Genomic DNA, 96,595 nt, shown 5'->3' with positions numbered 1-96,595 from the left:
TCGAGCGTTTCTACAATCCGAGACGACGCCACTCAAAATTGGGCTATCTCAGCCCTATGGCGTTCGAGGACCGCGCTGTGCAAACCTAACTCTGTGTCCACGGAACCAGCAGCAGGCCATAGCCGAGCTTTGCCGGCGCGAGGGGATTGCGACGAGCCTGTACTACAATTGGTCCAAAGAGTTTCTCGAGGCCGGCAAGAAGCGGCTTGCTGGTGACACGGCGCGCCAGGCGAGTAGCCCGGAAGTGAAGGTCCTGCGGGCTGAGGCCAGCGCGCTGAAGGAGGCCTTGGCAGAGGCCACCCTTGAGAACCGGCTGCTCAAAAAAAGTATGATCGGGGATGGGGGAGACCACGAATGAGGTACCCTGCATCCGAAAAGCTCGAGATTATCCGGCTCGTCGAGAGATCACATCTGCCCGCGGCGCGCACGCTGGAGATGTTCGGTATTCCGAAGACAACCTTCTATCGTTGGTACGACCGATACCGATCCCTTGGCGAGGCCGGTCTCGAGGATCGCCGACCCCATCCGGGTCGGGTCTGGAACCGCATCCCTGATGCTGTCCGGCAGGATGTGGTCGGCTTGGCGCTGGAGGAGCCCGAACTCTCTCCAAGGGAGCTTGCGGTGCGCTTCACAGATACGAAGAAGTACTTCGTCTCAGAGGCTTCGGTGTATCGCATCCTCAAGGCGCACGACCTGATCCCGAGCCCTGCCTTCATCGTGGTCAAGGCTGCGGACGAGTTCCGCGATAAGACGAGCCGGCCAAACCAGCTCTGGCAGACCGACTTCACGTACCTGAAGGTGATCGGTTGGGGTTGGTACTATCTGAGCACCATCCTGGATGACTTCAGCCGATATGTAATCGCCTGGAAGCTCTGCACGACCATGCGGGCCGAAGATGTCACTGACACGCTCCAGCTCGCGCTGGAGGCGTCCGGTTGCGACCAGCCGTCCGTGCTACACCGACCACGACTTCTCAGCGACAACGGCTCGTCCTACATCGCAGGCGATCTCGCAACCTGGCTGGAAGACAAGCAGATGGAGCATGTGCGCGGGGCCCCCAACCATCCGCAGACGCAGGGCAAGATCGAACGCTGGCACCAGACCCTGAAGAACCGCATCCTGCTGGAGAACCACTACCTCCCCGGCGCACTCGAGGCCGCGATCGAGACCTTCGTCGACCACTACAACCATCAACGGCTCCATGAGAGCCTCGGAAACGTCACCCCGGCCGACGTCTACTTCGGTCGTGCCAAAGCCATCGTAGCCGAACGAAGGAGGATCAAGGCCGACACCATCCGCCAGCGCCGCTTGCTCAACCAAACCCAGGCGGCATAACCTCAAACTGAACGAGCCAGACCCTCCTGACCGGCAGAGCATTCCCGGTCCCAAATTATTTGATGACGGACATCGAAAGGTAAGTCTGGACTCGAACCCGTCGTCCGCCGCGTGGTGCCGGAACGGCGGCACCATCGGCTCGCCGCGAACCTTCGCCGCGCCCAGCCTGAGCGGCGGCACTGCGGACAACCCTGCAGGTAGCTCAAAGACGAGAAGCGATCTGGCGAGCATGGTCCGGCTCAATTTCCCAAGAGCATGCGACCTCCCAGGCAAGGCGAGCTGACTGCTCTTTTTCATTGCTCGCCCCTAGCACTGCCATGTCAAAAAGAACGAGATCACGACGACATTCGTCCCAGTCAATGAGGGCAATTTTGCCATCTGAACATCTAATCAGATTGCCTGGATTGATGTCGCCATGAATGACCGCTTCGGTCTGCTCAGAAACTGCGGACCATAGACCTCGGCAGCGTGCGACCACTTTCGCGGGCATGGTTAGCAGATCCACGTCGCCGCCGTGATCCAGTTCGATAAAATCCTGCGACGATAGAAAACCTGGACGCTGAGGGATGCCTTTGGTCGCAGCATGAAATGCGACGATCTGTGGGCGTATCGAGAGCAGTTCATCGGCTGAGAGAAGATTGCCATCCACATAAGGCTCACAGGTCCAGCCACTCTCAACCAACTTACCGTCTTGGCTGGCGATGAGCTTGGGGACCACGAACCCGACGCCTTCCGCGACCTTCTGGACCGCAGAAAGCCATTTCAGGGCAGCTTCTGACCGGCGCGTCGACTTGAACACGAGCTGCCGCCCCGACCCGGTGCAAGCTGTCACGAAGGCGAGGTTGCGGTGTCCGCCCGCTAAGGGGCGAAGGCCGGCGTCAATGCCCCAGCTTTCGATTGGTGGTCGCACAGCCAGTTATCCCAAAGTCGAAATCGAAGAATGCGGCAGAGATCGACCTTCCACAAGGACTGGTTTGGGCTCGAAGCAGTCATGCGGCGGCGCGGCGGCCCCATCACGACGGCCGCGCTACCGACCTTGATCAGGATCACCGTCGCCGCAGCGCAGCTTCCCCATACCGGACCTTCACACCACTGCGCAGCAAGGTCCAGGATCCCGAAGTCCCGAGTGCGGACTTTTTGGACCTTTGCCTTCGAGAACCGGACTGCCACTTTTCGCTTCAAGGGTCTGGCCGAAACCTTGGGTGCTCTTCCGGCCAGACCTGAGCGAAATCACATCCCGAAGACGACGTGGCCCTCTTCATTGATCGGCCAGGCTGGATTCCACGCGATCTCCCAGATGTGACCATCGGGGTCTGCTACATATCCTCGGACGCCACCTTGGGGCGGAGCGTCGGCCTCGCGGAGAAGGGTCGCGCCGGCGGCCACGAGCGTCTTCATGACTGCCCGCACCTCTCCTTCCTCAGGCACGTTGTGGGCGAGGGACATCGCGCCCGCGGGAGGCAACTCCTAAGCTTTGGTGTCCTCTTCGAGCGCGCCCTTCAGCCATGTGCCGAAGACGAAGCCGTTCATCTGGTAGAAGGCAATCTCGTCGTTCTCGAACACCGGGGTCCAGCCGAAGCCATCCCGGTAGAACCTCGTCGATCGCTCGAGATCGGATACACCGAGGGTCAACACTGCAATCTGTTGCTGCATGTCCATGTCCTTTCATTTCGCCTGCGCGACATGCGCTGACGCTTGGACCATGGGACGCGACAATCGGAGCGCCGATGCGCGAAAGGACCCGTTTTGCGGGGGCCGGGCCAACCGCACCGACCTAACCTGTTTCTGGTGAGCACAAACTACACGCCGTCGTGCGCTGGATGCAACCAGTGCGGACAGCCAGGCTGCTGTGTCGCACTGGACAAGAAGGGGCTCGAAGCGGCCATGCGGCGTCGCGGCGCGGCCCAGCCCTCGGTACTTCCCAGCGCGATGTCACTTCCCGGCCCAGACCCGCCGTTCAGTCCCTAGCCGATCGCCGCGCTGCAGCTTCACCAGACCGGCCATTCGTCCATTGCGCAGCATTTTTGGAGGATGAAGGTCGGCAGGGCGGACGAAGTGAGATCTCGCGACAGTTGCGCAAACGTCTAGTTTCGGTCAAATCAAGCAGGGATAGTTTTTAAGCCCGGGAAGCATCTATGAAGACCGTGAGACTGGAGCACGAATATTCCTCACCTGCAAAAGAGGTCTGGGCACTGGTAACAGACCTTGATGCTCTCGCGGAGATCACGGATGGTATTGTCACCTTCGAAGGTTTGCCGAGCGGCCGAGTATATCAGGGCCAGCAGATTACCGTGCGTGTGTCGCTGTTCGGAATCTTGCCGCCTCAGCCATATTTCATGGAAGTCTTGGAATGCGACAACGACGCGCTGGTATTGCGATCTTTTGAAAAGGGTGCCGGAGTGAAGTCGTGGCGCCACACTCTGACCGTGGAACCGCAGCAGTCGGGATCCCGGCTGCGCGAAGTCATTGAAATTGATGCGGGATGGATGTCATGGGCCTTTGCGCTATGGGCGCGCTTTCTTTATCGCAAGCGGCATGAGCCGCGCGTTCAAATGCTGGCAGCCGTGCAGGCGAAATGACCTAAGATTAAGGTGTCCGATCCAAAATCGCCGTGAGGTCGACTAAGATGGCAGCTGCTCTTCGCACAATGTTCGAAGAATTGCAAAAGGGGCTCGGAGCAGTCATGCGGCGCTGCAGCGCGCCGCGTGCCCAGCCTGGCGGGCCGCATGGCGCTCTCGGCCCTTTGCAGACATTCGCCAGGTTGGCCCCCGCCGCGGCGCAGCTTTCCCGAACCGGCCGTTCGGGCCTTGGCGCAGCATTTCGAACAATCCGACATCAGCAGTGCGGTCCTTGCCGCCGTTCGCTGCAGGAGCCCAATGCCTGAACTCAACTCAGCGAGACACCCTGTTAGTCGGACCCGGAATGGCCAATGCGGCTTGAGGTTCTACCAAAATTCGGCTTTAAGCGCAGTCATACCGCAAGGACCCGGTGAAAACCCGGGTGGCTCTTCCGGCCGCCGATCCGCCGGATAACTCCAAGCAAGACCCTGAACATTCGAACGGACTGACCTGTGAAAGGCGGTCCGCACCAGGGCTTTGGACTGTCTACATGATCTCTCTTTCTGACTACCGCCAGCAATGGTTCGGTAACATTCGCGGCGATGTGCTCGCGGGCATCGTCGTCGCGCTGGCGCTGATCCCCGAAGCCATCGCCTTTTCCATCATCGCAGGCGTCGACCCCAAGGTGGGGCTCTACGCCTCCTTCTCCATCGCCGTGCTGATCGCCTTTGTAGGCGGACGGCCGGGGATGATCTCGGCGGCGACGGCCGCGACAGCCGTGCTCATGGTCACGCTGGTGCGCGACCACGGGCTGGAATACCTGCTGGCCGCGACCGTCCTTGCCGGGTTGCTACAGATCGGCGCCGGGCTGCTCAAGCTGGGGCGCTTCATGCGCTATGTGTCGAAATCCGTGATGACCGGCTTCGTGAACGCCTTGGCGATCCTGATCTTCCTCGCACAGCTGCCCGAGCTCAACCTCGCCAATGAGGGGGTCACATGGCTGACCTGGGCGCTTGTGGCCGCAGGGCTCGCCATCATCTACCTTTTCCCGCGCCTGACCACGGCGGTGCCGTCACCGCTGGTCACCATCGTCGTGCTGACGCTTGTGGTCATCGCCATGGGCTGGGACGTGCGGACCGTGGGCGATATGGGCGCGCTGCCCGACACGTTGCCGGTCTTCCTGGTCCCCGACATCCCGCTGACCTTCGAGACACTCGTCATCATCTCCCCCTATGCGGCGGCCGTGGCCGTCGTGGGGCTGCTGGAAAGCCTGATGACGCAGAACATCGTGGACGAGCTGACCGACACACGGTCCGATCGCCACCAGGAGTGCATCGGCCAGGGCATCGCCAATACCGCAACCGGTTTTATCGGGGGCATGGCGGGTTGCGCGATGATCGGCCAGTCGATTATCAACGTGAAATCCGGCGGACGTGGCCGCTTGTCGGCCTTCACCGCTGGCGCGGTGCTGCTGATCCTAGTGGTCGGGATCGGAGACCTCGTTGCCCGCATCCCGATGCCCGCACTCGTCGCCATCATGATCATGGTGTCGATCGGCACCTTCTCCTGGTCGTCGATCAGGGACCTGACGGTTCACCCCCGCCCGTCCTCGATCGTCATGCTTGCCACCGTGGGAACCGTGGTCTGGACCCACAATCTCGCTATCGGTGTCCTGGTGGGCGTGCTGCTGTCGGGCCTCTTCTTTGCCGGCAAGATCGCGAAGATGTTCCGCATCTCGACCGCCCTTTCGGAGGATGGCCGGGTCCGGACCTACGTGATCGAGGGCCAGCTGTTCTACGGCTCGACCGAGGATTTCGCCGGAGCCTTTAACTTCGGCAAAGTGCCGGACCGTGTCGTGATCGACGTGAGCCGGGCGCACATCTGGGACATCAGTTCGGTGCAGGCGCTCGACAGGGCGATCCTGAAGTTCCGCCGTGCGGGCGCGGAGGTCGAGGTCTTGGGGATGAACAAGGCCTCCGAGACATTGGTCGACAAGCTGGGCATCCACGACAAACCCGGCGCCATGGACAGGCTAATGGGGCACTGAAGAAGGCCTCCGTGGTTAGGAGGCTCATTCTTACGGACAGGTCGAACCACTCCGAAAGCATCTGCCATCAAATCGCCCAAATTGGGGAAAGCTCGGCGTGAGTGTCGTGGCTGGTCATGTCATCGGACGGCGCTATCGGCCCGTCTCCATCGATCTTTCGCGGACCCTGAAGCTTGGGCCCCATTTTACCCTGTGTGCGGTGCCATCGGCTTCAAAACTGAGTGGGCAAGGGCGGCGCGGCTGAGACGGAACGGCGTGAAAAGGCTCGGACGGCAGCGCGGTAGGCGCTGCAACCTCCCTGGCCGGTGTTGTGACGCGCTCGGCCCTTTGCGGACCTTCACTGTCCTAGTGGACGCCGCGCCGCGGCTTCACCAAAGCGGACGTTCGGGCCTCGGCGCGGCATTTTGAACGGTCTGAGGCCTGCAATCGGACAAAGCCGTCGCTTCCGGGACGCCGCATTTACCGCATGCGAAGTGCGCCTTGGAGCGGTCTGCTACTCTTGGCGCACTTCGCGAAGATCCATCAGCCGTTGATCGCCGCGAAGGCAGCCGCATGGCGACCTTCGGCTTCAGCGTTTCTCTGGAAATTCACGCGGCTCACCAGGACCTCGTCAGGAATGTCGTCACGACACAGGATGCTCACGACCTCATCCGTGAAGTCCTGAAGCGGCATTGCGGCGGCCACTTGCGATTGGCCCGGCGTCAGGTCCGTTGCGACAAGCGGCGGTGCAATCTCGTGGACATCCACGGATGTATCGCGCAGCTGGTGGCGCAGCGACTGGGTCCAGGAATGGATGGCGGCCTTGGTCGCAGAGTAGACCGGATTTGCGGCCTTTGGAACAAAGGCGAGCCCCGACGACACCGTGATCAAAGCCGCCCGTGGGCGGCTCTGCATATGAGGCAGCAGCGCTGCAGCCAAGCGGATCGGTGCGATCAGGTTTGTGGCGATGGTGCGGTTCGCCACGTCCAGATCGACCGGATCCGTCGTGTAATCTTCACTCTCCATGATCCCGGCGTTGAGGATGACGGTGTCGAGGTCGGAATGCTTGGCAATGATTTCCGGTGCAAAAGCCGCGAGCGCCGCGTCGTCCGTGACGTCGAGAGCGTAGCCGGTCATTGCAGGGTTCTCGTACAACATCGCTTGCAAGCTGCTCTGTTTTCGACCGGTGATGATAATGCGATTGCCCTTCGCCTGAAGGGCCCGGGCAAGGGCCTGACCAATGCCGGAATTACCGCCGGTGATCAGGATCGTTCGATTTGCAAGTGCCATTGCGTGCTGTCCTTCTTACAAGATAGCCCCTAGGTGTCTCCATTGATGCCTATAAGAAAGTAGGCACCCTAAAGATTTATACTTACCAAAAAGAGAGTATGGAGCCGATGACAGAGACCTCGCTGCGGCAAGACCTGCAGAATCTTCCCCGAACCGATGCCGCGCTGGACCGTCTTGTCGAAGAGATCATCGGCCGGGTCGCGGACAAATGGACGATGTTGCTGATCGAGATCCTGACTGAGCAGGAGTGCTGCCGGTTCGGCGAACTGTCCCGCGCCTGCACGGGCATCAGCCAAAAGATGTTGACGCAAACCTTGCGCGCGATGGAGCGGGACGGCCTGGTGACCCGCACGGTCTATCCAGTCGTGCCGCCCAAGGTAGAATACCGGCTGACGGATCTTGGCCTCGGCCTCAGCAAGGCATTCTGCGGCGTCTGGATCTGGGCGGAGGCGAATTTCGAGAAGATCGAAAAGGCCCGAAGTGACTACGCCGCAAAGGCCACGGTCCAAGATCCGTCCTGATAGGGCTCGAAGCATATTGGCGGCGCCGCAGCAAGCCCCTCACTCTAGCGCGACAGGGCGGTCGGCGCTGACGGCCCTCTCCGGACATTTGCCTGGCCGCGCCGCGCTGCGGCGCAGCCCCCCATACCGGACATCGGTGGCATGGTGCAGCATGGACTGATAGACCAAGGTCTGCAGTGCGGGACGAAACGGACCTTTATCCAGCTCACCCGGCCCCTCTCATCTACAACTGGAAAAGGCCCAAGGCGCTCACCACATCCCGCTTTGTTGCCTCGGTGCGCTCGCGCGCCCGTTCCGTGCCCTCTCTGATGACCTCAAGAACGTATCCCCGGTCCTCGGTGAGCTTTGCTCTGCGCCTGCGGATTGGGGCGATAAGCTCTTGAAGGATCGCTTCCAGACGCGCCTTGATCTTGCCATCACCAAGCCCGCCGCGCTGATACTGCGCCTTTAGTTCGGCAAGCCCCTCTTGATCGGGATCGAAGGCGTCGAGATACGTGAAGACGACGTTACACTCGACGCAGCCCGGGTCTTCGACACGCAGATGGTTCGGATCGGTGAACATCGCCCTGACGGCATTTCGGACCTCGTCGGGCGACGCGGACAGGGCAATGGCGTTACCACCGGATTTAGACATCTTGGCCTTGCCGTTTATACCGGGCAACCGGCCCGTTTTGGGTATGATCGCCCGCGCCTCTGGCAGCACGGCGCGGCCTGCGGTCGCGTTTATGCGCCGCACGATCTCGTTCGTCTGCTCGATCAGCGGAGCCTGATCCTCACCGACCGGCACGACCGTCGCCCTGAAGGCCGTGATGTCTGCCGCCTGCGCCGCCGGATAACAGAGAAATCCGGCGGGAATGTCGCGCCCGAAACCACGCGCGCGGATTTCATCCTTGATCGTCGGGTTCCGTTCCAACCGCGCAACCGTGACGAAATTTAGATAGAGCATCGCCAGCTCGGCCAGCGCCGGCAGATGCGATTGAAGGCAAATCGTGGTGCGACTGGGGTCAATCCCCACGGCGAGATAGTCCAGCGCGACCTCCATCACACTTCGCTGCACCTTGTCCGGATCATGGGCATTGTCGGTCAGGGCCTGGGTATCCGCCAGCAGCAGAAACTGTTCATGGCTGTCTTGATAGCGCAGCCGGTTTGCGAGCGAGCCTGCATAATGCCCGATGTGAAGCGCCCCGGTTGTGCGGTCGCCTGTCAGAATGATCGGTCGGTTCATTTTTGTCTTCCCATGAAACGAGAGGCGCCGCATCGGGAAGCTCGGAAAACAAAAGGCCGCCCATGCGGCGGCCTCGGAATGCGTTTGGTCACCCGGCCACCTTGTCAGGAGGCCAGCCACCAAGTCATTGCGATGATGATAATGTTTTCCATGGAATACTAGCTATCGCCGGGAAGATCGGGCGTCAATCAAATGGTAGTAAGGGCTCGGTGCCGACCTTCGCGGCACCTTGGGCCAGCGACTGCGGTGCGGACATTGCTGCCAATCACTCACAACCTTCCAGCCAAACGTCGCCATGATCCAGTGGCGCGCATTGCATACGCTTAATTCGCTCCGCCCGAGCCAGCAGCTTCTCGTCGTTCTGCAGCAGATCGAAGGACGCAGGCGCGATCAGCACAGCGACCAGTCGCAGAAACTCTGTCTCCATTACATCGGACGGCGGAACGCCAAATGCCATGACGCCGGCCGCGAAGAACCCGGTCATCCAGCCGTTGGGGCCGCGCCCAATTTCAACGATATCGGCTGAAAGCTGATGTTCGCCGTGAGCGCGAAGATAGCCGGATGAAAGTCACCCAGGCAGCGGTGGACTGTCACGCTGTTCCCGGCACCCCATGGACGGGCACCGGGAACAGCGACAGGGTTTCGCAACCCGGCCTCAGAGCCGCCCTTCCGCGACAAGGGCGCGGGTGCGTTGGAGCGTCGACAGCAGCGCGGCCTTGTAGCCGGTGTCGCTATCGAACTGCGCCTGTTCAGCCTGCTCTTCGGGGCCGTTCGGGGCGGCGTCGCGCAGGCCGAGGTAGCAGTAGAAGCGCAGGTGTAGTGCGCCGGTCTCGTCCTCGAATATCTCGTTGACGATGGCACCTTCGCGGGGGCCGGTGGCCTGGAAGAAGGTGACCTTGCCGCCGGGCTCCAGCACGATGATCTCGCGCAGGTCCTTGCCGCCGATGGTGGCATCGCGGACGAAGTGGGTCGGCGTCTCCTCGGTCACTTCGCAGCGGGTGCAGAGGCCTGCGGGCAGGAATTCACGGGCATCCCGGGCCTTCAGCTCCAGCCCCGCCCAGACCTGGTCACGGGTCAGAGGGGCGTCGTCTGCGGGGTTCACGGGCACGGTGGCGGTCGAATAGATCATGGCGGTGGTCCTTTGGTGTGGTTGGGGGCATTGCGCCCCCACTGTGAGGGGATAAGAGGGATCAGCCCGCGATCTGGGCGGCGTAGTCGCGGTAGCTGCGAAGGGGCCGGCCCAGCAGGTCTTCGAGCCGATCGACATCGCCTGCCTCGGGCACCATGCCGTTCGAGACGAAGCGTTCGGCCATCAGAGCCATGTCGAGCGCCATCCAGGACGGCATGAACTGCCGGAGGTTCTGTTCGAACCCGGCGAAGTCCTCGCCTGGATAGGCGATCTCGCGGCCCAGCACGTCGGACCAGATCGCGGCGGCGCTCTCGCCGGTCAGAGTGTCGGGACCGACCAGGTTGATCCGGACCGTCGGCAGCGGCGCGGCGGCCTCCTCGCGACGGATCAACTCGATCGCGGCGATCTCGCCGATGTCGCGGGCATCGATCATCGCGATGCCCTTGGTGCCAAGCGGCATCGGGTAGATGCCGTAGCCCGCGATTGCGTCCTTGATCGTGATCTCGTTGTCCATGAAATAGGCCGGGCGCAGGATGGTGGCGTTCAACCCCATCGCTTCGATCATCCGCTCGACCCCGAACTTGCCGGCGAAATGCGGCACGTTCACGTAGAGATCGGCATGGATCACCGAGAGGTAGACGATCCGCTCGACCCCCGCCTCGCGGGCGACCTGCAGGGTCACGAGGGCTTGGGTGAATTCATCGGCCACGACGCCGTTCAGCAGGAAAAGGGTCGAGACGCCGGAGAAGGCGGCACGTAGCGCATCGACATCGAGAAGGTCGCCCTGGGCGATCTCGACGCTTTCGGGGAAGGTCGCCTTCGCCGGGTCACGGACGAGCGCGCGAACATTCGCGCCGCGCTGGACGAGCTGGTCGACGACATTGCGGCCGACATTTCCGGTGGCGCCTGTTACGAGGATGGTCATGGGAAGCTCCTGTCTGGGGGGTGTTTCATCGTTTCGACACTTGGGAATGTATCGATCCACAATGATGCGAACAGACGCGCAATCTGGACACGCCGTCCCGCTGGTGGGACGCTCGGGTACACGATGTCATTGATTCCGGGGGATCTGATCGATGGACCTACTCGCCCTTGCCGATTTCACCCTTGTCGCCCGGCACGAAGGCTTCGGCCGCGCCGCGCGGGCCTCCGCCCGGCCCAAGACCACGTTGTCACGCCGGGTGGCAGAGCTTGAAGCCGCGCTGGACCTGCGCCTGTTCGAGCGTGGCGGGCGATCGCTGAAGCTGACCGAGGAGGGGCGCGCCCTCTATTCCCGCACCAGCCGATTGCTTCTGGAGATGGAGGAGGCGACGGCAGCGGTCGCCTCGGGTGGCGAAAAGCCACGCGGGCGGCTGCGGATCAGCGCGCCGCTCCTGTTCTCGCAGACCGCCATGGGCAAGATCGCCGCCGACTTCGCGCTGGCCTACCCCGAGGTGCGGCTCGAGGTGACAACCGAAGATCGCGCTGTGGATATGTTCGAAGAGGGGATCGACCTGGTGATCCGCGTGAACCCCTCGCCCGACGAAAGCCTCGTCGGGCGCGCCTTCCTTCATGATCACCTTGTCGTCGTGGCACCGCCCGATCTGCCAAAGGGGACCTGGGACACGCCCGTGCCAGCGGTCGTGAGGTCGGCCGCGGACAGGTCCGGCTGGAAGCTGAAGACGCCCGAAGGCCCGGTTAAGCTGGAGATCGAACCGGTGCTCGGTCTGTCATCGCTGATCATGGTGCGCGACGCGGTGCGGGCAGGCGTCGGTGCTGCGCGGTTGCCGATCTCGCTGGTCAGCCACGACATCGCGGCTGGCAGGCTGGTCTCGTGGGGCGACATCGATGCGCCCAACATCGCGCTCTGGGCACTTTACCCGTCCCGCAGGTTGCTCAGCGCCCGGGTATCGGCCTTCCTCGACACGCTGAAGCACGCGTTCCCCCGAGGTACGCCGGAGGAACTGGCTTCCTATGTCGGCCGATAAGGCACCTTGCACCGCGCGTCGCTCCGGCCTCGGTAGCCGCAGGTGCAACCGATAGGGCCTGTCGGCTTTGGGGCCTATGCTGCGGCCGCGAAGCCTCCCACAACCAACACGGGCAGTTTGGGCTCGAAGCGGTCATGCGGCGACGCAGCGGGGCGTGCGGCAGGCAGGCAGCAGTGGCCGTCGCTCACGGCCCAAAGCCGACATTGGCCAAGACCACCGTTGCCGCAGCGCAGCTCCCCTATTCCAGACCTTCATGACACTCCGCAGCATCGCTTAGGGCCCCAAGGTCAGCTCCGCGGACAGATCTGACCTTCCCAATGCACTGTCGCTCGTGCAAACTTTGGCAATGGAAAAATGCTATCAAGGCGCATGCCACTGCGGTCGTGTGAGGTTTGAAGTAGTTGCCGACATCGATCACGTGCGGGTCTGTGATTGTTCGGTTTGCAGAAAGCGAGGTGCCTTGATCTTCAGGGTGCCTGAGAAAAGTGTCCGCATCCTCACACCACTGAGTGAGTTAACCGTCTATGAATGGGGAACTTTTACCGGCAAAGACTACTTTTGTCCGACATGCGGCATCCTTCCTTTCCGTCGTCCAAGCGCACCGACGTCTTCCGAGCAAGCTCGCGGGGTGACACCGTTCCATGGCTGGGCTGTAAACGTTCGCTGCCTTGATGACTTTGACATTCATGCGATGCCTACGATCAGGATCGAGGGAAGCAAGCTATAGTCTCATTCTCGTAGCATCGGTCAATGAGGGCTCGTTCCCGACCTTCGCTGCGGATAGCCCGAGCAGCAGCATCGCGGACAAAGCTAACCTTCGTTTTGCGGCTGCTTTCAATACGGGAAAACAACAATTCTCAGCTCTTCTTCCGCAATGGCTCAGGTTGTGCGCCGTCAGGAAGAAGTTCTTGAAGCCGATCATATACGATGTCTGGGCTAAAAGGCTTACTAATGAATATCGCGCCTTCAGGCAGATTGCCGGGCTTCGGCGCAGCTTGGCCCGAGGCAACGAGGATCTTGATGCTCGGCCAGCCCTTGGCGCAAAGCCGCGCGAGTTCAATACCATTGCGCTTGCTGGGAGGCATCTGAACGTCCGTGAAGAGAAGCTGTATGCTCTCACCGGCTCGTTCCAGAATAGAGAGAGCCTCTTCGACATTGGCCGCTTCATGAACACGGTAGCCAGCATCTTGGAGAATGAGAGCGCTGTCCATGCGGATGAACGCATCATCGTCCGCGACGAGCGCATAAGGTTTGAAATCTTCTGACATCGTCGCTTCTCCTGCTGGCCGAGAGCAACGCCCAGCATGAGGAGTTTGATCCGCCGATTAACTAAAAAGCCCATAGAGCGAGCATTGCCCGCTTTCTACGGGCTGCCGCGCTATGTGACGCTCAGCGCCAAGCTGGAAGCTTCGTCATCCGTCTGCCAGCGGATTTTCCAACCCTATCGCCCCAGTGCCGGCGACGACCGTGGTACTCAGCCCTGGCCTGTTGTCCTTCTCTGAGATGGTGGCCTCAATACGTTGGACCATGGCCTTCATGATCGCAGTGCCAAAGCCTCCACCTCGCGTGTCACCATCTTTCCCTCTGCCGCGGTCATCGACGGTCAGCTTGAACCCGTCACCCGCAGGGCGCAGCGTGATTGTCACCGGCCCAGGCGACCCTGCGTAGGCATACTTTTGAACATTGGTCACAAGCTCATTGATGATCAGGCCAACTCCGACGGCAGTTCCCGACGCAACATCCACCGGGAAGAGATCGAGTGAGACAACATCGCTCCAGTTATCGTCGCCCGTCTGCATCATGTCCTCAACCAGCTCCTGAAGATAGCGCGCAAGATCGACACGCTGCGCGCTATCCGGTTGATGAAGCCGACGGTGAACGAGGCCGATTGCGTTAATCCTGCGCTGAGCCTCTGAGATGATTTCAGCCGCGGGGCGGTCATCCGAGGACCGCAGCTGCATCCTCAGAAAAGCACCGACAAGGGCCAGCGAATTTTGAATCCGGTGATTGGCTTCGAGAAGCACGTCATCCTTCTGCTGAAGCAGGATCTGGTTGTCCCGTAGCGCCAGTGTCAGGTCGCTGTTCAAGGCGCGTGTCCGCAGATGTTGGTGCGCTTCTCCGACCGACTTGGATATCCGCGTTGCAGTCTCGATCTGCCCCCTCGTCCACGGATGAGAGCGGCCCCGGACAGTTTCGGTCCAAGCATCGAACGACCCTCTGGGGGTAAGCGCCGAGCTGGGACCAGTCGCGTCTGACTTATGCGGGTTGCCCGCCCATTCGACACGCTGAAGCTGTTCCGCCCTTAGCCAAATGAAGTGCATCGGCTTATCGATGTCGATGCGGGCATAGACGATGCCGCTGGCTATATTTCGGTGTTCTTCGAACTCCGGCAGCAGTTCAGGCAGGCGATCTGTATGAGCCGTGGTCAGTGGGGATGACTCGCTTGCCCAAGAGATCAGCCGAGCGATCTTTTGGACGGGGGGAGTATGACCATCCGTGAAGATGTCCTTGTCGCCATGAACGACGATCAAGCCGTCTGCATTGAGCGCCTTTCGCAGCATGCTGCCGGACCTTGAAAGCAGCGAGGCAAGGTCTTGAGAGGACCCAAGGTCTCGCAGAATGCTTTCTTGTGCGTTTCGTTGTGCTAGACGCTCTCGGTAGAATTGGGTATCTTCCATGGCGGACACTTGCCGTGAAAAACTCCCGGCAAGATTGCGAGCTGCCAAGCGGGTTCCGAGCGGGATGGCCTTGGCTTCCATGTCGTGGCAGGCCACCAGACCCCACAGCTTACCGTCCTTCACTATAGAGACCGACGCGGATGCTCTCACCTTCATGTTCGCGAGATATGCTAGGTGAACCGGCGAGACGCTTCGCAATGCACAGTCCGAAAGATCCACTTCTGCCAGTGCCGGAGCATCACCCCGGATTGCAGCAGGCGAATAAAGCGCGTCTGGAATGACGCGAACTCGGTTCCTGACGTAAAGCTCTCTGGCTTGGCGAGGAATGTCAGACGCAGGAAAGCGATGGTTCAGGAAAGAGTGCAACTCAGAGTCCCTGGCCTCAGCGATGACCGTTCCGGTTCCGTCTTCAAGGAACTGATAGATCATAACGCGACCGTAACCTGTCAGGCGGCGAAACTCTCGCGCCGCTCTATCAGAGAGCGCAGTAAGCTCTTGTTCTCCTTCGAAAACGGTTTCGGCGCGCTCCAGCTCTGCCAAAACTGTATGAGCTGGCACGATCTCCTGATCCTGTGGTTCGAGCTCAACGAGAAGCCAGTTCCCCGAGCGGTGCATCGAGGCCAGAAAAATATCATGACGCCCCTCAACCGGTCCAAGCACGACAGGTGTGCTAGAGCCGGTGGCGGCGATCTCGGTCATCGGCGGCACCGGTCTGGAAAGCAGCCCCGAGAGGTCACTCCCGAGCCAGCTATCCGACAGCCGCCCCTCTAGGTCGCCCGCACCACCGCAGACCCGTCCTGACTGACTATCGGCGATTAGCAAAAGGCCATGCGGCTGGATTGAACCAGGAATATGGATCGGTTCCTGATCACAGCTAGAGGTCTGGATTTTGCTAAGTTGCTGGTTTCGCAGTGGCTTCACCTTCCGGCGTTTCAGGGAGCGAGGATCGCCCCCCATACACAAGCGACTTGTTGGGTACGCGCCGCATAAGATTTACTTTTCGGGTTCGCGCCACGCAAGATCTAGACGTCGCGTCCCTAGAATAAGGCGTCAAATCAGCTCATTTTTGGCTTTTCTAGCTACATGCGGCCACGCCCTCGACCGGGAGAATTGGTCTCCCGGCAGAAATTGTGTCGCCGTTTCTGGGCGCGACGAGGGAGAAGTCCGAGCGGGCTTCAGCCTCGCCGGGCCAAGCAGCCGCCTGACTACCAGTCGTCTGGACGAGATGGCCCAGATCATGCGTGAGCTTGCGTCGGATGCGGGTGGCGGCAGTCAATAATAAGGATACTAATTGTCGTAGGAGGGCTCGTTCCCGACCTTCGCTGCGGATAGCCCAAGCGGCAGCACCGCGGACCTTGCTGCCGTTCGCCTCATGTGCTCGATTTACGCTGCGCCACCGAAGTCACGAGGGCGGAAGGCCGAAGAGCGGAACTTCGCCGCGGGTAGGTGCGCTTCTTGGCTGGCTGCGCAAGCTGACCTTCAACCAGGCATGCCGACCGAAACTACGTCGTCGGATAAGAGGCGCGTCCACCATCCGGAGTTTTCGCAGACCACCTTTCAGCGTTATCGGACACAAGGACATTCGCTCACATCTTTGCATGACAGGGTCTGGCTCTGTCCTATGATGCAACCGACCGCGCACAAGTCAACCCTTGGCACGTAGCGCCTCCAGAACAACGCGGAACGCGGATGAGGGTTGGCGCCGGTTCGGGTAATAGAGATGGAACGGGTCGAAGAACGGGCAGTAATCGTCCAGCACCTGCACCAAGCGTCCGGCCTTCAGATGCGGTTCGGCAAGGTCCACCGACATGTAGGCGCAACCGAAGCCGGCGAGGGCCGCGTCGAGCACAAGAAAGATGTTGTTGAACGCCAGCTGCCCGTCGACCTTCACCCGCAGATCATGCCCGTCCTCGCAGAATTCCCAAGGGAAATTGCGTTTCGCCGATTGCAGATGGAAATTGACGCAGGGCAGCTCCGCCAACTCGCGCGGATGTTGCGGTCTTGCATGCGTGTCAAAGACCTGCGGCGCAGCGACGACGATGTAGCGCAGCGGCTCACCGATCCGGGCAGAGATCATGTCCTTCGCCAGATGTTCGCCCCGCCGAACGCCGGCATCGAAGCCTTCGGCCACGATGTCGTTGAAGCCGTTGTCGAGCGTGATCTCGACCTTGATGTCGGGGTTCGCGCGCAGCAGCGGTTGCAGCTTCGGCCAGAGCACTTGGGCGATGCCCAGCTCGGAGGAGACGAGGCGGACCGTGCCGGCGGGGTTTTCGCGCAGGGCACCAAGCTCATCAAGCTGCGCATCGATCTGACCGATGTGATGGCTGATCCCGTCCAGCAGGCGCTGCCCGGCCTCGGTCGTCGAGACAGCGCGGGTGGTGCGGGTCAGCAGGCGCAGGCCGAGCCGCTCTTCAAGCTGGCGGATCGTATGGCTCAGCGCGGATTGCGACACGCCCAGACGGGCGGCGGCGCGGGTGAAGTTGCTTTCCTGCGCCACGGCCATGAAGGCCCGAAGGTCGTTGAGGTTTTCGCGGGGCACGGGATGCCTCTTGTGATTTGTCGATGGATCGAATGCGATTACATCCAGTTTTCGATCAATGGGCAAGAAAGGCCGGCTAGCGATGGCAAGAATTCTCGTGACGGGGTCAACCACTGGCGTGGGACGAAACGCCGCCAATCGCCTGCTGGAGGAGGGGCACGAGGTGATCCTTCACGCGCGGAACGCCGAGCGCGCGGAAGATTTCGGCGGCCTCGCCGCTCAGGCGCGGGTGCTGACAGGGGATCTTGGGGATCGCGCCGAGGTGCGCCGCATGGCAGGGGACCTGAATGCCATTGGCCGGGTGGATGCGATCATCCACAACGCCGGCACCATCGATGATCAGCGTAACGAGACGTCGGATGGCCTGTTGCGGGTGCTGATGGTCAACGCGCTGGCGCCCTACATGCTCAGCCTGCTGGCGGACCGGCCCGCGCGTCTGATCTTTACCGGCAGTTCGATGCACCGGGGACATGGCAAGGTACTTGAGGATATGGACTGGACGCGCCGTCCGTGGTCATCAAGCAGCGCCTATGGGGAAAGCAAGCTGCTGGTCACCGCCCTGTCTGCCGCCTTTGCGCGCAGGCTGGACGGGGTCATCTGCCATACCGTCGATCCCGGTTGGGTGCCGACGCGCATGGGCGGCGCATCCGCCAGCGATCCGCTGGATCAGGCGCATGTGACCCAGTGCTGGCTGGCCACCGGTGCCGACGAAGCGGGCGGCTATTGGCACCACATGCGCAGGCAGCGCCCCGATCCGAAGATCGAGGACCACGATTTTCAGGACGCTGTGCTTACGCGGTTCGCGGAGATGACCGGCGTGGCCGCGCCGTGATCAGATCATCTCGATCCGGACGGGATAGGTGCCCTTGTGGAGCAGGGGCGCCACGTCGCCCTCGATATGGCCCAGCCGGATCAGGTCATCGCGGAAGGTGTAGTCGCCGTGGAACAGCGCGAGGTTGCCCCATCCCAGGAAGTAGCACAGATCGCCCGGCGTTTCGTCATCGAAGGCTTCGAACCCGCCTTCGTCAAGGCGGCGGGGCAGATGCACGATCATCTCGTTGTTGGAGAAATCCTTGATCTCCAGCTCGACGGGCAACATCGACATCAGATCGCGCACCGTCGGATTGTCGACCAGCTGATAGACTACCTGCTGATTGTCGAAGCTGACCCGCATCCGCATCGGTTGCGCGCGGGCCACGGCGGGCATCATCAGCGCGGCGGCCCCACCGGCCAGAACGGCGCGACGGTTGGATTTGATCGTCATGGCTCAGCTCTCCGTGTTCGGTTTCAGAAGGTGACGGCCCGTCCCGGTGATCGCAAGCGCGACAAGGGCCAGCAGGACGCTCCCTCCAAAAGCGGCTTCGATCGAGATCAGGTCCAGAAGGAAGCCCCCGATCACACCGCCCAGCAGGATCGAGGCCTGGATCACGGCGACCATCAGCCCGCCGGCCGCCTCGGGCAGGTCATCGACATTGCGGGACATCCAGCTCATCCAGATTACCGACATGGCGGTGTTCATCGCCCCCCAGATCGCCAGCAGCAGGCCCGCCGCGATCACTGATCCACCGGCGATGAGCAAGGCCGCCGTGCAGCCGCCCATGACCAGCGCAGGCAGGCAGAGCATCCGCTCGACCCGTCCGCCGACCATGCGCCCCGACAGGGATGAGCCGACAAACCCTGCGGCCCCGAGCACCAGCAGCAGCACCGACAGCAGGTCGACGCCCACGCCAGTGACCTGCTCAAGGAAGGGGCGCAGGTAGGTGAACATGGTGAAGGCCGAGCCCCAGGTGAAGGTGATCGCTACAAGCCCGCGCCGGAAGTAACGTCGGCGGAGCAGCGTGCCGAAGGTGGACAGGCTCTGCCGCGTTTCGACCGGCAGGGAGGGCAGGGCGATCAGGTGCCAGACAAGGTTCAGCGCGACCACCGGGGTCAGCGCCCAGAACACACCGCGCCAGCCGACGATGTCGCCAAGGTAGCTGCCCAGCGGCGCGGCAAAGGCCGCCGCGATGGCCTGACCGCCATACATCAGCCCAAGCGCGCGGGGCACGTCGCGCTCCGGCACCAACCGCATGAGGATCGACGTCGCCAAAGACCAGAAGCCGCCGACGCAGATCCCAAGAAGTGCCCGCCCCGCCATCAACACGGCGAAGGACGGCGCCATCGCCACCACGACCAGCGAAAGCAGCATCAGCCCGGTCAGCACCACCAGCACCGTCTTGCGGTTGATCCGACCCGCGATGGTGGTGATCGCAAGGCTGGTGGCCACCGCGAACAAGCCGCTGATCGAGATCGCCTGACCTGTCTGTCCTGTCGTCGCGCCAAGCCCCTCGGCCATTGGCGTCAGCAGGCTGACCGGCATGAACTCCGACGCGATCAGCATCGCCACGCAAAGCGACATTGACAGGACCGCGCCCCAAGCGCCGCTCGGTGAACTGTCGGTCTGCTCCAAAGTGGTATCCGTCAAGGTCTGCTCCGTCTGTCTGTGGTTCACCTTATCTATCCGGTGGGCAAACGCGCGATTATGCGTGAATCTTGCATGCAGTGATGTGCAATATGGGTCAGTGGGTCGCCTCGGTCCCGGTCTCATTCATGAGAAGCCCTCATTACGGCATGCGGATTAATGGTCTTAATTGCGCAGTCCCGACGCCCCACCTCTGGTGTAGAGACATCAATCACAGGGAACACGCATGACCGAGACACCGCAGACCTCCGCCGAAATCGCCGCCCCCAACGAAGGCCGCCGCAACCTGCTGAAGATGGCTGGCGTCAGCGCCGCAGCCGTCGCCGCCGCCTCCTTCGGCAACCCGCTGCGCGCGCAAAGCAGCGACTGGGACAAGACCTTCGCGAAAAGCGACGCGGTCGAACATTCCAAGGTCGAGTTCACCAACCGCTACGGCATCACGCTGGTCGGTGATCTCTACATGCCCGCCGAGCGCCCCGAAGGCGCACTGCCCGCGCTGGCCGTCGCCGGTCCCTTTGGCGCGGTCAAGGAACAGGCCGCCGGTCTTTACGCCCAGATTATGGCCGAACGTGGGTTCGTCACTGTCGCCTTCGACCCGTCCTATGTCGGCGAGAGCGGGGGGCAGCCGCGCTCGGTCGCATCCCCGGACATCAACACCGAAGACTTCATGGCCGCGATCGACTTCCTCGGCCTACATGACGCGGTCGACCGCGAACGGCTCGGCATCATCGGCATCTGCGGCTTCGGTGGCATGGCGCTGAACGCGGTGGCCGCGGACAAGCGCGTGAAAGCCGTCGCGACCACCTCGATGTATGACATGTCGCGCGTGATGGCGAAGGGCTACTATGACAGCCTCACCGACGAACAGCGCGCCGAGGGCCTCGCGGCGATGAGCCGTCAACGCTGGGAAGATGCGGCATCGGACAGCCCCGCGCTCGCGGGCGGCCTGCCGGACAGCCTCGACGGCATCGATGACCCGGTGATCCAGATGTATCACGCCTATTACAAGGACCCCGAGCGCGGCTATCATCCCCGGTCGGTGAACTCGAACGACGGCTGGACCGTGACCAACCCGCTGTCCTTCATGAACATGCCGCTACTGACCTATGTCGACGAGATCAGCCCGCGCCCGATGCTGGTGATCGCAGGCTCCGAGGCGCATTCGCGATACTTCTCCGAAGACGCGGTGGCCGCTGCTGCCGAGCCGAAGGAGCTGATGATCATCGACGGTGCGGATCACGTCGACCTCTACGACCAGGTCGACATCATCCCCTTCGACAAGCTCGAGGCGTTCTTCAATCAGAACCTCGCCTGAACGGGCGCGACACATGAAGGGGTGCGGCCTGACGGGCCGCACACTCTTTCATCCCGCTGTCCCAGAAGTCGAAGCGCCTACCGAACTGTCCGCGCTTTGCATCGACCGACCGAGTGAAACCACGTCGCACCAAGAATGCCCGAACCGGCGCGGCGCTTCAATCCGCTTGGAGCCGGCTGACACTGCGGTTCTCAGGTTCGCTCGGCCGCACCATATCTCCGCGGTCGCCAAGGAGCGCAGTGGCCCATTGGCCACATCGACGCCCGCGCCGCCATCATGGGTGTGATTTGCGCTCTTCTCCGCGAACCGGACCTCCACGCTTCGAAAATGCCGCGCGGTGGAAGAATGGTCGCTCCGGTGAAAGCTGCGCCACAGCGTTCGCGGGGGCTATAGATGGCCGGTATGGGCTGGGAGCGGCGAGCGCGCCCATGCTGCAATTGCGAACTCGACCAAAGTCGACGCGGTCAATTTGGGCTCGAGGCGGTGATGCGGCGGCGCAGAACAAACCTCGATCTTGCTCCGCTCCGAGTGTCGGCTTCCACCTTTTGTCGGTGATCGGATCGTCGCCGCAGCGAATGTCGGCTCCCCGCCGTTCGTGTCGGCGCCTGACGTAAAGTTGCGCCTTGCAGGAATGTCGCTTGGGCTGCCCCCCTCCAGCTGCTGCCATCAGCCCAAGCGACTACTTTGGTCTTGGCCGACCTAAGGCGCGCTCGCATCCCCCACTCAATGCGACAGCGGGCTGCTTGCCATGGCCTCGGCCCTCGACAGCATCCTAGACACGTGGCGCAGATTGATCTCATGCGCATCAGCAATCTGGTCGATCACCTCGCAGATCGCGCCTAGGGCAGCATCAGACAGCCCCCGTCGCGCGCCCTCGCGCTCCGCGAAGGAGATGAGGTCTCTCTTGCCGGGGCCGGCGAGGCGCAGGATGTCCAGGCGGCTCAGAAATGGGGCCGGAAGGGTCGTCAGACTATTCGAGGTCAGGACCCAGCTGATCCACGACATGTCGAAGCCGACCTGGTAATAGGGGCACTTCCAGGCCACAGCAGACGACCGTTCCAGCAGCGGCAGCAGCCCCTCGGCCAAGCCGTAGGCCTGCCCCTTCGTCGAGGTCGGCGTCCCGGCCTTCTCGATCTCATCGATCACCACGATCGGATTTGCGCAGAGGCTCTGCACGATGGTCTGTAGGGGCCGTCCAGGGAAGGCCGAGCCCCAGCCGCGTTGCGAGCCGTTGACGACGAAGGAGGCCTGCTCTGCGGTCCCTTCGATCCCGCAGCGCGGCACTCCAAGATGGCGGCTCAATTCGCGTGACCACACGCTCTTGCCGATGCCCGGCGGGCCGTCAAGCAGTATAGGCGACAGACGGAATCCGGGCTCCCCCACCCGCACCGAGCGGCGCATCGCCTTCCAGAGGAAGTCAGTCGCGGCCGCCATCCAGGGCATCTCGGCATGAATGGCGGCGGCGATCTCATCGGCGCGGTGCTCGCTGGCGATGCCGACTAGGTCCGCCCCGCAGCGGAATACCTCGAGCGCGCGCCGGTCATCCGAGCTGAGATGGCTGAGCCCGGAAGCCTTGGCACGCGCGCCCATTACCCGGCGCGCACGGCGCAGCATCTTGTTGCGGTCCTTTTCCGAGAGCGGCACGGCGATGAGGTCCTCGTTCCAGCGCAACTCATCCTCAAAGTCTCCCGGAACCTTTGGGGACACCCCGTCATGAAGGGCACGGAGCTTGCGCAGATGCCACTCGAAGCGGCGCTTTAGGGCGAACTCGTTCTCGTCGGCATCGGCGAAGCGGGCATCGATGAACTTGATCTTCGTCATGGCGGTCCTTTCTGGCGCGTTGCGCCATGCCCTCAGGCAGAGCTTCTGCTGGAGGGGGATGTTGGAAAGAACCCGGCCGGATTTGCCCTGAGGGATGCCGAAAGCGCGGCTGGCCGTCAACGGCGCCCGCCAGAACTGAGCGCTCCGACGGCGCATTAGAGGCTGCAAATCCGCCAGATGCGCAAGCCATTGATATAAAAGAAACCACCGGCTGCTGCGCAGCCGATGGTCATTAATACTGTGCCGGAATGGTCAAATTACCCCGGAAATGGACAAGATATGTTGGGTCTCACACTTTAGATCCACCCCAGCTCACCCGCACTTCGAGTGGCCGCAGCTCGAGCAGGTCATGCAGCCCTCAACCATCATCATCGAGAACTGGCCGCAGGACGGGCAGGCCTTGCCGCGGGGGGCGTCGAGGCCGACGACCTTGGCCTGCGGGTCGGACTTGAGACCCATGCCCTCGCCCTCGAGGAAACCGGTGGCGATCAGGTGACGCTCGATCACCCCGCCGATGGCCGCGAGGATCGACGGGATGTACTTGCCCTGCACCCACGCGCCGCCGCGCGGATCGAACACCGCCTTGAGTTCCTCGACCACGAAAGACACGTCGCCGCCGCGCCGGAACACCGCCGAGATCATCCGCGTCAGTGCCACCGTCCAGGCATAATGCTCCATGTTCTTCGAGTTGATGAACACCTCGAAGGGCCGACGATGCCCGCCGACGATGATGTCGTTGATCGTCAGGTAGATGGCGTGCTCGCTGTCGGGCCACTTGAGCTTGTAGGTCTGGCCCTCGAGCGCCTGCGGGCGGTCCAGCGGCTCGGCCATGTAGATCACGTCGCCATGCGGCTGGTTGGGCTCCGCCGCCGGGGTCGCGACCGCCTCGGGGGCAGCCTTCTTCTCGTCAGACACCGACAGCACCGAGCCTGTCACGTCGTTCGGGCGGTAGGTGGTGCAGCCCTTGCAGCCTGTCTCGTAGGCCTGCATGTAGACGTCCTTGAACGCCTCGAACGAGATGTCCTCGGGGCAGTTGATGGTCTTCGAGATCGAGCTGTCGATCCACTTCTGCGCCGCCGCCTGCATCCGCACGTGATCCTGCGGATCGAGCGTCTGGGCGTTGACGAAATACGCCGGCAGCTCGGCATCGCCCTTGAGGTCGCGCCACATCTGCACCGCGTAGTCGACCACTTCTTCCTCGGTCCGGGTGCCGTCCTTCTGCAGCACCTTGCGCTTGTAGGCATAGGCAAAGACCGGCTCGATGCCCGACGAGACGTTGCCGGCATAGAGCGAGATCGTGCCGGTGGGCGCGATCGAGGTCAGCAGCGCGTTGCGGATGCCGTGGGTGCGGATCGCGTCGCGCACGTCCTCGTCCATGTTCATCATGTTGCCCGAGGCGAGGTACTTCTCGGCGTCGAAGAGCGGGAAGGCGCCCTTCTCCTTGGCCAGCTCGACCGAGGCGAGATAGGAGGCGCGGGCGATGCGGTGCAGCCACGCCTCGGTCTGGGCGGCGGCCTCTTCCGAGCCGTAGCGCAGCCCCTTCATCAGCAAGGCGTCTGCCAGGCCGGTCACGCCAAGGCCGATGCGGCGCTTGTTCTGCGCCTCCTCCTGCTGCGCGGGCAGCGGGAAACGCGAGGCGTCGACCACGTTGTCCATCATGCGCACGGCGGTGCCCACGAGCTTTTCCAGCGCCGCATCGTCGATCTCGGCCGCGTCGGTGAACGGATCGGTGACCAGCCGCGCGAGGTTGATCGAACCCAGCAGGCAGGCGCCGTAGGGCGGCAGCGGCTGCTCGCCGCAGGGGTTCGTCGCGGCGATCTGCTCGATATAGTTGAGGTTGTTGGCCTCGTTGATGCGGTCGATGAAGATCACGCCCGGCTCAGCGTAGTCATAGGTCGCCTTCATGATCCTGTTCCACAGGTCCCGCGCTTTGACCGTGCGATAGACCTTGCCGTCGAACACCAGATCCCAGGGCCCGTCGGCCTTCACCGCTTCCATGAACGGATCGGTGACGAGGACCGAGAGGTTGAACATGCGCAGCCGGGCACTGTCGGACTTGGCAGCGATGAACTGCTCCACGTCGGGATGATCGCAACGCATGGTCGCCATCATCGCCCCGCGGCGCGAGCCCGCCGACATGATGGTGCGGCACATGGCGTCCCACACGTCCATGAACGAGAGCGGGCCGGACGCGTCTGCGGCCACGCCATGCACGATCGCGCCCTTGGGCCGGATGGTCGAGAAATCGTAGCCGATCCCCCCGCCCTGCTGCATGGTCAGAGCGGCTTCCTTCAGCATGTCGAAGATGCCCGACATGCTGTCCGGCACGGTGCCCATGACGAAACAGTTGAACAGCGTCACCGAGCGCGCTGTCCCGGCGCCGGCGGTGATGCGGCCTGCGGGGAGGTATTTGAAATCCTCGAGCGCCTCGAAGAATGTCTCTTCCCAGCCCTCGGCGTCTTTTTCGACGGAGGCGAGCGCGCGCGCGATGCGGCGCCAGCTGTCCTCGACGCTTTGGTCGATGGGGGTGCCGTCCGCCTCCTTGAAGCGGTACTTCATGTCCCAGATCTGTTCGGCAATGGGGGCGGCGAAACGGCTCATGGCAGCGGAATCCTCTTTGGCAGAAGCGGGCTGATATCAGTCTCAAGGCTATCACGTCCAGAGGCCTCCGCGAAGTGTGATCCAGCGCCGCACCTACCAGCCCTTGCAAGCCTTTCGCGGCATCCTACAATATACTGGGCCAGGTGTGGAGGAATCTGTGGACAAGGTCACCCATCTCATCAAGCTCAGCGCCGGAACCGAAAGCCTCGAGACGCTCGAGGCGTGGCAGGCCAGCCGCGCGGCCCAGACCAAGGACGGGCTGCCGCGCCACGTCACGCGGATGTGGCCGCGCCGTGACGCCGAGGTGCTGAACGGTGGCAGCATCTACTGGGTGTTCAAGGGGCTGATCCAGTGCCGCCAACCGATCCTGCGGCTCGATCCGGTGACCGGCTCGGACGGCGTGGAGCGCTGCGCCATCGTTTTGCAACCCGGCCTGATCCGGGTGACCAGCGCGCCGCGGCGGCCGTTCCAGGGCTGGCGCTACCTCGCCCCCGAAGACGCGCCCCGCGACCTTCCCGCCAACCGCCAGAACGAGGATGCGCTGCCGCCGGAACTCGCCGGCGCGCTGGCCGAGATCGGGGTGCTCTGAGCGCCCCTGCTAGCGCCCTGCCCCGCGCCACCAGTACCAGACGAACGCCGGGATCTCGCGCAGCACCGCTTTGGCCTGCGCGCGCGGTCGCGCGCCCCCGAGGCCCGGCGCCGCCCCGCGTGCGACCAACCCCAGCCGCCGCGCCACCAAAAGCGCCCGCGGCAGATGGTACCCCTCGCTGACGATCACCACCTGCCGCGCGCCCATCCCTTCCAGCACCGGGAGGGCGTATCGCAGGTTCTCCTCGGTGGTGGACGACCGGCCCTCGCGGAAAAGCGCGCCTTCGGGCACGCCCGCCGCGCGCGCCAGCCGGCAGATCACCTCGGCCTCGGCCGGACCATGCGCGCCCACTCCACCGCAGCCCAGGATCGCGCCGACCTCGCCCGACTGCCACAGCGCCACCGCCCGCTCGGTTCGGCGCCGCAAGGTCGGAGACGGCTCTCCCCCCGGCCACACCGCCGCCCCCAGCACGATGGCCACCGGCCGCGCCGCCTCCGCCTCTGTTCCGCGTCGAGACATCCTCAGTTCCCCATTTCCCCGAGGCCGACCCAACACGCAGCCGCGGCAGACCTCCAGACCACATCGCCGCCAAAACCAACCTCACCAGACCGCACCGCGCCCCTGCCTTCTCTACGTCCATAAATACTCAAAGGCCGACCCTACCCGCCCTCCGAACCACCCGGCAAAGGCACGTCGCCCCCGCCACGGCCACAGCGCCCGCCATCGTCGGAGCGCAGCGCCCTCTCTTCTCTACGTCGATAAATGCTCAATTCCCAACCGCCCCAAGCAAAAGCACCGCCGGGCAGATGCGCCGGCGGTGCCAGAAGCCTGTTACAGGATAGACCCTCAGTTCGGGATCGAGCCGCTCACGCCTTCGACGTAGAAGTCCATGCCCGCGAGCGTGCCGTCATCGGCGACCTCGCCCTCGGCCAGCCACGCCGAGCCGTCCTGCTTGTTGATCGGGCCGGTGAACGGGTGGTAGGCACCGGAGGCGATGTCTTCCTTCATCTGGGTCACGTGGGCCAACACGTCCTCGGGGATCGGGCCGGTGAACTCGCCGATGCCGACCATGCCGTCACCGATGCCCTGCCAGACATTGTGGCTCTCCCAGGTGCCGTCGACCACGGCCTGCACCCGCTCGATGTAGTAGGGCGCCCAGTCGTCGATGATCGACGACAGCCGCGGCGTGGGCTTGTACTCGGCCATATCGGCGGCCTGGCCGAAGCCATAGGCGCCGGCCTTCTCGAGCACGGCCAGCGGCGCGGTCGAGTCGGTATGCGCCAGCACCACGTCGGCGCCCTGGTCGAGCAGCGCCTGGGTGGCGTCGGCTTCCTTCGCGGGATCGAACCAGGTGTTGAGCCAGACCACGGCGATCTCGACATCGGGGTTGGCCTGCTTGGCGTGCAGGTAGGAGGAGTTGATGCCGCGGATCACTTCCGGGATCGGGAAGGAGCCGATATAGCCGATCTTGTTGCTCTCGGTCATCGCGCCGGCGAGGTAGCCGGTGATCGCGCGGCCCTCGTAGAAGCGTGCCGAATAGGCCGAGACGTTGTCGGCGGTCTTGTAGCCGGTGGCGTGCTCGAACTTCACGTCCGGGAACTTGGCGGCGACGTTGATGGTCGGGTCCATGTAGCCGAAGGAGGTGGTGAAGATCAGGTCGGCGCCGGACAGCGCCATCTGGGTCAGCACGCGCTCGGCATCGGCGCCCTCGGGCACGCTTTCCTGCTCGATCACCTCGATGGCATCGCCGAAATGCTCTTTCATCTGCATCGCGGACTCGTGGTGGTGCTGCGACCAGCCCCCGTCATTCACCGGCCCCACATAGACGAAGCCGATCTTCGGCACATCCTGGGCAAAGGCGGCCCCGCCCATCACGAGGCCGAGCGCCGCGGAGGCGGCGAGTAGCGTTCTGCGTTTGATCATTGCTGGTCTCCCATTGGTTGGTCAGTCTTTGTTTTGGTTTCGGTCTGCGTCGCCCCAGCGGCGCGCTCCGGGCGCCGCTTCTGCCGCAGCAGTTCCGAGGTGATGATGCCGGCAGGGATGGCGACGATGCCCACCCCGATCAGCACCGTGAGCCCGGTGAAGATGCGGCCGCCCGTCGTGATCGGGTAGACATCGCCATAGCCCACCGTGCTCAACGTGGCGAGCGCCCACCACATGCATTGCGGGATCGACCCGAATTTGTCCGGCTGCGCCTCGTGCTCGAAGACATGGATGCCGACCGAGGCCACGAAGAGCACCAGCACCGCCACCGCGGTGAACAGGATCAGCTCGTCGCGGGAGGCGTGCAGCGCCTGCTCGAGCCGGCGCGAGGCGCGGCGCAGGCGAAAGAGCTTCAGCAGCCGGAACACCCGCATCAGCCGCAGCACGCGCAGGCTCTGGGTCTGCGGCTGCAGCAACACCAGCCCCGGCAGCACCGAGAGCAGGTCGACAATGCCCCAGAAGCTCAGCGCGTATCGCCAGCGCGACGGAGCCACCCAGAGCCGCAGCAGGTATTCCGCCGCGAACACCCCGAGGAGGACGAACTCGGCCCAGCCGAGCAGGCGGTGCACCAGGGGCGGCAGGTTCTGCATACTCTCCAGCGTGATCACGAGCGCCGAGAGCAGGATCACCCCGTAGAGGCCCCAGAGAAGGCGCGCCCCGAAGCGCGGGTCGCGCCCGTCGAGCGCGGCCTGCACCCGTGCCTTCGTCTCCGTATGGCTCCCTCCCCCCGGCATGGCGCATCACGAACTGGCGTGGAACGGCCGGCCGAGTGAGCCCGGCGCGCCATGCGCACCGCGCGCCGAGATGACGACCAGCACGAGGATGGTGATCAGGTAGGGCGACATCGACAGCAGCTCGACCGGCACGGTGGTGCCCGCGGCCTGAAGGTTGAGCTGGATCACGGTGACACCGCCGAACAGGTAGGCGCCCACGAGCACCCCGATCGGGCGCCAGGACGAGAACACCACGATGGCCAGCGCGATCCAGCCGGCCCCGGCGGTCATGCCCTCGGTCCATTGCGGCACCCGCACGAGGCTGACATAGGCGCCACCGAGCCCGGCGCAGGCACCGCCGAAGGCGATCGCCGCCATGCGCACCCGCACGACCTTGTACCCCAGCGCGTGGGCGCTTTCGTGGTTCTCGCCCACCGCGCGCAGGATCAGTCCGGCCCGGGTGTACTTGAGGAACGCCCAAACCGCGACGACCAGCGCAAGGCTCATGTAGACCACGAAATCATGCGAGAACAGCATCCGCCCCAGCACTGGGATGTCGCCCAGCAGGGGGATGTCGAGCTTGGGCAGGGTCGGCGCGCGCTGCCCTTCGTAGCTCGAGCCGATCAGCGCCGACAGGCCCAACCCCACAAGCGTTAGCCCAAGCCCGGTCGCGACCTGGTTCGACAGCAGGTACTGGGTCAGCAGGCCGAAGCTCAGCGACAGCACCGCCGAGGCGACGGCGGCGCCGAGAAAGCCAAGCACCGGCGAGCCGGTCGAGACGGCGATGGCGAAGCCCATCACCGCGCCGGTGATCATCATGCCCTCGACCCCGAGGTTCAGCACCCCGGATTTTTCGGTCACCAGCTCGCCGATGGCCGCCAGCAGGATCGGCGTCGCCGAGACCATGATCGAGGCGACGAGAAGAACGGGATCCATCAGGCCACCTCCCGTCCGACAAAGCGGATGCGGAAATTCGTGAACACGTCGGTGGCGAGCAGGAAGAACAGCAACATCCCCTGGAACAGCTGGATCGACGCGCCCGGCAGGCCGAGCATGAGCTGCGCCAGCTCACCGCCGATATAGGTCAGCGCCATCAGCAACCCGGCCAGCAGGATCCCGAACGGGTTCAGCCGTCCGAGAAAGGCCACGATGATCGCGGTAAAGCCGTAGCCCGAGCCGAAATCGATGCTGATCTGGCCCGCCGGCCCGGTGACCTCGAACAGCCCGGCCATGCCGGCCAGCGCCCCCGATACACCGAGGCAGAGCAGCACGATGCGCGCCGGGTTCACCCCCGAGAAGCGCGCCGCCCGCGGGGCCTCGCCGGTGAGGCGGATGTTGAAGCCCTGGATGTGGCGCGCCATCAGGACGTAGGCGCCGATCACCGCGATGAAGGCCGCGACCACGCCCCAGTGCATCCCGGTGTTGGCGATCAGCTCGTCGTTGAACACCGCCGGCCATTGCTTGAAGTTGCGCGAGCCCGGAAAGCCCTGCCCCTCCGGGTTGCGCAGCCAGCTCGAGGAGGCCGAGGCGAGGATGTTCTCGGCCACGTAGACCAGCATCAGCGAGACGAGGATCTCGTTGGTGCCGAAGCGGGTCTTGAGCAGCGCCGGGATCATCGCCCAGAGCCAGCCACCAAGCGCCCCCGCCACCACCATCAGCGGAAACAGCAGCACGCTGTCTGACGGGTAGAAGGCCAGCCCCACCGCCGCGCCGATCACCGCGCCCATGATGTACTGCCCCTCGGCCCCGATGTTCCAGATCCCCGCCCGGAAGCCCACCGAGAGACCGATGGCGATCAGGATCAGCGGCCCGGCCTTTACCAGCAGCTGCGGCCGCGAGTAGGAGGCGAATTGCGGGTGAAACAGCGGATCCCAGAAGATCGTGCGGATCGCCTCGAGCGGCGGCTTGCCGAGCGCGGCGAACATGATGCCGCCCACGATCATCGTCAGCAGCACCGCCAGCACCGGCGTCAGCGCGGTCCAGAGCGTCGAGGGCTGCGGGCGTCTTTCCAGCCGGATCATGCGCGCGCCTCCAGAAGATTTTTCACAGGAAAAATCTTCGCTTCCCCCATCGGGTCACAGAGTTTTCGAACGAAAACTCTGCTGCGGTCAGCCGTCCACATGGGCCACCTCCATGTCATGCGCACCGCCCATCATCAGGCCGATCTTTTCGATATCCAGCTCGCTCACGGGGCGGGTCGGCGACAGACGCCCCTCGTTGAGCGCCCCGAAGCGGTCGGAGATTTCCATCAACTCGTCCAGATCCTGGCTGATGCAGATGATCGCGGCTCCCTTGGCCGCGAGATCCAGCAGCGCCTGGCGGATCGCCGCCGCCGCCGCCGCGTCCACGCCCCAGGTCGGCTGGTTGACCACGAAGACATCCGGATCCTGCTGGATCTCGCGGCCGACCACGTATTTCTGCAGATTGCCGCCCGACAGCGCGCGCGCCGCCGTGCCCGGCCCGGGCGTGCGCACGTCGAAGCGCTCGATCACCTCCTCGGCGAAGCCCGTGGCCCGGCCCCAGTCGATGAACCCGTTCGACACCAGCGCCTTGCGCCGCGCCGCGGTCAGCACGCCGTTCTCCGTCAGGCTCATGTTCGGCGCCGCGGCGTGGCCCAGCCGCTCCTCCGGCCCCGACAACAGCCCTGCATCGCGGCGCGCCACCGGCCCGGCCCGGCTGATATCCTCGTCCTTGAACCAGATCGCCCCCTTGGGCGCCAGCCGCTCGCCCGAAAGCGCCATCAGCAGCTCGTCCTGCCCGTTGCCGGCGACACCGCCGATGCCCAGCACCTCGCCCGCCCGCACTTCGAACGAGATGTCCCGCAGCGGCGTTCCGAAGGCGCCCGGCGCCGGCATCGACAGCGCCTCGCACCTGAGCAGCACGGCGCCGGTCTCCCCGCGGCGCGCCTCGGGCGCGGCAAAGCTCGCGCCCACCATCATCTCGGCCATCTGACGCGCGGTGACCTCGCGCGGCGTGCAGGTCCCGACATTCTGGCCCAGCCGAAGGATCGTCGCCTCATCGCACAGCGTGCGGATCTCTTCGAGCTTGTGCGAGATATAGAGGATCGACGTGCCCTCCGCCCTCAGCTTGGCCAGCGTCTGGAACAGGATCTCCACCTCCTGCGGCGTCAGCACCGAGGTCGGCTCGTCCATGATCAGGAGGCGCGGGTGCTGCAACAGGCAGCGGATGATCTCGACCCGCTGGCGCTCGCCCGCCGACAGCGTGCCCACCGTGCGCGCGGGATCGAGCGGCAGCCCGTAGGTCTCCGACACCTCGCGGATCTGCCGCGCCAGATCGCGGCGCTTGGGAGGATTCTCCATGCCCAGCGCCACGTTCTCGGCCACGTCCAGCGCCTCGAAGAGCGAGAAATGCTGGAACACCATCGCCACGCCGGCCCGGCGCGCGTCCGATGGCCGCCCGGGCGTGTAGGCGGCGCCGTCGAGCAGCATCTCGCCGCGATCGGGGGCGACCAGCCCGAAGATCATCTTCACCAATGTCGACTTGCCGGCGCCGTTCTCGCCGAGCAGCGCGTGGATCTCGCCCTTCTGGATGTCGAACGACACGTCGTCATTGGCCACGACGCCCGGATAGGCCTTGGTCAGGCCCCGGATGCTGAGAAGTGTGTCTGCCACGCCTGTCTGTCCCCTGTTTCACGGTTCAGTAGATGCGCAGCCACCCCGATGGCAATGGCCTGAGGATGCTTGCCATAGGATTTTTGCCCAATTGGGCAGCAGATGCGCGCAATCCGGGCATCCGTGTGACCCAGAGTCTGCAATCGCTTGCGGAACCGCGCCCATTTCGTCTCGGACCCGATCAGACCGGCAAAGCCAAACCCATGCCCGAGCAGCGCGTGGCACAGCGCGAAATCGATCTCGTGGCTGTAGGTCAGGATCAGGTGCTCGGCGCTCTCGGGCGCGTGGCGCACCAGCCGCTCCGGCTGCGCCGCCGGCAGCACCGTGACCCCCTCGGGCACCTCCGCGGGAAACCGCTCCGGCGCGGTGTCGACCCAAGTAATCGCCAGCTTCGGCAGAGGCGCCAGCGTCGCCACCACCGCGCGCCCGACATGGCCCGCGCCCCAGATCCAGAGCTGCCGGTCGGCCCGCGCAACTGGCTCGACCATCCAGCCCTGCACGAGCTGCGGCTCGGGCTGCGCCCCCTGCCCCCGCGCCCGGTCGAGCAGGCGCCGCACCGCCAGAGGCATCTCCCCCGGCCCGCGCGCGATCACCTCCTGGCCGTCGAGCGCCGCGGCGCGCTCGGCATCGAAATGCTCGGTCAACAGCACCACCGCGCCGCCGCAGCATTGCCCCAGGGATGGCCCCAGGGGATGCCGTGTCAGTCCCTCGTGGCGCAGCGCCGCCTGCGCCGCGGTCAGCTCCAGCGCACCGCCGCCGATGGTGCCGAACTGCGCCAGCCTCTCGCCCTCGGCCCAGACCAGCATCGCCGTGCCCGGTCCGCGCGGCACCGAGCCCGCCACCTCGGCCACCACCACGCGCGCCACCCGCCCGTGCCGGTCCACCGCGCGCCGCAGGTCCTCCAGGTCAAAGCTCATCGCGCACCTTCCGGATCGCCATGAGCACCCGCTCGGGCGTCGCGGGCGCATCGAGCGCCGGGTAGCGCGTGCCGCAGGCCGCCACCGCGTCCGACAGCGCAAAGAACACAGAGATTCCCAGCATGAACGGCGGCTCGCCCACCGCCTTGGAGCGATAGATCGTCTCCTCGGGGTTGCGCCCCTCCCACAGCGCCACGTTGAAGATCTCGGGCCGGTCGGAACAGGCCGGGATCTTGTAGGTCGAGGGCGCATGGGTGCGCAGCCGCCCCTCGCCGTCCCAGACCAGCTCCTCGGTGGTCAGCCAGCCGGCGCCCTGCACGTAGCCGCCCTCGATCTGGCCGATGTCGAGCGCCGGGTTCAGCGAGGCGCCGCAATCGTGCAGGATGTCGGTGCGCAGGATGCGGTACTCGCCGGTCAGCGTGTCGAGCACCACCTCGGTGCAGGCCGCGCCGTAGGCGAAATAGAAGAACGGGCGCCCCTGCCCCCTGATCCGGTCCCACGCCACCTTCGGGGTCTTGTAGAACCCGGTCGACGACAGGCTCACCCGGCCCTCGTAGCAGAGCTTGGCCGCCTGCGCGAAGCTCAGCGTCTCGGTGCCGACCGTGACCTCGCCCCCGGCAAAGACGACCTCCGAGGCCTTGGCCTGGAAAAGCCCTGCCAGATGCTCGGCCATGCGGTCGCGGATGGTGTCGCAGGCGGCCTTCACCGCCATGCCGTTCAGGTCCGAGCCCGACGAGGCCGCCGTGGCCGAGGTATTGGGCACCTTGGCGGTATCGGTCGCGGTGATCCGCACCCGGTCGAGCGGCAGGCCGAACCGCGCCGCCGCCACCTGCGCCACCTTCTGGAACAGGCCCTGCCCCATCTCCGTGCCGCCATGGTTCAGCGTGACCGAGCCGTCCTGATAGACATGCACCAGCGCGCCCGCCTGATTGAGATGGGTGAGCGTGAAGGAAATGCCGAACTTCACCGGCGTCAGCGCGATGCCCCGCTTCAGCAGCGGCGTGTCCGCGTTCCACCGGGCCACCGCCGCGCGCCGCGCCGCGTAATCGCAGCTCTCGGCCAGCCGCCCGGTCAGATCGCCGAGGATGAAATCCTCCACCGGCTGGCCGTAATGCGTCACCTGCTTGTCCGACGGCACGCCGGGCACGGGCCCTTCGGGCAGGCTCGACACCGCCCCGCGCGAGGTCAGGTCCTCCTCCGAGGCCGCCTGTTTCTTCTGGCCGGAAATATCCTCGGGGGGAGGTGCCTGCTCCGCAGGCGCCCGGGGGGCAGACAGCCCCCCGTCCGCGTTCTCCGCCGCGTCGGCATCGGCATAGTAGTTGACCCGCCGGATCTCGAGCGGGTCGCGCCCCAAGGCGTGGGCGACGTGGTCGAGCACCCGCTCGATCCCGAGCATCCCCTGCGGCCCGCCAAAGCCGCGATAGGCGGTGGCGCTCTGGGTGTTGGTCTTCAGCCGGTGGCTCTCGACCCGCAGGCTGGGAATGTCATAGGCGTTGTCCGAGTGCAGCATGGCCCGGTCCGCCACCGGCAGCGACAGGTCCTGCGCCCAGCCGCAGCGGGCGTAGTGCACGAAATCCACGCCGGTCAGGCGCCCCTCGCCGTCGAAACCGGCGCTGTACTCGATGCGGAAATCGTGGCGCTTGCCGGTGATCACCATGTCGTCGTCGCGGTCATAGCGCATCTTGGCGGGCCGTCCGGTCTCCGCCGCGGCTACGGCGCAGGCGATGGCCAGCGCGTTGCCCTGGCTTTCCTTGCCGCCGAAGCCACCGCCCATGCGCCGGGTCTCGACCCGCACGCCATGCATCGGCAGGTGCAGCGCGTGCGCGACCTTGTGCTGAATCTCGCTCGGGTGCTGGGTCGAGCTGTGCACCAGCAGGTCGCCGTTTTCCTGCGGCAGCACCAGCGCGGCCTGCCCCTCGAGGTAGAAATGCTCCTGCCCGCCCATCTCGATCGTGCCCGAGACCGTGTGCGGCGCCTCGGCGATCGCCGCGTCGGCATCGCCCTTCTCCCAGATCCGGGGGCCATCCTCGAAGCGGCTGTCGGCGGCCATCGCTTCGTCGACCGTCAGCACCGCATCGCGTGGCTGGTAGGTGATCTTGGCCTTGCGCACCGCCTTGCGGGCGGCAAGGTGGCTCGTGGCCGCGACCATGAAGACCGGCTGGCCGACGTAATGCACCGAGGCGCCCGACAGCAGCGGCTCGTCATGCAGCGAGGGCGAGCAGTCGCAATCCGACGGCAGGTCCTTGGCCTCCCAGACTTTCACCACCCCCGGCGCGCGGCGCACTTCGGAGAGGTCGATCTCGCGGATCCGGCCCGAGGCGATCTCCGACAGGCCGAACGCCATGTGCAGGCAGCCCGGCGGCACCGGGATATCGTCGATATAGCGCGCCTTGCCGGTGACATGCAGCGGCGCCGCGTCATGCGGCAGCGGTTTCGTAACACTCATGCCCGCACCTCCCGCACATCGGTGGCCGCGCCCATGTCCTCGAGCAGGCAGCGGGTCAGCATGTTGCGCGCCGCGACGAGCCGGTAGGAGGCGCTCGCCCGCATGTCCGAAAGCGGCGAGAAATCCTGCTCCCACGCGTCCCACGCGGCGACCACCGTCTCGTCGTTCCACGGTTTGCCAGTCAGTGCCGCCTCGACCGCGGCGGCGCGTTTGGGAATGCCCGCCATGCCGCCGAACGCGATGCGGGCGCTGGCGACCTTGCCGTCCTCGACGGTGACGTTGAACGCCCCGCAGACTGCCGAGATGTCCTGATCGAAGCGTTTCGACAGCTTGTAGACCTTCAGCCGGTCGGGCTGGCGCGGGATCGACACCGCCTCGACGAACTCGCCCGGGTAGCGATCCTGCTTGCCGTAGTCGAGGAAGAAGTCCTCCAGCGCCATCTCGCGCCGCGTGTCGCGGAAGCGCAGGTGCAGGCGCGCGCCCAGCGCGATCAGCGCCGGCGGGTTGTCCCCGATCGGCGAGCCGTTGGCGATGTTGCCGCCGAGGGTGGCGGCGGCGCGCACCTGCGCCGAGCCGTAGCGGCGCAGCATCCCGGCATAGCTGGGGAAGTGCTCGCGCATCAGATCGAGCATCCGGTCCATGGTGACGCCCGCCCCGATCCGGATGGCCTCATCGGTGACCTCGATCTGCTGCAGGTCCTCGCATCGGTTGAGGAAGATCACCTCCGGCAGCTCGCGCAGCTGCTTGGTGACCCACAGCCCGACATCGGTGGCACCGGCGACGATGGTGGCCGAGGGGTGCTTGGCGATCAGCTCGGCCAGCTCGTCGCTGGTCGAGGGCGAATGCGCACTGAGATCGGCAGAGGAGACCTGCCCGGCCACCTCGGGAAGCGCCGGCTCTTCCATCCAGTCAGGCACCGGCGCCTCGGCCGCGGCCTCGGCGGCGCGCACGATGGGCGCGTAGCCGGTGCAGCGGCACAGGTTGCCCGCGAGCGCGTCATCGTGATGGGTGTCGCCGACCTTGTGCGCCTTGGCCATCGAGACGACGAAGCCCGGCGTGCAGAAGCCGCATTGCGAACCGTGATGCGTGACCATCGCCTCCTGCACCGGGTGCAGGCTGCCATCGGGGCCCGCAAGCCCCTCGACGGTGCGCAGCGCCTTCCCGTGCAACTGCGGCAGGAACAGGATGCAGGCGTTGAGGGCGCGCGAGCCGCGCGCGTCGGTGACCATCACCGTGCACGCGCCGCAATCGCCCTCGTTGCAACCTTCCTTGGTGCCGCCGAGGCCGCGGTCCTCGCGCAGCCAGTCGAGAGCCGTGCGCGTCGGGGACACGCCGCGCAGCTCCACTCTTTCCCCGTTCAGAAGAAAGCAGATATCCATATGAAGAACCCGCCGCGATACCCCGTCCCTGTCGTGCACACCCTCGATGCGGCGTAGAAAGCGTGCGGACCTTTATTGATCCGCTACAGGCTAGGTGCCGGGTTTCCCGCTTGGCAAGAGGAAAATGCCCGTTTGCGAGGCAGATGGGCCGCGAGCGCCGCCGAACATGGCGTCACGCTCTGCGGTCAGGGCAGCCGCCGGCGCCGCCTCAGGCGGGCTGGCGGTCGCCACCGGTGAGGAAGTCGGTGATGCACTGCAACGGCTCCGACTGGGCGACGATGGAGTTGTGATCGCCTTTCTCGAAGATCTCGACGCGCCCCTCGGCCCACACGTCCACCAGCGGCTCGAGATCCTCTGCCGGAGCGGCGTAGTCGTCGCGCGAATGCACGGCGAGCATCGGCTCGGAGCGCGTCTCGGCGATGGCGCGCCACGGCGCCTCGGCGGGGTATGGGGCGCTGAGACGGACGACCTCGTCGACGAACTGCTCGAGGCAGGTGCCCTCGAGGCCGTACTGGGAACCGCCGAGCCGCAGCAGCTTGCGCTGGTCGAGCGGCGCCGAGATCAGCACCACGCGGCCGCATTCCAGCCCGTCCTCAAGCGCGAAGACGAGGGCGTTGGCGCTGACGCAATGGGCGATTGCGCCGTCATAGGGGCCGTGGGTCCGGGCACAGTCGAGGATCGCGCGGGTGATGTCGGCGATGCTGCACGGGTCGCGGTCGGGCTCGATGTGGCCCGGAAGCAGCAGCGCGTCGACCTCGGCACCGGTGTTCTGCAGCGCGCGGATCATGCGCCCGAACTGGCGCACGTTGCCGTCATGACCGTGGACCAGCAGGATGCGCTGGCCGGTGGGCTCGGCCATCGGCGCGTGGCGCAGCACCGCCGCCGCTTCGCCGGAGGGCAGGAACTCGGCCTTGCCCGCGCCGCAGAGCCGCGACCGGTCGATATTGGCCGAGGAGCAGAGATAGCGCTTCGCCAGCAGCCGCGCGGTGAGGCGCGGTGCAACCTTCGCGGCGGTCAGAAGCACCTTGCGGCGGCGCTCGTGGGTCAGGCTCAGCAGGCCCGCACGCTGGTCGGCCATAAGGTCGAATGACGCCATCTGGCCGACGCCGGATTCGCCGAAGGTCATGCCAGTGCTGTCGTGAGAATAGGAATCGAGTGCCTTGTCCATTGCCATATGCCGCGCTCGGAAGGGGGGAGAGTCCCGGTCCGTCTATGTAGGACCGCAGCGCAAATCAAGCACCGCGGCGGTGAAGAGCTCTAGTGTTACTTAAATTCACGAGAAACTGAGGGGAAATTTGGGCAAACTTGCCATCGAAATGTGGTGATTGACGCGGATTCCGTTCGAAACGGACCTCTGCAGGCGGCGGCCCGGGCGCTCGGCGGAGAAAAACCGTGGCGTGAGTCGGGTCTTTCGCCGGACGCGGCCGCGCCATAATGTCGGGCGCATGGCAGATCCCCGATTCATTCACCTCCGCGTTCACACCGAATACTCCCTGCTCGAAGGCGCCATCCGCCTGAAGAAGCTGCCCGGCCTCTGCGAGGCCATGGAGATGCCCGCCGTGGCGGTGACAGACACCAACAACCTGTTTGCGGCGCTCGAGTTCTCGGTGACCGCGAGCGGCGCCGGCGTGCAGCCGATCGTCGGCTGCCAGGTGGATCTGCGCTACGTGCAGCCGACGCCCGGCGAGCGCCCGAAGCCGCCGGCGCCGGTGGTGCTGCTGGCCCAGAACGAGCGCGGCTACGAGAACCTGATGAAGCTCAACTCGTGCCTCTACCTGCGGCGCGACGGCGAGCTGGCGCATGTGCTGCTGGACGAGCTCGAGGAATACGGCGAGGGGGTGATCTGTCTCTCCGGCGGTCCCGATGGCCCGGTCGGCCGGCTTCTGCGCGAAAACCACCGCGCCGCGGCGCAGACCCTGCTCACCCGGCTGCACCAGATCTATCAGGACCGGCTCTATGTCGAGCTTCAGCGCCACCCGGGCGAAGACGGCCTGCCGGAGGCCGAGCGCCTGACCGAGCGCGGTCACGTCGAGATGGCCTACGAGATGGGCCTGCCGCTGGTGGCGACCAACGACGTGTATTTCCCCAAGGAGAACATGTACGAGGCGCATGACGCGATGATCTGCATCGCCGAGGGCGCCTATGTCGACCAGCAGGAGCCACGCCGGCGGCTGACGCCGCAGCACTACCTCAAGACCCCTCAGGAGATGGCGACGCTCTTCGCCGACCTGCCCGAGGCGCTGGAGAACACCGTCGAGATCGCCAAGCGCTGCGCCTTCATGGCCTATCGCCGCGACCCGATCCTGCCGAAATTCGCCGATGACGAGGTGGTCGAACTGCGCCGTCAGGCCAACGAGGGCCTGCAGAAGCGCCTGTCGGTGATCCCGCACGCGGTGACGGTGGAGAAATACCAGGAACGGCTGGATTTCGAGCTTGGCATCATCGAGGGCATGGGCTTTCCGGGCTACTTCCTGATCGTTGCCGACTTCATCAAGTGGGCCAAGGATCACGACATTCCCGTCGGCCCCGGTCGGGGCTCGGGCGCGGGCTCTCTGGTGGCCTACGCGCTGACCATCACCGACCTCGACCCGCTGCGCTACTCGCTGCTGTTCGAGCGCTTCCTCAACCCCGAACGGGTCTCGATGCCTGACTTCGACATCGACTTCTGCATGGATCGCCGCGAAGAGGTGATCCGCTACGTTCAGGAGAAATACGGCCGCGACAAGGTGGGGCAGATCATCACCTTCGGCGCGCTGCTTTCCAAGGCCGCGGTCCGCGACATGGGCCGGGTGCTGCAGATGCCCTACGGGCAGGTCGACCGGCTGTCGAAGATGATCCCCGTCGAAGGCGTGAAGCCCGTGTCGATCGAGAAGGCGCTGCAGGACGAGCCGCGCCTGCGCGAGGAGGCCGAGCGCGAAGAGGTCGTCGACCGGCTGCTGAAATACGGGATGCAGGTCGAGGGCCTGCTGCGCTCCGCCGGCACCCACGCCGCCGGCGTGGTGATCGCCGACCGCCCCACCGACGAGCTGGTGCCGCTCTACCAAGATCCGCGCTCGGACATGCCGGCGACCCAGTTCAACATGAAATGGGTCGAACAGGCCGGTCTGGTGAAGTTCGACTTCCTCGGCCTGAAGACGCTGACGGTGATCCAGAACGCGGTGGACCTGATCCTCAAGTCCGGCCGCCCGATCCATGTCGCCGCTGACGGCACCCAGCTCTACGAGCCGGCCGAGGGCGGCGAGAACCAGATGAACCTCATCCCGCTGGATGACGACAAGACCTACAAGCTCTACGCCTCGGCCAAGACCGTCGCCGTGTTCCAGGTGGAATCCACCGGCATGATGGACGCGCTCAAGCGCATGAAGCCGACCTGCATCGAGGACATCGTGGCGCTCGTGGCGCTCTATCGCCCCGGCCCGATGGAGAACATCCCGGTCTATTGCGAGGTCAAGAACGGCCAGCGCGAGATCACCTCGGTGCATCCCTCGATCGACCACATCCTCGCCGAGACGCAGGGCATCATCGTCTACCAGGAACAGGTGATGCAGATCGCCCAGGAGATGGCGGGCTACTCGCTCGGCGGCGCCGACCTGCTGCGCCGCGCCATGGGCAAGAAGATCAAGGAGGCGATGGACGCCGAGCGCCCGAAATTCGAGTCCGGCGCTGCCAAGAACGGTGTCGAGAAGCGGAAGGCCACCGAGGTCTTCGACCTGCTCGAGAAATTCGCCAACTACGGCTTCAACAAGTCCCACGCCGCCGCCTACGCGGTGGTGAGCTACCAGACCGCCTGGCTCAAGGCGAACCACCCGGTCGAGTTCATGGCCGGCGTGATGAACTGCGATATCCATCTCACCGAGAAGCTCGCGGTCTATTTCTACGAGACCAAGAAGGGCCTGAAGCTCGACTACATCCCGCCCTGCGTGAACCGCTCGCAGGCAAGCTTCGACGTGGTCGACGGCAAGCTGGTCTACGCGCTCGGCGCGCTGAAGAACGTCGGCCTCGATGCGATGCGGCTGGTGGTCGAGGGGCGCCGCTCTGTGCCCGAGGACCCCAAAAGCCCCGACAAGCCCTTCGTCAACGTCTACGATTTCGCCCGCCGGGTCGATCTCAAGCGCGTCGGCAAGCGACCGCTCGAGATGATGGCGCGGGCCGGCTGTTTCGACCAGCTCGACCGCAACCGCCGCCGGATCTTCGAATCGCTCGACGCGCTGGTGGCCTATTCCGCCGCGATCCACGAGCAGAAGGCCTCGGCGCAGGTCTCGCTCTTCGGCGAGGCGGGCGACGACCTGCCCGAGCCACGGCTGTCGCCGGCGCCCGACTGGCTGCCCGCCGAGCGGCTCTCGGAGGAGTTCAAGGCGATCGGCTTCTACCTCTCGGGCCACCCGCTCGACGATTACATGCCGGCGCTCAAACGGCGCGACGTACTGACGCTCGACGAGGTCGAGGACAAGGCCCGCGGCGGCGCCTGCATCGCCAAGATGGGCGGCGTGGTGGCCGGTCGGCAGGAGCGCAAGTCGGCCAAGGGCAACCGCTTCGCCTTCGCCCAGCTCTCGGACCCGAGCGGCGCCTACGAGGTGACGATCTTCTCGGACACGCTGGAAAAGGCGCGCGACCTGCTGGAGACCGGCACCAAGGTCGTGGTCACCGTCGAGGCGACGATGGAATCCGATCAGCTCAAGCTGCTGGCGCGCTCCTTCGGCCCGGTCGAGCAGGTGGTCGCCGATGCCGGGGCCGCGGGGATGAAGATCTACATCGAGAACCCGGACACGGTGGCGCAGGTCGCCTCGGTTCTGGGCCGCGCCGCCGAGCAGATGCCCCGCGCCGGCCGCGGCCCGGTGCGGCTGTGCTTCGCGGGCTCCGGCCTGCCGGGCGAGGTCGAGATGGATCTCAGGCAAGAATTCCCCGTCACCCCCGAGATCAAGGGAGCGGTGAAATCGCTCGACGGGGTGATGGCGGTGGAGGATTTCTGAGCCGGGTGCCGCGCCTCAGTAATGCGGCGGACGCTCGTCGCCCACCACCACGGCACCCGCGCCCTCGTCCTGCCGCGAGGCCTCGCGCTCGAGCAGCAGCGCCACGCGCCGGGTGAGCAGCGCGATGTCGCGGTCCTGCCGCGCCACGGTGTCGGACAGATCGTCCACCGCCCGCTCGAGATAGGCGATGCGTTCCTGCAGGCTGTCGGTGTCGCTTGGCATGTCTCGGCTCCTTCTGTCGCGCCACATAGGGCGCGCCGCATTTGAAGCGCCACATAGGCCGCGCTGCGCGGCTTGGAAAGGGAGGAGGGGGGCGCTGCCCCCCGGCCTGACGGCCTCCCCCCGGGATATTTTTGGCCAGAAGAAACCAGGGCGGGTGGAGAGCGCTGCTCCCCTGTCTTCTTCTGGCTTTAAATATCCCCGCCGGAGGCATCCGGCACAAGCCATAGGATGCGACGCCGGGCCGCTGTGCCGCGCCGGTCGCTTGCCCCCGCACGCGCAAGCGGCTAAGGGGGGCGCGCAATCTGGACGAGCCCGGAGCCCGCCATGGCCAAAGTGAAAAAAGCCCCCCGCCCCAAGGCACAGACGCCGAAGGGCTTCCGCGACTATTTCGGTCCCGAAGTGACCGAGCGCGCCGAGATGCTCGAGGCCATCGCCGGGGTGTATCATCGCTACGGCTTCGACGCGCTGGAATCGAGCGCGGTGGAGACCGTCGAGGCGCTCGGCAAGTTCCTCCCCGACGTCGACCGCCCTAACGAGGGCGTGTTCGCCTGGCAGGACGAGGACGAAAGCTGGATGGCGCTGCGCTACGACCTGACGGCGCCGCTGGCGCGGGTCTATGCCCAGCACCGCAACGACCTGCCCCTGCCCTATCGCCGCTACGCCATGGGCCCGGTCTGGCGCAACGAGAAGCCCGGCCCCGGCCGCTTCCGCCAGTTCTACCAGTGCGACGCCGACACCGTGGGCGCCGCAAGCGTCGCCGCGGATGCCGAGATCTGCGCCATGCTGGCCGACACGCTGGAAGTGGTTGGCATTCCCCGCGGCGACTACCTGGTGCGGGTCAACAACCGCAAGGTTCTCAACGGCGTGCTCGAGACCATGGGCCTCGATGACGACGCGCAGCGCGACGCGGTGCTGCGCACCATCGACAAGTTCGACAAGGTCGGCGAGGCCGGCGTGCGCGAGCTGCTCGGCAAGGGCCGGCTCGACGCCTCGGGCGCCTATATCGACGGCGTGGGCCTGAGCGAGGCGCAGGCGGAGCCGGTGGTCGCCTTCCTGACCTCCAAGGGCAGCGACACCGCCGCCACGGTGGCCAACCTGCGCGCCGCGGTCGGCAGCTCCGAGATCGGCGCCGAGGGCGTATCCGAGCTCGAGGAGATCGGCGCGTTGCTGGCGTCGCAGGGCTACGGCCCCGACCGCATCGAGATCGACCCCAGCGTGGTGCGCGGGCTCGGCTATTACACCGGCCCGGTCTTCGAGGCAGCGCTGACCTTCGAGATCTTCGACGAGAAGGGCCGCAAGCGCCAGTTCGGCTCGGTGGCGGGCGGCGGGCGCTATGACGACCTCGTCAAGCGCTTCACCGGTCAGGCGGTGCCCGCAACCGGCGTCTCCATCGGCGTCGACCGGCTGCTCGCGGCTTTGCGCGAGAAGGGCCGCATCGGCGGCACCGTTCAGGGCCCCGTCGTGGTGACGGTGATGGATCGCGACCGCATGGCCGATTACCAGGCCATGGTGGCCGAGCTGCGCAACGCGGGCATCCGCGCCGAGGTCTATCTCGGCAATCCGAAGAATTTCGGCAACCAGCTCAAGTATGCCGACAAGCGCAGCTCGCCGGTCGCGATCATCGAGGGCGGCGACGAGAAAGAGCGTGGCGTGCTGCAGATCAAGGACCTGATCCTCGGCGCCAAACTGGCCGAGAGCGCCAGTCTCGAGGAATGGAAGGAGCGCCCCTCGCAATACGAGGTGGCGCGCGGCGATCTGGTCGCCAAGGTGAGAGAGATCCTGAACCAATGGGCGTGACCACAGCGCAGGAGCGCGCCGAAGCCGTCCGCCTGCGGGCGCGCTTTCTCGAGGCCGGCGCCGAGAATGTGGACTGCGCCATCCTGCAGCCGGCGGAGACCCTGCTCGACCTCTATGGCGAGGACATCCGGGCGCGGACCTACGTGACCCACGATCCCGCCCGCGGCGAGGTCATGCTGCGACCCGACTTCACCGTGCCGGTGGTGCAGATGCACATGGAGACCGGCGCCGCGCCGTCGCGCTACACCTATGCCGGCGAGGTCTTCCGCCGCCAGGAAGAGCATCCCGAACGCGCGCCGGAGTATTTCCAGGTCGGCTTCGAGCTCTTCGCCGATGACGATTCCGCGCAGGCCGATGCCGAGGTCTTCGCGCTGTTCGCAGAGACGCTCGCGCCCTACCGGCTGCGCGCGGTGACCGGCGATATCGGCATCCTGACCGCCGCCGTCGCGGGGCTCGAGACCTCCGAGCGCCGCCGTGCCGCGCTGATGCGCCACATCTGGCGCCCGCGCCGCTTCCGCGCCCTGCTCGACCGCTACTCCGGCCGCAGCCCGGTGCCGGCCTCGCGCAAGGCTCTGCTGGCGGCAGAGAACCCGATGGACACCGCGGCCCCGGCGATCGGCCTGCGCTCCGAGGCTGAGGTGGCCGCACGCATCGTCTCGCTGCGCGAGGACGCCGCCGAAGGCCCGCTCTGCGAGAGCCAGGTGGCGCTGATCGACACGTTGCTTGCAGTGCGCGAGACCTGCTCCTTCGCGCTCGAGCAGCTGCACGACATCGCCGTCGACATGCCGGCGCTGCTGCCGGCCGTGGAGCGCTTCGAGCGCCGCTGCGAGGCGCTGGCCGCGCGTGGCGTCGACGTGGCCACGCTGGAATTCGAGGCGAGCTACGGGCGCAGTTCAATGGAGTATTACGACGGCTTCGTCTTCGGCTTCGTCCCCACCACGCGGCCCGATCTGCCCCCGGTGGCCACCGGGGGGCGCTACGACGCGCTGACCGAGCGGCTGGGCAATGGCCGCGCCGCCCCGGCGGTGGGCGGGGTGATCCGCCCGGGGCTGCTTCTGCAGACGGGAGAGCGGGCATGAGTGTGAAGCTTGGGGTGCCCTCGAAGGGCCGCCTGATGGAGAAGACCTTCGACTGGTTCGGCGCCCGCGGCGTGGGCCTGGCCCGCACCGGCAACGAACGCGAATATGCCGGGGCCGTGGACGGGGTCGAGGGCGTCGACCTGGTGCTGCTTTCGGCGGGAGAGATCCCGCGCGAGCTGGCCGCCGGGCGCATCCATCTTGGCGTGACCGGCACCGATCTGATCCGCGAGAAGCTGGTGCAGTGGGACCAGAAGGTCGAGCCGCTGGCCGAGCTGGGCTTCGGACAGGCCGACCTCATCGTCGCGGTTCCGGCCTGCTGGGTCGATGTCGACACGCTCGACGACCTTGATGCGGCGGCGGCGGCGTTCCGGGCCGAGCACGGCTTCCGGATGCGGATCGCCACCAAGTATCACCGGCTGGTGCGCGAGTATCTGCGCCGTGGCGGCGTGGCGGATTACCAGCTGGTGGATTCGCAGGGCGCCACCGAGGGCACGGTGAAGAACCTCACCGCCGAGGCCGTCGCAGACATCACCTCGACCGGAGACACGCTGCGGGCCAACCACCTCAAGGTGATCGACGAGGAGCCGGTGCTGCGCAGCCAGGCGACGCTGTTCCGCAGCCGCACCGCGAAGCTCGACGAGGCCGACCGCGCGGTGCTGCGCACCCTCATGGCAAAGCTCGACGTCTGAGAGGGGCGCCGGGTTTCCCGGCGGTCTCAGTCTCGGGCGCTGCAGGGCGAGGCGGACATCGCGGCCTTGCCGCGCTGCAGAGGCCATGTGTCGGCAGGCGCGCCTGGTTGCTCCCTGATGCGTCCCAAAGATCTTGGAGCCGAGCATCCCAGCCAACCGGATCGCAGCCCAAACGCTCGGGCCTGCAGTCGCCCGGCGCCGTTCCGGCTTGATCCCCCGCAGCCAGCGATAGGCTCACCGGCTGCGCGAGCGCGCCACATCTCTGAGCGTTCCCGGACCCTCAGGCCCGCGCACGCCCTCCGCCACTGTTCCCCTCGCGCTTAGCGTGCAACCCTTCTCCCGGCAGCACTGAGGAGAATCGCCATGAAGATCGGGATCGTGGGCGCGGGCATGGTGGGCTCGGCGGCGGGCTATGCGCTGGCCCTTCGTGGCGGCGCGAGCGAGATCGTCCTTGTCGACCACAACAGGGCGCTCGCCGTCGCGCAGGCCGAGGATATCGCCCATGCCGTGCCCTTCGCCCATCCCTGCCGGGTCTCGGCGGGCGACTACGACGCGCTCGAGGGGGCCGATCTGGTGATCCTCGCCGCCGGCGTCGCCCAGAAGCCGGGCGAGGACCGCATCAGCCTTCTGTCGCGCAATGCCGAGGTCTTCGCGCAGGTCATCGAGGGCGTGCAGAAAGCGGCCCCCGAGACGATGCTGCTCGTCGCCTCCAATCCGGTCGACGTGATGACCGAGGTGGCAATGCGCCTCTCGGGCCTGCCGTGCGAGAAGGTGATCGGCTCGGGCACCATCCTCGACACCGCGCGTTTCCGCACCCTGCTTGGCGATCACCTCGGCGTGGCGGCGCAATCGGTTCATGCCTACGTGCTGGGCGAACATGGCGACTCGGAGGTGCTGGCCTGGGCGTCGGCGCGGGCGGGGTCCGAGCCGGTGGCGCGCTTCGGCGTCCAGGTGGGCGCGGCCATCACCCAGTCGGTGCGCGAGCGCATCGACGCCGGCGTGCGCCGCGCCGCCTATCGCATCATCGAGGGCAAGGGCGCCACTTGGTACGGCATCGGCGCAGGTCTGGCGCGGATCGTGCAGGCGGTGCGCGACGACCAGCGCAGCGTGCTGTCGGTCTCGATCGTGACACCCGAGGTCGAGGGGGTGACCGACGTGGCGCTGAGCCTGCCCCGCGTGGTCGGGCGCGGCGGCGTGATGACCACGCTGCTGCCGGAACTGGCCGAGGACGAGGCCAGCGCGCTGCGCCGCTCGGCGGAGATGCTGAAAGAAACGGCGCTCAGCCTGACGTGACCCCGCCCTCAGGCGATGATGTCGGGGGTCAGGCGATCCTCGATGAGGGCAATCTTATCTTTCAGGAAGAGCTTTTTCTTCTTCAGGCGCTGAAGCGTCAGCTGGTCGCCCATGCCCCGGCCCTGAAGGGCCGCAATCGCTTCGTCGAGATCGCGGTGTTCGCGCTTGAAAACCTCCAGCTCGACGCGCAGCACTTCCTCGGTCTTCATCGAGATATCTTGCGGCGTCTCCATGCGGGCAAACTCCTTGCGCTACAGACCCCTTAGATAGCAAGTCCGATCGCTCTGGCAAAGCCCTTGCGGTTATTCCGGCGGCTTCCCATATTGAATTCAGTCGGGTTGCCGAACGCGGGGCCCGGCGGACGGTCGCTTTCTGCAAAGGACATGTCATGAGCAAGATGACTTTGGGTTCCTACCCGCACATGCTCGGCTTCGAGCAACTCGAGCGCCTGCTGGAACGCACGGCGAAATCGAGCGAGGGCTATCCGCCCTTCAACATCGAACAGACCTCGGAACGCTCCTACCGGATCACGCTCGCGGTGGCCGGGTTCTCGGAGAACGACCTGTCCATCACCGTCGAGGATCGCCAACTGGTGATCCGGGGACGGCAGGGCGACGACGGCAGCGAACGCATCTTCCTGCATCGCGGCATCGCCTCCCGGCAGTTCCAGCGCAGTTTCGTCTTGGCCGATGGCGTGGAAGTGGGCGAGGCTGTCATGGAGAATGGCTTGCTTCACGTGGATCTGACCATCTCTCGTCCCGAGACGGTGGTGCAGACGATCTCGATCAGAAAGGGGTAATCCGATGAATACCAAGTACGACTTCCAGACACCGGGCGAAGAGCGCATCGTCTACGTGCGCGCCGTCGCCGCCGGAGACCTCCCCGAAGAGATCCAGGGCCAGCTCGGCGGGCTCAAGACGCTCTACGCGGTGCACAACGCCGAAGGCGAGCGCCTCGCGCTGGTCAAGGACCGCAAGCAGGCTTTCATGCTCGCACGGCAGAACGACTTCGCGCCGGTGACGGTGCACTGAGTGACACGCGGCGGGGCGATGCCCCCGCCGACGCCGGGGCCGGTCAGATCGATGCGGCCCCGCTGCGGCGCCAGCGGTGCAGAACGTCTCCGCCGACCGCCCGGACCTCCTCCAGCCTGAACCGCGGGGCCTCGGACAGACGGTCGACGCCCATGGCGCCGATCCCCGGACGCCCCTCGGCGCCGACGGCGATGCCGGCGGTGAAGCCCACCAGTTCGTCGACCAGATCGGCTGCGAGAAGCGACGCGGCGAGTTGCCCCCCGCCCTCGCAGAACACCCGCGTGAGGCCTTCCTTGCCCAGTGCCGCGAGCAGCGCGTGGGGATCGATGCGCCCGCCGGTGACCTTGCACGGCAACAGCTTCGCACCACAGCTCTGCCAGGCCCGCCGCGTCATGGCGGCGGCCTCCGAGCCATGCGCCAGCCAGACCGGCACTTCGCGGGCGGAGCTGGCCAAGGCGCTCATCAGCGGCACGTCGATCAGCCGCGAGACGATCACCCGCACCGGCTGCTGCACCTCGCCCCAGCCGCGCACGGTCAGCGCCGGATCGTCGGACCGCGCCGTCCCTGCGCCCACCATCACCGCGTCATGGCTGGCCCGCAGGCCGTGCACGTAGCGCCGCGCCTCGGGGCCGGTGATCCACTGGCTCTCTCCCGTGGCGGTGGCGATGCGGCCGTCGAAACTGTTGGCGAGCTTGAGCGTCACCAGCGGACGGCCTTCGTCGTTGCGCAGGAAGAACCCGGCGTGATCGCGCGCCGCCTCTTCCGACAGAACCCCGGTGGTCACCTCGATGCCATGCTTGCGCAGATGGGCGAACCCCTTCCCCGAGACCCGCGGATCATTGTCCGCGAGCGGTGCAACGACCCGCGCCACGCCCGCCTTCACCAGCGCCTCGGCGCAGGGCGGCGTCTTGCCGTGATGCGCGCAGGGTTCGAGCGTGACATAGGCGGTGGCGCCGCGTGCCGCGTCGCCGGCCTGCGCCAGCGCCTGAGGCTCGGCGTGTGGCCGGCCACCCGGCGCGGTCGCGCCGCGTCCGACGATGCGCCCGTCCTTGACGATGACACATCCGACCGCCGGGTTGGGCCAGCACTGGCCCATCCGTCTTCGGCCCAACCGCAGCGCGTGGGCCATGTGCCGGATGTCGTCGGTCACTTCTCGGCAGACGTGGCGTCGGGGCGCAGCTCGCTGACGAACTTGTCGAAATCGTCCGCCGCCTGAAAGTTCTTGTAGACGCTGGCAAAGCGCACGTAGGCGACCGTATCGATCCGGGCGAGCGTCTCCATGACGATCTCGCCGATCTGCTTGGAGGGGATGTCGGTCTCGCCGAGGCTCTCGAGGCGGCGCACGATGCCGCTGATCATCTGGTCCACACGTTCGGGCTCGATGGGGCGTTTCTGCAGCGCGATGCGGATCGAACGTTCGAGCTTGTCGCGGTCGAAATCCTCGCGCCGGCCGTTGGTCTTGATCACCACGAGATCGCGCAGCTGCACCCGCTCATAGGTGGTGAAACGGCCTCCGCAGGCCGGGCAGAAGCGACGGCGCCGGATCGACACGTGCTCTTCCGCTGGCCGCGAGTCCTTCACTTGCGTGTCGATATGTCCGCAAAACGGGCAGCGCATGCCTGTCCCCCTATCCGTTCGTGTCTGCCTCGGCATGGGGTTTGGCCCCACTTATCCACAGCAACTATAGGGGAGCCGCCAGAGATTGGGTAGAGGATAATTTGAGCAACTAGATGAGGGGGGCGCGCCGGGGATCTCAGGCGAGGTGCGCGACGACTTCGCGCCGGTGCGGCGCATCCCGATGTTCGAAAAGGTAAATTCCCTGCCACGTGCCGAGCGTCATGCGGCCATTGCTGACCGGGACCGAGAGGGAGACCGGCATCATCGCGGCCTTGATATGGGCCGGCATGTCGTCCGGCCCCTCGTAGGTATGAGTGAGGTAGTCCATTGCGGGATCGCTCGAGGGCGGTACAAGCCGATGGAAGAAGTTGCGCAGGTCGGTCTGCACCTCGGGGTCGGCGTTCTCCTGGATCAGGAGGGACGCCGACGTGTGCCGAACGAAGAGCGTCAGCAGTGCGCCGTCAGCCTTCTGCGCCGAGAGCCACTCCGCGACCTGGTGGGTGCACTCGTAAAGGCCCTGCCCGCGCGTCTGTATGGAGAATGACGTCTGGGTCATGCGCCCTCGCTCAGCGCCTCTCTACTGCTGACCCGCGCACACGGACCACCGAAATGATCAGGCCTCGCTCACGACACAGGTGACCTGCGGCAGGTCTGAAGTGTTGTCAAACAGGATCGGCATGCCGCCATCGGTCACGGCCGGCATCTGGCCGACCTCACGGAGCGAATCACGGCAATCGGCGAGTTCATCGGCAGAAACCCTGATTTCGATCACTTCGGGCTCGTCGGTCGTCAGGGCTTCGGACGCTGCGAAGGCGGCGACGGAGACACAGGTGGCGGCGGCAGTCAGGACAAAAAGGCGGGTCATGGCAGAAGATCCTTCGTTGTTGCCTTTTTAACGCAGCTGTGCGCGGCAAGGTTCCAACTGTCTTGGAACACGGGGCAACCTGATCGTCTTCGGGGCGTTGAGGGGCAGATGCAAAACGGAGATTTCCAATGACCCGCAAGACCCTCTTCATCACCGGCGCCAGCTCGGGCATCGGCGCCGAAACCGCGCGTCAGGCAGTGGCCGCGGGCTGGAACGTCGGCCTGTTCGCTCGCTCCGAGGACAAGCTTTCAGCGCTGGTCGACGAGCTGGGCGAGCACGCGCTGGCGCTGCCCGGCGACGCCACCTCGCTTCAGGCGCAGACCGAGGCGATGGAGAAGCTCGCCGCGCATTTCGGCGACGTGAACGCCGCCTACGCCAATGCCGGCATGGGCGTCTCGGGCGCGGGCACGCTGGCCGGCGACCCGGAGGCGTGGGAGAGCATGGTGCAGCTCAACATCATGGGCGTGCTCTGGACCGCCAAAGCGGCGTCGACCTACTTCAAGAAGAATGGCGGCCATCTGCTGCTCACCGGCTCGGCGGCGGGCCGCACCCACATCAAGGGGTCCGTCTACGGCGCGACGAAGTGGTTCGTGCACGGCTACGGCGGCAACCTTGCAGAAGAATTCCGGGAATGGGGCGCGCGCGTGACGGTGATTGCGCCCGGCATGGTCGACACGCCGTTCTTCGACGAAGCGAAGCCCGACAAGCTCAAGCCGGAAGACATCGCCGAGGCCGTGATCTACGCGCTTGGCGCCAACAAGCGCGCCAATGTGCAGGAAGTCTTCGTGATGCCGAACGGCTGATCTCTCAGCCCGCACAGGCAGACGCCCTCGCGAACCCTCGGGAGGGCGTTCCTGCATCCGTCTTCCCGGCGGCTATCAAGCCGTCTCGCGCGAGCGCAGGTGCCGCAGGAGGCTGGCAGCAGAAGCAAACTGGCTGCGAACAGCACCGCGAGTACGGCGGCATGAACTTGGAAGTGGTGCAATAATCGGGCAAGAGCCTGACGTCGCGGCCTCTGCCCCAGCGTCAAGTGTCAGGGCGCGCTCAGCCGAAGAGCCGGGCGCCCTGCTCGTCGATCATCTGCTTGGCCTTGCGAAGCGAGGCCTCCTTGGCCTCGTCCAGGTCGCGGATGACATCGGCGCGCACGAGGTGATGGGTCTTGGTCTCCCCCTCCACCTCGGCCTCGATCAGCGCCGCGATGCGGTACTGGCCATCGGCGGGCATGGGCTCCGGTGTGATCCGGAACCCATGATACTCGGTGGTCTCGGCTTTGGGCTCGGGTTTCGACCCGCCGCCACCGCCGAAGAGACGTGACAAGAGCGACATCTGCCCTCTCCTTCTCGTGCCCGCGCGGGGCTTACTGGTCGAGGAAGCTGCGCAGCTTGCGCGACCGCGACGGGTGCTTGAGCTTGCGCAGCGCCTTGGCCTCGATCTGGCGGATCCGCTCGCGCGTCACCGAGAACTGCTGGCCGACCTCTTCGAGCGTGTGGTCGGTGTTCATGCCGATGCCGAAGCGCATCCGCAGAACCCGCTCCTCGCGCGGTGTGAGCGAGGAGAGCACGCGCGTCGTGGTCTCCTTGAGGTTCTCCTGGATCGCGCTGTCGAGCGGCAGGATCGCGTTCTTGTCCTCGATGAAGTCGCCAAGCTGCGAATCTTCCTCGTCGCCGATGGGCGTCTCGAGCGAGATCGGCTCCTTGGCGATCTTCATCACCTTGCGGACCTTCTCGAGCGGCATCTGCAGCTTCTCTGCCAGCTCTTCCGGGGTCGGCTCGCGGCCGATCTCGTGCAGCATCTGGCGACCGGTGCGGACCAGCTTGTTGATCGTCTCGATCATGTGCACCGGGATACGGATGGTGCGCGCCTGGTCGGCGATCGAGCGGGTGATCGCCTGACGGATCCACCACGTCGCGTAGGTCGAGAACTTGTAGCCGCGGCGATACTCGAACTTGTCCACCGCCTTCATCAGGCCGATGTTGCCTTCCTGGATCAGGTCGAGGAACTGCAGCCCCCGGTTGGTGTATTTCTTGGCGATCGAAATCACGAGGCGCAGGTTGGCCTCGACCATTTCCTTCTTGGCCTGACGCGCCTCTTTCTCGCCCTTCTGGACCTGACCGACGATGCGACGAAACTCGCTGATGTCGAGGCCGACATACTGGCCGACCTGCGCCATGTCCGACCGCAGCTCTTCGATCTTGTCCTCGAAGCGCTCGATCAGCATCTGCCAGCCGCGACCCGGCTTCTCCGACATACGCTCGATCCAGTTCGGGTCGAGCTCGCGACCGCGATACTCGTCGATGAACTCGCGCCGGTTGATGCGCGCCTGGTCGGCAAGCTTCACCATGCTCGAGTCGATCGACATGATGCGGCGGTTGATGCCGTAAAGCTGGTCGATCAGCGCCTCGATACGGTTGTTGTGCAGGTGCAGGCCGTTCACCAGTTCGACGATCTCGGAGCGCAGCTGCTGGTACTGGGCCTCGTCGGCCTCGGAGAACGAGCCGTCCTCGTTCAGCGTGGCGCTGATACGGGCGTCCTGCATGGCGGCGAGCTGCTCGTAATCGCCGGCGATGTGCTCCAGCGTCTCGAGCACGCGCGGCTTGAGCGCGGCCTCCATCGCGGCGAGCGACATGTTGGCCTGCTCTTCGTCGTCGTCATCGTCGTCGCGGGCGATGGGATTGCCGTCGGCGTCGTACTCGGGCTCGTCCTTCTTCGGCTTGTCGGCCGGCGCGGCGCTGGGGTCGACGACCGGCTCCGCGAGCCCGCCCTCTTCGTCCATCTGGTTGCCGAAGGTGGTCTCGAGGTCGATCACGTCGCGCAGCAGGATCTCTTCCTCGAGGAGTTCCTGGTGCCAGATCGTGATCGCCTGGAAGGTCAGCGGGCTTTCGCAAAGCCCGAGGATCATCGTGTTGCGACCGGCCTCGATGCGCTTGGCAATGGCGATCTCGCCCTCGCGCGACAGCAGCTCGACCGAGCCCATCTCGCGCAGGTACATCCGCACCGGGTCATCGGTGCGGTCAAGCTTTTCGTTGGCGCCCGACGACAGCGCGACATCACGCCCCTTCGAGGCATCGACCAGTTCGGTCGACCCCTTGTTGCCGTCTTCCTCGGCCTCCTCGTCTTCCTCGGTGACCTGGATGCCCATCTCCGAGAGCATCGACATCACGTCCTCGATCTGGTCGGACGAGACCTGATCGGGGGGCAGGACCTGGTTGAGCTGGTCATAGGTGATGTAGCCACGCTCGCGCGCCTCGGCGATCATCTTTTTGACCGCGGCCTGACTCATGTCGAGGCTGTGCGCATCGTCCTGAGTTTCCGGCTTGGCGTCGTCGTTGTCTTTGGCTGCCATTTAGAGCTCCGTCAAAGGGAGGCGGCCGGACTGGCCGGCGGTCGCAAAAGGTAGATTGATTCGTTGCTGCGAATCATGGGGGGAATCAACCGATTCGGCCACCCGTTTACCCCGTTTTCCTCCAGTTTTCCCTCTCCGCACAGTTAGTTCCCATGCTTGGAAAAGCGAATCTGTTCCGTTAGCGCCTTGAAGGCGTCTCTTTCGTCCTTGTCCAAACGGGCCCCGTTGGGCCCGAAATCGTAGTCCATCTCTCCGTCATCCTTGCGCAGGACCGCCTCGTTACGGGCCTTTGCGGCCTGAGCAAGACGCCATGTCAGCGCCTCGTCGGCCAGATGCTCCAGGTCTTCCTCGGCTTCGGCGATCTCGGCCGCGGCACCCGAGCGCGCGGTGATCTTCGACAACTCCTCGGCCACGGTCATCCGCGCCAGTTCAATGTCACCGGGCCGTCGCAAACAGGGGACGACCGCGACATGGCGTGCGGCGAGCAGGTTTTCAAGGGGCTCAGGCCCAATTCTGACCTCTGCTTCCTCGCGCAGTGCGGCGGCGCTGTCGGCATCGTGGCGCAAGAGAACGTCGCGCAGGGAGGCGCGCACCGGGTCGGTGCAATTGAGCATTTCCAGACCCTGTTCGAACTCGGCGATCAGCTCGGGCGTCGAGAGCAGCACGGCGAGGATCACCGCCTCGCGCAGTTCGTTCTCGGCGGTGTCGCCGGCGGCAACCAGCAGCGAGCTTTTGACGCTCGCGCTCGGCGGCGCGGGCGCGTTCCAGGCGCGACGCGTGTAGCCACCGCCGCCCGGCGCCCGCTTGGGGCGCTGCGGGCGGAACAGCTGAAAGCGCAGCTCCTTGATCTCGTCGCCGTAATGCCGGCGCAGGCCCGGGTCCTGGATCTGGCGCAGCACGTCGCGCAGCCGCGCATCGAGCGCCGCCTTGCGCTCGGGACTGTCGAACACCTTGCCCTCGATCTCGCGCCGCCAGAGCAGCTGCACCATCGGGATGGCCCCCTCGAGCACCTTGCTCACCGTCGCGGCGCCCTCGGCGCGCAGCAGGTCGTCGGGGTCCTTGCCCTCGGGCATCAGCGCAAAGCGCAGCGTCTTGCCCGCCTGCAAAAGCGGCAGGGCGAGGTCGATCACCCGGTAGGCGGCGCGCAGACCGGCCTTGTCGCCATCGAGCGCAACGACGGGCTCATCGGTGATGCGCCAGAGCAGTTGCATCTGGGTCTCGGTCACCGCCGTTCCCAGAGGCGCCACCGACGCCCCGAACCCCGCCTCGGAAAGCGCGATCACGTCCATGTAGCCCTCGGCCACGATCAGCGGCTGCCCCTTGCCCGCCGCCTCGCGCGCCGGCGCGTGGTTGTAGAGGTTGCGCCCCTTGTCGAACAGCTCGGTCTCGGGCGAGTTGAGGTACTTGGCGTTGTCCTTCGGGTCCATGGCCCGCCCGCCGAAGGCGATGGCGCGGCCACGGGCATCGCGGATCGGGAACATGATGCGGTTGCGGAACACGTCGTAGGGCGCCCTGCCCCGGTCCGAGGCCTTGGCAAGCCCGGCCCCGAGGATCAGGTCCTCGGCCACGCCCTGCCCGCGCAGGTGATCCCAGAGGTTCTGCCAGCCCTCCGGCGCAAAGCCGATCTCGAAGCGGTCGCGGACATCCTCTTTGAGGCCGCGCCGGTCGAGATAGGCGCGCGCCTCGGAGGCGGCGCCGGCGCGCAGCTGCATCCGGAAGAAACGCACCGCCTGCTCCATGACCTCTGACAGCTGTTCGCGGCGGTCGGCCTTCTTGGCGGCCTGCGGATCGCGCGCCGGCATCGGCATCCCGGCCTCGCGGGCGAGGATCTCGATCGCCTCCATGAACTCGACGTTCTCGCTCTCGCGTATGAACGAGATCGCGTCGCCCTTCGCGTGGCAGCCGAAGCAGTAGTAGAACCCCTTGCGGTCATCGACGTGGAACGAGGCCGACTTTTCCTGATGGAACGGGCACGGCGCCCACATGTCGCCCTTGGCCTGATTGGACTTGCGGTTGTCCCACATGACCTTGCGCCCCACGACCTGAACCAGGCTCGTGCGGTTGCGCAGCTCGTCTAGGAAACCGGGGGGCAGACTCATGCTGCGAATATCGGGGCAGCGGCGCGCCGAGTCCAGATGGCCTGAACAGCTTGTCTCAAATAGGCAGCACTTGCCCGTGCGTCACTGCGCGAGGCACTGCGCCTCCCACGCCGCGCCGACCTCGTCGGTGAGCTGGTCTTCGGGCAGCGACCAGATCCAGTCGGCCAGCATATCGCCCGCGCTACGGTCGCCGATCTGCTCGCGCAGGACGGCGCGGGCCTGGGACTTCGCAGCTCGCTGCTTGCGCGCCTCGACCGCCTGCATCACGACCCCGGCGGATTTCGCGCAGGCGGCGGCCTTGTCCTGCTGCGCCTGCGCAGGGACGGCAAGGCTGGCCAGAAGCCCAAGGGCAAGCGTGGGGGCGAGGGTCAGGCGAAGGATCATGGCGCGGGCTCCTGCTGTGAATGCGACGGCGAGAGCCTTAACGCGGGCGGGCGGCGCTGTCACGCCGCCCGGGTTACGCTTTGACGGACCGCGGCTCAGAGTCCCTTGGCACGGTAGCTGCTCGCCACGCGATCGATGGCGACGATGAAGGCGGCGGTGCGCAGATCGGTGACGTCCTCGCGCCCGTGCCAGACCTCGCGCATCGACTGGTAGGCGACGCGCATGGTGTCATCGAGCCCCGAGCGCACAAGCTCGAGTTCGTCGGCGCCGCGCAGGTACTTTTCCTTGAAGCTCGGCGTCAGGCTCCAGGCGTCGCCCAGCATGTGATCGAGCCGCTCGAGTTCGTCGACCACGAGCTGGTGGCGCGACTCTTCCTGGCGCCGCTGCATACGGCCAAAGCGGATGTGGCTGAGGTTCTTCACCCATTCGAAATAGCTGACTGTCACCCCGCCCGCGTTGGCGTAGAGATCGGGAATGATCACCGTGCCGCGGTTGCGCAGGATATCGTCTGCGCCGGCGGTGATTGGGCCGTTGGCCGCCTCAATGATCAGCTTGGCCTGGATCCTGTGGACATTGGTGAGGTTGATGACCCCCTCGAGCGCCGCCGGGATCAGGATGTCGCACTCGCTTTCCATCACGCTGGCGCCATCGACCAGTTCGCTGGCTTCGGGATAGCCCTTCAGCCCGCCATGGCGTGTCATCCAGTCGCGCACCCGCTCGACATTGAGGCCGGCCGGATCATAGAGCGCGCCGTCGCGCTCGATGATGCCGACGACCAGCGCCCCGTCCTCCTCGGAGAGGAACTTGGCGGCGTGGTAGCCCACGTTGCCGAGCCCCTGCACCACCACCCGCTTGCCCTCGAGCTTGCCGGAAAGCCCGGCGATCGACGCGTCCTCGGGGTGGCGGAAGAACTCGCGCAGGGCGTATTGCACGCCGCGGCCCGTCGCCTCGACCCGACCGGCGATGCCGCCCGCGTTGAGCGGCTTGCCGGTCACGCAGGCCCGCGAGTTGATGTCGGTGGTGTTCATGCGGGCATACTGATCGGCCATCCACGCCATCTCGCGCTCGCCGGTGCCCATGTCGGGGGCGGGCACGTTCTGGCTGGGATTGATCAGGTCGCGCTTGATGAGCTCGTAGGCAAAGCGCCGGGTGATCCGTTCGAGTTCGTGCTCGTCATAGTCGCGCGGGTTGATGCACAGCCCGCCCTTTGAGCCGCCGAACGGCGCCTCGACCAGCGCGCACTTGTAGGTCATCAGCGCCGCCAGCGCCTCGACCTCGTCCTGATCGACCGCCGAGGCATAGCGGATGCCGCCCTTGACCGGCTCCATATGTTCGGAATGCACCGCGCGGTAGCCGGTGAAGGTGTGGATCTGGCCGCGCAGCCGCACCCCGAAGCGCACCGTGTAGGTGGCGTTGCAGACCCTGATCTTTTCCTCGAGCCCGGGGGGGAGATCCATCAGGGCCGCGGCCCGGTTGAACATTAGATCGACGCTCTCGCGGAACGTCGGCTCATTCGCCGGTGCAGCGCACATGGTGTCTCCTTCCATCGGTCGCCTGCCCTTTTGCGGGTCATGATCGACTTCTGGCGTTAACTCTAGTTTGCCAGAATCGTTTGGCAAAACCCTTTTTTCGATGAATTCGAGACAAGGAATTCACGCTTTCTTCGCGCTATCCGGGAAGACTGTCCCCTCTGCCTAAACAACTCCGGGAAACCGGCGGTTTCTGTCCGCACACTGCCCAAATCTTGCAGAAGTTTACCAATAAATTGGCCCCAATTTGGCCACGATGGCTGAGCATACCCGTCCCCATCGCAAGATCGTATCGAGTGGGACCTTCCGGAGAAATTCCGGCGGGAAGGAGTTGGGAACATGGAGCAGGTTCATGCTCTCGGAGGCGCGTTCCTCCGGCAGACGGGCACCGCGCTGTCCGCTTTCATCACACAGTGTGAGAGCTTTCGCCGGGCCGAGTCTGGCACCATGACCTTCATGGCGGTCGCCCTGTCGCTGATGATGATGATCTTCGGCGGAATCGGCATCGACATGATGTATGCCGAACTGCAGCGCACCAAGATCCAGAACACGCTCGACCGCGCGGTGCTGGCCGCCGCCGACCTCGACAACGAACTCGATGCCCAAGGCGTGGTCGAAGACTACATGGCCAGGATGGGCCTGTCCGATGCGCTGGTCTCGGTCGATGTCGACGAGGGGCTGAACTACCGCACCGTCACCGCGGACGGCTACCGCACCATGCCGTCGAACTTCATGCAGCTCATCGGCATCGACAACATGCAGGCCGGCGGCCACGCGCAGGCGATGGAGCGCATCAACAAGGTCGAGGTCTCGATGGTGCTCGACATATCGGGCTCGATGGATGACGGCGACAAGATGGCCGAGCTTCAGACCGCCGCGTCCGACTTCGTCGACACGCTGCTCGACGATAGCACCGAGGATCTCGTGTCGATCTCGCTGGTGCCCTATTCCGAGCATGTGAATGCCGGCCCCGAGATCCTGAGCTATCTCAACGTGAATTACAGGCATGACGACTCGTACTGCCTCGAGATGCCGAACAGCGTCTTCAGCTCGCCCGCGCTCGACTTCTCGCTGACCTACGACCAGATGCAGCACTTCCAGTGGAACTACTCCGGCAGCAACAGCCTGAGCGACACGATCTGCCCGCGCTATGCCTACGAGCAGATCCGCCCATGGAGCCAGGACGCGAACGCGCTGAAGACCCAGATCGGCCAGCTGCAGCCCCGCGCCGGCACCTCGATCTTCATGGGAATGAAATGGGCCAGCGCCCTGCTCGATCCGTCGACCCAGAGAATCGCGTCTGGCATGATCGCCAACGGCACGGTCGATGCTGTGTTCGAGGGCCGCCCGGTCGCCTACAGCGACACCGACGTGCTCAAGACCATCGTGCTGATGACCGACGGCCAGCACGACCGGTCGTTCCGCATCCAGAACTGGGCCTATGACGACGAGAACGAGGTCGAGCACTGGTCGCGCTACAACCTCTGGCACTACCTGAACCACTACGTGAACTACTGGAACCGCGACAGTTTCTATTACCAGAAGTACGATGCCGCGACCGGCGACGCCCTGCTGAGCAGCATCTGCACCGCCGCCAAGCGTCAGGGCGTGCTGATCTGGACCATCGGCTTCGAGGTGTCGAACCACGGTGCCAACGTGATGGAGCGCTGCGCCTCCTCGCCCGCGCACTTCTTCCGCGTCGAAGGCGTCGAGATCTCCGAGGCCTTCTCGACCATCGCCCAGACGCTGAACCAGCTGAGGCTGACGCAATGATCGGCCGCATTGCAACCACCCTCCGCCGCCTGATCAAGAGCGAAGACGGCTCGGCCGTCGTCCCCTTCGCGCTCTGGATGCCGGTGATGCTGGGCATTGGCCTGTCGACCATCGAGGTCGGTGCCATGACGCTGCGCCACACCCAGCTCGAGCGCGCGATGGACCTGACGGTGCGCGACGTGCGGCTTGGCACCGGCCACACCTACACCCACGCCCAGCTCAAGCAGATGATCTGCGACCGGACGACGATCCTTGGCAATTGCGCCACGATGCTGCATCTCGAGATGATCGGCCTCGACCTACGCGACTGGACCGATCCCCCCTCCAGCATCGAGTGCACCGACCTGGCCCTCGACGTGACGCCGCAGCGCAACTTCCAGTTCGGCCAGGAGCACGAAGCCATGCTGCTGCGGGCGTGCTACAAGTACCGGCCGATCACCCTCGTGTCGCGCATCGGCTCCCCCGTGAAGGTCGATGAGCACGGTTTCACCGGCGTCGTGTCGACCGCCACCTTCGTATACGAGCCGATGTGAGGCAGGAGAGAGCCATGACAGCGACGACGATCAAAGCCCGTCTCGGCACCTTTTTTCGAAACACCGAAGGCTACGTCACCCTCGAGGTGATGCTGATGCTGCCGGTGCTCTTCGTGATGTTCGGGGCGGCATGGGTCTATTTCGACGTGTTCCGCCAGCAATCGATCAATCAGAAGGCCAACTATGCCATCGGCGACATGCTGTCGCGCGAGACCGAGGAACTCGACGACACGTTCATCGACAACAGCTTCAAGCTGTTCGGCCTCCTGACCCAGAACCTCACCGATCCGGATGAGCTGACCGGTCGCTACAGCGCCGATCTTCGGGTCAGCGTCGTCGAGTACAACGCCAACAGTCGGCGATACTCCGTGGTCTGGTCCGCCGCGCGTGGCGATTACGAGGAACTCAACCGGAACGAGGCCCAAACCTACGCCGATCGCCTGCCGGCCATGGCGAACAACGAGCAGGTGATCCTCATTGAGACCAGCGAGGACTATTACCCGGTCTTCAACGTGGGCCTCGATCCGCTGAAGCTCAGAACCTACAGCTTCACGCATCCGCGCTATGCGCCGCAGGTGCTGTTTGCGCGGGCGCAGAACGCCAACAACGGCTGGGGAAACGGCGATCAGGAGGCCCCCGGCGGCTCGCTGTGCAACAACAACGCCGAGAACGCGACCGACTGCAGCAACGAGGATGGCTCCAACAACGTCGAGCCCAACCGCGGACATGGTCACAGGTACCCCTGACCGAGAGAGGCGCAGCCGCATCGAGCGCGCTGCGCCCGCGTTCAGGTCAGCGTTCTAGAACTGCGCCTCGCCCTTGTGCCGCGCCACCAGCATCGACAGCGCATCCGCCAAAGGCTTGGTGTCGCGCCCGGCGGTCACGCCGCCCACGGCAACCCGCTTGCCCATGCGCCACCAAAGACCCGGCTGCCAGGCCCGCGGCTGCGTCTCTTTGAGCTGGATGAGAAAACCGTTCGAGGGCTTCATGGCGAACATCGAGCGATCGACCTTCGCGATCTCCTCGACCCGCGCCAGCACCGCGCCCGAGCTATCGCTCAGGCCCGTCTCGGTCAGGATCAGGACGCGCCCGGTCGCGCGCCACATCCTCTGCGCCATCCACAGGGCCGCGAGGCCGAGCAGCAGAAGCAGCGCCTTCCAGTAAATCTCGACCGGCGGTTCGGCCACCAGCAGCCACAGCAGCAGCACACCGAGCGCCGCCAGCGTGCCCACGCCGATGACCCGGCGCGCCGGGGTCGCGCTGACCCGCGCGATGATCTGGGTGTCGTCCATGTCTCTCCCCTCCCCGCTGCGTCAGTCGCGCCGCGGATCGCGGGGATAGACGCCGAGGATCTCCAGCCGGTTGGTGAAATACCCAAGCTCGTCCAGCGCGCGCTGCACCGCCGGATCGTCGGGATGGCCCTCGATATCGGCGTAGAACTGCGTCGCGGTGAAGGAGCCGTTGACCATGTAGCTCTCGAGCTTGGTCATGTTGATGCCGTTGGTCGCAAAGCCGCCCATCGCCTTGTAGAGCGCTGCCGGGATGTTGCGCACTTCGAAGATGAAGGTGGTCATCATTCCGTGGGTGCCGCGGCGCGTCAGGTCGGCCTCCTTGCCCATGATCAGGAAGCGGGTGGTGTTGTGGGCGTGGTCCTCGATGTGCTGCGCGAGGATCTCGAGCCCGTAGGTCTCGGCCGCGAGGTCGGAGGCCAGCACGCCTTCGTCGCGCACGCCGCTCTCGGCCAGTTCGGCCGCGGCCCCGGCGCTGTCCGCCGCCGCCTCGCCCTTGATGCCGTATTTCTCGAGAAAGCTCGCCGCCTGCGGGATCAGCACCAGATGCGCCCGCACCTTGCGCAGCTCTTCGAGCTTCACGCCGGGCAGCGCCATCAGGCTGATATGCACCCGCACGAAGGCCTCGTCGACGATGCGCAGGCCGCTGGCGGGCAGCAGGCGGTGGATGTCGGCGACCCGGCCATAGGTGGTGTTTTCGACCGGCAGCATCGCGAGCTTGGCGCGGCCGCTCTGCACCGCGTCGATCACCTCCTCGAAGGTGTGGCACGGCAGCGCCTCCATGTCGGGCCGGGCATCGCGGCAGGCCTCGTGCGAATAGGCGCCAAGCTCTCCCTGAAAGGCGATCCGGTCGGTCATGGGTGCGTCCATTTCTCTCTTTTTCGATGCGCAATGGCCTCTTGCGCGATTGGTCGCGGGTTCTATACCTTGCCAGACGACAAGGGAAGCCGTAGACACCGGCCGGAGGACATTCTTGGGACACACAGCATATGTTTGACACGATGACGATTACCAAAGCGGTAGGCGGACTCTGCGGTGCGCTTCTGATCTACCTGCTAGGCAACTGGGCTGGCGACTTGCTCTACAGCACGGGCGGCGGCCACGGCGAAGAGCACGCGGCAGCCTATGTCATCGAGACCGGCGGCGACGGCGCTGCCGAACCGGAAGAAGAGGTCGATTTCGCCACGCTGATGTCCGAGGCGGATGCCGGCGCCGGCGAGCGCGTGTTCGGCAAGTGCCGCGCCTGCCACAAGCTCGATGGCACCGACGCGACCGGTCCGCACCTGAACGGTGTGGTGGGCCGCGAGATCGGCACCGTGGGCGGCTTTGGCTATTCCGGCGCGCTCAACCAGGTCGGCGACGTCTGGAGCCCCGAGAACCTGTTCGCCTTCCTCGAGAGCCCGCGCAACGCCGCACCGGGCACCACGATGAGCTTTGCAGGCCTCAGCAAGCCCGCCGACCGGGTGAACCTGATCGCCTATCTGGAAAGCACCAACTGACCTCGAGTGCGGTTGCAGAGTTTCGAAAGGCCGCGCTTCGTCGCGGCCTTTTTCATTGGGCTGTTTCATTCTGCCGTCCGGTCGTGCAGGCCCCCGCCCCCTCGCGGCGAAATCGCGCTCCGTTCACGCAGACTCTAGCAAACACCGCTTGAATGTAGGCGCGGCGCGCCCTTAGCTTAGATCAACCGGCACGTAAGAAGCCGACAGCAAGGGGAGCCCAGATGATCCGAACGATGACGCGCGCCGCCACCGCCCGACCCGCCCTGTCCCTCGGATCAGCGCTATTCGCTCTCGGCCTTGCGCTCTCGGCCCCGGCCGCCTTTGCGCAGGACGCCGCGCAAGAGGACGAGACCATCATCACCTCGCACGGCGTGTCGTCCTTCGGCGAGCTGAAATACCCCGAAGGCTTCGCGCATTTCGACTACGTGAACCCCGAGGCCCCCAAGGGCGGCGAAATGTCGACCTGGGCCTTCGGCACCTTCGACAGCCTCACCCCCTACATCCTTAAGGGCAACGCCGCGGCGATGTCGTCGGTCTTCTATGACAGCCTGCTCACCGGCACGCTGGACGAACCCGACAGCATGTACGGCCTCATCGCCGAAAGCGTGGAATACCCGGAGAGCCGCGAGTGGATCATCTTCCACATGCGCCCCGAGGCCGAGTTCCGCGACGGCACGCCGGTCACCGCCGAAGACGTGGTGTTCTCGTTCAACACGTTGGTCGAGAAGGGCCTGCCGAGCTTCCGGGTGCAGTTCAACGACATCGAGAAGGCCGAGGCGCTCGACGAACACACGGTGAAGTTCACCTTCAATCCCGACGGCCCGCTGCGCGAGCTTCTGATGACCGCGGGCAGCCTGCCGATCTTTTCCAAGGCCTATTACGCGGATCGGGACTTTGCCGAAAGCAGCCTCGAAGCGCCGATGGGCTCGGGCGCCTACGAGCTGCTGTCGGTCGATCCCGGCCGCTCGGTCGCCTACAAGCGGCGCGACGATTACTGGGCCAAGGATCTGCCGGTGAACGTCGGCCAGAACAATTTCGACATCCTGCGCGTCGAGTACTTCGCCGATTACACGACCGCGTTCGAGGCGTTCAAGGGCGGTGCCTATACCTATCGCGAGGAGTTCCAGTCCCGCATCTGGGCCACCGGCTACAACTTCCCCGCCATCGAGGAAGGGACCATCGAGGTCGAAACCCTGCCCGATGGCCGCCCCGCCGGCACGCAGGGCTTCTGGTTCAACCTGCGCCGCGAAAAGTTTCAGGATCCGCGCCTGCGCGAAGCCATCGGCATGGCGTTCAATTTCGAGTGGTCGAACGAGAGCCTGTTCTATGGCCTCTACGAGCGCACCGACAGCTTCTGGGAAAACTCGCAGACCATGCAGGCCAGCGGGCTGCCGTCGGAGGCCGAGCTCGAACTGCTCGAACCGATCCGCGAGCACATCCCGGAGACCGTCTTCACCGAAGAGGCCTTCACCCCGGCCACGTCCAGCTCGACCGAGCTTGCCGACCGCCGCGCGCTGCGCCAAGCCGGCCGACTGCTCAGCGAGGCCGGCTGGGAGGTGGGCGATGACGGCTACCGCTACAAGGATGGCAAGCGGCTGACCATCGAGGTGCTCAACGACAGTCCCTCGTTCGACCGCATCATCAATCCCTATATCGAGAACCTCAAGCGCCTCGGCATCGAGGCCCGCGCCAGCCGCGTCGATGCAGCCGAGGCGGAGGAGCGCGAGAAGAACTTCGAGTACGACATCGTCACCCAACGCTTCGCCATGAGCCAGACCCCGGGCGACGAGCTGCGCTCGGTCTTCGGCTCCGAGACGGCCGACGTGCCCGGATCGGCGAATATCGCTGGGCTGAAGAACGAAGGCGTCGATGCCCTGATCCGAGCCATTGCCGATGCCGAGAGCCGCGATGAGTTGACCATCGCAGTTCACGCGCTTGACCGGGTGCTGCGGGCGATGCACATCTGGGTGCCGCAATGGTACAAGGGCGTGCACAACATCGCCTATCTCGATGCCTACAGCCGCCCCTACGAGACCACCCCTCCGGCCTACGGGCTGGGCGTGATGTCTCTGTGGTGGTGGGACGAAGACAAGGCCGCCGAGCTGCGCGCCGCAGGAGCACTGTAAGCCGGCCATGGGCGCCTATATCCTAAGACGACTGCTGCTGATCATCCCCACGCTGCTGGGCATCATGATCATCAATTTCACGCTGGTCCAGTTCGTGCCCGGCGGCCCGATCGAACAGATCATCGCCCAAGTGCAAGGCCAGGGCGACGTGTTCGAGGGCTTCGCCGGTGGCGGCGGAGAGGTCGCCTCCGGCGGGGGCAGCGACGACTACGCCGGCGCCCGCGGCCTGCCGCCCGAGTTCATCGAAGAGCTCGAGCGCGAGTTCGGCTTCGACAAGCCGCCCGTCGAGCGCTTCTTCAACATGCTGTGGAACTACATGCGGCTCGATTTCGGCGAGAGCTACTTCCGCTCGATCAGCGTCATCGACCTGGTGCTCGAGAAGATGCCGGTGTCGATCTCGCTCGGACTGTGGTCGACCCTGATCGCCTACGCCATCTCGATCCCGCTCGGCATCAAGAAGGCGGTTCAGGATGGCGGCCCCTTCGACACCTGGACCTCGGGCGTGATCATCGTGGCCTACGCCATCCCGGGCTTCCTCTTCGCCATCCTGCTGCTGGTGCTGTTCGCCGGGGGCTCCTACTGGCAGATCTTCCCGCTGCGGGGGCTGACCTCCGACAACTGGGAAATGCTGAGCTGGCCGGCGAAGATTGCCGACTACTTCTGGCACATCGCGCTGCCGGTGATCGCCTCGACCATCGCCGCCTTCGCGACGCTGACGCTGCTGACCAAGAACAGCTTCCTCGACGAGATCAAGAAGCACTACGTGATGACCGCCCGCGCCAAGGGCCTGACCGAGCGCCGCGTGCTTTATGGCCACGTCTTCCGCAACGCCATGCTGATCGTCATCGCCGGCTTCCCGGCGGTGTTCATCGGCGTGTTCTTCTCGGGGAGCCTGATCATCGAGACGATCTTCTCGCTCGACGGGCTGGGCCGGCTCGGCTTCGAGGCGGCGGTGGCGCGCGACTACCCGGTGATCTTCGGCACCCTGTTCATCTTCGGCCTGATCGGCCTTGTGGTCGGCATCCTGTCGGACCTGATGTACGTGCTGGTCGATCCGCGCATCGACTTCGAGAAGCGGGAGGGCTGAGATGAGCTACGAGCCCGATCCCGTTCGCACCGATGACGGCCGCGAGGCCGGAGGCGGCATCCGCCCCAACCCCGAACCCGGCAAGCCGGTGGCGCCGATGCCGAAGCCCGGCCGGTTCGCACTGTCGCCGCTGAACCAGCGCCGCTGGCGGAACTTCCGCAAGAACGGCCGCGCCTTCTGGTCGTTGGTGATCTTCACGATCCTGTTCACCCTGTCGCTGTTTGCCGAGTTCATCGCCAACGACAAGCCGATCCTGGTGAACTATCGCGGCGAATACCGGATGCCGATCTTCTCCTTCTACCCCGAGACCGAGTTCGGCGGCGACTTCCGCACCGAGGCGGTCTATCGCGACCCCGAGGTGCAGTGCCTCATCAAGACCGGCGGGCTCGACACCTGCTTCGATGACCCCGAGGGCCTGATCGAGGAGGTGGACGCCGGCGAGACGCTGGATGGCGATTTCCAGAAAGGCTGGATGCTCTGGCCGCCCATCCCCTACAGCTTCAACACCCCCGTCGACCGTCCCGGCGCCGCCCCCCTGCCCCCGAACGCGCAGAACTGGCTCGGCACCGACGACACCAAGCGTGATGTCGCCGCGCGGGTGATCTATGGCTTCCGCCTGTCCATCCTCTTCACCCTTATCGTGACGGTCAGCGCCTCGCTGATCGGGGTCGTCGCCGGCGCGCTGCAGGGGTATTTCGGCGGCTGGCTCGACCTCATCTTCCAGCGCGTGATCGAGATCTGGTCGGCGACGCCGTCGCTCTACGTCATCATCATCCTCTTCGCGATCCTTGGCCGAAGTTTCTGGCTGCTGGTGATCCTGACCGTGCTATTCGGCTGGACCGCGCTGGTGGGCGTGGTGCGGGCCGAGTTCCTGCGCGCGCGCAACCTCGAATACGTGCGCGCGGCCAAGGCCCTCGGCGTGTCGAACGCCACCATCATGTTCCGCCACATGCTGCCCAACGCCATGGTCGCCACGCTCACCATGCTGCCCTTCATCGTGACCGGCACGATCAGCACGCTCGCGAGCCTCGACTTCCTCGGCTTCGGCCTGCCCTCCTCGGCGCCGTCGCTGGGCGAGCTGACGCTGCAGGCCAAACAGAACCTGCAGGCGCCGTGGCTGGGCTTCACCGCCTTCACCGTCTTCGCGCTGATGCTCTCCCTGCTCGTCTTCATCTTCGAAGGCGTGCGCGATGCCTTCGACCCGAGGAAGACCTTCTCATGAGCACCCTTCTCGAGGTGAAAGACCTCTCCGTCAGCTTCCGGCAGGACGGCAAGGAGACCCGCGCGGTCAAGGGCGTGTCCTTCGACCTGAAGACCGGGGAGACCGTGGCGCTGGTGGGCGAGTCGGGCTCCGGCAAGTCGGTCACCGCGCTGTCGACGGTGTCGCTGCTGGGCGATGCCGCCCGCGTCGAGGGTTCGGTCACCTACAAGGGCAAGGAGATGATCGGCGCGCCGGGCAAGCTTCTGCGGGAGGTGCGCGGCAACGACATCAGCTTCATCTTCCAGGAGCCGATGACCTCGCTGAACCCGCTGCACACGCTGGAAAAGCAGCTCTCGGAGAGTCTGGCGCTGCATCAGGGCCTGACCGGGGCCAAGGCGCGCGCCCGGATCATCGACCTGCTCAACAAGGTGGGGATCCGCGACCCCGAGAGCCGGCTCTCGGCCTATCCGCACCAGCTGTCTGGCGGGCAGCGGCAGCGCGTGATGATCGCCATGGCGCTGGCCAACGGTCCCGAGCTGCTCATCGCCGACGAGCCCACCACGGCGCTCGACGTGACGATCCAGGCGCAGATCCTCGAGCTTCTGGCCGAACTCAAGGAGGCCGAGCACATGAGCCTCCTGTTCATCACCCACGACCTCAACATCGTGCGGCGCTTCGCCGACCGGGTCTGCGTGATGAAGCAGGGCGAGATTGTCGAGCAGGGCCGCACCAAGGATATCTTCGACAACCCGCAGCACCCCTATACGCAGATGCTGATCTCGGCTGAGAGCACCGGCCTGCCCGACCCGGTCGAAGCCGGTTCGGAAGAGATCGCCAGCGCCAAGAACCTCAAGATCTGGTTCCCGATCCAGCAGGGATTCATGAAGAAGACCGTGGGCCACGTGAAGGCGGTGAACGACGCCAGCTTCAGCGTACGCGCCGGCGAGACCGTGGGCATCGTCGGCGAAAGCGGCTCGGGCAAGACCACGCTGGCACTTGCGATGATGCGGCTGATCCAGTCCGAGGGCGGCATCACCTATCGCGGGCAGGACGTGCGCGGCTGGTCGACGCGGCAGCTGCGCAAATTGCGCTCCGAGATCCAGATCGTGTTTCAGGACCCGTTCGGCTCGCTCTCGCCGCGCATGACCTGCGAGCAAGTCATCGCCGAGGGCCTTGGCGTGCACGGCTCACCGGATGGCAAGCCTGCCTCTCAGGCGGTCGACGAGGTGATGCGCGAGGTGGGGCTCGACCCGGCCAGCAAGCACCGCTATCCGCACGAGTTCTCCGGAGGACAGCGCCAGCGCATCGCCATTGCCCGCGCCATGGTGCTGCGGCCCCGTCTGGTGGTGCTCGACGAGCCGACCTCGGCGCTCGACATGACGGTGCAGGTGCAGATCGTCGACCTCCTGCGCGAGCTTCAGCGCAAGTACGATCTCGCCTACCTGTTCATTTCGCACGACCTCAAGGTGGTGCGCGCCATGAGCCACAAGATCATCGTGATGAAGCAAGGCGACGTGGTCGAGATGGGCGAGGCCGCCGAGGTCTTCGAGCGGCCGCAATCCGACTACACCCGCCGGCTCTTTGCCGCCGCCTTCGAGCTGGCGGGATAAGGACGCGAAACGCCCGGCCCTCTCGCGAGGCGCCGGGCGTGTCTTTGGCTCAGGTCAGACCGCCGAGCTGTGGCCAGCCTTGGACAGGTCGTAGGCATCGAAGTGGCGGGCGATCATCCGCGTCAGGGGCCGCGCCTCTTCCGGAACGAACAGCCCGTCCTCGGTGATCTCCATCAGCCCTTCGAAGGTCGCATTCACCCGCTTGAACATGGCGGTGAGCGCGCTCTCGCTGATGTCGTGATCGCGCATCAGCTCGCCCGAGCGGATGCGGAAATCGCACATCAGCATCTCGATCATCCGTGCCCGGAGCGTGTCTTCGCCGCTGAAGGCGTGGCCCTTCGCGGTGGCGAAGCGTCCCTCGCGGATGGCACCAGTGTAAACGCCGGTTGAGGGCGCGTTCTGCGCGTAGCCCTGCGGGAACTTCGAGATTGACGAGGCCCCGAGACCGATGAGCACCTCGGAGGTGTCGTCGGTGTAGCCCTGGAAGTTGCGCCGCAGCCGCCCGGTTTTCTGGGCGATGGCGAGCCCGTCATCGGGCGCCGCGAAGTGGTCGATGCCGATCTCCGCATAGCCGTCCCACACGAACAGCCTGCGGGCTGTGTCGAAAAGGTCGAGCCGCTCGGAGGGGGTGGGCAGCGCCTCGGAGGGGATCATCTGCTGGCGCTTGGCCATCCACGGCACATGCGCATAGCCATAAAGGGCCACCCGGTCGGGCGCGAACGAGAGCAGCTTCTGCACCGTCTCGGTGATGCGCGAGCGGGTCTGGTGCGGCAGGCCGTAGAGGATATCGGCGTTGAGGCTGTGCACGCCCCGCTCGCGGATCATCTCGACCGCTTCGCGGGTCACGTCGTAGCCCTGCGGGCGCCCGATGGTCTGCTGGATCTCCTCGTCGAAATCCTGCACCCCGATGGAGGCGCGGTTCATGCCGCCGGCGGCCAGCACGTCGAGCCGCTCGCCATCCAGCTCGTTGGGATCGATCTCGACCGAGAACTCGGCGTTGTCGGCGAAATCCGCCACCTCGTGCACCTTGTCGATCAGCGCGCGCATGAGATCCGGCGCCAGCAGCGTCGGCGTGCCGCCGCCCCAGTGCAGGCGCGACAGCTTCACCCCGCGCGGCAGATGCCGCTTGAGCAGGTCGAGCTCGGCCTTGAGGGTCTCGACATAGGCCTCGACCGGTGCAAGCGTCGCGGTGCCCTGCGTCCGGCAGGCGCAGAACCAGCAAAGCCTGCGACAGAACGGCACATGCAGGTAGAGGGATACCGTTCCGTTTTCCGGCACGGCGTCGATCCAGGAGGCGAAATGCCCCGGTGTAACCGCATTCGAGAAGTGCGGGGCTGTGGGGTAGCTCGTGTACCGGGGGACTTTCGCGTCGAAGAGTCCCAACCGCGAGAGTTGTGTTCGAGTGTCCATGCGCTTAGGTTTAATGGTGAGCCAGCCGCGCAACTTTGACCCAGATCAACACCGCGCATCCGTTTCAACATTCCCTCAGGCCAGAAGACAGGATTGTTCAAGAATTATGCTTAACGAACGCAGCCTCTCCGTGTCGCAAGAATGCGCCGAGTGCCCGATCCGTCACAGAGCCGTCTGTGCACGCTGCGAAACGGATGAGCTCGAGCGCCTGGAAGAAATCAAGTATTACCGCAAGTTTGAGGCCGGCCAGACGGTGATCTGGTCGGGCGACCGGATGGATTTCGTCGGCTCCGTGGTGTCGGGGATCGCGACCCTGACCCAGACCATGGAAGACGGGCGCACCCAGATGGTGGGCCTTCTGCTGCCCAGCGATTTCGTCGGTCGGCCCGGCCGCGCGAATGCCGCCTATGACGTGGTCGCGACCACCGATCTGGTGATGTGCTGCTTCCGCAAGTCGCCCTTCGAGAAGCTCATGAGCGAGACCCCGCATATCGCCCAGAGGTTGCTCGAGATGACCCTCGACGAGCTCGACGCCGCGCGCGAATGGATGCTGGTTCTGGGGCGCAAGACCGCGCGCGAGAAGATCGCCTCACTGCTGTCGATCATCGCGCGCCGCGATGCTTCGATCAACATGACCACGACGCATGGCAACATCGTCTTCGACCTGCCGCTCACCCGCGAGGCGATGGCCGACTATCTCGGCCTGACGCTGGAAACCGTGAGCCGGCAGATCTCGGCGCTGCGCAAGGACGGGGTCATCGAGCTCGAGGGCAAGCGCCACGTCACCGTGCCCGACATGTCCCGCCTGCTGGAAGAGGCCGGCGATGACGCCGATGGCGGCGTGTTCGCCTGAGCCGCGTCTCAGGCTTCGAACAGGGTCTCGAAGCCGCCATAGATCATGCGTTTGCCGTCGAACGGCATCTCGATCATCTCGCCCCACCGCGGATCGGTTTCCATCGACGCCCAGCAGGCGTCACAGGTGGCCTTGTCGGGCCACAGGATCCACGAGAACACGACCGCTTCGCCGTCTTCGCGCTTGACCGCCATCGGGAAAGAAGTGACCTCGCCTTCTGGCACATCGGCCTCCCAGCACTCACGGATGCCGGTGGCGCCGTACTCTATGAACAGCGCCCAGCTGTTTTCAGCGCTGGCGCGATACGCCTCGCGGTTCTTGATCGGAACCGCCGCCACGAAGCCGGTGACATAGGACATGGGTGATGCCTCCTTGTTGCACTGGATGGCATCCTAGCCCGCCCCCGCCATTCCCCCAAGCACAACCGCAAGGCGCGTCAGCGGGTTCACGCCGCACCCAAAACGGGAAAGGCGGCGCAGGATGCGCCGCCCCGGTCTCCACGCCCCGTTCTGTCCCGTTCAGTGGGCGAGGAAGACCGGCACCACCGCGTTTTCGAGCATGTTGCGGGTGGCCCCGCCCAAGATCGCCTCGCGGAACCGCGAGTGGCCATAGGCCCCCATCACGATCATGTCGGCATCGATATCCTGCACGTGGCGGCACAGCACGTCCGACACCCGCGGCATGGTCTTCGACAGCACGTCGATCTCGGTCTTGACGCCGTGCCGCGCGAGGAACTGCGAGAGCGCCCCGCCCGGATCGGAGCGGTTCGGCCCGTGCTGCGGCGGATCGATGACCACCACGTGCACGTTGTCGGCGCTCTTCAGCAGCGGCAGTGCCGCGCGCACCGCGCGAAGCGCCTCGTTGCTTTCGTTCCAGCCGACCACGATCCGCGACGGCGCCGCGGTCGGAGTGACCGTGTCGGGCACGATTAGCACCGGGGACTGGCCTTCGAAGAGCGCCCCTTCGGCGACCGGCTCAAGCTCGACACCGCGCTCCTTGCCATAGGGCTTGGGAAGCACGACAAGATCGGCGAACCGCGCTCGCCCGGCCACGTGGCGACCGATATCGGCCAGCTGCGCGACACCCTCCTCGACCGCCCAGCGTGCGTCGGTCCGGCCCAGCGCGGCGCGGACGGTCTTGGCGAGCGCCTCGGCATCCGCGGTGGCGCGGTTGATCGTTTCCTGCAGGATCATGGCGTTGGCACCGGCGTAGTAGTAGCCGGTCTGGGTCCGGTCGACGCCGAAGCACACCGCATCGAGATGTGCATCCCAGCCGGCCGCGAGTGCGGCGGCATGGTCCACGGTCGACTGGGCCAGTGCCTCGTCGCTGACCACGGTGAGAATTGTCTTGTAGCCCATCTGCTGGTCTCCTCGGATGTTCTGCGGCCTCTTCCGAACTCTACGACGGCACGAGAGGCCCGCACTTTGACAATGCGCAAGGCTTTGGTGGGAAAGCCTTGATGCAGATCAAAGTGATCCGGCCAGGGAACCCTCATTAACCGGTCAGTCTAAAACCGCCCGCCGCGGCAACGAATCGTGCGGGAGAGAGACGAAGGGACGAACAATGACCAATTACCTCAAGCTCATCCTGCTTGGCGTGGTGGCGATCTTCTCGCTGATCGCGGCCAATTACGCGCGGGATGTGTCTTACATGGTCCACGCAATCATCATCTTCCTGGTGACAGCCGGGCTTTTCCTGTGGACCCTCCGCCAAACCGATGAACCCGTACCTGCCAAGGTGCTGGAAACCTCCTATCTCGACGGCGTGGTGCGCTACGGCGTCGTCGCCACAGCCTTCTGGGGCGTGGTGGGCTTTGCCGTCGGCACGTTCATCGCCGCGCAGCTCGCCTTTCCGGTGCTCAATTTCGACTGGGCGCAGGGCTACATGAACTTCGGCCGCCTGCGCCCGCTGCACACCTCGGCGGTGATCTTCGCCTTCGGCGGCAACGCGCTGATTGCAACGTCCTTCTACGTCGTGCAGCGCACCTCGGCGGCCCGTCTCTGGGGCGGCAATCTCGCGTGGTTCGTGTTCTGGGGCTACAACCTGTTCATCATCCTTGCCGCGACCGGGTACCTGCTTGGTGGCACACAGTCGAAGGAATACGCCGAGCCCGAGTGGTACGTCGACATCTGGCTGACCATCGTCTGGGTGGCCTATCTCGCGGTCTTCGTCGGCACCATCGTGAAGCGCAAGGAGCCGCACATCTACGTGGCAAACTGGTTCTACCTGAGCTTCATCATCACCGTCGCCCTTCTGCACGTGGTCAACAACCTGTCGATCCCGGTGTCGATCTGGGGCTCCAAGTCGGTGCAGGTGTTCTCGGGCGTGCAGGACGCGATGACGCAATGGTGGTACGGCCACAACGCCGTGGGCTTCTTCCTGACCGCGGGCTTCCTCGGCATGATGTATTACTTCGTGCCCAAGCAGGCCGAGCGTCCGGTGTTCTCCTACAAGCTCTCGATCGTGCACTTCTGGGCGCTGATCTTCATCTACATCTGGGCCGGTCCGCACCACCTGCACTACACCGCCCTGCCCGACTGGGCCTCGACCCTCGGCATGGTGTTCTCGATCGTGCTCTGGATGCCGTCCTGGGGTGGCATGATCAACGGCCTGATGACCCTGTCGGGCGCCTGGGACAAGCTGCGCACCGACCCCATCATGCGGATGCTGGTGATCTCGGTCGGCTTCTACGGCATGTCCACCTTCGAAGGTCCGATGATGTCGATCCGCGCAGTGAACTCTCTGTCGCACTACACCGACTGGACCATCGGTCACGTGCACTCCGGCGCGCTTGGCTGGAACGGCATGATCACCTTCGGCGCGCTCTACTTCCTGACGCCCAAGCTCTGGAACCGCGAGCGGCTGTATTCGCTGAGCCTCGTCTCCTGGCACTTCTGGCTCGCCACCATCGGCATCGTGCTCTACGCCGCCTCGATGTGGGTGACCGGCATCATGGAAGGCCTGATGTGGCGTGAAGTGGATGCCAACGGCTTCCTGGTGAACTCCTTCGCCGACACGGTGTCCGCCAAGTTCCCGATGTACGTGGTCCGCGCTCTCGGCGGTGGCCTCTACATCACCGGCGCGATCATCATGTGCTACAACCTGTGGATGACCGTGAAGCGGGCACCGGCCGTCGAGGCCAGCGCCGCGGCCGCTCACGCGCACCCGGCCGAATAAGGAGGGCCGAGACAATGGCAACCAACGACAAGAAGCCCCCGATGCCGGCCTCCGCCACGGGTGTGGGTGCCCGCCCCAAACGGTGGTCCATCCTCGACAAGCATGGCGTTCTCGAGAAGAACGTCACCCTGCTGGCCATCTTCGCCTTTCTGGTGGTGACCATCGGGGGCCTGGTGCAGATCGTGCCGCTCTTCTACCTCGAGAACACCATCGAGGAAGTCGAGGGGATGCGGCCCTACACCCCGCTCGAGCTCGCCGGGCGCGACATCTACCTCCGTGAGGGCTGCTACGTCTGCCACAGCCAGATGATCCGCCCGATGCGCGACGAGGTCGAACGCTACGGCCACTACTCGCTGGCGGCAGAGTCGCAATACGACCACCCGTTCCAGTGGGGCTCGAAGCGGACGGGGCCCGACCTCGCCCGCGTCGGTGGCCGCTACTCGGACGAGTGGCACGTCGACCACCTGCGCAACCCGCAATCGGTGGTGCCGGAGTCGGTCATGCCGACTTACGGCTTCCTCGAGGCCAAGCTGATCGAGGGCGAGCACATCCAGGACCTGATGTCGACGCATCGCTTCGTGGGCGTGCCCTACACCGACGAGATGATCGAGAACGGCTCCCGGGACTTCCGGTCCCAGGCGGACCCGGACAGCGATTATGACGGCCTGCTCGAGCGCTACGGCGAGGACGTCAACGTGCGCAACTTCGACGGCCAGCCCGGCATCTCGGAGCTCGACGCCCTGATCGCCTACCTTCAAATGCTTGGCACGCTGGTCGATTTCTCGACCTTCGAGCCCGATGCAAGCCGCTGAGGTCGCGTGATGGATCCAGAGCTTTACAACACGCTGCGTCACTTTGCGGACAGCTGGGGCCTGCTGGCGATGTTCGTCTTCTTCCTTGGGGTGATCGTCTGGGCGCTGCGCCCGGGCAGCCGCAAGACCCATGAGGACGTCGCCGGCATCCCCTTCCGCAACGAAGACAAACCGATCGCGCCCGATGCGGCCGACCCCGCGCGGGACTGAGGAGACGGGACATGAGTGACCATAAGAAGAAAGACGACCAAGACTACGAGACGACCGGCCATTCTTGGGACGGCATCGAGGAGTACAACAAGCCGCTGCCGAAGTGGTGGCTGATGGTCTTCTACGCCACCATCGTCTGGGGCATCGGCTACACCATCGCCTACCCGGCATGGCCGGGCGTGCGCAGCGCCACCGCCGGCCTGCTTGGCTGGTCGACCCGCGGCAATGTCGAACAGGCGCTTCAGGACCACGAGGCCGAGCTCGGCCCGATCAACGAACAGCTGGCCTCGGTCGAGCTGACCGAGATCGCGGACGACCCCGAGCTCAACACCTACGCGCAGAACGCGGGCGCCGCGGTGTTCCGCACCTGGTGCGCGCAGTGCCACGGCTCCGGCGCCGCCGGTGCCCGCGGCTACCCCAACCTGCTGGATGACAGCTGGCTCTGGGGCGGCACCATGGAGGACATTCACTACACCGTCTCCCACGGCATCCGGAACGAGGACGATCCCGATGCCCGCTTCAGCCAGATGCCGTCCTTCGGACGCGACGATCTGCTGAGCGGCGAGGAGATCGACCAGGTGGTGAACTTCGTCATGACGCTGTCGGGCCAGACCCCGCCGGCACCGGACCTGGTCGAGGCCGGGGCCGAGGTCTTCGACATCAACTGCTCCTCCTGCCACGGCGAAGACGGCACCGGCGACCGCTGGCAGGGCGCGCCGAACCTGACCGACGCGATCTGGCTCTACGGTGGCGATTACGACACCCTGCACGAGACGGTCTACAACGCCCGCTTTGGCGTCATGCCGCCGATGGGCGGGGCCGACCTCAGCGAAGCCGAGATCCGGGCCGTGGCAACCTATGTGCACGGGCTCGGCGGCGGCGAAGCCCCGGAAGAGTAAGCCCCTGAAAAGAACACCTTCGGGCCGCAAGGCCCGGAGGCCAGCGCCGGAGCCCCAGCCTGTTCGCGCGTTTCCAGGGGCCCCGGCGCTTTTTCATGCGCGAACGATGGCCCTCGTCCGGTGTGCCCCTGCCGGTCAGCCCTCCCCCTTCGATCCGATCACGAGCAGGTCCCGCTGTCATCCCGCGAGGGGGCATCGCCTTGCGTCACCTGTGGCGCGCCTCCGGGCGGCCCACGGTGCCGCGCAGGCTCTCGCCCTCGGTGCGCGCGCCGGCGCTCCAGCGGCGCCTGTCGAGGTCCAACCGGCTGGCTGTCATGAAAGATTTCGCGTATATCCCGAGCATATCTCGTCTCCTGTTCTGGCGTATTCCTACGCATATACTTGACGGATCGCCGCGTTTCGGGCGAGTCAGGAAGAATGTCTCTATGTAAGTTCAACTGACATGGACTGGTCCGCGCTTCCGCCCCTCTCGGCGCTGCGCGCCTTCGCCGCCTATGCCGATTGCGGCTCGGTGGCCGAGGCGGGGCGCGCGCTCAACGTCAGCCATGCGGCGATCAGCCAGCAGATCCGCAACCTCGAGCGCCACATGGGCGTCGCCCTGCTCGACCGGCACGGCCGCCGGATGCGGCTCAGCGCCGAGGGCGAGCGTCTGGCCGCGGCGCTGCTCGAGGGCTTCGGTACCATGCTGCAAACGACCCAGGAACTGACCGGGCGCGATGCCGGCCGGCCGCTCGAGATCTCGGCCACGCCGGGCTTTGCCTCGGTCTGGCTGATGCCGCGCCTGCCGCTGTTCCGCGCCCGCCACCCCGAGATCAGCCTGACCATCGACCCCTCCGCCGCGCTGCGCACGCTCGCGCCCGGCGGGCTCGACGTTGCGATCCGCTATGGCAATGGCGACTGGCCCGGTCTCGAGAGCACGCTGCTGGTGCGCTCGCCCATCGTGGTGGTGGCCGCCACCGATCTGGTCGGAGCGCGCGAGATCGCGTCCCCCGCAGACCTGCGCCCCTTTCTGTGGCTGCAGGAGCTTGGCACCAACGAGGCCACCGACTGGTTTGCCGAGCACGGCGTCGCGCAGGACCGCAGCCGCGGCATGACCGGCCTGCCCGGCAACATGATGATCGAAGCGGCGCGGCAGGGACAGGGCGTGGCGATCACGGCCCGGCTCTTCGTCGAACCAGACATCCGGGCCGGGCGGCTGCGCCTGCTGTTCGAGGATACCCGCAAGAAGGGCTACTATCTCGTGACCCGCCCCGGGGTGGCCCGCCCGTCCCTGCGACACTTCGTATCGTGGCTGCGACGAGAGGCGGCCAAAGCTTAGCGAGGGATGTAGATATTGATGCACATCAATGTCTGCGCGCGCCATCGGCGCGACAAGGGCCCGCAACAGGCAAACCGACACCGGAGCGAATCCCCGTGGCTGAGACCCATCAACCTGCCCCCTCCCTCTACGAGGCGCGCGAGCCGATCTTTCCGCGCCGCGTGAGCGGCAAGTTCCGCAATCTCAAATGGTGGCTGATGGGGCTGATGCTGGCCATCTACTACATCACGCCGTGGATCCGCTGGGACCGGGGCCCGGAACTGCCGGATCAGGCGGTGCTTCTCGATATCGCCAACCGTCGGTTCTTTTTCTTCTTCATCGAGATCTGGCCGCACGAGTTCTACTTCGTCGCCGGGCTTCTGGTGATGGCCGGACTCGGGCTCTTCCTGTTCACCTCGGCGCTCGGGCGGGTCTGGTGCGGCTATGCCTGCCCGCAGACCGTCTGGACCGATCTCTTCATCCTCGTCGAGCGCTGGATCGAGGGCGACCGCAACGCCCGCCTGCGCCTGCACCGGCAAAAGAAGATGGATGCCCGCAAGCTGCGCCTGCGGCTCACCAAGTGGGCGGCGTGGCTCTTGATCGCGCTGGCCACCGGCGGGGCGTGGATCTTCTACTTCACCGACGCGCCGACGCTGATGGTCGACCTCGTCACCGGCAATGCCCACCCGGTCGCCTACACCACCATGCTGGTGCTCACCGCCACCACCTTCGCCTTCGGTGGCTTCGCCCGCGAGCAGATCTGCATCTATGCCTGCCCGTGGCCGCGGATCCAGGCCGCGATGATGGACGAGGATACGCTGACGGTCGGCTACCGCGACTGGCGCGGCGAGCCGCGCGGCAAGCACCGCAAGGGCGCCGGCGCCGAGAACCTCGGCGACTGCATCGACTGCCGCGCCTGCGTCAACGTCTGCCCGGTGGGGATCGATATCCGGGACGGTCAGCAGATGGCCTGCATCACCTGCGCTTTGTGCATCGATGCCTGCGACGACGTGATGGAAAAGATCGATAAGCCGCGCGGCCTGATCGACTATCTCGCGCTGTCCGACGAGACCCGCGAGCGCGCCGGCGAGCCGCCGCGCCCGGTGTGGAAGCACGTCTTCCGCCCGCGCGTCATCCTCTACACCGCGCTCTGGTCGCTGGTCGGGGTTGGCCTGCTGGTGGCGCTGGTGCTGCGCCCCGATGTCGAGATGACCGTCGCGCCGGTGCGCAACCCGACCTTCGTGGTGCTTTCGGACGGCTCGATCCGCAACACCTATGACGTGCGCCTGCGCAACAAGCATGGCGAGGACCGCCCCTACGCCCTCTCGATCGCCGACAATGATGGGCTTGCCATCGCGCTCGAGGGCGAGGACGATCTCATCGTCGACGTGCCCGCCAACGAAACCTACCTGCAGCGCGTCTACGTGACCGCGCCGAGCGGCAGCCCGGCGGCCCAGGGCGGGCTCACCGGCTTCGAGCTGCGCCTCGAGGACACCACCACCGGCCACAGCGCCACCAAGGACACCGTGTTCAACGGACGGGACAACTGATGACCAAGGATTTCAAACTCACCGGCTGGCACGTTCTGGCCATCTTCGTCGGCGCCTTCGGTGTGATCATCGCGGTCAATCTGGCGCTGGCCTTCAACGCGGTGAACACCTTCCCCGGCCTGCAGGTCAAGAACTCCTACGTCGCCAGCCAGACCTTCGACGACCGCCGCTCCGCGCAGGAGGCTCTTGGCTGGACCGTCGAGACCAGCCACGAGGACGGTCGCCTTGCCCTCGCCATCACCGACGCCAAGGGCTACCCGGTGCGCCCGGCCAGCCTTTCGGCCAAGATCGGCCGCACCACCACCGAGCGCGACGACCGCACGCCCGAGTTCCGCTTCGACGGCCAAGCCTACGTGGCCGAGGACGCGCTGGCCCCGGGCTACTGGAACATCTGGCTGACCGCAGAGGCCCATGACGGCACCCTCTTCGAGCAACGCCTGGAACTCCACGTCAAGGAATGACGCAATGACCGCAGCGATGCGCCCGCAGCTTTCGGCCTGCCCCGCCTGCTCTGCCGCTCCCGCCGCCGAGGCGCTGGCCGCGGCGCACCTGCCCGATGACAGCCACGTGGTTCTGTCGCTGCCGACCATCCACTGCGCCAACTGCATCCGCGACGTGGAAACCGCGCTCACCGCCACACCAGGGGTGCGCAGCGCGCGCGTCAACCTCACCATGAAGCGCGTGGCGATCGAGGCCGATGCCGGCCTCACCGCCGAGGACCTGATCCCGGTGGTCACCGGCGCCGGCTTCGAGGCCTACGAGCTCGACGCCGGCGCGCTCTCGGCGACCCAGACCGACCTCGCCGGGCGCGACCTCTTGATGCGGCTCGCGGTGGCGGGCTTTGCCATGATGAACGTCATGCTGCTGTCGGTCTCGGTCTGGTCCGGGGCCGAGGGCCCGACACGGGACATGTTCCACTGGGTCTCGGCGGCGATCACCCTGCCGACCATCGCCTTCTCGGGACAGATCTTCTTCCGCAACGCCTGGAGCGCGCTGCGCGCCGGGCGGCTCAACATGGACGTGCCGATCTCGCTGGCGATCCTGCTGGCGGTGGGGACCTCGCTCTGGGAAACCTCGCTCTCGGGCGAACACGCCTATTTCGACGCCGCCATCACGCTGACCTTCTTCCTGCTCACCGGCCGCTATCTCGACCACCGCACCCGGTCCATCGCGCGCTCTGCCGCCGAGGAACTTGCCGCCCTCGAGGTGCCGCGCGCCTGGCGCCTCACCGACGCGGGCGAGGAGCAGGTTTCGGTCGCGGACCTGCGCATCGGCGATCTGCTGCGGGTGCGTCCCGGCGGGCGGATGCCGGTCGATGGCGAGGTGACGGACGGACAGTCCGAGCTCGACCGTTCGCTCCTCACCGGCGAGACGGTGCCGGTCTATGCCGCGCCCGGCACGGCGGTCAGCGCCGGCGAGGTCAACCTGACCGGCCCGCTGGTGGTGCGCGCCAGCGCCGTGGGACGCGAGACCTCGCTGCAACGGATGGCGGATCTGGTGGCGGTGGCCGAGTCGGGCCGCGCCAACTACACGCCGCTGGCCGACAAGGCCGCCAAGCTCTACGCGCCGGGGGTGCACATCCTGTCCGCCCTGGCCTTCGTCGGCTGGTACCTCTTCACGCTCGATTTCCGCGTCGCGCTCAACATCGCGGCGGCGGTGCTGATCATCACCTGTCCCTGCGCCCTCGGCCTCGCGGTGCCCGCGGTGACCACCGCCGCCTCGGGCCGGCTGTTCAGGAAGGGCCTGCTGATCAAGGATGCCACCGCGCTCGAGCGTCTGGCCGAGGTCGACACGGTGGTGTTCGACAAGACCGGCACGCTGACCGCCGGCGCGCCCGAGGTCATGAATACCGACGATTTCACCCGCGCCGATCTCGAGATCGCGCTGGCGCTGGCCGAGGGCTCCTCCCATCCGCTCTCGCTGGCGCTGACCACGGCGCTGCGGGCCAAGGGGCTCGCCCCCGCCCCGGTGACGGAGATCGCCGAGGTGCCGGGCCACGGCACGCAGGGCCTCTGGCAGGGCCGCCGCGTGCGGCTCGGGCGCGCGGCCTGGGTCGGCGGCGGCCGCGTCGACCTCACCGCCACGTGGCTCGCCGTGGGCGATGGTCCGGCGCAGGTCTTCACCTTCACCGACAGCCTGCGCGACGGCGCCGAAGAGACCATGACCGCGCTCATCGAGGCGGGCAAGCGGGTGGTCCTGATCTCCGGCGACAGCACCGCCGCGGTCGAGGCTCTGGCGCAGCGGCTGGGCATCCCGCACTGGATCGCCGAGGCGCTGCCGCAGGACAAGGCTGCCCGGATCAAGGCGCTCACCGATGAGGGGGCAAGGGTGCTCATGGTGGGCGACGGGCTCAACGACACCGCGGCGCTGGCCGGCGCGCATGTCTCGATCTCCCCCGCCACGGCGCTCGACGCCGCCCGCGTCGCCTCCGATATCGTGCTGCTCGGCAACTCGCTCGCGCCGCTGCCCGAGGCGATGCGCCTGTCGCAGAAAGCCACCCGCCGCATCCGCGAGAATTTCGCCATCGCCACGTGGTACAACGTCATTGCCGTGCCGCTGGCCATTGCCGGGCTGTGCTCGCCGCTGATCGCGGCTCTTGCGATGTCTGCCTCGTCGATTACCGTGTCACTCAACGCGCTCCGCCTGCGCTGAGCGCGCCCGCAAGGCCAAGGACCCAAGATGAACATTCTGCTCTACCTGATCCCGATCTCGCTTTTCCTCGGTGGCATGGGGCTGCTGTTCTTCGTCATCACCGTCCGCACGAAGCAGTATGACGACCCCGAGGGCAACGCCGCCCGCATCCTGTCGAACCAGTACGACGACAAGCCCAAGCAGGACTGACCCCCACTCGCCTCCCCGCACCAGTCCTGCCGCCGCCAAAGACGCCGAGGCCGGGCTCCCCCGGAGCAAACCTCTCGCAACCGCGCCCCAAGGCAGACCCCGACCGCCACTGCGCCACGCCCTGCCCTTCTCTACGTCCATAAATACTCCCGCCGAAGGCGACCCGAGCGACCCACCGGCACAAAGCCCCGGCAGGCGCGCCACCGTCACCCCAGCAGGATCATCTCCGCCGCCTTCTCGGCGATCATAATGGTGGGCGCATTGGTGTTGCCGCTGGTGATGGTCGGCATCACGCTGGCATCCACCACGCGCAGCCCCGCGAGCCCCTTCATCCGGCATTCCGCGTCCAGCGGCGCGGCGTCGTCCAGCCCCATGCGCACCGTGCCCACCGGGTGGAAGATCGTCGTGCCGACGTCACCGGCGGCCTGTGCGACCTCTTCGTCGGTCTGATAATCCGCCCCCGGCTTGACCTCTTCGGGGGCGTATCTCGCCATCGGCCCCTGGGTCATGATGCGGCGCGCCAGGCGGATGCTGTCGATGGCCACGCGGCGGTCTGCTTCGGTCGACAGGTAGTTCGGCGCGATGACCGGCGCGTCCTTCGGATCGTGCGAGGCCAGCCGGATCGTCCCGCGGCTTTCGGGGCGCAGGTTGCAGACGCTGGCGGTGATCGCCGGGTAGCTGTGCAGCGGCTGGCCGAAGGCGTCGAGCGACAGCGGTTGCACGTGGAACTCCACGTCCGGCGTTGCCAGCCCCTCGCGCGACTTGGCGAAGGCGCCGAGCTGCGAGGGCGCCATCGACATTGGCCCGGTGCGCCGGGCCACGTATTCCAGCCCGATCGCAAGCTTGCCCATCAGCGAATTGGCCATCTGGTTGAGGGTCTTGGCCCCGGTGAGGCGCCACGCGCAGCGCAGCTGCAGGTGATCCTGAAGGTTGCCGCCCACCCCCGGCGCGTCATGCCTCACCTCGATGCCATGCGCGCGCAGCGCCTCTGCCGGGCCGATGCCCGAGAGCTGCAGCAGCTGCGGCGAGTTCACCGCGCCGGCCGAGAGGATCACGTCGCCGCCGCAGCGCGCCTCCCGCCGCTGGCCGCCCTGCTCGTAGGCCACGCCGACGACCTTGCGGCCCTCGAAGATCAGCCCGGTGACATGGGCGTGGGTCTCGACCCGGAGGGTGTCGCTGTCGGTGGTGCGCAGGAAGGCCTTGGCGGTGTTCATCCGCCAGCCATTGCGCTGGTTCACCCGGAAATAGCCCACGCCCTCGTTGTCGCCGGTGTTGAAATCGGTGACCTTGGGCAGCCCGGCCTCGTGCGCCGCCTCCATCCAGTCGTCGAGCACCGGCCAGTGCAGGCGCTGGTTCTCGACCCGCCATTCGCCGCCCGCGCCGTGCATCTCGCTCTCGCCCTCGACGAAGTCCTCGCTTTTCCGGAAATAGGGCAGCACATCGTCCCAGCCCCACCCGGTCAGCCCCATCTGGCGCCAGCCGTCGTAATCCGCCGCCTGACCGCGCAGGTAGAGCATTCCGTTGATCGACGAGCAGCCGCCCAGCACCTTGCCGCGCGGATAAAGGAGCGTGCGCCCGTTCAGCCCCGCGTCGGGGGCGGTGCGGTAGCACCAGTCGGTGCGCGGATTGTCGATGCAGTAGAGGTAGCCCATCGGGATGTGGATCCAGTGATAGGTATCGCGCCCACCGGCCTCGAGCAGCAGCACCCGGCGTCCGGCCTCGGCCAGCCGCTTTGCCAGAACGCAGCCCGCGCTGCCCGCACCGATGATGACGTGATCCCAAGACATGCTGCCCTCCCCCGCCCGGCAGATCGCCGGCGCTCCAATTGTCTGACATTTGATATGTCAGGCAAATGCGCCCCGCGCAACCGGTACGCGTCAGACCGGCAGCGCGGTCGTCTTGAAGACGGTGCGCAGCGCGAAGCTCGACTGCATCTGCGCCACGCCGGGCAGCCGGGTCAGGTGCTGGCGGTGGATGCGGGCGAAATCCTCGGTATCCTCGGCCACGACCTTCAGGATGTAATCGGCGCTGCCCGCCATCAGGTGGCATTCGAGCACGTCCGGGATGCGCGACACCGCCTTCTCGAAGGCTTCGAGCACCTCGTCGGCCTGCGCGCTGAGGGTGATCTCGACAAAGACCGTGGTCGGCATCCCCATCTTGCGCGCATCGAGCAGCGCCACGTAGCCGCGGATGAGGCCCTCGCTCTCGAGGCGCTGCACCCGGCGATGGCAGGCCGATGCCGAGAGATGCACCTGCTCGGACAGCTCGGCATTCGACATGCGCCCCTGCTTTTGCAGCACGCGCAGGATGCGGCGGTCGATATCGTCGAGGTCCATGGCAGTTTCTTTCATGATACGGCAAAATCTTCGAAGGTTCTGCGATGAACCCGGGCTGCAAAGCACCAAATCCGGCGGGAAATTGCAAGCTGCGGCTGTCACGCTGGTGCCATAGAGCCAAGGAGGACTCAGCCACATGAAACTCGGATGCCCCACAGAGGTCAAAGCGCAGGAATACCGCGTCGGCCTCACACCCAACGCCGCCCGCGAGGCGGTGTCTCAGGGCCACGAGGCGCTGGTCCAGAGCGGCGCCGGACTGGGCGCCGGGTTCGAGGATGACGATTACGTCGCCGCCGGCGCGCGCATCGTCGCGTCCGCCAAGGAGGTGTTCGACGGCGCCGAGATGATCGTCAAGGTCAAGGAGCCGCAGCCGGCCGAGCGCGCCATGCTGCGCGAGGGTCAGGTCCTGTTCACCTATCTCCACCTCGCGCCCGACCCGGCCCAGACCGAGGACCTGCTGGCCTCCGGCGCCACCTGCATCGCGTACGAGACGGTGACCGACGACCGCGGTGGCCTGCCGCTGCTGGCACCGATGTCCGAGGTCGCAGGACGGCTGGCGCCGCAGATGGGCGCGTGGTCGCTGCAGAAGGCCAATGGCGGACGCGGTGTGCTCATGGGAGGCGTGCCCGGCGTGGGCGCGGCCAACGTGGTCGTCGTGGGCGGCGGCAATGTCGGCACCCATGCGGCGCGCATCGCCGCCGGCATGGGCGCGCAGGTCACCGTGCTCGACCGCTCGCTGTCACGGCTGCGCTACCTCGACGATGTGTTCGGCACCACCTTCGGCAACCGCTATTCCACCGAAGGCGCGCTGGTCGAGCTGCTGCACGAGGCCGACATGGTGATCGGCGCGGTGCTGATTCCCGGCGCCGCCGCGCCCAAGCTTCTCAACCGCGAGATGCTGGGGCTGATGAAGCCCGGCGCGGTGCTGGTGGACGTGGCCATCGATCAGGGCGGCTGCTTCGAGACCTCTCGGGCGACGACCCATGACGACCCCATCTACGAGGTCGACGGCATCCAGCATTACTGCGTCGCCAACATGCCCGGCGCGGTGCCGCGCAGCTCGACCATCGCGCTCGGCAATGCCACCCTGCCCTTCGTGATGGCACTGGCGAACAAGGGCTGGCGTCAGGCCTGCGCCGACGACCGCCACCTGCTGGCGGGGCTGAACGTGCATGCGGGCCAGCTCACCAACGCGGCGGTGGGCGACGCGCTGGGGCGCGATGCCGTGGCGCCGGAAAGCGTGCTCTGAAAAGACCCCGTCCCGGCCCCTGACGGGCGGCGGTGAGCCGGTTGCCGAAGCGTAATCGCCGGTCCGCGGGGTGGCGATGTGCCCTCCGGCCTACTGGCGTCTTCTCAGCCGTGTCCGACGGACCTGACAGGCGTACTCGCCAACAAACACATCGCTGGCCCCAAGCGCGGGCCGGCGATCGCGCAAAGACTTTGCCTCGGTATTCTGCCGGGCGCGTGCGCGCCCCTCGCAGCGGCGCGCTGTCCTGACCAAACGCCGAAACGGCGCCCTCAGAGCACCACGATGCCGCTGTGCTTGGCCTTGTGTTCGGGCTCCACGTGAATCGTCACCCGGCTGCCCTCGAAGCTTGCGTGCAGCGCGTGTTCGAGGCGGTCGCAGATGTCATGCGCCGCGTCCACCGTCATCTCGCCCGGCACCACGAGGTGAAACTCGACGAAGAGCGCGCTGCCGGCGCGGCGCGAGCGCAGGTCATGCGCCTCGACCGCGCCCTCGGCATTGGCCGAGATCAGCGCCCGCATCTGCTCGAGCTCCTCCTCCGGGGCGGCCGCGTCCATCAGCCCGCCGACCGAGTGGCGCATCACCTGCCAGCCGGCCCAGAGGATGTTGACCGCCACCAGCGCCGCCAGCGCCGGGTCGAGCCAGGCCCAGCCCGTCAGCACCGCCGCAACGATGCCGACGGTGACGCCCACCGAGGTAAACACATCCGTCAGCAGATGTTTGCCGTCGGCCTCGAGCGCCGGAGAGTACAGCCTGCGACCGGCGCGGATCAACACGAAGGACCACACCGCGTTGATCACGCTGGCCACGAGGTTGATGCCGAGGCCGAGCCACGGATCGTCGAGGATGCGCGGCGCCTGCCAGGCGCTCCACGCCTCGCGCAGGATCAGGATCGCCGCGACGATGATCAACACGCCTTCGAGCACGGCGCTGAAATACTCGGCCTTGTGGTGCCCGAACGGGTGATCCGCGTCCGCCGGCACAGCCGCGATGCGCAGCGCCACCAGTGCCGCCAGCGCGGTTGCCACGTTGACGATGCTCTCGAGCGCGTCCGACAGCAGAGCCACCGAGCCCGTCAGCCACCAGGACAGGGTCTTGATGGCAAGGACCACGAGGCCCACGACGACACTGCCGCAGGCGATTTTGATGGCTCGGCTCATGGCACCCTCTTCGCTGATCCGGGTCTGTTAGCGAAGCAACCGGCACCGCGCAACCAGCCGCTGCGGGAGCCCGGGCTGCACGGGACGAAAGGCTCGGCGGGCCCACGGGGGCGCCGCGTGGCTCACTTCTTCAGCGCGTCGCGGATCTCGATCAGGATGTCGAGCTGCGACGGCCCCGTCTGCACCTCGGGCGCGACCTCGTCGGGCTTTTCGGCGGCGGCCTTCACCCGGTTCACCATCTTGACCAGCATGAAGACCACGAATGCGATGATGAAGAAGTTGATCACCGCCATGATGAACTTGCCGACCGCGAAGACCGGCGCGCCGGCCTCGGTGGCCGCATCGAGCGAAGCATACGTGTTGCCGTCGAGCGCATAGAACCAGCCGCTGAAGTCGATCCCGCCGGTGAACAGCGCGATGATCGGGTTGAGGATGTCGCCGACGAGCGACTGCACGATGGCGGTGAAGGCCGCCCCAATGATGATCCCCACCGCCATGTCCATGACATTGCCCTTGGCGATGAAATCCTTGAATTCGTTGATCACGGTCATGTTCCTTGTGATGACTGACTCTGATGACATCCGGCCCGGCTGCATCGCCGCACACCCCGCGCGTGATCCTGCCACGGCCGGCGCGGCGCGGGAAGCGGCTAGGGCGGGAGGCTTGCCCGGGCGGTGCAGGATCGGCACGGTCCGGCCTGCCTCCGGCGGGAGTATTTACCGACGTAGAGAAGACAGGGGACGCGCCCCTGCCACAGGCTGCGAGAGGCGGGGGATTGGCGGCGCGGGTTTGTGTGGCGCATGGCGGGCCCGCGGGCGTATTGCTGACGACGGGAAGAAGACACGCGCCCCTGCCCAGCCAGAGGGGGGTCGGCGGCGCGGGCCTGACCGGAGGTATTGGCGGGGCGCCCCGGCGGGCGTGCTGGTTAGGGGAAGAAGATGCGCGCGCCTGCCCTGCCAGTTGCGGCGGACGGGCGCGCGGCTGGTGTCGGCCTCAGCCCGGCAGGGTGCCGGTCAGGACGTAGCGCAGGATCTCGACCACCTCGCCCGGCTCGCGGGCCACCGCGAGGGCGGCGGCGTCGACCTCCTTGAGGGCATGGTCATGCTCGCTTGGCTGCAGGATGATCAGCGACTTGCCGAGCGCGGCGGCGTAGCCCGCGTCGAACGCGGCGTTCCACTGCTTGTACTTGTCGCCGAAGCGCACCACGACCACGTCGGCATCGGCGATCCCCTTGCGGGTGCGGATGGCGTTGACCTGCGCGCCCTTGCGGTCGTGCCAGAACTTGCTGTCCTCGGCACCGAGGATCGCCACGCCGCAATCGTCGCTGGCCGCGTGATCGGTGACCGGCGCGGAGAAGGTCACGTCGAGCCCCTGCGCGCCCTCGATGATCTGCTCGCGCCAGTCGGTGTGGATCTCTCCGGAAAGATAGACGGTCAGTCCCATGCCTGTCTCCTTGCTTGCGTTCCCCTCGAGCTATGCCAGCCCCGACGCCGCGCAACAAGGCCGACAGGCGGTCTTCGAGACCTGCCCAGTGCCCGCGCACGGGCAAATATTGCGGCGGTTTCACGCTGATTTGCGCGCCCCTGCCCCTTTCACCATCGTTCCGGCAGTCCTATAAGGGCAACGGCTTGGGCTCGGGAAGAGTCGCGGGCCCATCCTATAATTGGGGCAGGACATTAGATGTTTGGACTGGACAGACTCATGGGCGCCTTCTCGGCGGACATGGCAATCGACCTCGGGACCGCGAACACGCTGGTCTATGTCAAGGGACGTGGGGTCGTGCTGTCCGAGCCTTCAGTCGTCGCCTACCACATCAAGGACGGCGTCAAGAAGGTGCTGGCCGTGGGCGAGGATGCCAAGCTGATGCTTGGCCGCACCCCCGGCTCGATCGAGGCCATCCGTCCGATGCGCGAAGGCGTGATCGCCGATTTCGACACCGCCGAAGAGATGATAAAGCACTTCATCCGCAAGGTGCACAAGCGCTCGACCTTCTCGAAGCCGAAGATCATCGTCTGCGTGCCGCATGGGGCCACCCCCGTTGAAAAGCGCGCCATCCGCCAGTCGGTGCTGAGCGCCGGCGCCCGCAAGGCCGGGTTGATCGCCGAGCCCATCGCCGCGGCCATCGGCGCCGGGATGCCGATCACCGACCCGACCGGCTCGATGGTGGTCGATATCGGTGGCGGCACCACCGAGGTCGCCGTGCTGTCGCTGGGCGATATCGTCTACGCGCGCTCGGTGCGCGTGGGCGGCGACCGGATGGACGAGGCCATCGTCAACTACCTGCGCCGCCAGCAAAACCTGCTGGTGGGCGAATCCACCGCAGAGCGCATCAAGACCTCGATCGGCACCGCGCGTATGCCCGATGACGGGCGTGGCTCGTCGATGCAAATCCGTGGCCGCGACCTGCTCAACGGCGTGCCGAAAGAGACCGAGATCAGCCAGGCCCAGGTGGCCGAGGCGCTGTCCGAGCCGGTGCAGGCGATCTGCGAGGCGGTGATGACCGCGCTCGAGGCGACCCCGCCGGATCTTGCCGCCGACATCGTCGACCGCGGCGTGATGCTGACCGGAGGCGGCGCCCTGCTGGGCGAGCTCGACCTGGCGCTGCGCGAGCAGACCGGGCTGGCGGTGTCGATCGCCGACGAGAGCCTGAACTGCGTGGCGCTCGGCACCGGAAAAGCGCTGGAATACGAAAAGCAGCTGCGTCACGCCATCGACTACGATTCGTGACGGCCCTTCGCGGGGCTGTCCGCCGACGCTAAGATGAGTTGAATGGCGAAGCATGGGAGCAATTCCGAGGATTATGCCGGACCGCTGAAGCGCCTGCTTCTGGCGGTCCTGCTGTTGTGCCTCGTCGGATTGTTCATCTTCTGGCGCATCGACAGCCCGCGGGCCGAACGCTTCCGGGCTCAGATCGTCGACGCGGTGATGCCGGGCTTCGACTGGGCCATGGCGCCGGTGACCGGTGCGGTGCGCATCCTGCGCGACTTCCAGAGCTACCAGCGCATCTACGACCAGAACCAGGAACTGCGCCGCGAACTGCGCCGCATGACCGCGTGGAAGGAAGCCGCGCTGCAGCTCGAGCAGGAGAACGCCCGGCTGCGCGACCTCAACAACGTGCGGCTCGACCCGCGGCTGACCTACATCACCGGCGTCGTGCTCGCCGACAGCGGCTCGCCGTTCCGCCAGTCGGTGCTGATCAACGTCGGCTCGCGCGACGGCATCGTCGACGGCTGGGCAACGATGGACGGCATCGGCCTCGTCGGACGGATCTCGGGCGTGGGGGCCAACACCAGCCGTGTGATCCTGCTAACCGACGCCACCAGCCGCATCCCGGCGATCATCCAGCCCTCGGGCCAGCGGGCGCTGATCACCGGCGACAACTCCGCCGCGCCGCCGATCGACTTCCTCGAGGATCCCGACCAGGTGCGCCCGGGCGACCGCATCGTCACCAGCGGCGACGGCGAGGTGTTTCCGCCGGGCCTGCTGATCGGACAGGTGGCCGAGGATCCCGGCGGCCGCCTGCGGGTGCGCCTTGCCGCCGATTACGAACGGCTCGAGTTCCTGCGCGTGCTGCGCGACCACGGAGCGCGCCGGGTCGGCTCGCCCTCGGCGCTGATCCTGCCCTCCACGCCGCCCGCCATCGAGATGCCGCCAGCCCCGGTGCCCGGCGATGGCTGAGCCCCGCCCCGCCCGCATCTGGCTCATGCGCGGGGCCTTCATCGGGATCGCGCTTCTGGTGATGTTCTACCGCCTGCTGCCGCTCGACATGATGCCGCCGCGCTTTACCGGCCCCGACATCCTCGTGGCGCTGTGCTTTGCCTGGGCGCTGCGCCGGCCCGACTACGTTCCGGCGCTGTCGATTGCCGGCGTCATGCTGCTGGCCGACATCCTGTTCCAGCGCCCGCCCGGGCTTTGGGCCGCGCTGATGCTGCTCGCCGTCGAGTTCCTCAAGTCGCGCGACCGCCGCGACCGCGAGTCCACCTTCCTGATGGAGTGGGTCAGGGTCGCGATCGTGCTGCTGGCGATCACGATCGCGTATCGCTTCGTGCTTGCCCTCTTGATCGTGCCGACCGGAACCGCTTTCCTGACCCTGATGCGATACGCCACCACCGTCGCGGCCTACCCGCTCGTGGTGATCCTGTCGCAGGGTCTGCTCGGGGTGCGCCGGATGGCGCCGGGCGACTTCAATCACGCCGGGAGGAGCCTGTGAGACGCACACCGCGGGACAGCGCCGAAAGCAGCCGCCGGATGACCCGGCGGGGCCTGCTGCTGGGCGGTGCCCAGATCGCCTTTGCCGGGGTTCTGGGGCTGCGGATGCGGCACATGCAGGTCGATCAGGCCGACGAGTTCCGCCTGATGGCGGAAGAGAACCGCATCAACATCCACCTCATCCCCCCCGCCCGCGGCCGCATCTTCGACCGCGAGGGAAAGGTCATCGCCGAGAACGAGCAGACCTACCGCATCACCATGCGGCGCGAGGATGCCGGCGATGTCGAGGATGTCATCGGGCGGCTCTCGGCGCTGGTCGATCTCAGGCCCGAGGATGTCACCCGCGCGCTCGAGGAGATGCGCACCTCGCCGCCCTTCCTGCAGGTCACCGTGGCCGACCGGGTGAGCTGGGACGCGATCAGCCGCGTCGCGGTGAACGCCCCCGCCCTGCCCGGCGTCTATCCCGAGGTCGGCCTGAGCCGGTTCTACCCGCAGCACGAGACCTTCGCCCACGTGGTCGGCTATGTCGGGCCGGTCTCCGAGCGCGACCTCGCCCGCTACGAAGACCCCGAGCCGGTGCTGCGCATCCCGCGCTTCCAGATCGGCAAGGTCGGTGTCGAGGCCAAGTTCGAGGAACAGCTGCGCGGCTCCGCCGGCGCCAAGCGGGTCGAGGTCAACGCCGTGGGCCGCGTCATGCGCGAGCTCGACCGCCGCGAGGGCGAGGCCGGCGCCGACCTGCAGCTCACCGTCGACAGCGACCTGCAGGATTACATCAAGGCGCGGCTCGGCGAGGAAAGCGCCTCGGCGGTGGTGGTCGATGTCGAGCATGGCGACGTGCTGGCCATCGCGTCGTCGCCCTCCTACGACCCCAACAAGTTCGTGCGCGGGATCTCGACCGGCGATTACGGCGTGCTGCGCGAGAACAACCACCGCCCGCTTGCCTCGAAGACGGTGCAGGACGCCTATCCGCCGGGCTCGACCTTCAAGATCGTCACCGCGCTCGCGGCCCTCGAGTCCGGGCTGATCCACCCCGACGAGACAGTCTATTGCCCGGGTCACATGGAAATCGGCTCGCGCCGCTTCCACTGCTGGAAGCGCTCGGGCCACGGGCACGTGAACCTCGAACAGAGCCTGCGCGACAGCTGCGACGTCTATTATTACGACCTCGCGCTCAAGGTCGGCATCGACCGCATCGCCGAGATGGGCCGCAAGCTCGGCCTCGGCACCGCCCCCGACGTGCCGATGTCGGCGGTCACCGCCGGCCTGATGCCCGACCGCGACTGGAAACGCCGCGAGCGCGGGGCCGAGTGGCGCATCGGCGACACCGTCAACGCCTCGATAGGTCAGGGCTACGTGCTGACCTCTCCGCTGCAGCAGGCGATCATGGTGGCGCGCGTGGCCACGGGCCGCGCGGTCGAGCCGCGCCTCGTGCGCAGCGTCGGCGGCCTGCAGACACCCTCGCGCGGCGGCCCGCCGCTCGACATCGACGAGGCCCACCTCAAGCTGATCCGCAAGGCGATGTTCGTGGTCTCCAACAGCCGCCGGGGCACCGCCTACCGCTCGCGCATCATCGCCGAGGACATGCGGCTCGCCGGCAAGACCGGCACAAGCCAGGTGCTCAACCGCGTGGTGCGCAACCAGGATGTGCCCTGGGAAGAGCGCGACCACGCGCTCTTCGTGAATTTCGCGCCCTACGAGGCCCCGCGCATCGCCGTGTCGATCGTCGTCGAGCATGGCGGCGGTGGCTCCTCCACCGCAGCGCCCATCGCCCGCGACATCACGCTGCAGGCGCTCTACAAGGGCACGCCGCCGCTCGACGCCTACCCGGCGGGCGACCGCGGGCGGATCAAGGAACAGCAGGAGCAGCTCGCGGCCGAGCGCGCCCGCCGCGCCGCCGAAGCGGGGCGCCGCGCATGAGCTATCTCGAATATACCGTCAAGACCGTGCCCTCGGGCTGGCGCAAGGTGCTCTACCTGAACTGGCCGCTGATCATCCTGTTGACCGCGGTGGCCTGCGTCGGCTTCCTGATGCTCTATTCGGTCGCCGGTGGCGAGTTGCAGCCCTGGGCCGAACCCCAGATGGAGCGTTTCGGCCTCGGCCTCGCGGCGATGTTCGTCACCGCGATGGTGCCGATCTGGCTGTGGCGCAATCTCTCGGCGCTGATCTACCTCGTGTCGCTGGCCCTGCTCGTCGCGGTGGAGCTGTTCGGCGCCATCGGCATGGGGGCGCAGCGCTGGATCGATCTCGGGTTCATGCGCTTGCAGCCCTCCGAGCTGATGAAGATCGCGCTCGTCATGGCGCTGGCTGCCTATTACGACTGGCTGCCGATGAAGCGCGTGTCCCGACCGATCTGGGTGATCGCGCCGCTGATCCTGATCCTCGCGCCGACCTTCCTGACCCTGACCCAGCCCGACCTCGGCACCGCCATCCTGCTGATGACCGCCGGCGGGCTGCTGATGTTCCTCGCCGGCGTGCATTGGGCCTATTTCGCCGTGGTGATCGCCGCCGCGGGGGGTGGTATCTACACCGTGTTCCTGTCGCGCGGCACGCCCTGGCAGTTGCTGAAGGACTACCAGTTCCGCCGCATCGACACCTTCCTCGATCCCTCCACCGATCCGCTGGGCGCCGGTTACCACATCACGCAGGCCAAGATTGCCATGGGCTCGGGCGGCTGGACCGGGCGCGGCTTCATGCAGGGCACCCAGTCGCGGCTGAACTTCCTGCCCGAAAAGCACACCGACTTCATCTTCAACACGCTGGCCGAGGAGTTCGGCTTCGTCGGCGGCTTCTCCCTTCTGGTGCTCTACGTGCTGGTGCTGGTGTTCTGCATCGTCGCGGCGCTGCAGAACCGCGACCGGTATTCCTCGCTGCTGATCCTCGGGATCGGCCTGACCTTCTTCCTGTTCTTCGCCGTCAACATGTCGATGGTCATGGGGCTTGCGCCGGTGGTCGGCGTGCCGCTACCGCTGGTGAGCTACGGCGGCTCGGCGATGCTGGTCCTGATGATCGCCTTCGGGCTGGTGCAGAGCGCCCACATCCACAGGCCCCGCTGACATGACCAACATCCTCTTTGCCGCCGGCCCCGCACTCTGGGCCGAGTACGAGACCGCGCTGCGCACCGCCCTCGACGCCACCGGCCTCGACTACCGGCTGGTCTGCGAGGCCAATCCCGAGAGCGTCGACTACGTGGTCTACGCGCCCGCGTCGAAGCTGCAGGACTTCACCCCCTACACGCGGCTCAAGGCGGTGTTGAACCTCTGGGCCGGGGTCGAGAAGATCACCGGCAACCCCACGCTCACCGCGCCTCTTGCCCGCATGGTCGACGACGAGGGGCTGACGCAGGGCATGGTGGAATACGTCACCGGCCACGTGCTGCGCCATCACCTCGGGATGGATGCCTATATCGCCAACCCCGAGAAGGCGTGGCGCCCGGTCGTGCCGCCGCTGGCCGGCGAGCGTCCGGTCGGCATCCTCGGGCTCGGCACGCTGGGGCTGGCCTGCGCAGAGGCGCTGCGGGGGCTCGGCTTCCCGGTCACCGGCTGGTCGCGCAGCCCCAAAACCGCCCCCGGCATCACCACGCTGCACGGATCCGACGGCCTCTCGAGGACGCTGGAGCGCGCCGAGATCCTCGTGCTGCTGTTGCCCGATACACCCGCCACCCGCGACCTGCTCGACGCCGAGCGGCTCGCGCAACTGCCCCGCGGCGCGGTCATCGTGAACCCCGGGCGCGGTGCGCTGATCGTCGACGATGCGCTGATCTCTGCGCTCGACAGCGGCCAGCTCGCCCACGCCACGCTCGACGTGTTCCGCACTGAGCCCCTGCCCGCAGAGCATCCGTTCTGGGCGCATCCGAAGGTCACCGTGACCCCGCATATCGCCTCAGAGACCCGCGTGCCCAGCGCGTCCCGCGTCATCGCGGAGAACATCCGCCGGGGCGAGGCGGGCGAGCCGCTCCTGCATCTGGTGGATCGCGACGCGGGCTACTGACCGAAAGGCGCGCCCGGCCTCGGGGTCCGGCCTGCCTCCGGCGGGGATATTTTAAGCCAGAAGAAGACAGGGGCGCAGCGCCCTGCCCTTCTCTGGTTTCAAAATACCTCGGGGGTGAATACGGCTCTGCCGCAGAGGGGGCAGCGCCCCCTTGTTCCTCCAGCCTCCGGCACGATGAGGGTAGCACCCTCATCTTCTTTCTTACTAGCGCGCCTCTGGCGCGACGAGGGTAGCACCCTCATCTTCTTTCTTACTAGCGCGCCTCTGGCGCGACGCGGGAGCAGCGCCCCCTGCCCCCGTCACGAGAGGCGCGGCGCTCAGCTGGTGCGCTGGCGGAACACGCCGGTGCCCTTGGCGACCAGCACGCCGGTGTCGTCGCGCAGGACCGCTTCGGCGAAGAAGGTGCTGCGACCGCCACCGGTCCGGACGCCCTCGCAGATCAGCCGCGTGCCGACCGGGCGACCGATATACTGCACGTTCAGCGACAGGGTCAGCGCGGTCTTTCGGACCTCCGGGTCGCCGGTCCAGCAGCCCGAGATGCCCATGGCGCTGTCGAGCAGCGTTGCGTGGACGCCGCCATGCGGGATGCCGCCGCGATTGCCCAGCGCCTCGGTGATCGGCATCTCGTAGCGGGCATAACCCTCGCGCCACTCGACCAGCTCGTAGCCGAGATGGCGGGCAAAGTTGGAGGGCGCTTCGAGGCCATCGGTCATAGCAGATCGCTTTCCTGTGCTTCGAGCTCCAGCGCCACCGCCGGCGCCTTGAGATCATCGGTCCGCAACAGCCCGGACGGCCGCGAGAGGCGGTTTCGCACCACCCAGTGCAGCCGCTCGGAGGCGCGGGTGATCGCGACGTAGGCCAGCCGTTTCCACAGCGGCTGACCGGCCTCGACCCGGCCCATGCGCGCCGCCACGAAGAGGTCCGGCGCAAAGACCTGCACCTGTTCCCATTGCGAGCCCTGCGCCTTGTGGATCGTCACCGCGGCACCGTGCAGGAAGGTTGCCCCCATCCGCGCCGCGAAGGGGATGAAGGGCTCTTCCTCGTCGGGTTTCTCGATCTTCACGATCGAGGCGGCCGAGACCTGCGGATCGGGCGCGCCCATCACGTGCAGGCGCGAGAAGCCGGGCTTGCGCCCGGGCCCGAGATAGATCACCTGCGCGCCCTTGATCAGGCCGCGCGCCTCGAGATCGAGCCGCTTCTTGCGGTGCTTGAGCGGCAGCTCGAGCCCGTCGCAGATCAGCGGCTCGCCGGGCAGCAACTCGGTCTCCGGCGCATCGTGCACCGCCCGGAAGGCATTGATCAGCCGGATCCTTGTCGCATTGCGCCAGACCAGCACCGGCGAGCGGGCCATCAGGTCGACCTCGACCCGCTGGCTCCAGACCACGCGATCGTCCTGCCGCGCTTTCTCCTCGATCATGCGCTCGAAATCCTGGAACTCGAGCGCGGG

At 66.0% G+C, this 96,595-nt stretch carries 88 protein-coding genes, 2 pseudogenes and 1 other annotated feature (1 of these 91 running past the window's edge); of the genes and pseudogenes, 42 read left to right on the top strand and 48 right to left on the bottom strand.

Features of this window, described 5'->3' with window-relative positions:
- Nucleotides 1-109: 109 nt before the first annotated feature.
- A pseudogene (locus LCM15_RS19225) lies at nt 110-1,335 on the top strand (IS3 family transposase); the annotation flags it as partial.
- Between the two features lie 202 nt (nt 1,336-1,537).
- Here LCM15_RS19225 and LCM15_RS19220 read toward each other — a convergent pair.
- Both LCM15_RS19220 and LCM15_RS22915 read right to left on the bottom strand, forming a co-directional pair.
- Nucleotides 1,538-2,245: a phosphotransferase enzyme family protein gene (locus tag LCM15_RS19220; RefSeq protein WP_224859274.1), complete on the bottom strand. Its 708-nt coding sequence runs from the start codon at nt 2,243-2,245 to the stop codon at nt 1,538-1,540.
- A gap of 320 nt (nt 2,246-2,565) precedes the next feature.
- Nucleotides 2,566-2,988 (bottom strand): annotated as a pseudogene (locus tag LCM15_RS22915) (VOC family protein).
- 482 nt (nt 2,989-3,470) lie between these two features.
- Here LCM15_RS22915 and LCM15_RS19205 point away from each other — a divergent pair.
- The gene (locus tag LCM15_RS19205) at nt 3,471-3,914 is read left to right on the top strand and encodes an SRPBCC family protein (RefSeq protein ID WP_224859268.1); all 444 of its coding nucleotides are present in this window, start codon (nt 3,471-3,473) and stop codon (nt 3,912-3,914) included.
- Nucleotides 3,915-4,313: 399 nt separating this feature from the next.
- Nucleotides 4,314-4,369, top strand: a sequence feature (sul1 is cis-regulatory element that is thought to sense ions involved in sulfur or methionine metabolism; They are found in Alphaproteobacteria).
- A 74-nt stretch (nt 4,370-4,443) separates the two neighbouring features.
- Nucleotides 4,444-5,940: a SulP family inorganic anion transporter gene (locus LCM15_RS19200; RefSeq protein ID WP_224859266.1), complete on the top strand. Its 1,497-nt coding sequence runs from the start codon at nt 4,444-4,446 to the stop codon at nt 5,938-5,940.
- A 522-nt stretch (nt 5,941-6,462) separates the two neighbouring features.
- On the opposite strand, the gene LCM15_RS19195 is transcribed toward LCM15_RS19200, so the two are convergent.
- Nucleotides 6,463-7,209: an SDR family oxidoreductase gene (locus LCM15_RS19195; protein WP_224859264.1), complete on the bottom strand. Its 747-nt coding sequence runs from the start codon at nt 7,207-7,209 to the stop codon at nt 6,463-6,465.
- A 107-nt stretch (nt 7,210-7,316) separates the two neighbouring features.
- Here LCM15_RS19195 and LCM15_RS19190 point away from each other — a divergent pair, with 107 nt between their 5' ends.
- Nucleotides 7,317-7,730 carry a winged helix-turn-helix transcriptional regulator gene (locus tag LCM15_RS19190; protein WP_224859262.1) on the top strand — a complete coding sequence of 138 codons (414 nt, stop codon included), beginning with the start codon at nt 7,317-7,319 and terminating at the stop codon, nt 7,728-7,730.
- 223 nt (nt 7,731-7,953) lie between these two features.
- Here the strand turns inward: LCM15_RS19190 and trpS are convergent, their stop codons facing one another.
- The 4 genes from trpS to LCM15_RS19170 all read right to left on the bottom strand — a co-directional run bounded on the left by trpS (nt 7,954) and on the right by LCM15_RS19170 (nt 11,009).
- The gene (gene trpS, locus LCM15_RS19185) at nt 7,954-8,955 is read right to left on the bottom strand and encodes a tryptophan--tRNA ligase (protein WP_224859260.1); all 1,002 of its coding nucleotides are present in this window, start codon (nt 8,953-8,955) and stop codon (nt 7,954-7,956) included.
- Between the two features lie 265 nt (nt 8,956-9,220).
- The gene (locus LCM15_RS19180; RefSeq protein ID WP_224859258.1) at nt 9,221-9,439 is read right to left on the bottom strand and encodes a hypothetical protein; all 219 of its coding nucleotides are present in this window, start codon (nt 9,437-9,439) and stop codon (nt 9,221-9,223) included.
- Between the two features lie 171 nt (nt 9,440-9,610).
- Complete coding sequence (locus LCM15_RS19175) at nt 9,611-10,084, bottom strand: AtaL-like protein (protein ID WP_224859256.1); 474 nt, start codon at nt 10,082-10,084, stop codon at nt 9,611-9,613.
- Between the two features lie 61 nt (nt 10,085-10,145).
- On the bottom strand, nt 10,146-11,009 hold the full coding sequence (locus tag LCM15_RS19170) for an SDR family oxidoreductase (RefSeq protein ID WP_224859254.1): 864 nt from the start codon (nt 11,007-11,009) through the stop codon (nt 10,146-10,148).
- A 151-nt stretch (nt 11,010-11,160) separates the two neighbouring features.
- Here LCM15_RS19170 and LCM15_RS19165 point away from each other — a divergent pair, with 151 nt between their 5' ends.
- Nucleotides 11,161-12,051, top strand: coding sequence for a LysR family transcriptional regulator (locus tag LCM15_RS19165; protein ID WP_224859252.1), 891 nt, complete (start codon nt 11,161-11,163; stop codon nt 12,049-12,051).
- A gap of 857 nt (nt 12,052-12,908) precedes the next feature.
- Here LCM15_RS19165 and LCM15_RS19160 read toward each other — a convergent pair.
- Together LCM15_RS19160 and LCM15_RS19155 are read right to left on the bottom strand one after the other, a co-directional pair.
- Nucleotides 12,909-13,319: a response regulator gene (locus LCM15_RS19160; RefSeq protein WP_224859250.1), complete on the bottom strand. Its 411-nt coding sequence runs from the start codon at nt 13,317-13,319 to the stop codon at nt 12,909-12,911.
- A 144-nt stretch (nt 13,320-13,463) separates the two neighbouring features.
- Nucleotides 13,464-15,686 (bottom strand): histidine kinase dimerization/phosphoacceptor domain -containing protein, encoded by a 2,223-nt coding sequence (locus LCM15_RS19155; RefSeq protein WP_224859248.1) that lies wholly within the window; start codon nt 15,684-15,686, stop codon nt 13,464-13,466.
- On the opposite strand from LCM15_RS19155, the gene LCM15_RS22910 reads away from it, so the two are divergent.
- Complete coding sequence (locus LCM15_RS22910; RefSeq protein WP_412103305.1) at nt 15,619-16,008, top strand: IclR family transcriptional regulator C-terminal domain-containing protein; 390 nt, start codon at nt 15,619-15,621, stop codon at nt 16,006-16,008. The genes LCM15_RS19155 and LCM15_RS22910 overlap by 68 nt on opposite strands.
- Nucleotides 16,009-16,374: 366 nt before the next feature.
- Here LCM15_RS22910 and LCM15_RS19145 read toward each other — a convergent pair whose 3' ends face one another.
- On the bottom strand, nt 16,375-17,268 hold the full coding sequence (locus LCM15_RS19145) for a LysR family transcriptional regulator (RefSeq protein WP_224859244.1): 894 nt from the start codon (nt 17,266-17,268) through the stop codon (nt 16,375-16,377).
- Between the two features lie 58 nt (nt 17,269-17,326).
- Between LCM15_RS19145 and LCM15_RS19140 the strand changes: the two genes are divergently transcribed.
- Entirely contained in the window at nt 17,327-18,100 is a 774-nt protein-coding gene (locus LCM15_RS19140; RefSeq protein ID WP_224859243.1) for an SDR family NAD(P)-dependent oxidoreductase, read from the top strand.
- On the opposite strand, the gene LCM15_RS19135 is transcribed toward LCM15_RS19140, so the two are convergent.
- Nucleotides 18,101-18,532 (bottom strand): cyclophilin-like fold protein, encoded by a 432-nt coding sequence (locus tag LCM15_RS19135; RefSeq protein ID WP_224859241.1) that lies wholly within the window; start codon nt 18,530-18,532, stop codon nt 18,101-18,103.
- A gap of 3 nt (nt 18,533-18,535) precedes the next feature.
- Nucleotides 18,536-19,732, bottom strand: a complete 1,197-nt coding sequence (locus LCM15_RS19130) for an MFS transporter (RefSeq protein WP_224859239.1) — start codon at nt 19,730-19,732, stop codon at nt 18,536-18,538.
- Nucleotides 19,733-19,955: 223 nt separating this feature from the next.
- Between LCM15_RS19130 and LCM15_RS19125 the strand changes: the two genes are divergently transcribed.
- Nucleotides 19,956-21,044, top strand: coding sequence for an alpha/beta hydrolase (locus LCM15_RS19125; protein WP_224859237.1), 1,089 nt, complete (start codon nt 19,956-19,958; stop codon nt 21,042-21,044).
- A 723-nt stretch (nt 21,045-21,767) separates the two neighbouring features.
- Here LCM15_RS19125 and LCM15_RS19120 read toward each other — a convergent pair.
- Nucleotides 21,768-22,865 carry an AAA family ATPase gene (locus LCM15_RS19120; RefSeq protein ID WP_224859235.1) on the bottom strand — a complete coding sequence of 366 codons (1,098 nt, stop codon included), beginning with the start codon at nt 22,863-22,865 and terminating at the stop codon, nt 21,768-21,770.
- A gap of 312 nt (nt 22,866-23,177) precedes the next feature.
- Nucleotides 23,178-25,466 carry an adenosylcobalamin-dependent ribonucleoside-diphosphate reductase gene (locus LCM15_RS19115; protein WP_224859233.1) on the bottom strand — a complete coding sequence of 763 codons (2,289 nt, stop codon included), beginning with the start codon at nt 25,464-25,466 and terminating at the stop codon, nt 23,178-23,180.
- A gap of 157 nt (nt 25,467-25,623) precedes the next feature.
- On the opposite strand from LCM15_RS19115, the gene LCM15_RS19110 reads away from it, so the two are divergent.
- Entirely contained in the window at nt 25,624-26,055 is a 432-nt protein-coding gene (locus tag LCM15_RS19110) for a DUF1489 family protein (RefSeq protein WP_224859231.1), read from the top strand.
- A gap of 9 nt (nt 26,056-26,064) precedes the next feature.
- Here LCM15_RS19110 and LCM15_RS19105 read toward each other — a convergent pair whose 3' ends face one another.
- The 10 genes from LCM15_RS19105 to LCM15_RS19060 form a co-directional block, all read right to left on the bottom strand.
- Nucleotides 26,065-26,574: a YdcF family protein gene (locus tag LCM15_RS19105; protein ID WP_224859229.1), complete on the bottom strand. Its 510-nt coding sequence runs from the start codon at nt 26,572-26,574 to the stop codon at nt 26,065-26,067.
- 327 nt (nt 26,575-26,901) lie between these two features.
- Nucleotides 26,902-27,978 (bottom strand): BMP family ABC transporter substrate-binding protein, encoded by a 1,077-nt coding sequence (locus LCM15_RS19100; protein WP_224859227.1) that lies wholly within the window; start codon nt 27,976-27,978, stop codon nt 26,902-26,904.
- Nucleotides 27,975-28,772, bottom strand: coding sequence for an ion transporter (locus LCM15_RS19095; protein ID WP_224859225.1), 798 nt, complete (start codon nt 28,770-28,772; stop codon nt 27,975-27,977). The genes LCM15_RS19100 and LCM15_RS19095 overlap by 4 nt, the downstream gene beginning before the upstream one ends.
- A 6-nt stretch (nt 28,773-28,778) precedes the next feature.
- On the bottom strand, nt 28,779-29,687 hold the full coding sequence (locus tag LCM15_RS19090) for an ABC transporter permease (protein WP_224859223.1): 909 nt from the start codon (nt 29,685-29,687) through the stop codon (nt 28,779-28,781).
- Nucleotides 29,687-30,772, bottom strand: coding sequence for an ABC transporter permease (locus LCM15_RS19085; protein WP_224859222.1), 1,086 nt, complete (start codon nt 30,770-30,772; stop codon nt 29,687-29,689). The genes LCM15_RS19090 and LCM15_RS19085 overlap by 1 nt, the downstream gene beginning before the upstream one ends.
- An 87-nt stretch (nt 30,773-30,859) precedes the next feature.
- On the bottom strand, nt 30,860-32,383 hold the full coding sequence (locus tag LCM15_RS19080; RefSeq protein ID WP_224859221.1) for an ABC transporter ATP-binding protein: 1,524 nt from the start codon (nt 32,381-32,383) through the stop codon (nt 30,860-30,862).
- Nucleotides 32,350-33,300 carry a xanthine dehydrogenase accessory protein XdhC gene (xdhC, locus tag LCM15_RS19075; RefSeq protein WP_224859219.1) on the bottom strand — a complete coding sequence of 317 codons (951 nt, stop codon included), beginning with the start codon at nt 33,298-33,300 and terminating at the stop codon, nt 32,350-32,352. Before xdhC ends, LCM15_RS19080 begins: the two co-directional genes overlap by 34 nt.
- Nucleotides 33,290-35,746, bottom strand: a complete 2,457-nt coding sequence (locus tag LCM15_RS19070; RefSeq protein WP_224859217.1) for a xanthine dehydrogenase molybdopterin binding subunit — start codon at nt 35,744-35,746, stop codon at nt 33,290-33,292. Before LCM15_RS19070 ends, xdhC begins: the two co-directional genes overlap by 11 nt.
- Nucleotides 35,743-37,125 carry a xanthine dehydrogenase small subunit gene (gene xdhA / locus LCM15_RS19065; protein ID WP_224859215.1) on the bottom strand — a complete coding sequence of 461 codons (1,383 nt, stop codon included), beginning with the start codon at nt 37,123-37,125 and terminating at the stop codon, nt 35,743-35,745. Before xdhA ends, LCM15_RS19070 begins: the two co-directional genes overlap by 4 nt.
- A 208-nt stretch (nt 37,126-37,333) precedes the next feature.
- Nucleotides 37,334-38,293: an alpha/beta fold hydrolase gene (locus tag LCM15_RS19060; RefSeq protein ID WP_224859214.1), complete on the bottom strand. Its 960-nt coding sequence runs from the start codon at nt 38,291-38,293 to the stop codon at nt 37,334-37,336.
- A gap of 277 nt (nt 38,294-38,570) precedes the next feature.
- Here LCM15_RS19060 and dnaE point away from each other — a divergent pair, with 277 nt between their 5' ends.
- Nucleotides 38,571-42,095, top strand: a complete 3,525-nt coding sequence (gene dnaE / locus LCM15_RS19055) for a DNA polymerase III subunit alpha (RefSeq protein ID WP_224859212.1) — start codon at nt 38,571-38,573, stop codon at nt 42,093-42,095.
- A 15-nt stretch (nt 42,096-42,110) separates the two neighbouring features.
- Here dnaE and LCM15_RS19050 read toward each other — a convergent pair whose 3' ends face one another.
- The gene (locus tag LCM15_RS19050; RefSeq protein ID WP_224859210.1) at nt 42,111-42,317 is read right to left on the bottom strand and encodes a SlyX family protein; all 207 of its coding nucleotides are present in this window, start codon (nt 42,315-42,317) and stop codon (nt 42,111-42,113) included.
- Nucleotides 42,318-42,641: 324 nt separating this feature from the next.
- Here LCM15_RS19050 and hisS point away from each other — a divergent pair, with 324 nt between their 5' ends.
- The 4 genes from hisS (at nt 42,642) to LCM15_RS19030 (ending at nt 47,175) form a co-directional block, all read left to right on the top strand.
- The gene (hisS, locus tag LCM15_RS19045) at nt 42,642-44,114 is read left to right on the top strand and encodes a histidine--tRNA ligase (protein ID WP_224859208.1); all 1,473 of its coding nucleotides are present in this window, start codon (nt 42,642-42,644) and stop codon (nt 44,112-44,114) included.
- The gene (locus LCM15_RS19040) at nt 44,105-45,193 is read left to right on the top strand and encodes an ATP phosphoribosyltransferase regulatory subunit (protein WP_224859206.1); all 1,089 of its coding nucleotides are present in this window, start codon (nt 44,105-44,107) and stop codon (nt 45,191-45,193) included. The genes hisS and LCM15_RS19040 overlap by 10 nt, the downstream gene beginning before the upstream one ends.
- Nucleotides 45,190-45,882, top strand: a complete 693-nt coding sequence (hisG, locus tag LCM15_RS19035; protein ID WP_224859204.1) for an ATP phosphoribosyltransferase — start codon at nt 45,190-45,192, stop codon at nt 45,880-45,882. The genes LCM15_RS19040 and hisG overlap by 4 nt, the downstream gene beginning before the upstream one ends.
- A gap of 363 nt (nt 45,883-46,245) precedes the next feature.
- On the top strand, nt 46,246-47,175 hold the full coding sequence (locus tag LCM15_RS19030; protein WP_224859202.1) for an L-lactate dehydrogenase: 930 nt from the start codon (nt 46,246-46,248) through the stop codon (nt 47,173-47,175).
- An 8-nt stretch (nt 47,176-47,183) separates the two neighbouring features.
- Here the strand turns inward: LCM15_RS19030 and LCM15_RS19025 are convergent, their stop codons facing one another.
- Complete coding sequence (locus tag LCM15_RS19025; RefSeq protein WP_224859200.1) at nt 47,184-47,408, bottom strand: YdcH family protein; 225 nt, start codon at nt 47,406-47,408, stop codon at nt 47,184-47,186.
- A 155-nt stretch (nt 47,409-47,563) separates the two neighbouring features.
- Between LCM15_RS19025 and LCM15_RS19020 the strand changes: the two genes are divergently transcribed.
- Together LCM15_RS19020 and LCM15_RS19015 are read left to right on the top strand one after the other, a co-directional pair.
- The gene (locus tag LCM15_RS19020; protein WP_224859199.1) at nt 47,564-47,974 is read left to right on the top strand and encodes an Hsp20 family protein; all 411 of its coding nucleotides are present in this window, start codon (nt 47,564-47,566) and stop codon (nt 47,972-47,974) included.
- A 4-nt stretch (nt 47,975-47,978) separates the two neighbouring features.
- On the top strand, nt 47,979-48,206 hold the full coding sequence (locus tag LCM15_RS19015; RefSeq protein ID WP_224859197.1) for a DUF1150 family protein: 228 nt from the start codon (nt 47,979-47,981) through the stop codon (nt 48,204-48,206).
- 43 nt (nt 48,207-48,249) lie between these two features.
- On the opposite strand, the gene ribD is transcribed toward LCM15_RS19015, so the two are convergent.
- The 4 genes from ribD to LCM15_RS18995 form a co-directional block, all read right to left on the bottom strand.
- On the bottom strand, nt 48,250-49,356 hold the full coding sequence (ribD, locus tag LCM15_RS19010; protein ID WP_412103304.1) for a bifunctional diaminohydroxyphosphoribosylaminopyrimidine deaminase/5-amino-6-(5-phosphoribosylamino)uracil reductase RibD: 1,107 nt from the start codon (nt 49,354-49,356) through the stop codon (nt 48,250-48,252).
- The gene (nrdR, locus tag LCM15_RS19005) at nt 49,353-49,823 is read right to left on the bottom strand and encodes a transcriptional regulator NrdR (RefSeq protein ID WP_224859195.1); all 471 of its coding nucleotides are present in this window, start codon (nt 49,821-49,823) and stop codon (nt 49,353-49,355) included. Before nrdR ends, ribD begins: the two co-directional genes overlap by 4 nt.
- A 136-nt stretch (nt 49,824-49,959) precedes the next feature.
- A complete protein-coding gene (locus tag LCM15_RS19000) occupies nt 49,960-50,379 on the bottom strand; it encodes a secondary thiamine-phosphate synthase enzyme YjbQ (RefSeq protein WP_224859193.1) in 420 nt (139 codons plus the stop codon).
- Between the two features lie 57 nt (nt 50,380-50,436).
- Nucleotides 50,437-50,688, bottom strand: a complete 252-nt coding sequence (locus LCM15_RS18995) for a hypothetical protein (RefSeq protein WP_224859191.1) — start codon at nt 50,686-50,688, stop codon at nt 50,437-50,439.
- A gap of 128 nt (nt 50,689-50,816) precedes the next feature.
- Between LCM15_RS18995 and LCM15_RS18990 the strand changes: the two genes are divergently transcribed.
- Nucleotides 50,817-51,491, top strand: coding sequence for an SDR family oxidoreductase (locus LCM15_RS18990; protein ID WP_224859189.1), 675 nt, complete (start codon nt 50,817-50,819; stop codon nt 51,489-51,491).
- 241 nt (nt 51,492-51,732) lie between these two features.
- Here LCM15_RS18990 and LCM15_RS18985 read toward each other — a convergent pair whose 3' ends face one another.
- From LCM15_RS18985 to LCM15_RS18965, 5 genes are all read right to left on the bottom strand, one after another.
- A complete protein-coding gene (locus LCM15_RS18985; protein WP_224859188.1) occupies nt 51,733-52,014 on the bottom strand; it encodes an HlyU family transcriptional regulator in 282 nt (93 codons plus the stop codon).
- A 31-nt stretch (nt 52,015-52,045) separates the two neighbouring features.
- The gene (gene rpoD / locus LCM15_RS18980; protein WP_224859186.1) at nt 52,046-54,031 is read right to left on the bottom strand and encodes an RNA polymerase sigma factor RpoD; all 1,986 of its coding nucleotides are present in this window, start codon (nt 54,029-54,031) and stop codon (nt 52,046-52,048) included.
- Between the two features lie 143 nt (nt 54,032-54,174).
- Nucleotides 54,175-56,130: a DNA primase gene (gene dnaG / locus LCM15_RS18975; protein WP_224859184.1), complete on the bottom strand. Its 1,956-nt coding sequence runs from the start codon at nt 56,128-56,130 to the stop codon at nt 54,175-54,177.
- A gap of 81 nt (nt 56,131-56,211) precedes the next feature.
- The gene (locus LCM15_RS18970) at nt 56,212-56,514 is read right to left on the bottom strand and encodes a hypothetical protein (RefSeq protein WP_224859182.1); all 303 of its coding nucleotides are present in this window, start codon (nt 56,512-56,514) and stop codon (nt 56,212-56,214) included.
- Between the two features lie 95 nt (nt 56,515-56,609).
- Nucleotides 56,610-58,046 carry a Glu/Leu/Phe/Val family dehydrogenase gene (locus tag LCM15_RS18965; protein WP_224859180.1) on the bottom strand — a complete coding sequence of 479 codons (1,437 nt, stop codon included), beginning with the start codon at nt 58,044-58,046 and terminating at the stop codon, nt 56,610-56,612.
- 336 nt (nt 58,047-58,382) lie between these two features.
- Here LCM15_RS18965 and LCM15_RS18960 point away from each other — a divergent pair, with 336 nt between their 5' ends.
- The 3 genes from LCM15_RS18960 to LCM15_RS18950 are packed head-to-tail and all read left to right on the top strand — an operon-like array spanning nt 58,383 to nt 61,095.
- Nucleotides 58,383-59,816 carry a TadE/TadG family type IV pilus assembly protein gene (locus LCM15_RS18960; protein ID WP_224859178.1) on the top strand — a complete coding sequence of 478 codons (1,434 nt, stop codon included), beginning with the start codon at nt 58,383-58,385 and terminating at the stop codon, nt 59,814-59,816.
- On the top strand, nt 59,813-60,349 hold the full coding sequence (locus LCM15_RS18955) for a TadE/TadG family type IV pilus assembly protein (protein WP_224859177.1): 537 nt from the start codon (nt 59,813-59,815) through the stop codon (nt 60,347-60,349). Before LCM15_RS18960 ends, LCM15_RS18955 begins: the two co-directional genes overlap by 4 nt.
- Before the next feature lie 14 nt (nt 60,350-60,363).
- Nucleotides 60,364-61,095 carry a TadE/TadG family type IV pilus assembly protein gene (locus LCM15_RS18950; protein ID WP_224859176.1) on the top strand — a complete coding sequence of 244 codons (732 nt, stop codon included), beginning with the start codon at nt 60,364-60,366 and terminating at the stop codon, nt 61,093-61,095.
- A gap of 54 nt (nt 61,096-61,149) precedes the next feature.
- Here the strand turns inward: LCM15_RS18950 and LCM15_RS18945 are convergent, their stop codons facing one another.
- Nucleotides 61,150-61,641, bottom strand: a complete 492-nt coding sequence (locus tag LCM15_RS18945) for a hypothetical protein (protein ID WP_224859175.1) — start codon at nt 61,639-61,641, stop codon at nt 61,150-61,152.
- 21 nt (nt 61,642-61,662) lie between these two features.
- Nucleotides 61,663-62,496, bottom strand: a complete 834-nt coding sequence (locus LCM15_RS18940; protein ID WP_224859174.1) for a prephenate dehydratase — start codon at nt 62,494-62,496, stop codon at nt 61,663-61,665.
- A 131-nt stretch (nt 62,497-62,627) separates the two neighbouring features.
- On the opposite strand from LCM15_RS18940, the gene LCM15_RS18935 reads away from it, so the two are divergent.
- The 5 genes from LCM15_RS18935 to LCM15_RS18915 all read left to right on the top strand — a co-directional run bounded on the left by LCM15_RS18935 (nt 62,628) and on the right by LCM15_RS18915 (nt 69,161).
- Entirely contained in the window at nt 62,628-63,137 is a 510-nt protein-coding gene (locus LCM15_RS18935) for a c-type cytochrome (RefSeq protein ID WP_224859173.1), read from the top strand.
- Nucleotides 63,138-63,358: 221 nt separating this feature from the next.
- Nucleotides 63,359-65,263 (top strand): extracellular solute-binding protein, encoded by a 1,905-nt coding sequence (locus LCM15_RS18930; RefSeq protein WP_224859172.1) that lies wholly within the window; start codon nt 63,359-63,361, stop codon nt 65,261-65,263.
- A 7-nt stretch (nt 65,264-65,270) separates the two neighbouring features.
- On the top strand, nt 65,271-66,350 hold the full coding sequence (locus tag LCM15_RS18925) for a microcin C ABC transporter permease YejB (RefSeq protein ID WP_224859171.1): 1,080 nt from the start codon (nt 65,271-65,273) through the stop codon (nt 66,348-66,350).
- Between the two features lie 97 nt (nt 66,351-66,447).
- Nucleotides 66,448-67,572: an ABC transporter permease gene (locus tag LCM15_RS18920; RefSeq protein ID WP_224859283.1), complete on the top strand. Its 1,125-nt coding sequence runs from the start codon at nt 66,448-66,450 to the stop codon at nt 67,570-67,572.
- Nucleotides 67,569-69,161 carry an ABC transporter ATP-binding protein gene (locus LCM15_RS18915; RefSeq protein WP_224859170.1) on the top strand — a complete coding sequence of 531 codons (1,593 nt, stop codon included), beginning with the start codon at nt 67,569-67,571 and terminating at the stop codon, nt 69,159-69,161. The genes LCM15_RS18920 and LCM15_RS18915 overlap by 4 nt, the downstream gene beginning before the upstream one ends.
- A gap of 54 nt (nt 69,162-69,215) precedes the next feature.
- Here LCM15_RS18915 and hemN read toward each other — a convergent pair whose 3' ends face one another.
- Nucleotides 69,216-70,571 carry an oxygen-independent coproporphyrinogen III oxidase gene (gene hemN, locus LCM15_RS18910; RefSeq protein WP_224859169.1) on the bottom strand — a complete coding sequence of 452 codons (1,356 nt, stop codon included), beginning with the start codon at nt 70,569-70,571 and terminating at the stop codon, nt 69,216-69,218.
- Between the two features lie 106 nt (nt 70,572-70,677).
- Here hemN and fnrL point away from each other — a divergent pair, with 106 nt between their 5' ends.
- Nucleotides 70,678-71,424: a transcriptional regulator FnrL gene (gene fnrL / locus LCM15_RS18905; RefSeq protein ID WP_224859168.1), complete on the top strand. Its 747-nt coding sequence runs from the start codon at nt 70,678-70,680 to the stop codon at nt 71,422-71,424.
- An 8-nt stretch (nt 71,425-71,432) separates the two neighbouring features.
- Here fnrL and LCM15_RS18900 read toward each other — a convergent pair whose 3' ends face one another.
- Nucleotides 71,433-71,783, bottom strand: coding sequence for a DUF1428 domain-containing protein (locus LCM15_RS18900; protein WP_224859167.1), 351 nt, complete (start codon nt 71,781-71,783; stop codon nt 71,433-71,435).
- Nucleotides 71,784-71,942: 159 nt separating this feature from the next.
- Nucleotides 71,943-72,782 (bottom strand): universal stress protein, encoded by an 840-nt coding sequence (locus tag LCM15_RS18895; RefSeq protein WP_224859166.1) that lies wholly within the window; start codon nt 72,780-72,782, stop codon nt 71,943-71,945.
- Between the two features lie 205 nt (nt 72,783-72,987).
- On the opposite strand from LCM15_RS18895, the gene ccoN reads away from it, so the two are divergent.
- Genes ccoN through ccoP form a run of 4 tightly spaced genes read left to right on the top strand, consistent with a single transcriptional unit; the run spans nt 72,988 to nt 76,522 of the window.
- Complete coding sequence (gene ccoN, locus LCM15_RS18890) at nt 72,988-74,601, top strand: cytochrome-c oxidase, cbb3-type subunit I (protein WP_224859165.1); 1,614 nt, start codon at nt 72,988-72,990, stop codon at nt 74,599-74,601.
- A 41-nt stretch (nt 74,602-74,642) separates the two neighbouring features.
- Complete coding sequence (gene ccoO / locus LCM15_RS18885; protein ID WP_224859282.1) at nt 74,643-75,413, top strand: cytochrome-c oxidase, cbb3-type subunit II; 771 nt, start codon at nt 74,643-74,645, stop codon at nt 75,411-75,413.
- A gap of 9 nt (nt 75,414-75,422) precedes the next feature.
- On the top strand, nt 75,423-75,623 hold the full coding sequence (locus LCM15_RS18880; protein ID WP_224859164.1) for a cbb3-type cytochrome oxidase subunit 3: 201 nt from the start codon (nt 75,423-75,425) through the stop codon (nt 75,621-75,623).
- A gap of 11 nt (nt 75,624-75,634) precedes the next feature.
- Nucleotides 75,635-76,522, top strand: coding sequence for a cytochrome-c oxidase, cbb3-type subunit III (gene ccoP / locus LCM15_RS18875; protein ID WP_224859163.1), 888 nt, complete (start codon nt 75,635-75,637; stop codon nt 76,520-76,522).
- 205 nt (nt 76,523-76,727) lie between these two features.
- Here ccoP and LCM15_RS18870 read toward each other — a convergent pair whose 3' ends face one another.
- Entirely contained in the window at nt 76,728-76,865 is a 138-nt protein-coding gene (locus tag LCM15_RS18870) for a hypothetical protein (protein ID WP_224859162.1), read from the bottom strand.
- A 99-nt stretch (nt 76,866-76,964) separates the two neighbouring features.
- Between LCM15_RS18870 and LCM15_RS18865 the strand changes: the two genes are divergently transcribed.
- The 5 genes from LCM15_RS18865 to ccoS all read left to right on the top strand — a co-directional run bounded on the left by LCM15_RS18865 (nt 76,965) and on the right by ccoS (nt 82,210).
- Entirely contained in the window at nt 76,965-77,840 is an 876-nt protein-coding gene (locus LCM15_RS18865) for a LysR substrate-binding domain-containing protein (protein ID WP_224859161.1), read from the top strand.
- A 95-nt stretch (nt 77,841-77,935) separates the two neighbouring features.
- Nucleotides 77,936-79,369: a cytochrome c oxidase accessory protein CcoG gene (gene ccoG / locus LCM15_RS18860; RefSeq protein WP_224859160.1), complete on the top strand. Its 1,434-nt coding sequence runs from the start codon at nt 77,936-77,938 to the stop codon at nt 79,367-79,369.
- Nucleotides 79,369-79,830 (top strand): FixH family protein, encoded by a 462-nt coding sequence (locus tag LCM15_RS18855; protein ID WP_224859159.1) that lies wholly within the window; start codon nt 79,369-79,371, stop codon nt 79,828-79,830. The genes ccoG and LCM15_RS18855 overlap by 1 nt, the downstream gene beginning before the upstream one ends.
- Nucleotides 79,831-79,834: 4 nt before the next feature.
- A complete protein-coding gene (locus LCM15_RS18850) occupies nt 79,835-82,021 on the top strand; it encodes a heavy metal translocating P-type ATPase (RefSeq protein WP_224859158.1) in 2,187 nt (728 codons plus the stop codon).
- A 27-nt stretch (nt 82,022-82,048) separates the two neighbouring features.
- Complete coding sequence (ccoS, locus tag LCM15_RS18845; protein ID WP_224859157.1) at nt 82,049-82,210, top strand: cbb3-type cytochrome oxidase assembly protein CcoS; 162 nt, start codon at nt 82,049-82,051, stop codon at nt 82,208-82,210.
- A gap of 206 nt (nt 82,211-82,416) precedes the next feature.
- Here ccoS and LCM15_RS18840 read toward each other — a convergent pair whose 3' ends face one another.
- Nucleotides 82,417-83,997 carry a GMC family oxidoreductase gene (locus LCM15_RS18840; RefSeq protein WP_224859156.1) on the bottom strand — a complete coding sequence of 527 codons (1,581 nt, stop codon included), beginning with the start codon at nt 83,995-83,997 and terminating at the stop codon, nt 82,417-82,419.
- Nucleotides 83,998-84,087: 90 nt separating this feature from the next.
- Nucleotides 84,088-84,546: an Lrp/AsnC family transcriptional regulator gene (locus tag LCM15_RS18835; protein WP_224859154.1), complete on the bottom strand. Its 459-nt coding sequence runs from the start codon at nt 84,544-84,546 to the stop codon at nt 84,088-84,090.
- Nucleotides 84,547-84,682: 136 nt separating this feature from the next.
- On the opposite strand from LCM15_RS18835, the gene ald reads away from it, so the two are divergent.
- Complete coding sequence (ald, locus tag LCM15_RS18830) at nt 84,683-85,795, top strand: alanine dehydrogenase (protein ID WP_224859152.1); 1,113 nt, start codon at nt 84,683-84,685, stop codon at nt 85,793-85,795.
- 269 nt (nt 85,796-86,064) lie between these two features.
- Here ald and LCM15_RS18825 read toward each other — a convergent pair whose 3' ends face one another.
- The 3 genes from LCM15_RS18825 to LCM15_RS18815 all read right to left on the bottom strand — a co-directional run bounded on the left by LCM15_RS18825 (nt 86,065) and on the right by LCM15_RS18815 (nt 88,395).
- On the bottom strand, nt 86,065-86,952 hold the full coding sequence (locus LCM15_RS18825) for a cation diffusion facilitator family transporter (protein ID WP_263619719.1): 888 nt from the start codon (nt 86,950-86,952) through the stop codon (nt 86,065-86,067).
- A gap of 122 nt (nt 86,953-87,074) precedes the next feature.
- A complete protein-coding gene (gene mscL / locus LCM15_RS18820; RefSeq protein WP_224859150.1) occupies nt 87,075-87,497 on the bottom strand; it encodes a large conductance mechanosensitive channel protein MscL in 423 nt (140 codons plus the stop codon).
- A 448-nt stretch (nt 87,498-87,945) separates the two neighbouring features.
- On the bottom strand, nt 87,946-88,395 hold the full coding sequence (locus LCM15_RS18815) for a YtoQ family protein (RefSeq protein ID WP_224859148.1): 450 nt from the start codon (nt 88,393-88,395) through the stop codon (nt 87,946-87,948).
- Nucleotides 88,396-88,632: 237 nt separating this feature from the next.
- Here LCM15_RS18815 and LCM15_RS18810 point away from each other — a divergent pair, with 237 nt between their 5' ends.
- The 6 genes from LCM15_RS18810 to LCM15_RS18785 are packed head-to-tail and all read left to right on the top strand — an operon-like array spanning nt 88,633 to nt 95,148.
- Nucleotides 88,633-89,679 carry a rod shape-determining protein gene (locus LCM15_RS18810; RefSeq protein ID WP_040544317.1) on the top strand — a complete coding sequence of 349 codons (1,047 nt, stop codon included), beginning with the start codon at nt 88,633-88,635 and terminating at the stop codon, nt 89,677-89,679.
- A 42-nt stretch (nt 89,680-89,721) separates the two neighbouring features.
- A complete protein-coding gene (mreC, locus tag LCM15_RS18805; protein ID WP_224859146.1) occupies nt 89,722-90,630 on the top strand; it encodes a rod shape-determining protein MreC in 909 nt (302 codons plus the stop codon).
- Complete coding sequence (locus LCM15_RS18800; protein WP_224859144.1) at nt 90,623-91,162, top strand: rod shape-determining protein MreD; 540 nt, start codon at nt 90,623-90,625, stop codon at nt 91,160-91,162. The genes mreC and LCM15_RS18800 overlap by 8 nt, the downstream gene beginning before the upstream one ends.
- The gene (gene mrdA, locus LCM15_RS18795; RefSeq protein WP_224859142.1) at nt 91,159-93,078 is read left to right on the top strand and encodes a penicillin-binding protein 2; all 1,920 of its coding nucleotides are present in this window, start codon (nt 91,159-91,161) and stop codon (nt 93,076-93,078) included. The genes LCM15_RS18800 and mrdA overlap by 4 nt, the downstream gene beginning before the upstream one ends.
- Nucleotides 93,075-94,214 carry a rod shape-determining protein RodA gene (rodA, locus tag LCM15_RS18790; RefSeq protein WP_224859140.1) on the top strand — a complete coding sequence of 380 codons (1,140 nt, stop codon included), beginning with the start codon at nt 93,075-93,077 and terminating at the stop codon, nt 94,212-94,214. The genes mrdA and rodA overlap by 4 nt, the downstream gene beginning before the upstream one ends.
- 1 nt (nt 94,215) lies before the next feature.
- Entirely contained in the window at nt 94,216-95,148 is a 933-nt protein-coding gene (locus LCM15_RS18785; RefSeq protein WP_224859138.1) for a 2-hydroxyacid dehydrogenase, read from the top strand.
- 317 nt (nt 95,149-95,465) lie between these two features.
- Here the strand turns inward: LCM15_RS18785 and LCM15_RS18780 are convergent, their stop codons facing one another.
- The gene (locus LCM15_RS18780) at nt 95,466-95,861 is read right to left on the bottom strand and encodes a PaaI family thioesterase (RefSeq protein ID WP_224859136.1); all 396 of its coding nucleotides are present in this window, start codon (nt 95,859-95,861) and stop codon (nt 95,466-95,468) included.
- Nucleotides 95,858-96,595: the 3' portion of an ATP-dependent DNA helicase gene (locus LCM15_RS18775; protein WP_224859134.1), read on the bottom strand. The gene runs 798 nt beyond the window's last position; the window shows 738 of its 1,536 coding nt (coding positions 799-1,536); its start codon lies beyond the right edge, outside the window; the stop codon is at nt 95,858-95,860. The genes LCM15_RS18780 and LCM15_RS18775 overlap by 4 nt, the downstream gene beginning before the upstream one ends.

Source organism: Salipiger bermudensis, assembly GCF_020171625.1.
GTDB lineage: Bacteria > Pseudomonadota > Alphaproteobacteria > Rhodobacterales > Rhodobacteraceae > Salipiger > Salipiger bermudensis_B.
This window is presented reverse-complemented; position numbering and strand designations above follow the sequence as displayed.

What these genes read in the sequence shown, in the direction of transcription:
- LCM15_RS18960 (WP_224859178.1), top strand. Translation starts at nt 58,383, where the DNA reads ATGGAGCAGGTTCATGCTCTCGGAGGCGCGTTCCTCCGGCAGACGGGC.
- LCM15_RS18945 (WP_224859175.1), bottom strand. Translation starts at nt 61,641, where the DNA reads ATGGACGACACCCAGATCATCGCGCGGGTCAGCGCGACCCCGGCGCGC.
- LCM15_RS19170 (WP_224859254.1), bottom strand. Translation starts at nt 11,009, where the DNA reads ATGACCATCCTCGTAACAGGCGCCACCGGAAATGTCGGCCGCAATGTC.
- ccoP (WP_224859163.1), top strand. Translation starts at nt 75,635, where the DNA reads ATGAGTGACCATAAGAAGAAAGACGACCAAGACTACGAGACGACCGGC.
- hisG (WP_224859204.1), top strand. Translation starts at nt 45,190, where the DNA reads ATGAGTGTGAAGCTTGGGGTGCCCTCGAAGGGCCGCCTGATGGAGAAG.
- rodA (WP_224859140.1), top strand. Translation starts at nt 93,075, where the DNA reads ATGAGCTATCTCGAATATACCGTCAAGACCGTGCCCTCGGGCTGGCGC.
- LCM15_RS19015 (WP_224859197.1), top strand. Translation starts at nt 47,979, where the DNA reads ATGAATACCAAGTACGACTTCCAGACACCGGGCGAAGAGCGCATCGTC.
- LCM15_RS18925 (WP_224859171.1), top strand. Translation starts at nt 65,271, where the DNA reads ATGGGCGCCTATATCCTAAGACGACTGCTGCTGATCATCCCCACGCTG.
- LCM15_RS19175 (WP_224859256.1), bottom strand. Translation starts at nt 10,084, where the DNA reads ATGATCTATTCGACCGCCACCGTGCCCGTGAACCCCGCAGACGACGCC.
- LCM15_RS19060 (WP_224859214.1), bottom strand. Translation starts at nt 38,293, where the DNA reads ATGGACAAGGCACTCGATTCCTATTCTCACGACAGCACTGGCATGACC.
- LCM15_RS19025 (WP_224859200.1), bottom strand. Translation starts at nt 47,408, where the DNA reads ATGGAGACGCCGCAAGATATCTCGATGAAGACCGAGGAAGTGCTGCGC.
- fnrL (WP_224859168.1), top strand. Translation starts at nt 70,678, where the DNA reads ATGCTTAACGAACGCAGCCTCTCCGTGTCGCAAGAATGCGCCGAGTGC.
- trpS (WP_224859260.1), bottom strand. Translation starts at nt 8,955, where the DNA reads ATGAACCGACCGATCATTCTGACAGGCGACCGCACAACCGGGGCGCTT.
- LCM15_RS18955 (WP_224859177.1), top strand. Translation starts at nt 59,813, where the DNA reads ATGATCGGCCGCATTGCAACCACCCTCCGCCGCCTGATCAAGAGCGAA.
- xdhA (WP_224859215.1), bottom strand. Translation starts at nt 37,125, where the DNA reads ATGGATATCTGCTTTCTTCTGAACGGGGAAAGAGTGGAGCTGCGCGGC.
- LCM15_RS18865 (WP_224859161.1), top strand. Translation starts at nt 76,965, where the DNA reads ATGGACTGGTCCGCGCTTCCGCCCCTCTCGGCGCTGCGCGCCTTCGCC.
- LCM15_RS18855 (WP_224859159.1), top strand. Translation starts at nt 79,369, where the DNA reads ATGACCAAGGATTTCAAACTCACCGGCTGGCACGTTCTGGCCATCTTC.
- LCM15_RS18930 (WP_224859172.1), top strand. Translation starts at nt 63,359, where the DNA reads ATGATCCGAACGATGACGCGCGCCGCCACCGCCCGACCCGCCCTGTCC.
- dnaG (WP_224859184.1), bottom strand. Translation starts at nt 56,130, where the DNA reads ATGAGTCTGCCCCCCGGTTTCCTAGACGAGCTGCGCAACCGCACGAGC.
- LCM15_RS18935 (WP_224859173.1), top strand. Translation starts at nt 62,628, where the DNA reads ATGTTTGACACGATGACGATTACCAAAGCGGTAGGCGGACTCTGCGGT.
- LCM15_RS18835 (WP_224859154.1), bottom strand. Translation starts at nt 84,546, where the DNA reads ATGGACCTCGACGATATCGACCGCCGCATCCTGCGCGTGCTGCAAAAG.
- LCM15_RS18985 (WP_224859188.1), bottom strand. Translation starts at nt 52,014, where the DNA reads ATGTCGCTCTTGTCACGTCTCTTCGGCGGTGGCGGCGGGTCGAAACCC.
- LCM15_RS19135 (WP_224859241.1), bottom strand. Translation starts at nt 18,532, where the DNA reads ATGACGATCAAATCCAACCGTCGCGCCGTTCTGGCCGGTGGGGCCGCC.
- LCM15_RS19100 (WP_224859227.1), bottom strand. Translation starts at nt 27,978, where the DNA reads ATGATCAAACGCAGAACGCTACTCGCCGCCTCCGCGGCGCTCGGCCTC.
- LCM15_RS18870 (WP_224859162.1), bottom strand. Translation starts at nt 76,865, where the DNA reads ATGCTCGGGATATACGCGAAATCTTTCATGACAGCCAGCCGGTTGGAC.
- LCM15_RS19040 (WP_224859206.1), top strand. Translation starts at nt 44,105, where the DNA reads ATGGGCGTGACCACAGCGCAGGAGCGCGCCGAAGCCGTCCGCCTGCGG.
- ald (WP_224859152.1), top strand. Translation starts at nt 84,683, where the DNA reads ATGAAACTCGGATGCCCCACAGAGGTCAAAGCGCAGGAATACCGCGTC.
- LCM15_RS19160 (WP_224859250.1), bottom strand. Translation starts at nt 13,319, where the DNA reads ATGTCAGAAGATTTCAAACCTTATGCGCTCGTCGCGGACGATGATGCG.
- LCM15_RS19165 (WP_224859252.1), top strand. Translation starts at nt 11,161, where the DNA reads ATGGACCTACTCGCCCTTGCCGATTTCACCCTTGTCGCCCGGCACGAA.
- rpoD (WP_224859186.1), bottom strand. Translation starts at nt 54,031, where the DNA reads ATGGCAGCCAAAGACAACGACGACGCCAAGCCGGAAACTCAGGACGAT.
- LCM15_RS19095 (WP_224859225.1), bottom strand. Translation starts at nt 28,772, where the DNA reads ATGCCGGGGGGAGGGAGCCATACGGAGACGAAGGCACGGGTGCAGGCC.
- LCM15_RS19030 (WP_224859202.1), top strand. Translation starts at nt 46,246, where the DNA reads ATGAAGATCGGGATCGTGGGCGCGGGCATGGTGGGCTCGGCGGCGGGC.
- ccoS (WP_224859157.1), top strand. Translation starts at nt 82,049, where the DNA reads ATGAACATTCTGCTCTACCTGATCCCGATCTCGCTTTTCCTCGGTGGC.
- LCM15_RS18900 (WP_224859167.1), bottom strand. Translation starts at nt 71,783, where the DNA reads ATGTCCTATGTCACCGGCTTCGTGGCGGCGGTTCCGATCAAGAACCGC.
- dnaE (WP_224859212.1), top strand. Translation starts at nt 38,571, where the DNA reads ATGGCAGATCCCCGATTCATTCACCTCCGCGTTCACACCGAATACTCC.
- LCM15_RS19140 (WP_224859243.1), top strand. Translation starts at nt 17,327, where the DNA reads ATGGGCAAGAAAGGCCGGCTAGCGATGGCAAGAATTCTCGTGACGGGG.
- LCM15_RS18920 (WP_224859283.1), top strand. Translation starts at nt 66,448, where the DNA reads ATGCCGAAGCCCGGCCGGTTCGCACTGTCGCCGCTGAACCAGCGCCGC.
- LCM15_RS18895 (WP_224859166.1), bottom strand. Translation starts at nt 72,782, where the DNA reads ATGGGCTACAAGACAATTCTCACCGTGGTCAGCGACGAGGCACTGGCC.
- hisS (WP_224859208.1), top strand. Translation starts at nt 42,642, where the DNA reads ATGGCCAAAGTGAAAAAAGCCCCCCGCCCCAAGGCACAGACGCCGAAG.
- LCM15_RS19155 (WP_224859248.1), bottom strand. Translation starts at nt 15,686, where the DNA reads ATGGGGGGCGATCCTCGCTCCCTGAAACGCCGGAAGGTGAAGCCACTG.
- LCM15_RS18785 (WP_224859138.1), top strand. Translation starts at nt 94,216, where the DNA reads ATGACCAACATCCTCTTTGCCGCCGGCCCCGCACTCTGGGCCGAGTAC.
- LCM15_RS18940 (WP_224859174.1), bottom strand. Translation starts at nt 62,496, where the DNA reads ATGACCGACCGGATCGCCTTTCAGGGAGAGCTTGGCGCCTATTCGCAC.
- LCM15_RS19120 (WP_224859235.1), bottom strand. Translation starts at nt 22,865, where the DNA reads ATGACGAAGATCAAGTTCATCGATGCCCGCTTCGCCGATGCCGACGAG.
- LCM15_RS18950 (WP_224859176.1), top strand. Translation starts at nt 60,364, where the DNA reads ATGACAGCGACGACGATCAAAGCCCGTCTCGGCACCTTTTTTCGAAAC.
- LCM15_RS18825 (WP_263619719.1), bottom strand. Translation starts at nt 86,952, where the DNA reads ATGAGCCGAGCCATCAAAATCGCCTGCGGCAGTGTCGTCGTGGGCCTC.
- LCM15_RS19195 (WP_224859264.1), bottom strand. Translation starts at nt 7,209, where the DNA reads ATGGCACTTGCAAATCGAACGATCCTGATCACCGGCGGTAATTCCGGC.
- LCM15_RS18840 (WP_224859156.1), bottom strand. Translation starts at nt 83,997, where the DNA reads ATGTCTTGGGATCACGTCATCATCGGTGCGGGCAGCGCGGGCTGCGTT.
- LCM15_RS19205 (WP_224859268.1), top strand. Translation starts at nt 3,471, where the DNA reads ATGAAGACCGTGAGACTGGAGCACGAATATTCCTCACCTGCAAAAGAG.
- LCM15_RS18810 (WP_040544317.1), top strand. Translation starts at nt 88,633, where the DNA reads ATGTTTGGACTGGACAGACTCATGGGCGCCTTCTCGGCGGACATGGCA.
- mreC (WP_224859146.1), top strand. Translation starts at nt 89,722, where the DNA reads ATGGCGAAGCATGGGAGCAATTCCGAGGATTATGCCGGACCGCTGAAG.
- LCM15_RS19020 (WP_224859199.1), top strand. Translation starts at nt 47,564, where the DNA reads ATGAGCAAGATGACTTTGGGTTCCTACCCGCACATGCTCGGCTTCGAG.
- LCM15_RS19070 (WP_224859217.1), bottom strand. Translation starts at nt 35,746, where the DNA reads ATGAGTGTTACGAAACCGCTGCCGCATGACGCGGCGCCGCTGCATGTC.
- LCM15_RS19090 (WP_224859223.1), bottom strand. Translation starts at nt 29,687, where the DNA reads ATGGATCCCGTTCTTCTCGTCGCCTCGATCATGGTCTCGGCGACGCCG.
- nrdR (WP_224859195.1), bottom strand. Translation starts at nt 49,823, where the DNA reads ATGCGCTGCCCGTTTTGCGGACATATCGACACGCAAGTGAAGGACTCG.
- LCM15_RS19125 (WP_224859237.1), top strand. Translation starts at nt 19,956, where the DNA reads ATGACCGAGACACCGCAGACCTCCGCCGAAATCGCCGCCCCCAACGAA.
- LCM15_RS18880 (WP_224859164.1), top strand. Translation starts at nt 75,423, where the DNA reads ATGGATCCAGAGCTTTACAACACGCTGCGTCACTTTGCGGACAGCTGG.
- LCM15_RS19180 (WP_224859258.1), bottom strand. Translation starts at nt 9,439, where the DNA reads ATGACCGGGTTCTTCGCGGCCGGCGTCATGGCATTTGGCGTTCCGCCG.
- LCM15_RS18780 (WP_224859136.1), bottom strand. Translation starts at nt 95,861, where the DNA reads ATGACCGATGGCCTCGAAGCGCCCTCCAACTTTGCCCGCCATCTCGGC.
- LCM15_RS18990 (WP_224859189.1), top strand. Translation starts at nt 50,817, where the DNA reads ATGACCCGCAAGACCCTCTTCATCACCGGCGCCAGCTCGGGCATCGGC.
- LCM15_RS18970 (WP_224859182.1), bottom strand. Translation starts at nt 56,514, where the DNA reads ATGATCCTTCGCCTGACCCTCGCCCCCACGCTTGCCCTTGGGCTTCTG.
- LCM15_RS18965 (WP_224859180.1), bottom strand. Translation starts at nt 58,046, where the DNA reads ATGTGCGCTGCACCGGCGAATGAGCCGACGTTCCGCGAGAGCGTCGAT.
- LCM15_RS18850 (WP_224859158.1), top strand. Translation starts at nt 79,835, where the DNA reads ATGACCGCAGCGATGCGCCCGCAGCTTTCGGCCTGCCCCGCCTGCTCT.
- LCM15_RS19190 (WP_224859262.1), top strand. Translation starts at nt 7,317, where the DNA reads ATGACAGAGACCTCGCTGCGGCAAGACCTGCAGAATCTTCCCCGAACC.
- LCM15_RS19050 (WP_224859210.1), bottom strand. Translation starts at nt 42,317, where the DNA reads ATGCCAAGCGACACCGACAGCCTGCAGGAACGCATCGCCTATCTCGAG.
- LCM15_RS19000 (WP_224859193.1), bottom strand. Translation starts at nt 50,379, where the DNA reads ATGACCCAGACGTCATTCTCCATACAGACGCGCGGGCAGGGCCTTTAC.
- LCM15_RS19085 (WP_224859222.1), bottom strand. Translation starts at nt 30,772, where the DNA reads ATGATCCGGCTGGAAAGACGCCCGCAGCCCTCGACGCTCTGGACCGCG.
- LCM15_RS18915 (WP_224859170.1), top strand. Translation starts at nt 67,569, where the DNA reads ATGAGCACCCTTCTCGAGGTGAAAGACCTCTCCGTCAGCTTCCGGCAG.
- xdhC (WP_224859219.1), bottom strand. Translation starts at nt 33,300, where the DNA reads ATGAGCTTTGACCTGGAGGACCTGCGGCGCGCGGTGGACCGGCACGGG.
- LCM15_RS19105 (WP_224859229.1), bottom strand. Translation starts at nt 26,574, where the DNA reads ATGTCTCGACGCGGAACAGAGGCGGAGGCGGCGCGGCCGGTGGCCATC.
- ccoN (WP_224859165.1), top strand. Translation starts at nt 72,988, where the DNA reads ATGACCAATTACCTCAAGCTCATCCTGCTTGGCGTGGTGGCGATCTTC.
- LCM15_RS18800 (WP_224859144.1), top strand. Translation starts at nt 90,623, where the DNA reads ATGGCTGAGCCCCGCCCCGCCCGCATCTGGCTCATGCGCGGGGCCTTC.
- LCM15_RS18815 (WP_224859148.1), bottom strand. Translation starts at nt 88,395, where the DNA reads ATGGGACTGACCGTCTATCTTTCCGGAGAGATCCACACCGACTGGCGC.
- LCM15_RS19200 (WP_224859266.1), top strand. Translation starts at nt 4,444, where the DNA reads ATGATCTCTCTTTCTGACTACCGCCAGCAATGGTTCGGTAACATTCGC.
- LCM15_RS19115 (WP_224859233.1), bottom strand. Translation starts at nt 25,466, where the DNA reads ATGAGCCGTTTCGCCGCCCCCATTGCCGAACAGATCTGGGACATGAAG.
- LCM15_RS18995 (WP_224859191.1), bottom strand. Translation starts at nt 50,688, where the DNA reads ATGACCCGCCTTTTTGTCCTGACTGCCGCCGCCACCTGTGTCTCCGTC.
- hemN (WP_224859169.1), bottom strand. Translation starts at nt 70,571, where the DNA reads ATGGACACTCGAACACAACTCTCGCGGTTGGGACTCTTCGACGCGAAA.
- ccoO (WP_224859282.1), top strand. Translation starts at nt 74,643, where the DNA reads ATGCCGGCCTCCGCCACGGGTGTGGGTGCCCGCCCCAAACGGTGGTCC.